Raw genomic sequence first — 112,753 nt, 5'->3', positions numbered from 1 at the left:
CACGCGGGAGAAGGCGAGGAGGGCGGCGACCGTCGTCACCTCGAAGAAGGTGATCGGGTTGCCGGCATTGGCGATCTCGCACTCCTCCAGCAGGGCGGCCAGATGATCGTCGTCGATCAGCCGCCCACCCTGATGCCGGCCCAGCCGGATGCGCTCGTGAAAGCGCACGAGATGCGGCGAAGTGTAGACATGGACGCGGTAGCCGGCCGCCTCCAACATCGCGCGCAGGAAGGCGATCGTGGATCCCTTGCCGTTGGTGCCGGCGACATGCACCACCGGCGGCAGCTTCCGTTCAGGATGGCCCAGCGCCGCCAGCAGCCGATGCACCCGGTCCAGCGACAGGTCGATGACCTTGGGGTGAAGCCCCTTCAACCGGTCCAGCACCGGGTCGGAACGGTTCGCGGCCGGCCGGGCGGGCGGATTGGCCAGCGGAAGGGAGGCGTCGGTCATGATCGTCTCTGGTCGGATGGACGGGAAGGGCCGGTCAGTCGCCGCCGGCCTGGACCGGAGCCGTCGGCTGCGCGGCGGGCTGGGCCGCCGTCGCCTGGGCGGTCGGCTGGGCCGCCGCCTGGGGCATCTGGGCCGGTTCGCCGTCGGCCGCCTGGGCGGCGGACAGGTCGACATCCTCCGCCTCCACCGCGTCGATGCGCGGGGTCATCAGCAGGCCGATGGTGCGGACCAGCGTCGGGCGCAGGTCGCGGCGGTGGACGACCATGTCGACCATGCCGTGTTCCATCAGATATTCGGAGCGCTGGAATCCTTCCGGCAGGGTCTCGCGGATCGTGCTCTCGATCACGCGGGCGCCGGCGAAGCCGATCTGCGCGCCCTTCTCGGCGATGTGGATGTCGCCCAGCATGGCGAAGCTGGCGGTGACGCCGCCGGTGGTCGGATCGGTCAGCACCACGATGTAGGGCAGGCCGGCTTCCTTGACCATCTCCACCGCGATGGTGGTGCGCGGCATCTGCATCAGCGACAGGATGCCTTCCTGCATGCGGGCGCCGCCCGACGCCGGAACCACGATCAGCGGCGCGTTCTTCGCCACGGCCAGACGGGCGGCGGTCAGCAGCCCTTCGCCGACGGCGATGCCCATCGACCCGCCCATGAAGCCGAAGTCGAAGGCGGCGACCACGGCGGCGTGCCCGCCGATCCGGCCCTCGCCCACCACGATGGCGTCGGTTCGGCCGGTCTTGGCCTGGGCTTCCTTCAGGCGGTCGGTGTAGCGCTTCTGGTCGCGGAACTTCAGCGGATCGGCGACCGACTTCGGCAGCTCGACACCCTCATAGGCCCCGTCGTCGAACATCGACTCCAAACGCTTGACCGGGTCCAGCCGCATGTGGAAGCCGCAGTGCTGGCAGACGTGCAGGTTCTCTTCCAGATCGCGGTGGAACAGCATCGCCTCGCAGCTCGGGCATTTGTGCCAGAGGTTGTCGGGCACTTCCTTGCGGGCATAGAGCGCGCGGATCTTGGGGCGGACGTAGTTGGTAAGCCAGTTCATGGAACGCCTTTCAACGACATGGCGGTACGCCGAAGCCCGGCGGCGGCGGGACATCCGGTCCGCGCCGCACCGGGCTCTTCAGCCGTTCGTCGCCATGAGCGATCGTGTTGCAGGTGTCGTAAAGCTGTTTGCCGTCGTTGTAAACCGTCCGTCCCTCAGCCCCGCGCCGCGCGCACCCCGGCGGCCAGTTCGCCGACGAAGCCCAGCACGTCCTCGACCGTGCCCGGCCTGACCGCGTCCGCCCCGTCGCCGCCATCCGCCAGCCCATCGGCCAGCCGGGTGACGATGGCGGAGCCGACCACGGCGGCGTCGGCGACGCGGGCGACCTCGGCGGCCTGGTCCGGCGTCTTGATGCCGAAGCCGACGGCGACCGGCAGGTCGGTGTGGCGCTTCAACCGGGCGACAGCCGCGTCGACGGCGGTGTTCGACGCGCTGGCGGTGCCGGTGATGCCGGCGATCGACACGTAATAGACGAAGCCCGACGTGTTGCGCATCACCGTCGGCATGCGCGCCTCGTCGGTGGTCGGCGTCGTCAGGCGGACGAAGCTGACGCCGGCCTTCACCGCCGGAATGCAAAGCTCCTCGTCCTCTTCCGGCGGCAGGTCGACGACGATCAGGCCGTCCACCCCGGCCGCGCGCGCATCGGCCAGGAAGGGCTCCACCCCATAGGCGTAGATCGGGTTGTAATAGCCCATCAGGATGATCGGGGTGTCGGCGTCCTGCTTGCGGAAGCCGCGGACCATCTCCAGCGTCTTGCGCACCGTCATCCCGGCCTTCAGCGCGCGCAGCGAGGAGGCCTGGATCGCCGGGCCGTCGGCCATCGGGTCGGTGAAGGGCATGCCCAGTTCGATCAGGTCGGCGCCGGCGGCCGGCAGGCCGTTCAGCACGGCCTGCGACACGGCGGGATCGGGGTCGCCGGCGGTGATGAAGGTGACCAGACCGGCGCGTCCCTCCGCCTTCAGCGCGGCAAAACGGCGGGCGATGCGGCCATCGGCCCCAACATCGGCACTCTTCATGTCGGCACTCACAGTTCCACTCCCAGATGCTTGGCGACGGAGAAGATGTCCTTGTCGCCGCGGCCCGACAGGCACAGCACCATCAGGTGGTCCTTGGGCAGCTTCGGTGCGCGCTTGATGACCTCGGCAAGGCCGTGGGCGGATTCCAGCGCCGGGATGATGCCCTCGGCGCGGGCGCAGAGCTGGAAGGCGTCCAGCGCCTCCTGGTCGGTGGCGTAGGCGTATTCGACGCGGCCCACGTCGTGCAGCCAGCTGTGTTCCGGTCCGATGCCGGGATAGTCGAGGCCGGCGGAGATCGAGTGGCCTTCCAGGATCTGGCCGTCCTCGTCCTGCAGCAGATAGGTGCGGTTGCCGTGCAGCACGCCGGGGCGGCCGCCGTTGATCGAGGCGGCATGGTCGAGCGGCCCCTTTTCGATGCCGCGGCCGGCGGCTTCGACGCCGATCATCTGCACCGAGGGATCGTCCAGGAAGGGGTGGAACAGGCCGATGGCGTTCGACCCGCCGCCGACGCAGGCGACCAGGCTGTCGGGCAGACGGCCTTCCAGCTCCTGCATCTGGGTGCGGACCTCGTCGCCGATCACCGACTGGAAGTCGCGGACCATGGCGGGGTAGGGATGCGGGCCGGCGGCGGTGCCGATGATGTAGAAGGTGTCGGCGACATTGGTGACCCAGTCGCGCAGCGCCTCGTTCATCGCGTCCTTCAGCGTGCCGCCGCCAGACGTCACCGGGCGGACCTCCGCCCCCAGCAGCTTCATGCGGAAGACGTTGGGCTGCTGGCGGGCGATGTCGGTCTCGCCCATGTAGATGACGCAGGGCATGTTGTAGAGCGCGCAGACCGTCGCGGTCGCCACGCCATGCTGGCCGGCGCCCGTCTCGGCGATGATGCGGGTCTTGCCCATGCGGCGGGCCAGCAGGATCTGGCCGATGCAGTTGTTGATCTTGTGCGCGCCGGTGTGGTTCAGCTCCTCGCGCTTGAAGTAGATCTTGGCCCCGCCCAGCTGCTCGGTCAGGCGCTCGGCGTAATAGAGCGGGTTGGGGCGGCCGACATACTGCTTCAACTGCTGGCGCATCTCGCCTTCGAAGGCGGGATCGGCCCGCGCCTCGCGATAGGCCTTCTCGACCTCCAGGATCAGGGGCATCAGCGTCTCGGCGACGAAACGGCCGCCAAAGATTCCGAAATGCCCGCGCTCGTCGGGACCGGAGCGGTAGGTGTTCAGTTTGGTCATCGTCTGCGGCACTGCCTGAAGTCGAAGGAAAGCCGGGATAGGACTCGGTCTTGCGGGCGGCATCGGGTCCGGACGCCGGCCAAGCGCGCCACCATACCGGTGGGACGCGCCGATTTGAAGCGCCGGACCACGGCAATCCACGATTTCGCCCGTCCGCAAACATGGAGCGGGGCTTTGCACGGACAAGGCCGCGCCCTTACACTGGCGCCTTCTTCATTGCGGAGCATCCTTCCGATGACTCAGCGGACGCCGCCGTCGCTTGTCCCCACGGGTCTCCAGCCGGTTTCCCGCCGGATCCTGGTGGTTGAGGACAGTCCGCTCAACCAGATGCTTGTCACCGCCCTCCTGGCCCAGGCCGGCCACCGCGCCGACACCGCCAACAACGGGCTGGAGGCGGTGATGGCGGCGCAGGCCGGCGGCTACGACCTGATCCTGATGGATTTGTCGATGCCGGAGATGGACGGGCTGGCCGCCACGCGGCTGCTGCGCGGCCTGCCGGGGCCGGCCGGCCGGGTGCCGGTGGTCGCCATGACCGCCGACACCGGGGAGGCCGACCGCGTCCGCTGCCAGGACGCCGGCATGAACGACCACGTCGCCAAGCCGGTCGACCGGGCGCTGCTGCTGGAGACGGTGGAGAAATGGCTGCGCGCGCCCCTGTCCGCCGGCGCCGCCCCCGGCTTCGGCCCCTGCGCGGCGGCGGTTCCCGAAGCGGCGGGCGACGTGCTGGACCGCGACGTGCTGGCCCAGTTGGCCCAGGATCTGGAGGCGGACCTGCTGGCCGACGTGCTGCGGCAGTTCGTCGAGGAAACGCGGGAGCGGGTGGCGCGCATCACGGCGGAAAGCGACCTCGCGGTCCTGACGCGGGAGGCGCACACGCTGAAAAGCACCGCCGGAACCTTCGGCGCCCGCGCGCTCTGCGCCGCGGCCCGCGCGCTGGAGATGGCCTGCCGGGCCTCCTCCGCGGAGCCTGAAGCTGCGCGGCCCCTCTCTGCGGAGCTTGGGGAAAAGGGAGCGGCGGACGCGGTTGACGGCCTTCGCAGCGACATCGCCCGGCTGGCCGGGGATGCCGTCGCGGCCTACCGCGCCGCCGGATATCCGGTTTGACCTAACGGAACCGCATCACTCGACGACGCTGATGTTCACCGCGGAATCCTTGCCGTTGGTGCCGCGGGCGACCTCGAACTGGACGCGCTGGCCTTCGGACAGGGCATGCAGGCCGGAGCGCTGGACCGCGGTGATATGCACGAAAACGTCCTTCGATCCGGCTTCCGGCGCGATGAAGCCGTAACCTTTCGTGGTGTTGAACCATTTGACGGTGCCGTTTGTCATGGGCCTCCCCCTAGTCTCTGCGAAACGGGTCTGCATAATTGTTTGGTTCGAAATTGCCCGTATCGGCCGCGCCATGAGGTCTGCCGGGCAAGCGGAACCAAGACTTTGTGCGGGGAGGCTAGCCGCATGCTGTGGTTGCGGGCAATTCCGTCTCACGGCATAGGACAAAGGATTGCAAAATCCGGGGCCGAATTACGACCAAGGCGACTGCGCTTTGTCGAAGGGTATTAGCCCATTTCTTGGCGGATTTCTTGCACCTGCAGGAAATCCTTGCTGAAATAAAGGGTTAAAGCTTGCCTTCAGCCTGCCAGGCCAACCGTTTGCGGTAGATCGTCGAGGCGCTGATCTGCAGCAGGGCGGCGGCGCGCGGGATGTTGCCGTCGCAGGCGGCGATGGCATCCTCGATGGCGTCCTTCTCCACCTCCCACAGGGGCTTGATGGAGTCCGGGGAAGGGGGGACATGCGGGCGCGGCGCCGGGGCGGCGCCGGCCGCCTCCGGGACCGGGGCCGCGGCGGGGACCGGCGGCTGCGGCGCGCCCAGCGGCGGCGGCAGCATCTGCGGCGTCACCGTATCGCCGTCATGCAGGACCGCGACGATGCGCACGACATTCTGCAGCTGCCGGACGTTGCCCGGCCAATGGTAATGGCGCAGCGCCTGTTCCGCCTGGGGTGAGAAGCTGGTGAAGCCCTTCTTCTCCTCCTTCGCGAATTCCGCCAGATAGTGGCGGGCGATCTCCAGCACGTCGTCCTCGCGCTCGCGCAGCGGCGGCAGGTGGATGGGGATGACGTGCAGGCGGTAGTACAGATCCTCGCGGAACCGCCCCTCCTCCACCTCGCGCAAGGGGTCGCGGTTGGTGGCGCAGACGATGCGCAGGTCGACCTTCTCCAGCTTCGACCCGCCGACCGGGGTGAAGGTGCCGGTCTGGATGAAGCGCAGCAGCTTGGTCTGCAGGTCGGGCGCCAGTTCGCAGATCTCGTCCAGGAACAGGGTGCCGCCGTCGGCGCGCGACGCCGCGCCCTCGCGGTCGGAAACCGCCCCGGTGAAGCTGCCCTTCACATGGCCGAAGATCTCGCTTTCCATGAGATCCTTCGGGATGGCGCCGCAGTTGATGGCGATGAAGGGCCTTGCCGCCCGCTGGCTCTGGCGGTGGATCGCCTCGGCGCAGACCTCCTTGCCGGTGCCGGACTCGCCGGTGATGAAGACGGTCGCGCGCGAGGAGGCGGCGCTGTCGACGATGCGGTAGACCGCCTGCATCGTCAGCGACGAGCCGATGAAGCCGTGATAGCGGGCGCGGTTCAGATCCTTCTCGAAGGTGTCGACCAGCTGGGCCAGCCGCAGCCGCTCCATCGCGTTGCGGACGGTCACCACCAGCCGGTCGGCGGAGAAGGGCTTCACCAGGAAATCATAGGCGCCGTAGCGCATCGCCTCCACCGCCGCCTTCACCGAACCATGGGCGGTGATGACGATGACCGCGCAGGGCAGGGCCTGGGCGTCGATGCGCTTCAGCACCTCCATCCCGTTCATGTCCGGCAGCTGCAGGTCCAGAAGCACCACCTTGGGCGCGCCGTCGTTCAGCTGCGCCAGCGCGTCGGCCCCCGTCTCCACCGAGATGACGGCGTGGGATTCCTTCTTCAGGTATTCCGCGTAGACACGGGCCAGCGACGGCGTGTCTTCGATCAGCAGGACGGGTATGGAACCGGGCGGCATGCTGTGGACGACACGCAGAGGCAGGGGAGGGGCTGGACCCATTGTCTAACAGATAATCCTAAAAATCCTACCCCCACGCGCATGCGCAGGCCGCGAAGCGATCGATATCCCTGACGGACCGGATAGGCCGCGGTGCCGCCGCTTGCCGGGGGAGGCGCGATGAACTATCAGCAGCGGGCATCGGGGCGTCCGCGAGGGGCGTCGGGAAGAGGGGGATCGCCATGGCCGATCACGCCGTTCTGGCCGGCAAGCGCGTGCTGCTGGTCATCGCCGGCGGCATTGCCGCCTACAAGAGCCTGGACCTGATCCGCCGCCTGCGCGAACGCGGCGTGACGGTGCGCGCGGTGCTGACGGAGGCCGGCGCCCGCTTCGTCACGCCGTTGTCGGTGCAGGCGCTGACCGAGGATACCGTCTACCGCGACCTGTGGTCGCTGACCGACGAATCGGAGATGGGCCACATCCGCCTGTCACGCGAGGCCGACCTGCTGGTGGTGGCACCGGCCACCGCGAACCTGCTGGCGCGGATGGCGGCCGGCATGGCCGACGATCTGGCCGCCACCGTCCTGCTGGCCACCGACAAGCCGGTGCTGGTCGCTCCCGCCATGAATGTGCGGATGTGGCGGCATGCCGCGACCCAGGCCAACATGGCGCTGCTGGAAAGCCGCGGTGTGCGGCGCGTCGGCCCGAACGAGGGCGTGATGGCCTGCAACGAATACGGCCCCGGCCGCATGGCGGAGCCGATGGAGATCATCGACGCCATCGCCGCGCTCTTCGCGGAAGACGCGAACCGTCCCCTGGCCGGACGCCGTGCCGTCGTCACCAGCGGCCCGACGCATGAGCCGATCGACCCGGTGCGCTACATCGCCAACCGCTCGTCGGGGAAGCAGGGGCACGCCATCGCCGCGGCCCTGGCGAAGCTGGGGGCGGCGGTGACGCTGGTCAGCGGCCCGACCCGCCTGCCCGACCCGCCCGGCTGCAGCGTCGTCCATATCGAGACGGCGCGCGAGATGCTGGCGGCCTGCGAGGCGGCGCTGCCCGCCGACATCGCGGTCTGCGCCGCCGCGGTCGCCGACTGGCGCGTCGCGGGCGAGTCCGACCGCAAGCTGAAGAAGGACGGCGGCGGTCCGCCGGCGCTGGCGCTGACCGAGAACCCCGACATCCTCGCCACCCTGTCCAGGCCCGGCGAGCGCCGCCCCGCGCTGGTGGTCGGCTTCGCGGCGGAAACCGGCGACGTGCTGGCCTACGCCACCGCCAAGCGCGCCCGCAAGGGCTGCGACTGGATCGTCGCCAATGACGTCTCCCCCGGCACCGGCACCTTCGGCGGCAGCGACAACACCGTCCACCTGATCCGCGCCGACGGCACCGAATCCTGGCCCACCATGCCCAAGGACGCCGTCGCCACCCGGCTGGCCGAGGCGGTGGCGGGGTATTTCGCCGGGAAGTAGCGTCTACCCCTTACACCTTGCCATACGATACCCGAACACAGGATCCCCCATGTTCCCCACCGTCGCCTTCCTCCGCCTGCCCGGCAACGACGACCTGCCGCTGCCCTCCTACGCCACCGAGGGCGCCGCCGGCTTCGACCTGCGCGCCGCGGTGCCGGCGGACGAGCCCGTCGTGCTGGCGCCGGGCAAGCGGCTGCTGGTGCAGACCGGCTTCGCCGTCGGGCTGCCGGCGGGGTGGGAAATGCAGATCCGGCCGCGCTCCGGTCTGGCGGTGAAGAACGGCGTCACGGTGCTGAACACGCCGGGCACCGTCGACTGCGACTATCGCGGGCCGGTCGGCGTCTGCCTGATCAATCTGGGGGACGAGCCCTTCACCGTCGCCCGCGGCGACCGCATCGCCCAGGCGGTGATCGCCCCGGCCCCCCGGGCGGCGCTGATCGAAGTCGGGACGCTGGACGAGACCGCGCGCGGCGCCGGCGGCTTCGGGTCCACCGGCGTCGCCTGAGAACTCCATCCCCCGCCATCGTTTCTGTGGCATGATCGCCCCGCCGGAAGGGGTATGGCGCGGCGGGCGAAGCACCCCCCTCCGGTACTGGCGGCGGGCGAGGGGGTGGTCATGCGGAGTCCCCGGCGGAGCGTGGCGTTCCGCATCCTGGCGGGATTGACGGTAATCGGCGGGCTGGCCGCGGCGACCAGCGTCGTCGCCGTCTCGCTGTTTTCCCGCTTTCACCAGGGCTATGAGCAGATCGCCACGGCCAAGGTGCCGGGGTTGGTCGCCGCCGCGCAGCTGGTGCAGCAGAGCGGCGCCGTGGCCGCCATCGCCCCCGCCCTGGTCGCCGCCCAGGACCAGACCGCGCGCGAGGCGGTGATGGCGCGGATGGGCGACCAGATCGTCCGGCTGGAACAGCTGATGGCCCGGCTGATCGCCCATGGCGGCCCGGGAAGTGGAGGCCCGGCAAATGGCGGGCATGGAATCGGGGTTCAGGCCGATCTGGGCGAACTCGACCGCCGCAAGAACGAGCTGGTCGGCACGCTGCTGACCCTGAACGCCCAGGTCCGGCAGCAGTTGGCCCTGACCGCCGAGACCAATGCCCGCGCCCAGGCCCTGGCCGCCCTGACCGGCCGGCTGGGCGCCGCCGAAGCGCGGGAGGAGGCGGCGCCCTGGCCGATGGAGACGCGCTCCGGCCTGCCGGATGCCGAGGCGGCGGAGCGCAGCCGCGACGCGCTGGAGCGCTGGCGCCGGGATCTGACCGCGGCGGCCACCACGCTGCTGGCCGCCTTGCGCGCCGACCAGGACGGTCAGCTGGACGGGTTCCGGGCCGAAACCCGCGCGGCGCTGGACAATGCCGCCGCCGCGCTGGCCCTGCTGCCGCCGGACCGCGCCGCCCGGCTGCAGCCGCTGCAGCGCGAGGTGGAGGAGGCGGCCTTCGGGCGATCCCCCCTGTTCACCCTGCGCGCGGCGGAGCTGTCGTTGCAGCGGGCGGTCAAGCGGTCGGCGGCGCGCAATCAGGCGGTGTCGGACCAACTGGTCGGCATCGTGTCCGACTATTTCCTGGTGGTGGAGCAGGACGTCGCCCGCCGCTCATCCGAGTTCGAGCGGGTGATCGGCGACGGCAAGCGGGCGGTGATCGCCATGGCGCTGCTGTCCATCCTGGGCGCCGCCGCCATCTTCGCCTACATCCACCGCAACGTGGTGGCGCGGCTGCGCCGGCTGCGCAGCGCCATGCAGGCGGTGGAGACGGCCGAGCCGGCGGCGATGCCCGACCTCGACCTGCCACCCGCCACCCCGTCCGGCAGCCGGGACGAGATCGGCGAGATGGCCCGCGCGCTGGCCTATTTCGTCACCACCATCCGCGCCCGCGAAAGCGCGCTGGCCGACGGCGAGCGGCGGCTGCGCACCATCCTGGAGCAGAGCCCGGTCGGCGTCTCCATCGGCCGCACCGACGGCACCGTCGCCTTCGCCAACGCCCGCGCCGCCGAACTGGCAGGCCGGCCGCTGGACGCCTTCGTCGGCAGCCGCCACGCGCTGGCCCTGCCCGGCGCCAGCATCAGCCGGGGTGGGACCGGTCAGCAGTGGGAGGCCGGAAACGGCGGTGTCCTGGTGCGCGACGCCGAGGTGGCGGTCGACCGCCCCGACGGCAGCCGGGTCTGGGCCCTGCAGACGCTCCAGCGCACCAGCTTCGAGGGCGAGCCGGCGGTGCTGGCCTGGAGCTACGACATCACCGCGCGCAAGCAGGCGGAGGAGGCGCTGCGCGCCGCCAAGGAGCAGGCGGAGATCGCCGCCCGGTCGAAGGCGGAATTCCTGGCCACCATGAGCCACGAGATCCGCACGCCGATGAACGGCGTGCTCGGCATGCTGGAGCTGATGGCGCTCACCCCGCTGGACGAGGAGCAATGCACGCTGGTCTCCACCATGCGGGAGAGCGGGGCCGCGCTGCTGCGGATCATCGACGACATCCTGGATTTGTCGAAGATCGAGGCCGGGAAGCTGGAGCTGGAGGAGCTTGACCTGCGTCCGGCCGAGCTGGTGGAGGGGGTGGCCGACCTGCTGGCGCCCCAGGCCCACCAGAAGGGGCTGGCGCTGATCTGCGACATCGACCGCTCGGTGCCGGCGCGGCTGCGCGGCGATTCCGGCCGGCTGCGCCAAATTCTGTTCAACCTGACCGGCAACGCCATCAAGTTCACCGACCGCGGCCGGGTGGTGCTGCGCGTCCATGCCGCCGGGTCCACGCGCCAGGATCATGTCAGCCTGCATGTGGCGGTGCAGGACACCGGCATCGGCATCGGGCCGGAGGGGCAGGCCCGGCTGTTCCAGCCCTTCAGCCAGGCCGACAGTTCCACCACCCGGCGCTTCGGCGGCACCGGGCTGGGGCTGGCGATCTGCACCCGGCTGATCGAACGGATGGGCGGACGGATCGGCGTCGGGTCGGTGCCCGGCCAGGGCTCGACCTTCTGGTTCACCGTGGACCTGCCGCGGGGGAAGGATGCCGCCATGCCCGCCCCGGCGCCGCTGGCCGGACTGGCCGTGCTGGTCGCCGACGACGACGAGGTGCAGCGCGACGTGCTGGCCCGCTACCTGGAACAGGGCGGGGCGACGGTGACCGCCGCCGCCACGGTGGCCGATGCGGCCTCCCGCCTGGGTCGCGGAGGGGTGGGGCTGCTGGTCACCGGCGGGACGATGGCCGGGCGGCTGGAACCGCTGGCCGGCGCCTGCGGACCCGGACTGCCGCGGCTGCTGCTGGGCGACGGGCGGGGGAACGGCCCGGCGGTCGCTTCGCCCCACGGCGAACCGGGCGCGCTGGTCCAGCCGGTCCACCGCACCGCCCTGATCCGCGCCGCCGCCCTCCTGACCGGCCGCGCCGCACCAGACGCGGAGCGGGCCGGTGTCGCGGCCGGCACGGGAGAGGAAGAGCGGGACAATCCTCCGGCCTACGGCCCGGTCCTGGTGGCGGAAGACCATCCGACCAACCAGCAGGTCGTCCTGCGCCAGCTCCGCCGCCTTGGCTGCACGGTGGATCTGGCGGCGGATGGCGAGCAGGCGCTCGCGGCATGGCGCATTGGCCGCCACCGGCTGGTCATCACCGACTGCCACATGCCGGTGATGGACGGCTACGAGCTCGCCCGCCGCATCCGGGCGGAGGAGGACGGAACGGAGCGGCGCACCGCCATCGTCGCCATGACCGCCAACGCGCTGTCCGGCGAGATGGAGCGCTGTCTGGCCGCCGGCATGGACGATTACCTCGCCAAGCCGGTGACGCTGGTCCAACTGTCGCAGGTGCTGGCCCGGCGGCTCGACGCCACTCCCCGCCCGCCGGAGGCGAAGATGGAGCCGGGACCGCAACCCACCCGTCCGCCGGACGAACCGGACCTGCCGGTGCTCGACCTCGACCACCTGCGCGAGACCTTCGGCGGAGGCCGGGAGGACGGCATCGACGGCGGCACGCTGGACATGATGGACTTCTTCATCGAAACGACGCGGCCCACCCTGGACCGGGTGCGGCAGGCGCTCGACGCGGGGGAGATGGAGGAGGCGCGGGCGGCCGCCCATTCCGCCGCCGGGGCGGCGCGCACCGCGGGCGCGCAGGTGCTGGCCGCCGCCTGCACGGCGCTGGAGCGTGCGATCGTGGACGCACAGCTTGAGGAGGTGGAACGCCATGCCCGCGCGATGGCCGCGGCCTTCCCGGAGGTCGAAAAAGCGATTCATGCGCTTCGTCACACGAAAGAGACGGTATCCCTGCCGGAAGAGAGCATGGCGTGATCGGACGTGTTGGGGCGAAATCTACTTGGACGGGAGCGGCAACCCGAAAAGGCGCACGGTGGACGCGAGTTGCTTGTCGGTGGGGTATGGCTGAACTACTCTGAATATCTTGATTCATTTGGACTGATTAAGCCGGGCCATCGCCAAGCCCCGGCGATCCGGGGGTGGAAAGCGTGGTCGGTTTCGCTGGCTTCTTTTGGAACAAGGAAACCCGGCGGGAGGCCGAACATGCAGCCGCAGACCGCGACCGCTGGCGGGCGATGCTCGCCGCCTCTCCCTACCCCTGGTGCGCCTGGACGGAGTCGGGCGTGGGGAGTTTGTCGGACGAGGCCGGGGCCCTGCTGGGCATCTCCAAGGCCGACGCCCTGCCGGATGCGGTGTCGTCGCCCGACCTCGCCGCCGCCCTCCTCCGCCTGCGCCGCGACGGCGAGCCTTTCCGCTGCGAAGGGCTGGCGCCGGATGGCCGGCGGCTGGTGCTGACCGGCCGGCGCGGCCGTGCCGGCGACAGCTGCTGCGACGTGGTGTGGATCGAGGACGTCACCGTCGCCCGCGACGCCGCGCAGGACGCCACCCGCCGGCACGAGAAGGAAGCCGGGGCCGCCCGCTCCCGCCTCGCGGAGCTGCAGGCGATGGCCGACGCCCTGCCGATCCCGGTGTGGATGCGCGACCGCTCGTTGCGGCTGTCCTGGTGCAACCGCGCCTATGCCCGCGCCGTCGACTGCGATCCGGACAACGTGGTGACGGAAGGGCGGGAACTGACCGTCACCGGCCCGGCCCTGGCCGAACGGGCGCGCAGCGGCGGCTTCGCCCAGTCCGACCGCGCGCCCGTGGTGATCGGCACCGAACGCCGCCTGCTGGAGGTGACGGAGGCGCCGCTGCCGCTGACCGACGGCGGCGGCACGCTGGTGGTCGGCTATGCGCTCGACCTCACCCCGCTGGAGGAGCTGCGCGGCGAGCTGGACCGCCACCTGACCGCCCATGCCGAGGTGCTGGAACGGCTGGGCACCGCCATCGCCATCTTCGGCTCCGACACCCGCCTGACCTTCTTCAACCAGGCCTATGCCCGGCTGTGGGATCTGGACGAGGCGTGGCTGCGCACCGAGCCGACCAACGCCGAACTGCTGGAGGAGCTGCGCGCCCGCCGCCGCCTGCCGGAATATGCCGACTACCAGACCTTCAAGCGCGAACGCCTGACCCGCTACACCCATCTGGTGGAGCCGGTGGAGGAGATGCTGCACCTGCCCGACGGCACGACGCTGCGTCATCTGGCCGCTCCCCACCCCCAGGGCGGGCTGATCACCATCCTGGAGGACGTGACCAACACGCTGGCGCTGGAATCCTCCTACAACACGCTGATGGCGGTGCAGCAGGAGACGCTTGACAATCTGGCGGAGGGCATCGCGGTGTTCGGCGGCGACGGCCGGCTGAAGCTGTCCAACCCGGCCTTCGCCCGCATCTGGGATCTGGAGGACGGCGACCTGCACGGCGAACCGCACATCGCCGACGTCTTCGAGCGGATGCGCCCGCTGCTGGAGATCGCGCCGCCGGACAGGCAGGGAGAGGCCGCCGCCTCCGGCTGGGAGGCCCTGAAGGAGGAGCTGATCGGCGCCACGCTGGAACGCAGCGTCCGCTCCGGCCGGGTGGAGCGCAGCGACGGGTCGGTGGTGGAGTTCTCCACCCTGCCGCTGCCCGACGGGGCGGTGCTGAACAGCTATCTGGACGTGACCGACGGTGCCCGGCTGGAGACGGCGCTGCGCGCCTCCAACGCGGCGCTGGAGGCCGCCGACCAGCTGAAGAGCGAGTTCATCGCCAACGTCTCCCACCATCTGCGCACGCCGCTGAACGGCATCATCGGCTTCGCCGAGGTGCTGGCGAACCAGTATTTCGGCGAACTCAACCCCCGGCAGATGGAGTATGTGCGCAGCATGCTGTCGGCCGGGGAGCGCTTGCTTGAGCTGATCGACGACGTGGTCGACCTGACCAGCCTGGGGGCCGGCGTGACCACGCTGGAGCGCGGTTCGGTCAGCCTGCCCGACCTGCTCGACTCGGTGGCCAGCCTCACCCGCGATTGGGCCCGGCGCGAAGGGCTGCGCATGGAGGTCGTGGCCCCGGAGGCGCTGGGCGAGATCGAGGGCGACGGCAAGCGGCTGAAGCAGGCGCTGTTCACCCTGGTGGTCGGCGCCATCCGCCACCCGCCGCCCGACCGCCGCATCCGGCTGGCCGGCGAGCGGCTGAACGGCAGCGTCACCCTGTCGGTCAGCGGCGCCGCTCCGCCGGACGCCGATCCGCAGGGCGCGGCGGCGCTCGGCGTCTCGCTGGCGCGCAACGTGATGGAGCTGCATGGCGGCCGGCTGGAGCTGGACGAGTCCGGCGACACCGGCGTCTACCGCAGCGCCCATGTCCGCTGCATCATGCCGGTGCGCGCCCCCGCCAACGGCGTCAGGGCCGGGTGAGCGGGACCAAAGACGCGCTCCCGGTGTTACCTTTGTCCATCCGATCCCGTGCAGCGCGGAGCCGCCGACGATGCCAAAGCCCCTGACCCTGTCCATCCCCCATTCGCTCGGCCGGGCGGAGGCCAAGCGCCGGCTGGTCGACGGCATGGGCGAGGTGCGGACCCGTCTCAGCGCCTTTGCCGCCAGCGTCGAGGAGAGCTGGACCGACGACCGCCTGAACTTCCGCGTCGTCGCCCTGGCCCAGACCATCGCCGGCCACATCGACGTGCTGGACGACAGCGTCGAGATGGAGGTTCAACTGCCCTGGGCGCTCGCCCTGCTGGCCGAAAAGATCAAGCACAAGGTCTCCCGCCAGGGCACGCTGATGCTGGAGAAGAAGTAAGGACCGGCTGGGGAGGTGTCGGCTTCGATTGCCCCCACCCAACCTCGCCCGCCCAGCGGGGGAGGGTCAGGGTGGGGGCGCCACGGAAGGCACCTCCCATCCCATCCTTACCTCCGTCACCCTTCCGAAGGCTCCTCCACCCTGCGGCGGGCGAGCGGGTGGTGGTCGTGCATGACCTTCTTCAGCCGCTCCGTCACCACATGGGTGTAAATCTGCGTCGTCGCGATGTCGGCATGGCCCAGCATCTTCTGGACCGAACGCAGGTCGGCGCCATGGTCCAGCAGATGGGTGGCGAAGGCGTGGCGCAGGACGTGGGGGCTGACCTTCTCCGGGTCGATGCCGGCGTCGATCGCCAGCTGTTTCAGCAGTTGGGCGAAGCGCTGGCGCGTCAGGTGCCCCTCGCCGGAGCTGCGTGACGGGAACAGGAAGGGGCTGTGCCCGGCCTCTCCCCCCGCAGCCGGCGGGATGAAGTGGCCGCGCGAGGGGATGTAGGCGGCCAGCGCCGCCAGCGCCGGGTCGGACAGCGGGACCATCCGCTCCTTGCCGCCCTTGCCGCGCACCAGCAGGCCGCGGCCGTCGCGCATGATGGCGGTCATCGGCAGTCCGACCAGTTCCGACACGCGCAGGCCGGTGGCGTAGAGCACTTCCAGCAGGGCGACCAGCCGCAGCCCTTCCGGTCCGCCGCGCGCCTCGGCGGTGGACAGCATGGCGCCGACCTCCGCCTCCGTCAGGATCTTGGGCAGCGGGCGGCCCTGCTTGGGGCTGTCGAGCGGGGAGGCGGGATCGTCGACCCGCCGGCCTTCCGACAGCAGGAAGCGGTAGAACTGACGCATCGCCGACAGCCGCCGCGCCACCGTGCGCGGGGCGCCGTCCTTGCTCTGCACCGCCAGATAGGCGCGCAGATCCTCGGTGCCGGCCCCCTCCAGCGCCACGCTGCGCTGGGCGAGCCAGCGGCCGAGGTCGGTCAGGTCGCGCTCATAGGCCAGCCGCGTGTTCACCGCCGCCCCGCGCTCCGCCGTCAGCATGTCGAGGAAGGCGTCCAGATGCGGGGAGGTGGTGAGCGGGCGCGGCTTGCACGGCCGGCCCCGCCGCTTGGCGGGACTCTTGGGGGCAGTCATCGTGGAGACGGGCTTTCCGGGCATGAGGTCATTGCGCGCCCCGTTCGGAAAGGGCGGGATCGGGAACGGTGGGGCCGGCGATGGCCGCCATGGCCTCGCGGACGAGGGCGCGGGCGTCCGCCTCCAGTCCGACGGACTTCAGGTTGGCCGCCACCCGCGCGGTGACGACCGGCGGCAGGCCGGCAGGCCCGGCCTCCCCCAGCAGGAGCAGGGCGGCGACCACCGTCTCGCCCACCCGCCCGCCGGCGGCGGCATCGCCCAGCCGCTGCCACAGCGCCGGATCGACCCCGGCCTCGCTGCCGCTGGGCGGCCCGGCGCCGTCGGTGGCCTGCATCCATAGCTCGTCCGGCACTGCGACGCCCGCCGCCTGCAGAAGGGCCAACTGGCCGGCGATGCGGCTGCGGGCCGGCGCGTCGGCGCCGCGCAGGGCCTCCTCCAGCCATGCGGCCAGCGCGCGCGGATCGTCCCCCCCGCGCCGCGTCGCCACCACGGCCAGCGGCCACAGCCAGGCGCTGTCGGCGCTCCGCCCGCTGCGCAGGGCCAGATCGTGCCAGCGCCGCGCCTGATCGAGCCGGCCCTGCGCGTAATACAGCCGTGCCGCCGCCGGGGCCAGCGCCGCGGCGTCCCCGCCCGGCGACACGGTGTCGAGCAGCCCGGCCGCCGCACCGCCCACCGGCCCGGCGCGCAGGCGCGGATCGACCAGTTCCACCGCCAGGGATGCCAGCGCGATGCGCCGCCGCCCGTCCATCGCCGCCGCCATCGCCTGATGGACCAGGGCGCGGGTGCGGGCGCCACGGTCGCGCCGGGCGATGTCCCCGACCCGCAACAGCTCGTCGCCCGACGGCGGCACCTGGACATAGAGGTCGAGCAGTTGGCGCGCATCGAGGAACAGGGACGCCGCCGCGCGCTCCCCCGCCGCCGCACGGGTGGCGGGATCGGTGAACGGGTTGGTGGCGACGGCGGCCAGGGCCTGCGGATTGTCCAGCGGCAGCCGGTCGGGCGGCACCCCGATCCGCGCCGTCCGCATGGCGGCCAGCGTCAGCGCCAGCCCGTCGGGTTCGCCTTGCCGCAGGAGAAGCGAGCGGGCAGGCGGCGGCGCGGCGCCGGCCAGCGCATCGGCCACCATCAGGAAGGGGTCAGACCGCCGGCCACTGTTTCGCAGGCTCGCCAGCGCCTCGTCCGTGCCGGCGAGGTTGCCGACGCGGGCATGGCAGAACAGCGCCAGCCTGGTCCAGTAGACGGAGGCGAAGCTCTTGCCGCGGGCAATCGCGCGGGTGCAGTCCAGGCCGCCGCGCGCCAGCTCCGCGTCGGTCAGCGCCTTCGCCGCCGTCTCGTCCGCCGCCAGCGCCGCGGGCAGCAGGGCCGCCAGATCGGCCGCCCCGGCGGGGTCGCCGATCCGCGCCAGCTTTTCGATGCGGAGCGCGCCGAAGCGGCGGGGCGGCGGCGCCTCCCCCTCCGCGACGGCCGGCGACCCGGCGCTCAGCAGCAGCCGGCGTTCCAGCGCCTTGACGGTGGGAGAGGGGGTGTCGACCGGAAGGGCGGCGATCAGCGGCAGAAGCTCCGCCCGGCCGATGCCACGCCAAGGGTCGGCACCCAGCCCCTGCGGCCCGCTCAGCGTGCCCGCGCCGTCCGGATCGGGCGCGCCCAGCGCCTCGCGCGCCACCGGCGCCGGCCGCGCCACCACGGGGGAGACGGCGGGCGGCGGAGTGACCGCGGGCGGATAGGCCGGCACGACGACAGGGAGGGGGGCGGTGACGGCAGCCGGGGCGGCAGCGGGGGCAGGGACCGAAGCAGGCGCCTCGGTTCCGGCGTCAGGCGTCAGCCTGACCGGTGGGCCGACGATCTGCGCCGTGGCGGTCCCCATCCATCCGGCCGCCAGCAGGACGGCCAGCAGCAGAGCCGATGACGGGACGGCCCCGGCCGATGGTCGGGGCTCAGCGCGGGAAGCGCTCATCCGGCAGAACCTTCTCCACCGTCTTCGATGGAGCCGGCAGGTCCCATGAGGCGAGGAAAATCATGCCACCGGCGGTGACCACCAACAGCAGGACGAAAAGGATCGAGAGAAACCGGCTCATGGCACCAAGGACGCGTTGTGTCGGGAAACAGCGGATCGGGGCGGAGCTACCATGCCCGGCGGTCGCAGGGCTTGGGACAAGCGATGGCTTTTCTGTTAAAGCATCCGCACCCCGGCCTCGGCGGAACCGGCGGCCGGGATCGCCGCCGACGGTGACACCGTTCGGCGGCGGCGCAGTGTAGCCTCAGGTTGGACCGCCGCGCAACCCGCCCACCGGGCTTTTCGGGCCGGCTTCCCGGAAGCGCTTTCCGGAAAGGCGCCTGGGAGCGCGCTTGTGCCGGCCAGCTTTCGGCGGGTATGAGTGTTGTCTGTTTCAGCGGCATGACGGCTGTCTCGCCGGATCGGGCCGACAGCGGAGTTGCGGGTGCGGGTGGCGGATCAGATGGACGTGACGGGATTGCACAAGGGGACGGCGGCCCTGCTTCCGGAGACGGGGGCCGGAACGGCGGAGGACAGGTCGCCGCTGCTGCCGCGCACCGTGGTGCTGGTCGGCCTGATGGGCGCCGGCAAGAGCGCCATCGGGCGCCGCTTGGCGACCCGGCTCCACCTGCCCTTCCGCGACGCCGACACCGAGATCGAGGCCGCGGCCGGCTGCACCATCGCCGAGATCTTCGCCCGCGACGGCGAACCGGTCTTCCGCTCCGTCGAGCGCCGCATCATCACCCGCCTGCTGAAGGACGAGCCGGTGCATATCCTGGCGACCGGCGGCGGCGCCTTCATGGACCCCGACACCCGCGCGGCCATCCGCCAGTACGGCGTTTCGGTCTGGCTGCACGCCGAACTGGACGTGCTGGTCTCCCGCACGGCGCGGCGCACCCACCGCCCCATCCTGAACCAGGGCGACCCGCGCGCCATCCTGGGCAGGCTGATGGAGCAGCGCTATCCCGTCTATGCCGAGGCCGACCTGACCGTGGTCAGCGACGAACGCCCGCCCGACGTGACGGTGGAACTGGTGATCGACGCGCTGGAGGCCCGTTTCGGCGTCCAGCTCCCCCACCGCCAGCCGCGCGGCGGCCGGACCGCCAAGGCCGACGCCCCCTGACGCCGGTCCACACGCCCTATCCTGAAACCCCAGCTTCGCGGACTGCCCCGATGACCTCCGTCTCCGCCACCACCCCGGCCGCAATCGACACCGTCCGCCTGGAGCTGGGCGCCCGCAGCTACGACATCCTGGTCGGCGACGGCGTGCTGGCCGACGCGGGCGAGCGCATCGCCGCCGTCACCCGCGGCCGGGCGCCCATCGTGGTGACCGACGCCAACGTGGCGCCGCTGCATCTGGACACGCTGAACGCCGCGATGCTGGCGGCGGGGATCGCGCCGCAGCCGGCCATCGTCCTGCCCCCCGGCGAGAAGACCAAGGATTTCGCCCATTTCCAGCAGTTGATGGACGACATCCTGGGCCGCGGCATCGAACGCTCCACCGTCCTGCTGGCGCTGGGCGGCGGGGTGATCGGCGACATCACCGGCTTCGCGGCCGCGTCGGCCCTGCGCGGCATCGACTTCATCCAGGTGCCGACGACGCTGCTGTCCCAGGTCGACAGTTCGGTCGGCGGCAAGACCGGCATCAACAGCCGCCACGGCAAGAACCTGATCGGCGCCTTCCACCAGCCGCGGCTGGTCATCGCCGACACCGCCACGCTCGACACCCTGCCGCGGCGCGAGGTGCTGGCCGGCTATGCCGAGGTGGTGAAATACGGCCTGATCCGCCAGCCCGACTTCTTCGCGTGGCTGGAGAGGAACGGCCGGCGCGTGGTGGACGGCGACAGCGACGCCCGGCGCCATGCGGTGACGGTCAGCTGCCGCGCCAAGGCCGACATCGTCGGCGTCGACGAGCGCGAGAGCGGCGACCGGGCGCTGCTGAACCTGGGCCACACCTTCGGCCATGCGCTGGAGGCGGCGACCGGCTTCGGCCAGACCCTGCTGCATGGCGAAGCGGTGGCGATCGGCATGGTCCTGGCCTTCGACCTGTCGGTCCGGCTGGGCCTGTGCCCGGCGGAGGATGCGCGGCGCGCCCGCGCCCATCTGGCCGAGGTCGGGCTGCCGGTGCGCCCCGCCGACATCCCCGGCGTCGCCTGGGACGTGGACGGGCTGGTGCGGTCGATGGCCAAGGACAAGAAGGTGCAGGACGGCCGCATCACCTTCATCCTGGCCGACCGCATCGGCAACGCCTTCACCCGCCGCGACGTCGATGCCGCCGCGGTCCGCGCCGTTCTGGAAGAGGCGGTGACCCCGGCCTGATGCCCGCCCCCTTTATCAGAACATTTGCGGATAGTCAGTCTTCCGCACAATAGCGGCCTTCGCCGTTGCCTGCCCATACTTCCGGCCAAGACCGCGGCCGTCCCGTCGCGGCGACCAAGGGAGGAAGGGCGATGAAGGCGATAACTGGACTATCGGCGCTTGGACTGTCGGCGGCGCTGCTGTCGGCTGCGGCGCCGGCCATGGCGCTTGAAGTGAGCGAGCAGGCGACGATCAAGGCGCCGATCGAACAGGTCTGGAAACAGATCGCGCCTTTCTGCGCCATTGCCGACTGGCATCCGGCCGTGGAGGGCTGCACCCTGCGCAAGACCGGCGGCACGGAGGAGCGCGACCTCGCCCTCAAGGGCGGCGGCGTCATCCAGGAACGTCTGATGGCCGTCGACGCCGCCAAGCACCGCCTGCTCTACACGCTGCTGAGCGGACCGCTGCCGGTGAAGAACTACAGTTCCACCATCCAACTCAGCCCGGTGGACGCCAGCAACACCCGCATCATCTGGTCCTCCAGCTTCGAGGCCAACGGAGCCCCCGATGCGGAGGCGCGCAAGACCATCGCCGGCATCTACACCAGCGGCTTCGAGGGCCTGCGCAAACGGCTTGATTCCGTGCAGTAAAACCGCCGGAAGCGAAAGCCAATCCTGAAACCCATATCGTTTCAACAATCAGTTCTATTGACTATCCGTTCATTAAGCTGACAGGATCGGCATGCCGCGTTGCAAAAACGCGGTCGAGTGCATCGTTCGTCCACAAAACCTGCAATCACGAGGGAGCTGGGACACATGCCGACACGCCGACTGATGCCGGACGTCATCAAGAACCAGGAGCTGTCCTGCCTGCCGCCGGACGCCACCGTGCGCGATGCCGCCGCCCTGATGGCAGCGAAGCGCATCGCCGCGGTGCTGGTCACCGAAGGGCGGGTGCTGAAAGGCATCTTCACCGAACGCGACATGACCGTACGCGTGGTGGCCGCCGGACTCGACCCCGACACCACGCCGCTGTCGGCCGTGATGACCGAGGATCCCGACACGCTGGAACCCTCGGCCATGGCACTCTCCGCGCTCGACCTGATGGAACAGCGCCGTTACCGCCACCTGCCCATCGCGGTCGGCGGCGAGGTCGTCGGCATGGTGTCGATCCGCGACCTGTTCGCCGTCGTCCGCGCCCATCTGGAGGACGAGTTGCGCAGCCGCGAAGCCTACATGTTCGGCTCCGGCTATTCGGCGGAGGCCAGGCTTGACTGAGGGGCCGAACCGACGACGGGGCTGACCTATAGGTAACGCTGCGTTGCGGCGGGGTCGGGTTGACCGGGCGCCCGGTCAACCCGATAGTCGAGGATAAGCCATCCTCCCTGCTGAACTGGAAAGCCGATGTCCGCGCCCTCGCTGTCCGCGCCCGCCGCGCGCGAGCCGATCCACACCCGCCGCGTCACCTGCCAGGGCTTCCGGCGCGCCGACGGGCTGTGGGACATCGAAGGGCATCTCACCGACGTCAAGAGCTATGGGTTCCATACCGAGCAGCGCGGGCATCTGGAACCGGGAACGCCGATCCACCAGATGTGGATGCGCCTGACCGTCGACGACAAGCTGACCGTCCATGCGGTGGAGGCGGTCACCGAGCACAGCCCCTACAACGCCTGCGGCAGCATCACGCCGCAGTTCCAGAAGCTGGTCGGCCTGCGCATCGGTCCGGGCTGGACCCGTGCGGTCAAGGACCGGCTGGGCGGGCCGAAGGGCTGCACCCATCTGGTGGAGTTGCTGGGGCCGCTGGCGACCACCGCCTTCCAGACCGTTTACCCGATCCTGGCGCGCGAGGCGGCCGAACGGGCGAAGGCGGCCGGCAAGCCTGCCCACGACGACGGAAAACGGCCGGTCCTGCTGAACATGTGCCACATCTTCGACAGCAACGGCGAAGTGGTGCGCAAGAATTGGCCTGCCCACTACACCGGCGGCCAAAGCGAAGATTCCACCCGCGAGGAAGCGGCGGAATAGGCATCGCCGCCACGGCAAACAGCCGAGAAGCCGGCGGGCCGCAGCCGGTGGTCCGGCCGCCGCGCGCCTTCATGCCTCCAGATGGGTGCCTGGCGATGCGGATTGACCGCCGGGGGTGAGGAAGCTGCCGCCCGCCGCGACCACGGACTTGCCGCCGTCGGCGTCATCGGCATCCTGCAATTCAAAGGGCGTGCCGATGAACGGATCGCTGCCGCCATGGCCGGCGCGCACATGACCGTCCTCCGTGCAAGCCCGCCGGTAGTATGAGGCAATGAAGACACGCACGGCGGAGGTCAGGGTGACGTCCGCATCCTTGGAGTTGATGCCGCGGCGGCGCGCCTGCTCCTCAATCCGTTCCTTGATCTGCGTGCAGAGATGATTGACGGTCAATCCCTCCCGGCGGCCGATCTCCTCCAGAGCATCCCACATCGACGGTTCCAGCCGCATGCTCGTGCGATGACCGCCGATCATGATGTTCTGGCTTCTCAACGGTTCCACCCCCGCCTGTGGGGTGTTCGTCCACTTTTTCTTCGGCCCACGCTTCGCCATTCGCAGCCCCTTCCACGAAGCCGCCGGCGGACATGCGAAGTTTGTGTCCGCCACGGCGCGATAATTGGTTGCATTTATTGTACTTTACTAAACTCTGCGAGAAATGCAACCACGCACGCGCCTTTCATTCTTACGGAACTTTTAAAAATCGACTCCTGGTTGCATCCATATGTATGCTTTTTCCGGCCCCTCCATCGCGGGTTACTTGAGCGGCGGGAAACGAGCGACGACGTGGCGGAAGAGGCGGACCGGCGCTCAGGCTCCGGCTTCGCCGGGGGCGTGGGTCGTCAGGCCCAGGGCGTGCACCCGCTCGCGCAACTCCTCGGCCAGCAGGGCATAGACCATGCGCTGGCGCTCCACCCGCGACTTGCCGGCGAAGGCGGCGGAGACGACGGTAACGTGGAAATGGGTCTCGCCTGCGGCGTCCGCACCGGCATGGCCGGCGTGCCGGGCGGAGTCGTCGACCACCTCCAGACGATCCGGCGCCAGTCCGGCGGTCAGCTTCTCGCGGATGCGGGTGGCGTATTCCATGTGCGGGTTCCCGGTTTCTCTCGCATGAGCGGTGGAGGGGCGTCCGCCGGAGGGGCGGTTCCCCCCGGCGATCAGCACCGGAAAGGAGAGGGTGCGATTCACCGTCTGTCAAGCGCCGCGACCCGCGTGTTGCGGATGACGGAAGCCCGATTCGGCATGCTTGCCAGAGGCATCGGCTCTTCCCATACTTGCCCGATGACCAGGAACCGCGCCCGCTCCAGTTACGACAGCTACGCCGCCCCGCGTGCGGCCACCCGTGTGTGCGACCACCCCGATTGCGTCGCCGCGGGCGAATACCGTGCGCCGAAAAGCCGCAGCAGCCTCAACGAATACTGGTGGTTCTGCCTGGATCATGTCCGGGAGTACAACCGGGCCTGGGATTATTACGCCGGCATGTCCACCGATCAGATCGAGGCGGAGGTGCGGCGCGACACCACCTGGCAGCGGCCGAGCTGGCCGCTCGGCAAATGGACGACGCAGGAGCGCTTCATCCGCGACCGCGTGGTCAACGGCTTCAGTTTCGAATTCGGCCATGACGCCGGCAAGACGAAGGACGAGGAAAAGGCGCACCGCCGGACCCATGCCCGCACCGACGAGGAAAAGGCACTGGCCATCCTGGAACTGACGCCCCCCGTGGACTTCACGCGCATCAAGGCACGCTATCGGGAGCTTGCGAAAATGCATCATCCCGATGCCAACGGCGGCGACAAGGCTGCGGAAGAACGCCTGAAAGAAATCAATCAGGCCTACAATACGCTGAAAGCCTGTTATGCTGCCTGAACCTCCGTTGGCGGGCCGGGTCACCCCCGCGGCCGCTGGACAACCGACACTCGCTGGAACGTAAGAAACCACCCATGGCTTCCCAAGGAGCGACCCAGGCCAGCTCGGCCCTGTTTGACCACAAGCCCGACACGACGGTTTCGGTGCGCGAGGTCTTCGGCATCGACAGCGACATGCAGGTGCCGGCCTTCAGCCAGCGCTCGGAGCATGTGCCCGACCTCGACAGCGCCTACCGGTTCGACCGGGATACGACGCTGGCCATCCTCGCCGGCTTCGCCTACAACCGCCGCGTCATGGTCCAGGGCTATCACGGCACCGGAAAGTCGACCCACATCGAACAGGTGGCGGCGCGGCTGAACTGGCCCTGCATCCGCGTCAACCTGGACAGCCACATCAGCCGCATCGACCTGATGGGCAAGGACGCCATCGTGCTGCGCGACGGCGTGCAGGTCACCGAATACCGCGAGGGCATCCTGCCCTGGGCCCTGCAGCATGCCTGCGCCCTGGTGTTCGACGAGTATGACGCCGGCCGTCCCGACGTGATGTTCGTGATCCAGCGCGTGCTGGAGGTGGAGGGCAAGCTGACGCTGCTCGACCAGAACCGCGTCATCCGCCCGCATCCGGCCTTCCGCCTGTTCGCCACCGCGAACACCGTCGGCCTGGGCGACACCACCGGCCTGTATCACGGCACGCAGCAGATCAACCAGGGCCAGATGGACCGCTGGAACATCGTGGCGACCCTGAACTACCTGCCGGTCGACGCCGAGATGAAGATCGTCCAGGCCAAGGTCGCGTCCTATGACGACGCCAAGGGCCGCGACACTGTGGCGTCGATGGTGCGCCTGGCCGACCTGACCCGCGCCGGCTTCATCAACGGCGACATCTCCACCGTCATGAGCCCGCGCACGGTCATCACCTGGGCCGAGAACGCGCGCATCTTCAACGACGTCGCCTTCGCCTTCCGCATCACCTTCCTCAACAAGTGCGACGAGGTGGAGCGGCCGACGGTGGCCGAATACTACCAGCGCTGCTTCGGCGTCGAACTGCCGGAAACGGGAGTCCAGGCGAACCTCGTGTGATATCGCGTGCCGCGCCCTGTTCTTCAGCGAAATCGGGGCGCGGCACGCAAGGATTCACACGGATCGGGACGGGCGGCATTTCCGGGCAAGGGCTTTCATCGGCGGTTCAAGTCCCGGCATGCCCGTGAGGGCAATGTCCGACCGCGTGTCAATCTTGCCCACCGCGCCTTAGCTTTACCCAAGAACAAAGACGCCCCGCGATGACCACCCAGAACGACACCCCCGTCGAGGCCTTCAAGCGGTCCACCACCGCAACGGTGCGCGCCATGTCCCGGCGGGCGGAGGTGCAGGTGGGCTTTTCGTCCGATCCGCCGGGCTTGTCGGGCCAGCGGGTGCGGGTGCCGCTGCCGGCGCGCGACCTGAACCCGGTCGAGGTCGCCAAGCTGCGCGGGGCGGCCGATGCCGTGGCCCTGCGGCTGCGCTATCACGACGCCACGGTGCATGCCCACCGCATGCCGCTGGGCGATGCGGCCAGACAGGCCTACGACGCGCTGGAGCAGGCGCGCTGCGAGGCTCTGGGCAGCCGCGACATGGCCGGCGTCGCCCACAATCTCGAAGCGGCCTTGGACGACCGTTACACCCGCCAGGGACTCGACCGCGTCGAGGATCGCGGGCAGGTGCCCTTGGCCGAGGCGCTGCGGCTGATGGCGCGCGAGGCGATGACCGGCGCCGCGCCGCCGCCCGCCGCCGCCCATGCCGTCGACCTCTGGCGCCCCTGGATCGAGGAGCGGCTGGGCAAGGACATGAAGGGTCTTGCCGCCTTCGCCGGCGACCAGGAAGCCTACGCCAAGGCCGTGCGCCGGCTGCTGGCCGACCTCGACATGGAAGTCGGTCAGGAAACCGACCAGGAAGAGGAGGAGGACCAGCAGACCCAGTCCTCCGAGGATGAGAACTCGCCCGATAACGGCCAGACCCGCGGCCAGGACGAGGATCAGTCCGAGTCCGAATCCATGGCCTCGTCCGAGATGCAGGACTCCTCGGAGGCCGGCGACAGCGCCGAGGATGGCGCCGGCGAGGAAGGCGACATGGAGATGGGCGAGGGCGAGGGGGCGGAGGAGCCCGCCGGCCCCGGCCAGCCCTGGCGCAACGACGTCAACCGCCGCAACGAGCCCGATCCCAACGCCTACAAGGCCTTCACCACCCAGTTCGACGAGGTGGTGGACGCCGCCGATCTCTGCGACCCGGCGGAGCTGGAGCGGCTGCGCCATCTGCTGGACCAGCAGCTGCAGCATCTGCAGGGCGTGATCTCCAAGTTGGCCAACCGGCTGCAGCGCCGGCTGATGGCCAAGCAGCAGCGCTCCTGGAACTTCGACCTGGAGGAAGGCATCCTCGACGCCGCCCGGCTGGCCCGCGTCGTCGCCAACCCGGTCCTGCCGCTCTCCTTCAAGAAGGAGAAGGAGATGGACTTCCGCGACACGGTGGTGTCGCTGCTGATCGACAATTCCGGGTCCATGCGCGGCCGGCCCATCTCCATCGCCGCGATGAGCGCCGACATCCTCGCCCGCACGCTGGAACGCTGCGCGGTGAAGGTGGAGGTACTGGGCTTCACCACCCGCGCCTGGAAGGGCGGGCAGGCGCGCGAGGCCTGGGTCGCCGCCGGCAAGCCGCCGCATCCCGGCCGGCTGAACGACCTGCGCCACATCGTCTACAAGGCGGCCGACATGCCGTGGCGCCGCGCCCGCAAGAATCTGGGCCTGATGCTGCGCGAAGGCATCCTGAAGGAGAACATCGACGGCGAGGCGCTGCAGTGGGCGCACAACCGCCTGCTCGGCCGGCCGGAACAGCGCCGCATCCTGATGGTGATCTCCGACGGCGCACCGGTGGACGACTCCACCCTGTCGGTGAATGCCGGCAACTATCTGGAACGCCATCTGCGCCAGACCATCGAGCAGATCGAGACCCGCTCGCCGGTGGAGCTGGTGGCAATCGGCATCGGCCACGACGTGACCCGCTACTACCGCCGTGCCGTCACCATCGTCGATGCGGAGCAGCTGGGCGGTACGATGATGAACAAGCTGGCCGAACTGTTCGACGAGGACGACCGCCGCGGTGGCCGTCGCGGCTGGCGTTGACGTAAGGATCAAGGGGAGGGTGTTTCCAGCTTTATCAAAGACTTAGCTGGAAACATCGACCCGGTTCAGGGTGTATCCTTACCTGGAGGCTTGAAATACCCTCTCCCATCCCGGGAGAGGGAGGGGATCCGCGCCGTCAGGCGTGGGGAGAGGTGGCGCAAGCAACCAGAACCGCATGCTTCCTCGGATCACTCCTCACCCTTCCCTCTCCCGGGGCGGAAGAGGGAGTGATGGCGCCGCCGGTGCGCTCGCCGTCGCCGCTGGCGCTGCTGGCGCCGCTGGCGCCGCCTTCGCGGCGTCCTTCCTTTCATCCTCAAGCACCAGCCGCCAGAGTTCGGTCATGCCGGTGCGGCCGCGCAGGGAGCGGCCGCCCTGGCGGACCAGCGGTGCGGCATCCTTGCCCTTGGCGGCGGTGACGCCGCTGGTCAGCACGATCACCTCGGCTTCGCCCTGGAGTCCGCCCGACAGCTCCTCGATGCGGGCGGCGACGTTCACCGTGTCGCCGACGATGGTGTAGTTGATGCGGCTGTCGGAGCCGATGTTGCCCACCACCACCGGGCCGCTGTGCAGGCCGATGCGGACATGGATCGGTGCCTGTCCGGCGGCGACACGGCGGCGGTTGTCGGCACGGATGGCGTGATGGATGGCCACCGCGGCGCGCAGCGCGCGGACGGCATGGTCCTCCTGCGCCTCCGGCGCGCCCCAGAAGGCCATCAGCGAGTCGCCGATGAACTTGTCCACCGTGCCGCCTTCCGCCTCGATGCAGGCGGCGAGCAGGGTGAAATGCTCGTTCAGCAGGGTGGCGGTGTCGGCGGCGGCCATATGCTCGGCCATGCGCGAGAAGCCGCGGATGTCCGTGAACATCACTGTCACCTCGCGCTGGACGGAATCGAGCCCGCCTTCGGTTTCGCGCTGGCGCATCAGCCGCAGGACCAGCGCCTTCGGCACATAGGTCTCGAACCAGCGCAGGCCGGCGACCATCGCGTTGAAGGCGGTGGCGGCGCGCGCCATCTCGCGCAGGCGGGAATCCGGCAGGTCGGCGATGGTGCGGAATTCGAAGGCGCGGACGCGGTCCGCGGCCTCGGCCAGCCGGGCCACCTGCCGGCTGATCCGCCGGCCGACCAGCAGCGCCACCCCGACCGACACCAGCAGGATGGCGAGGCCGACGGCGCCGGTGATGTAGAGCCTGCGGATCTCGACGCCCATCTCGCCATCGCGATAGCCGATGCCGATGATCCAGTCCTGCTGGCCGTATCCCGCCATGCTGCGGGTCAGAAAGGTGTAGTCGCTGCCCAGCACGCGCACGCTGCGCGCCTCGACCCGCCTCGTCAGCGACTGGACCGGGACGCCGCTGGTCCACAGCGCCGCCAGCGCCGGGTCGTCAACCTGGTCGATCCGCGGCAGCGGCGGCCCATCGAGCTTGCCGGAAAAATCGAAGCTGCGGCCGACCAGGGCCGGGTGGGCCAGCACATGGCTGTGGTCGTACAGCACGAAGGCGTTCAGCCCCTGCTCCACATACAGCACCGACAGGAAGCGCGACAGGTCGCCCAGCGACACGCCGACCGCCACCTGCCCCAGATAGCGGCCATCGCGCCGAACCGGCTGGTACAGGGTGAGGAAGCTGTTCTGCGCCTCCTTCAGCCAGCGCGGGTCGGCCCAGGTCGCGGCGCTGCGGTTGGGGCCGTCCAGGATTTCCGGCGCGATGTCGCTCCCGCCCTGCAGGTCGAAGGGTTCGGCCGTCAGCCCGCCGTTCAGCCGGCCGACGCGCACCCCGGTCAGGTCAGGGCGGATGAAGGCCAGTCCGGTCACGTCCGGCGCGCCGGCCAGCGCCCCGCGCAGCGTGTCGGTCATCGCCGTGCCGTCGGCCGTCTGCAACTCGCCGCGCTCGATCAGCCCGGCGACGAAGCGCGCCATCTCCCGCGCGGGGTCGAGCTGGTGGCGCACCCGCACCTCCACCCCGGCCAGCGCCAGATCGGCCTTGTCGTTCAGCAGGGCGAAGGTGTTGGTGCTGGCGCTCACCAGCCCGAGGATCAGCACGCTGGCGACCGCCGCCAGCATCAGCGACCCGAACCCGGCGACCAGCACCGCGGCGATCGGCAGCCGCAGACGGCGCCGTTTCGCCGGTTCGGGCGCCAGCATCCCCCGCGTCCTGGTGCCCGTACGTTCAGCCGTCCTTCCATCCGCCTTCGCGGCCGGCGCCGGGGCGGGAAGAGGCAACTGTACGCGTGCTGAGGGGCTGTCGGGCATACGGTACAGCCTACCCGCCCGTACGTTCGGGAGCAACCCGGCGGGCTGTATCCTTAAGCGGATTTCATAGGGCCAAGCTGATGTTCGTAGACGTCCTATTCACCGCCCCTACCCGCCATCCTACTCGCCAACAATGACCTTCACCTGCTGCCCGGGCTGCAGCGGCGTGCCGGGGGGCAGGTCGTTGATGATCCGGAACAACTCCTCGGCATAAGGCTCCTGGGGCATGCGGCGGACGAAGCCGGCGACGCTGTCGCCGGGCTGCACCGTCGCCACCTGGACGCGGCGTGGGCGGTAGCGGGCCGCGTCCTGCGCGGTCAACTGATGGAAGCTGTTGGCCGTCGCCTGGAAGTCGGCATCGAAACGAGCCAGGTTTCCGGCGGGCGCCAGGAAGGTGAAGCGGTACATCTTCCCGTCCGGCATGCGGATCGCCACCAGCCGGATGTCGGCGCTCCCGCCCTCCGCCTCGCCGCGGGTGGTGGCGGTGGCGGCCGGCATGCCGCCGATGGTGATGCGCTGCAGGTTGGACAGGTTGGCACCTTTCCCCCACACCCCGGTCAGGAAGGACGCCGGGTCGGAGACGCCGGCCGCCGATCCGCCGTCGAAGGCCATGGCGGCGCCGTTCGGTCCCTTGGCGATCACCTGTTCCGCGCCGTTCAGCAGGGAATAGCCCTGCGGCACGGTGAAGGCGATGCCCAGCTGCGGGTGGGCGAAGGTCCGGTCGCGGACATAGCCGTTCTCCGGGCTGTCGCCATAGACCATGCCGTCGACCGCCGCCAGGTAAGGATCGCGCGGGCGGGCTCCGCCCGCAGGAATGGCGCGGGCGAGGTCGGCGGCGCGTTGCACGCGCTCCTCGGTCGCCGGGTGGCTGGCGAAGAAGTCGAAACCGCCCCCGCCCCTGTTGCCGGAGCGCAGGCCCGCATACTGGCTGTCGCGGCGCAGGGTTTCCAGGAAGGTCGCCATGGCGAAGGGATCGTAGCCGGCGCGGTGCAACGTCTCGACACCGAGCTGGTCGGCCTCCAGCTCCTGTTCGCGCGAATAGCTGGCGACCACCGCGGTGCCGCCCAGCCCGGCCAGCTGCGCCAGCGTGTCGTTGCCGAACACCAGCCCGACCCCGGCGGCGAGGATGCCGGCAATGGTCTGCCGGGTCTGGCGCTGCGCCGAATGACGGGCGGTGATGTGGGCGATCTCATGCGCCAGCACGCCGGCCACCTCCGCCTCGTCCTTCGCCAGGGCCAACAGGCCGCGGGTGACGTAGACATAGCCGCCGGGAACGGCGAAGGCGTTGACCACGTCGCTGTCCAGCACGGTGAAGGTCCAGGGTTCCCCCGCCCGCGCCGTGGTGGAGGCCAGCTTGCGGCCCAACTGCTCGACATAGCCTTGCAGCCGCGCGTCCTTCACCGCCCCGCCGAACTGGGCCAGGATCTTCGGATGCTCCTGCGCGCCAAGTGCCGCCTCGTCGCCGCCGGAGAGGACGCCGCCGGACAGGACATTGTCCAGCAGCCCGGCCGTTGCCGGGGCGGGGGCGGTCAGGGCGGGCGCCGCGACGGCCAGACACAGGGCTGCCAGCGCGGCACGGAACGGCTTGCGGAAGGGGGCATGGATCGGCATACCGGTCAGAACCCCGCCCGGCGGCGGTTGTTCCGCAAAGACGGCGATCTCCATGCGAATTGTCCAGCTCCCGCTTATGGGCCTGCCGGTTCTTCTGCTGGGTTGGATGCTGCTGGCCGGCGTCGCCTCGGCGGAGCCGCTGCGCGTCACCGCGGTGCTCGACGGCGACACGCTGGAACTGGAGGATGGCCGCCGCGTCCGGCTGGCGGGGATCGAAGCCGCCAAGCCGCCGCGCAGCGCGGCTCCCGCCGACGGCCGCGTCTGGCCGCTGGCGGAGGCGGCAACCCGGGCGCTGTCCGATCTGGCGCTCGGCCGCCGCGTCGTCGTGCACGGGCCGGCGCCGGTCGACCGCCATGGCCGGCTGCTCGCCCATCTGGTGCGGGAGGACGGCCTGTGGCTGCAATCGGCCATGCTCGTCCGCGGGCTGGCCCGCGTCCACACCCGCCCAGACGCCCGCGCCTACGCCGCCGAACTGCTGGCCGGCGAGGATGCTGCGCGCAACGCCGGGCGCGGGATGTGGCGCAGCCGGGTCTATGCGGTGCGCGACGCCGGCGACCCCGAGGAGCTTGCCCGCGACCGCGACGGCTTCCAACTGGCGGAAGGGGTGGTGCTGGCCGTTTCCAAGACCGGCGGCGAAGCCTGGCTGGATTTCGGCGCCGACTGGCGCAGCGACCTCACCGTCCATATCGGCCGCGCCGCCATGCGCGAGGTCTCACGCGCCGGCATCGACCCGCTGTCCTTCGAGGGACGGCGCGTGCGCGTGCGCGGCTGGATCACCCTGCGCAACGGCCCGATGATCGAGATCACCCACCCCGAGCAGATCGAGACGCTGGAACGCGAGGCGGTGCGGAATGCGGCGGTGGCGCCGACGCCGGAGGGAGAGGAGGATTGGGAGGAGGACGAGGAGGAGTGAAGGAAGCCTGCGAAGCCGGGCCCCGCATCAGGCCTTCACCGAGCGCGCCGGTTTCCGGTGATGGCTTGGCGTGCAACGATTGAAAGGCGGACAATCAGGACGGCCCCTGACTGACCTTCGGCGAATGACCGTTGCTAACCTTGACCGCGAATGGACTTGTCGCGCCACGCGGGGGGAGCATCGGATGAGTATCAGCGCGAAAATTCTGTGCGCAATTGTTCTGATGGCCGTCTTTCCGATCTGCATGGCGGTCATCCTTGCCTGGAACGCCGTGAGCGATCTCCGGCAGCGCAACCGGACGGAAAGCTCTCTGTCGGCATTCGAGGCGGCCCTGCAGGTCGGCCCCCTGCTGGCGAGCGAACGGGGGCGCTGGGCGGTCGCCTTCGACAGCGAAAAGCCGCTGGACGCCAGCGCGGCCCAGCCGCTGGAGGCCGCCATCGCCGCCAGTGATGCGGCGCTGATCAAGGCTCGCGAGCAGATCGAAGCCGCCGGCCTGGTTCCCACCCCGATCGTCACCGCCGTCAACCAGCTGAAGGCGGCGCGGATAGCCGCCCGGCAGGCGGCGGAGCAGGCCAAGCCGGCCCGGCCGGCGACCATCGCCGCGGCCACCGTCGATGCCATCTCCACGGCCAACCAGAATGTCGGCAAGGCCATCGACGATGCCTACCGCGCCACCATCGTCACCGGCCCCGACCTGTTCGGCCACGTCAATCTGGCACGGCTGGCCCAGGACATGCGCGATGTCGGCGGCACCCGCTCCGCTTCCGTCGGGCTGTTCGTCGGCGGCATGGCCTTCGGGCCGGAGCGGCTGCAGGCGGCGACCGAGATGACCGGCAGGATCGCCGGGCTCTGGCAGATGATGCAGCAGGCGGTGCTCAATCTCGGCAACCCGCCGGAGCTGACCAGGGCGCTGGAGCATGTGCGCACGACGATGATGACGGAGGGCGAACAGCGCTTCCAAAGCGTGATCGACGCCGCGCGCAAGGGCGTGGCGCCGCCGTTGACGCTTTCCGAGTGGCGTCCCTGGGTGACGCCGATGCTGAACAACATCCTGACGATGCGCGATGCCGCCCTGTCGGTGGCGCACGAGTCGAACCGGGAGAGCGTGGCCCAGGCCTGGACCCAACTGATCCTTGCCGCGGCGGTCCTGGCGGCGGTCTGCATCACCTTCGGTATCGTGCTGATCGTGCTGTCGGCCCAGGTCACGCGGCGTCTCGCCTCCCTGACCGCCACCGTCGTGCGGCTGGCCGATGGCGATCTCGGCGTCGATATCGCCTATTCCACGCTGCCGGACGAGATCGGCGCGATGGCACGGGCGATCCAGGTGCTGAAGGAAAGCGCCATCGAACGCGTGCGCCTGGAATCCGAGCAGGAGGCGCAGCGCGCCGCCAGAGAAAAGCGCACGGCAGCCGTCGAACGGATGGTGCAGGGATTCGACCATACGGTGTCGGCCATCCTGACCAGCGTGTCCGGCGCCTCCGCCCAGCTGAGCGAAACCGCCGAATCCATGGCGGCGCTGGCGGAGGAGACCAGCCGTCAGGCCTCCGCCTCCACCTCCGCGGCGGAGCAGACGTCGGTGAACGTGCAGACCGTGGCCTCGGCGACGGAGGAGATGACCGCCTCGATCCGCGAGATCAGCGAGCAGGTCTCCCGCTCCAACGGCGTCGCCGCCCAGGCGGTGCGCGAGGCGCAGGACACCACCGGCTCCGTCCGCAGCCTGGCCGAAGAGGTCGCGCGCATCGGCGAGGTGGTCAAGATGATCCAGGACATCGCCAGCCAGACCAACCTGCTGGCGCTGAACGCGACCATCGAGGCGGCGCGGGCGGGCGAGGCCGGGAAGGGATTCGCGGTGGTCGCCTCGGAGGTGAAGCAGCTGGCCAACCAAACCGCCAAGGCGACCGAGGATATCTCCGCCCAGATCAGCAGCGTGCAGAGCGCCACGCGCGGCACGGTGAACGCCATCGAGGGGATCGGCGGCACCATCGGCACGATGAACGGGATCGCCGCCACCATCGCCGCCGCCATCGAGGAGCAGAGCGCCACCACGGCCGAGATCTCGCGCAACGTCCAGCAGGCGGCCCAGGGCACCGGCGAGGTCAGCGGCAACATCGCACAGGTCCACGAGGCGGCCGCCCAGACCGGCCGGGCGGCGACGCAGGTGCTGGACGCCTCCACCGGCCTGTCGCGTCAGGCGGCGGACCTTCGCCGTGAGGTGGAGACCTTCCTGGTCGGCATCCGTGCCGCCTGACCGTTATCAGCACCTCTCTCACGGCGGCCCTTCTCCCACGGCGGGAGAAGGGCCTGTTCCGGCTTGCGGCCCTACCGATCGTGCAGCGGGGCCATCTGGTCCAGGCGGTGGGCGAAGTCGATGTCGGCCGTGGTCACGGCGTCGACGCTGCGGGTGTAGAGGATCACCTCCACCCGGCCGAGGTCGTTGAACCATTCGGGATGATGGCCGGTCTTCTCGGCCAGCAGGGCGACCTGGTTCATGAACCCCCAGGCGGCCGGAAAATCGGCGAAATGGAAGGTCTTGCGGATGGCGTCGCGTTCCAGGACCTCCGACCAGCCGTGCAGGTCCTTCAGTGCCGTCTGGCGATGCGCGCCGACCAAACGATCGGACATGATGGGCTCCCTTTCTTCCGTTCCTCTTTTTGCCGCCCGCAGCTTCTTGGCGAACGGACGGCGGTCCGCTACCTTCTGCGGCATGATACGGAAACCTTCAGGTCCCCATACGGTTCCGCCCACGGTCGAAGACCTGGAGCGCATGGCCGAAGAAGCGCTTGAAACCATCCCGGCGGAGCTTCTGGCCCCGGTCGGGAACCTCGTCATCCATGTCGAGGATTTTCCCGACGAGGATACCGAGCGGGAGATGGAGCTGGAAAGCCCATTCGACCTGCTGGGGCTGTACCGGGGGGTGGATCTGACGCGGCAAAGCGTCGCCGACCTGCGCGGCGGGCCGGACATGATCTTCCTCTACCGCCGCCCGATCCTGGATTACTGGTGCGAGACGGGCGAGGAACTGCCGGCCATCGTCCGCCATGTCCTGATCCACGAGATCGGCCACCATTTCGGCTTTTCCGACGACGACATGGAGCGGATCGAGACGATGGAATAGGGCAGGGGGGGTAAGGGCAGGCCGTTCAGCCCTCCAGCGCGTCGGCCACACGGCGGCGCAGCGCCGGCACCAATTCCTCCTCGAACCAGGGGTTCCGGTTCAGCCAGGCGGTGTTGCGCCAGCTCGGGTGCGGCAGCGGGATGGTGGCCGGGCCGTAGTCGCGCCAGTTCGCCACCGTCTCCGTCATCGTCGCCTTGCGGCGCTCGCCCAGATAGCGCGCCTGGGCGTATTGCCCGATCAGCAGGGTCAACCGGACGCCCGACAGCACCTTCAGCAGCGGCGGGTGCCACAAGGGCGCGCATTCCGGCCGCGGCGGATAATCGCCGCCCTTCGGCATGGTTCCGGGATAGCACAGCCCCATCGGCACCACGGCGATGCGGGATTCGTCGTAGAAGGCGGTCCGGTCCATGGCCAGCCACTTGCGCAGCCGGTCGCCGGAGGCGTCGTCCCAGGGCGTGCCGCTGGCATGCACCCGCGCGCCGGGAGCCTGCCCGACGATCAGCAGGCGGGCGGTGGAGCTGCCGCGCAGGACCGGGCGGCAGCCATGCGGCAGGACGCCCGCGCACAGCGTGCAGGCGCGCACCGTCGCGAACAGGCGGTCGAGTTCCGGGCCGCCTTCAACGATGTCATCGGACAAGCGTCAGCAAATCCTGAACGAAGGCCGGCACCACCTGGGTCGCCGGGCCGTTGATGGAGCTGTGGAAATAGGACGCGCCTTCCGACGGTTCCAGGTTCAGCTCGACCGTATAGGCGCCGGCCGACCGCGCTTCCGCCACGAAGCCGGCGGCGGGGTAGACATGGCCCGAGGTGCCGATCGACACGAACAGGTCGCATTCCTCCAACGCCCGCTGGATGCGCTCCATCTGGTAGGGCATCTCGCCGAACCAGACCACGTCCGGCCGCATGCCGCCCTTGCGCCCGCAGGTCAGGCAATGGTCGTGCACCGACAGGTCGCCCCGCAGCTCCACCACCGTGCGGCAATGCAGGCAGAAGGCCTTCAGCAACTCGCCATGCATGTGCAGCGGCGCCTTCGACCCGCCGCGCTCGTGCAGGTCGTCGATGTTCTGGGTCACCAGCAGGATATCGCCCTTCCAATGCCGCTCCAGCTCCGCCAGCGCCCGGTGCGCGGCGTTGGGCTGCACCGCCGGGTCGGCGAGGCCGCGGCGGCGGTCGTTGTAGAAGCGGTGGACGAGGTCGGGGTTGCGCGCGAAGCCCTGCGGCGTCGCCACATCCTCCAGATCGACCTGGCTCCAGATGCCGCCGGCGCAGCGGAAGGTATCCAGCCCCGATTCCTTGGAAATCCCGGCCCCGGTCAGGATGACGATCGAGTCGGTCGGACGCAGTCGGTTGGTCAGCGCGGGTGAGGGCATGGGATTCCCTTGATATCTGGCGACGGATTCACGCTTGGAAGCCAGTCCGGTATTACGCGATCCGATCTAACGGTTCGGAAACCGATGATGTGGAAAACTGCTGCGGCGTACGCTCGTCGCGCCCGGAAGTAAAGCCGCTGAAAAGAAAGAAGGGAGATACCGAAGGTGGTCAAGGTCCTGTTCGTCTGCACGGGCAACATCTGCCGCTCGCCGACCGCCGAGGGGGTGTTCCGCCATCTGGCCGGGAGCGCCGGGTTCGGCGGCCGGGTCACCGCCGATTCCGCCGGCACCCACAGCTACCACATCGGCGAGCCCCCCGACCCGCGGACGCAACGCGCGGCGCTGGCCCGCGGCGTCGACCTGTCGGCTCTGCGCGCCCGCAAGGTGGTGACGGCGGATTTCACCCGCTTCGACCATATCCTGGCGATGGATCACGGCCATCTGGCCCAGCTGCGCCGCATCGCCCCGGCCGGCGCCACCGCGGCGCTCCGCCTGTTCCTGGACGATGCGGCGGGGCTTGAGGGGCGCGAGGTTCCCGATCCCTACTATGGCGGCCCCGGCGGCTTCGAAGAGGTTCTGGACCTGTGCGAGGCCGGGTCGCGCGGTCTGCTGGACCGCTTGATGCGCGAAAGCAAGTTTCTGATTCGCGAAAGCATCGGTTAACGTCTCGCGGTGCCCCGGCCGCTTGGTTTATGCTGCCGGCATTAGCCCTTTCGGAGTATCCGTCCGCCATGACCAGCGCAGCCACCGGCACCACCACGCCCGGCGGAATCCTCGACGGCATCGTCCTGTTCGAGGCCTTCTCGCCGGAGGAACGCGCGGCCGTGGCTTCGCGAGGGCGGGTGTTCGATGCACCGGCCGGCACGGTGCTGATGCGTGAGGGGGACGGCGCCGGCTCGCTTTATGTGCTGCTGGACGGAACGGTGCGGGTGGTGCGCAACGACCAGTTCGGCGGTCAGGTGGAGGTCGGATTCCGCCGCGCCGGCGACTGTTTCGGCGAGATGGCGCTGATCGACGGCGGCGCCCGCTCCGCCTCGGTGATCGCCGCCACGCCGGTGACGGTGTTCGAGTTGGAGCGCGATCTTTTCCTGGCGCTGATCTCCCCCTCGCCCGATCTGCTGGCGAAGCTGCTGCGCGAACTCAGCCGGATGATCCGCGAGGTGTCGGAACGGGTGGTGCGCGAGGATCTGGAACGCCGCACCCGCATCGCCGAATCGGCATTGGCCCGCCAGCGCGCCATCACCCAGGCGGTGACCGGGCTGGCGCACGAGTTGAACACGCCGCTCGGCGTCTGCGTCACCACCGCCAGCCACCTGCAGGAGCTGGCCCGTGCCGGCAACGGCCCGCTCGCGACCGAGGAACTGCGGGAGCCGGCCGCCCTGCTCGATGCCAATCTCGCGCGCGCGGTGGATCTGGTGGAGGCGTTTTCCGCCATCGCCGCCTGCCAGAACGCCGAACCGCTGGAGGCGCTGGACCTGCGCCAGACCGTGGCCGACGTCGCGGCGCTGTTCGCCGTCCAGCACCCCGGCCTGCCGCTGGAGCTGCGGGTGATGCCGGGCGCTCCCTGCCCGTGGCTCGGCTGCACCCAACCGTTGGAGCGGGTGCTCCACCACCTGTTCGCCAACGCCGCCGCCCATGGCTATGCCGACGGTCCCGGCACCGTCGAGGTGTCGGTCGCGCCGGCGACGCTGGATGCGGTCCCGGCCTGGAACCTGGTCGTCAGCGACCGCGGCGCCGGCATCCCGGCGGAGCATATGCCGATCCTGACCGATCCCTTCTTCACCACCGCCCGCGGCCGCGGCCACAAGGGGTTGGGTCTCGCCGTCGTCTTCAACACGGTGACCGGCCCGCTCGGCGGCCGGATCCTCTTCGACAGCACGCCGGGGGCCGGCACCACGGTGACGATCACCCTGCCGCAGGAGCTGTGAGGGCGGAGCCGGCCGCCTTCTCCTACCCGTGCAGGGCGAGCCCCTTCACCGTCTTGTCGACCGTCTTCTTCGGACCGCGCAGGGCCAGCCCGACCAGATCGGGGGCGGCCGGATCCTCGGCCCGGAAAGCGGCGCGGTTGGCGGCATCATGCCCCGTGGCGAACATGGCGGCGACGTAGGGCACCAGTGTCAGCCCCCGTTCCAAGGCGCCGTCGCGGACGGCCCGCAGCCGGTCGCCATCGGCGGCGAAGATCAGGATCGGCTGGCCGAGCATCCGGCCATAGTGGCGGCCGGCACCGTCGACATAGGGTTCGCCCAGCGCTTCGGGGGCCGCGGCGGCGATGCCGGTGGCCAGGAAGGCGGCGACGTTCAGCTTCCGCCACACCGGCAGATCGGCGCGGATGACCAGCGCGACCTTGGTGTCGAAGCGGACGGGTGCGTCGGGGGCGGCGGTTTCGGTCATCGGGCCATTGGGCATCGGGCCATTGGGCATCCGGGTGTCGGGCATGGCGGGTCTCCTTCGCCCATCCAGATGCCGGATGATCGCGTCTCAGTCTGGAACGTTCGTGCACAGATCGCGATAGGCGGCGGGCGTCATGCCGTAGGCGCGGCGGAACCAGCGGCCGAGATGGCTCTGGTCGGCGAATCCGACCTCCGCCGCGACCAGGGCCGGCGCCTCGCCCTCCGCCAGCCGGCGCCGGGCGGCGCGCAGGCGCAGCCGGACCAGATAGGCATGCGGCGACAGGCCGAAGGCGGTGCGGAAGGCGCGGTTCAGGCGGAAGCGGTCGACGCCGGCGGCGGCCGACAGCTCGTCCAGCCCGACATCCTCGGCCATCCGGGCGTGCAGCAGGTCCCGCACCAGGGCGGCGGCGCGGTCGGGGCGCAGGCGTTGGCGGTCCGGCGGCGGGGCGAGATGGCGGGCCAGCCTCTCCGCCAGACGGTCCACCGACAGGTCGCGGGCAAGCCGCCCCTCCCCGCGGTGCAGCGCCAGGAAGGCGGACAGGATCGTCGCGGCGAGTCCGGGATCGTCGGCCAGCGTGTCGCGGAAGCCCAAACAGCCTGCGGCGCGCGGCATCAAGCCCTTCAAGGCGTCGGTGCGCGCGGTCAGCAGCGGCACCGGCAGGTAGAGCATGGCGTAGGTGAAGCCGTCCTCTGCGGGGCTGTGGCCGTCATGGGCCTCGCCCGGTTCGATCAGGATGACGCGGCCGGGAGTGCTGGTGTGCAGCCGCCGCCGGCAGCGGAAGGCCTGCACCCCCTGTTCGGTGACGCCGACCAGCAGCTCGTCATGATCGTGCAGGTCATAGGCATGGCCGCGGAAATGGGCGCGGATCGTCTCGATGCCGGTCTCCGCGTCGCGGCGGACCGTCACCCAATCCTTGTCGCCGCCCGCCCTTTCCGCCATGCGGCACCTCCATCGCCGGATCGCCGGTCAGTAGATCAGCTCGTTCTCGCCGCTGCCCTCGGCCAGCACCAGCTCGCCGCGGGCGGCGAGATCCTTGGCCAGCTGGACCATGTACATCTGCGCCTCGTCCACGTCGCGGACGCGGACTGGGCCCATGGCGGCCATGTCCTCGCGCAGGATCTTGGCGGCGCGCTCGGACATGTTGGAGAAGAACAGATCCTTCAGCGACTCCGACGCGCCCTTCAGCGCGGTGCCCAGCTTCTGCTTGTCCACCGTCCGCAGCATCGTCTGGACGCCGCCGGGGTCGAGCTTGGACAGATCCTCGAAGGTGAACATCAGCGACTTGATGCGCTCGGCGCTGTCGCGGTTGCGCTCCTCCAGCGCGGCCATGAAGCGGTGCTCGGTGGTGCGGTCCAGCCCGTTGAAGATCTCCGCCAGCATCTCGTGGCTGTCGCGCCGGCTGGTGCGGGCGAGGTTGGTCATGAACTCGGTGCGCAGCGTGCGCTCCACGTCGTCCAGAACCTCCTTCTGCACCGCCTCCATGCGCAGCATGCGCATGATGACCTCCATCGCGAAGCTTTCCGGCAGCTGCGCCAGCACCCGGCCGGCATGGTCGGAGCGGATCTTGGACAACACCACCGCGACGGTCTGCGGGTACTCGTTCTTCAGATAGTTGGACAGCACCGACTCGTTGACGTTGGCCAGCTTGTCCCACATGGTGCGGCCGGCCGGACCGCGGATTTCCTCCATGATCTGGTCGACCTTGTCCTTCGGCAGGGTCTTCAGCAGCAGCCGTTCGGTCGAATCGAAGGAACCGACCAGCGAGCCGGTGGCCGACATCTGCTCGGCGAATTCGACGAACAGGCGTTCGATCAGGTTGGCCGACACGGTGCCCAGGTTGGCCATCACCTGGGACAGCTCCTTGATCTCCTCGTCGTCCATCAGCGCGAACAGCCTGGACGCGTGCTCCTCGCCCAGCGCGAGCATCATGATGGCGGCCTTTTCCGGGCCGGTGAGGGTCCGGTAGTCCTCGCGAACCTTCAACGCCATCTGTCCGCCTCCGCCACTCCGCCCACCTCGCGCCGGGAGCGGGCGGTTCATTCTTACACGTCAGGTTTCCTATTCTTCCGTTCTAATACGATCCGTTTGGGCATTCCATCCCTTCAGGGAAAAAGGGCGAGGACAAATTCAGTCGGCTCCCCACCCTTCCTCCCGCCCTTCGTCTCAGCCGAACCGCTTGGCGATCACCGCATAGGCGGCGCGCAGGCCCAGCGCCTCGCCGCCTTCCGGCCGGCCGGGGCGGGCCGACCCGTTCCAGGCATAGGTGTCCAGATGCGCCCAGGGCGTGCCCTTCGACACGAACTCCTGCAGGAACAGCCCGGCGGTGATGGCGCCGGCGAAGCCGTTGGCGGTGACGTTGTTGATGTCCGCCACCTTGCTGTCCAGTCCCTTGCGGTAGGGCGCCCACAGCGGCAGCCGCCACATCGGGTCGTCGACCTCGGTCCCGGCCTCCGTCAGGTCGTTGGCCAGCGCATCATCGTTGCACATCAATGCCGGCAGGTCGGGGCCGAGCGCCACGCGGGCCGCGCCGGTCAGGGTGGCGAAGTCGATCAGCAGGGCCGGCTTCTCCGAATCCGCCTCCGCCAACGCGTCGCACAGGATCAGGCGGCCTTCGGCGTCGGTGTTGCCGACCTCCACCGTCAGGCCCTTGCGGGTCTTCAGCACGTCCTGCGGCTTGAAGCTGTTGCCGGACACGACATTCTCCACCGCCGGGACCAGCACGCGCAGCCGCACCGGCAGCCCGGCCATCATGATCATCCGGCCGAGCGCCAGCGCATGCGCCGCCCCGCCCATGTCCTTCTTCATGATCAGCATGGCGGAGGACGGCTTCAGGTCCAGCCCGCCGGTGTCGAAACACACGCCCTTGCCGACGATGGTGACCTTCGGATGCTGCGGGTTGCCCCAGCGCAGGTCGATCAGCCGCGGCGCCCGCGGGCTGGCGCGACCGACGGCATGGATGGCGGGATAGTCGCGGTCGAGCAGATCCTGCCCGACGATCACCTCGAGGCCGGCGTCGAACTCGGCCGCCAGATCCTGCGCCGCCTGGGCCAGCTCGGCCGGACCCATGTCGCAGGCCGGGGTGTTCACCAGATCGCGGACGAGGCAGGTGGCGGTCGCCGCGCGCTCCACCTCGCCGCGGTCGGCCTCCGCCGGCCAGACCAGATTGGCGAAGCCCTTCGCCGGCGGCTTCTTGTAGCGGCTGAAGCGGTAGCTGCCGAGCGCCCAGCCCAGCGCCGCCCTGGTCGCCGCCCGCTCATCCAGCGCCGCATCGATCTTGTAGGAACCGGCAGGCAGCGAGGCGGGCAGGCCGGCGAAGGCCCACAGGTCATCGACCGCCGAAACGCCGGCCAGCACATGGGCGACGGCGCCGTCCGGTCCCGGCAGGAAGGCGGTCGATCCGGCCTCGCCGGTGAAGCCCACCGCCTTGACCCAGGAGGCGATGGCCGGCGGCTGCGCGGCCAGCCAGTCGGCCAGACCGGCCTTGGTCACGGGGGTGAGGACGACGGTATCGGGGCCGTCGACGGCAAGCAGGGTGGCGAGCAAGACGGGGAATCCTTCTCACGAGATCACGTCACGCATCCGATGCGGATGCCCATTCCCAAGGATGGCGCGCCGGCGGCCGGCTGGAAAGGGGGCGATGCGCCGGGCAGGCATGGGCGGGCTGTGAAAGCCGGCGGATGGAACAGCGTGGAACGGTTTTCCGGGGATGTTCCACTGTTCCATCCGGTTTCCACACGCGCTCCCCAGCGCCGTTTCGAGGGCGGTTGATGCAGCGGATGGAACAGCGTGGAACAGGTTTCCGGCGATGTTCCAGTGTTCACTATGCCGGTCGGTCGGGCGCCGGTCGGGTGAATGAACGGCTGCGTCGGAACGGCCGGCGAAGACATGGCGCTCCCCCCCCCTTCAACCCGCTAGGCAAAACATCCTATCACGGGGTGAGAAAGCCGCCAGCGGTTGAATGAACCGGCATGACGCGCGAGGGGGGCACAGTTTGAGCTTCGATGCCCGGGCTTCCAAGGCCGCTCGGAGTCTAGCCGCGTCCCGGCTGAGGCATGGCCGGAGAATGGGGGTCGGCCAGCGCGATCTCGATCCGCTCCTTGCCTTTGCCGGTGTTGCGGCGCTTGAGCGTCAGCGCGCCGATCTCGCCTGTCCGGCGCAGATGCGTGCCGCCGCAGGGAACCCGGGCGAAGCCGGGGATTTCCCAGAAGCGGCGTTCGGCGGTTTCGTCGCTGAAGCCGCTCAGGATGGGGGTGTCGGCGGCGACGATGCGCGCGGCCTGCTCGGCGAATTCGGGCAGCAGCGGGGTCAGCGGCTCGTTCCAGGCGAAGTCGATGCGCGCCTTGTCGGCGGCGATGTGGGCGCCGACCTTGTGGATGCCGGGCAGGCGGGCCACCACCAGCTCAAGCACGATCTCGGCGGCGAAGTGCAGGCGCATCAGCCGGTAGCGGCGCTCCCAGTCGATCGCCACCGCAACGGCGTCGCCGGGGCCGAACCCGTGGCCGGGCGCCAGCCTGTAGCGGATGTCGCGGCCGTCCTTGCGGGCCTCCAGCACCTCGAAGCCGCCGATGGTGCCGGCATCGCTCTCCTGCCCGCCGGAAAGCGCGTAGAGGATGGTGGCCTCCAGCGTGACCTCGTCGCTGTCCACCGCGGCGATGCGGGTATCCAGGCGGGTGCGGTAGGGATCGTCCCAGAACATCTTCCGGGTCATGGAGCGCCTCGCGTATCGTTGGGAGATCGATTCCTGTCGCGGATGGACAGCCCGCCGACCCATCCGACCGTACACTATGCCTCCTCCGATGAAATACCCGGAAAAGCAATGTCGCGCGGGCGCGGCGGATGCCCGGCCGGGTGAAACAGGCCGGGTGCGACAGGGAGGCTTGCTACGGTCCCCGGTGGCAGGCCATCCTCACGCTCCCGCAGAGTGCGTGTCCTGAAAGGTGCAGTCCGATGTCCGACCTGACCCTGGTGGTGGGAAGCAAGGCTTATTCGTCCTGGTCGCTGCGCCCCTGGCTGGCGATGAAGCAGGCGGGGCTTGCCTTTGCCGAGACCGTCATCCCCCTGCGCCAGCCGGACACCGCCGCGCGCATCGCCGGACACTCCCCGTCGGGCCGCGTGCCCACCCTGATCCATGACGGGCTGACCGTCTGGGATTCGCTGGCGATCTGCGAATATGTGGCTGAACTGGCGCCCGAAGCCGGGCTGTGGCCGGCGGACCGGGCGGCGCGCGCGGTGGCGCGGTCGGTGTCGGCGGAGATGCATTCCGGCTTCGCCTCGCTGCGCAGCACCATGCCGATGAACCTCAAGCGCGACCGCAAGGGCGAGGGCATGACCGAGGCCACCGCCGCCGACATCGCCCGCATCCAGGCCCTGTGGGCCGATGCCCGCGCCCGCTTCGGCATCCCGGCGGGCGGTCCCTTCCTGTTCGGCGCCTTCACCATCGCCGACGCCATGTTCGCCCCGGTGGTGACGCGGTTCCAGACCTACGGCGTCGCGGTGGAGGCGGAGACGCGCGCCTATATGGACGCCGTGCTGGCCCTGCCGGCGATGGAGGAGTGGACCGCTGCGGCCAAGGATGAGCCCTGGGAGTTCGAGCCTTGAGCGGCTTCGGCCTTATGATCGGGGGCTTCGCCATCCGGCCGGCGGGGCCGGAGGATGCCGAGGCGGTCGGCGGACTGCTCCAGGCTTCCTACCCGCCGCTGATGGCCGCCGGTTATCCGGCCGACGTTCTGGAGCGGGCGCTGCCGGGGATGATGAAGGCCAATCCGCTGCTGCTTCGGTCGGGCACCTATCATCTGGCGGTGGCGGAGGACGGCGCAGTCATCGGCTGCGGCGGCTGGACCCGCGAGCCGCCGGGGCCGCCCTGCCAGCCGGTGGACCCGCAGGTCGGACACATCCGGCATTTCGCCACCCATCCCGATGCCTTGCGCCGGGGTGTCGGCAGCGCCCTGCTCGGCCGCTGCATCGCGGAGGCGCGGGGCGCCGGAGTCCGTCGGCTGGAGTGCCTGTCGAGCCTCATCGCCGAGCGGTTCTATGCGTCCGCCGGCTTCCGTTCCGTCGGCCGCCGGTCGGTGATCCTGGCGCCGGGCGTCCAGTTCGACAGCATCGTCATGGCGCTGGATCTGTCCCCGGCCGGCGGTTGACGCAACTCCACATGAAAACGGCGCGCCGTCCTGCCGGATGGCGCGCCGTTTTCATGTCTGCCCGCCGCCCCGCCGGTGAGGGCGGGGCGGGGAAGTCTTCGTCACTCCGCCGGAATGGCGCGCGGCAGGGTCACCGGCACGGCCAGACGGTGCAGCATCTCCTTCGGGACCACCTGCCAGAAGTGGCCGAGCTCGCGCTGCCAGTCGTTGAGGATCTCGGCGGCGAAACGGCTCTGCGTCTCGGCGACGTGCTCCTCGATCAGGGCGCGGAGCTGGGCCTCGTAATGGGGCACCTCGATCCGCTGGAAGATCACGCTCTCCTCGTTGATGTGCAGCGGCAGCGAGTCCTCCGGGTCGTACAGGTAGGCCATGCCCCCGGTCATGCCGGCGGCGAAGTTGTCGCCGACCTTGCCCAGGATGACCGCCGTGCCGCCCGTCATGTACTCGCAGCCGTTGGAGCCGCAGCCCTCCACCACCACGGTGGCGCCGGAGTTGCGCACCGCGAACCGCTCGCCCGCCTGGCCGGCGGCGAACAGCTTGCCGGCGGTGGCGCCGTACAGCACCGTGTTGCCGATGATGGTGTTCCTGTTCGACTCCAGCGGGCTGCTGGTGGCCGGACGGACCACGATGGTGCCGCCCGACAGGCCCTTGCCGACATAGTCGTTGGCGTCGCCCATCACCTCCAGCTTGATGCCCTGGACCGCGAAGGCGCCCAGCGACTGGCCGGCGGTGCCGCGCAGGCGCACCGTGATGTGGCCGGGCTGCAGCCCGAACATCCCGAACTTCCGCGTCACCATCGAGGACAGCCGCGTGCCGATGGCGCGCTGCGTGTTGCGGGCGTTGTAGGCGAGCTGCATCTTCTCGCCTTCCTCGAACAGCGGGCGGGCATCGGCGACGATGCGGGCGTCCAGCGTGTCCGGCACCTCGTTGCGGCCCTGCAGCGTGCAGTAGCGCGCGTTCTCGCCCGGATCGGCCTGGGCCAGCAGCGGGTTGAGGTCGAGGTCGTCCAGGTGGGCGCCGCCGCGGCTGACCTGATGCAGCAGGTCGGTGCGGCCGATCACCTCGTTCAGCGAGCGGAAGCCCAGGCGGGCCAGGATCTCGCGGACCTCCTCGGCCAGGAAGGTGAAGAGGTTGACGACCTTCTCCGGCGTGCCGACGAACTTCTCGCGCAGCTTCTCGTCCTGGACGCAGACGCCGACCGGGCAGGTGTTGGAATGGCACTGCCGGACCATGATGCAGCCCATGGCGATCAGGCTGGCGGTGCCGATGCCGAACTCTTCCGCGCCCAGCATGGCGGCGATGACGATGTCGCGGCCGGTCTTCAGGCCGCCGTCGGTGCGCAGCCGCACGCGGTGGCGCAGCTTGTTCAGCGTCAGGACCTGATGCACCTCCGACAGGCCCATCTCCCAGGGCAGGCCGGCGAACTTGATCGAGGTCTGCGGGCTGGCGCCGGTGCCGCCGGAGTTGCCGGAGATCAGGATGATGTCGGCGTTGGCCTTGGCCACGCCGGCGGCGATGGTGCCGATGCCCGACCGGCTGACCAGCTTCACCGTGACCTTGGCGTCCGGGTTGATCTGCTTCAGGTCATAGATGAGCTGGGCCAGATCCTCGATCGAGTAGATGTCGTGGTGCGGCGGCGGGCTGATCAGCATGACGCCCGGCGTCGAGTGACGCAGCCGCGCGATCATCTCCGTCACCTTGAAGCCGGGCAGCTGGCCGCCCTCGCCGGGCTTGGCGCCCTGGGCGACCTTGATCTCCAGCTCGCGGCACTGGTTCAGGTATTCGGCGGTGACGCCGAAGCGGCCCGACGCCACCTGCTTGATGGCGGAGTTCCAGTTGTCGCCGTTCTTGTCCGGGCGGAAGCGCGCCGGATCCTCGCCGCCCTCGCCCGAGTCGGACTTGGCGCCGATGCGGTTCATGGCGACGTTCAGCGTGCCGTGCGCCTCGGGCGACAGGGCGCCCATCGACATGCCCGGCGTGATGAAGCGCTTGCGGATGGCGGTGATGCTCTCCACCTCGTCCACCGGGACGGCGGCCTTGGTGGTGCGGAACTCCAGCAGGTCGCGCAGCTGCATCGGCGGCCGCTTGTTCACCTGCTCCGAATACTTCTTGAAGGTGGTGTAGCTGTCGTTGGTGACGGCCTGCTGCAGGGTGTGGATGATCCCACCCTCCCAGCCATGGCGGTCGCCCGACTTGCGGAAGCGGTAGAAGCCGCCGACCGGCAGCGGCAGCGCCTCGCCGGCATAGGCCAGCGCGTGCTGCTCCAGCACCTTCTTCTGGATGCCGTTCAGGCCGATGCCGGAAATGCGGCTGACCATCGCCGGGAAATGCTCGGCGACCAGGGCGCGGCTGAGGCCGATGGCCTCGAAGTTGCCGCCGCCGCGATAGCTGCTGATGACCGAGATGCCCATCTTGGACATGATCTTCAGCAGGCCGTCGTCGATGGCCTTCTTGTAGTTCGTCATCGCCTTTTCCAGCGACAGCGAGCCGAGCAGGCCGCGGCGCTGGCGCTCGGCCACCGCTTCCTGGGCGAGATAGGCGTTGACGGTGGTGGCGCCGACACCGATCAGCACCGCGAAGTAATGGGTGTCCAGGCATTCCGCCGTGCGCAGGTTCAGCGAGGTGAAGGTGCGCAGGTTGGAGCGGATCAGGTGGGTGTGGACCGCACCGGTCGCCAGGATCGCCGGGATGGCGGCGCGGGTCGGACCCATCGCCTCGTCGGTCATGATGACGTGGTTGGCGCCGCCGCGCACGGCGTCCTCCGCCTCCTGGCGGATGCGGCGCAGCGCGTCGCGCAGGGCGTCGGGGCCGGCATCGGCCGGGAAGGTGGCGTCGATCACCGCCGCGGTGTCGCCCATATACTCACGCATGGCGTGGAATTCGGCGGTGGTCAGCACCGGGCTGTCGAGTTGCAGCAACCGGGTCTGGCTCTCATCCTCGTCCAGGATGTTGCCGAGGTTGCCGAGGCGCGTCTTCAGGCTCATCACCCGGCGCTCGCGCAAGCTGTCGATGGGCGGATTGGTGACCTGGGAGAAGTTCTGGCGGAAGAAGTGGTGCAGGCCGCGGTACTTGTCGGACAGCACGGCGATCGGGCTGTCGTCGCCCATCGAGCCAATGGCTTCCTTCCCGTCCTCCGCCATCGGGTGGAGGATCAGCTCCATGTCTTCCATGGCGAGGCCGAAGGCCATCTGGCGGCGGCGCAGCTCCTCCTTCTCCATCTCCGACGGCTCGCCCTTCAGCGAGGCGGACTTCACCAGCTCGTCCAGATGCGTGGTGTTCTTGACCCACTGGCCCCAGGGCTTCTGGCTGGCCAGATGGTCCTTCAGCTCACGGTCGGTGAACAGCTTGCCCGCCTGGAGATCGACGGCGATCATCTCGCCCGGGCCGAGGCGGCCCTTTTCGATCACCTGGTTCTCCTCGATCTTGACCATGCCGGTCTCGGAACCGCCGATGATCAGGCCGTCGGCGGTGATGGTGTAGCGCATCGGGCGCAGGCCGTTGCGGTCCATGCCGCCGACGACCCAGCGGCCGTCGGTCATCGCCAGCGCGGCCGGGCCGTCCCACGGCTCCATCACCGAGTTGCAGTAGGAGATCAGGGCCTTGTGGTTTTCCGGCGTGGTCTGCGAGCTGGTCAGCGCCTGCGGCACCAGCATCATCTTGACCATCGGCGCGCTGCGGCCGGCGCGGACCATCACCTCGAACACCGAGTCCAGCGCGCCCGAGTCCGACAGGCCGACGCCGATCACCGGCTTCAGGTCCGCCATGTGGGTGCCGAACACCGCATGCTCCATGCGGGTCTCGTGCGCCTTCATCCAGTTGACGTTGCCCTTCAGCGTGTTGATCTCGCCGTTGTGGGCGAGCATGCGGAAGGGCTGGGCCAGCGGCCAGGTCGGGAAGGTGTTGGTCGAATAGCGCTGGTGGTAGATGGCGAAGGACGACTCGAAGCGGTCGTCGGTCAGGTCCGGGTAGAAGGTGGACAGCTGTTCGGCGAGGAACATGCCCTTGTAGATGATCGAACGGGCCGACAGCGAGCAGATGTAGAAGTCGTTGATCTGCTCGCCATGCACCGCCTTCTCGATGCGGCGGCGGATGATGTAGAGGTCGAGCTCGAACTGCTCGTCCGACACGCCCTTGCTGTTGCCGATGATGATCTGCTCGATCTCGGGCCGGGTCGCGTTGGCCTTCTCGCCGATGATGTCGACGTTGATCGGCACCTGACGCCAGCCGTAGATGTAGTAGCCGAAGGCCAGGATCTCGGTTTCGACGATGCAGCGGCAGGCTTCCTGGGCGTCCAGGCTGATGCGCGGCAGGAAGACCTGGCCGACCGCCAGGTTGTTCTCCGGCGGGGTGTGGCCGATGACCTTGACGTGGTCCTTGAAGAACTTCTGCGGCACCTGGACATGGATGCCGGCGCCGTCGCCCGTCTTGCCGTCGGCGTCAACCGCGCCGCGGTGCCAGACCGCCTTCAGGGCTTCGATGCCTTTCTCGACCACCGAGCGGCGGGGCTTGCCGTCGATCGCGGCGATGAAGCCGACGCCGCAGGCGTCGTGCTCGTCGGCCGGATTGTAGGCGTGCGCAGTGGTCAGCGCCGCGGCGTTGGCGCGGAAATCGGCGACGAACTGCTCACCCTGGTTCAACTCGGTGGTCATGGAACGACCCTTTCACAGTCTGGACGTTGACCTGGGGGGCGGAAGGGATGGCCCCCTGGGGTAGACGGTGGTTCTGATGCGGAGAGGGCGAACGACCCCCTCCCTGGCCCTCCCCCGCCCTCGGCCGGCCAAGGGCCGGCCCGATCGCGGGGGAGGGGACTGCCGCTTTTTTTGATAAGGCGGCCTTACTCGGCGGCCACGGCCAGCTTCGGCGCGCCGACGGTCTGGGCGTAGGCGTGCATCGCCTCGGCGGCGTCGCGGCCGTCGCGGATGGCCCAGACCACCAGGGAGGCGCCGCGGACGATATCGCCGGCGGCGAAGACGCCGTCCAGGCTGGTCATCTTGGTGCGGTGGTCGACCAGCAGAGTGCCCCAGCGGGTGACGGTCAGGTCCGGCGCGCCGAACATGCCCGGCAGATCCTCCGGCTCGAAGCCCAGCGCCTTGATGACGAGGTCGGCCGGCTCGGTGAACTCGGAGCCCTCGATCACCTGCGGGGTCTGGCGGCCGGTGGCGTCGGCCACGCCCAGGTGGATGCGGACGGCGCGGACGCCGGTCACCACGTCCTCGCCGGTGAAGCCCTCGGGAGCGGCCTGCCAGACGAACTCGACGCCTTCCTCCTCGGCATGCGCCACTTCGCGCTGCGAGCCCGGCATGTTCTTGCGGTCGCGGCGGTACAGGCACTTGACGGAGGTGGCGCCCTGGCGGATCGCCGTGCGCACGCAGTCCATCGCGGTGTCGCCGCCGCCGAGCACGACCACCTTCTTGCCGGCGGCGTTCAGCGAACCGTCCTTGTAGGCGCCGACGGAGTCGCCCAGGCCGACGCGGTTGGAGGTGGTCAGGTATTCCAGCGCCGGAACGATGTTCTTCAGGCCGGCGCCGGGGGCCTTGATGTCGCGGGCCTTGTAGACGCCGGTGGCGACCAGGATGGTGACGTGGCGCTCGCGCAGCTCGGCCAGCGAGGCGTCGCGGCCGACCTCGAAGTTGGAATGGAAGATGACGCCGGCATCGGCCAGGCGCTGGACGCGGCGGGCGACGACGTCCTTCTCCAGCTTGAAGCCGGGGATGCCGTAGACCAGCAGGCCGCCCATGCGGTCGTAGCGGTCGTAGACATGGACCTCGTAGCCCTTGGCGCGCAGTTCCTCGGCGGCGGCGAGACCGGCCGGGCCGGCGCCGATCACGCCGACCGACAGGCCCAGCTCGCGGGCCGGCTTGCGCGGCTTGACCCAGCCGTTCTCCCAGGCGGTGTCGTTGATGTACTTCTCGACCGAGCCGATGGTGACGGCGCCGTGGGTGGACTGCTCGATGACGCAGTTGCCCTCGCACAGCCGGTCCTGCGGGCAGATGCGGCCGCAGATCTCGGGGAAGTTGTTGGTGGCCTGGGAGACCTCGTAAGCCTCCTCCAGACGCCCCTCGGCGGTCAGCTTCAGCCAGTCCGGGATGTTGTTCGAGACCGGGCAATGCACCTGGCAGAAGGGAACGCCGCACTGCGAGCAGCGGTTGGCCTGCTCGCCGGCGCGCTCGTCGCTGAAGCGGGCGTAGATCTCGGCGAAGTCCTGGCGACGGTCGGCGGCGGACCGCTTGTCGGGCATCTTCTGCGCGGTGTGCACGAAGCCCAACATTTTCTGGTTCGCCATGACGTCTGCTCCTTCGCTTCGCGGCCCCGTCGTCTGCTGCGGGGACATCGCCTTGCCGGGCCTGACCGGGGGCTGTGGCTTGTGCCTACGCCGACCGGCTGGGTTGAAATCGAACGTCCGCAAAGTGGCGGACGCTCGTCATATAACGCATGCGTCGGGCCGGCGGAAGCACAAAAGAACCGATAGGTACGCTTTGTTGACCTTTTCTGCCGCAAGGCTGGAATGCGTGAGCGGTGCGGTATGGTATCGCAAAAACGAGATAGAAAATTAGTCCATAAACGAGACTATCTCGCAAATAGGGGTACCGACCCCACGCCGTCGCCAAGCACAGGCCGCGCCTGCTATAAGCACCGCAACATCCAACCCTGCCGAAGGCTGCGTGCCGCGATGATGATCGACCAATATCTGGACGCCACCCTGATGGGGCTGGTGGAGGGCCTGACCGAGTTCCTGCCGGTGTCCTCGACCGGGCACCTCATCATGCTGGACGAGTTGCTGGGCTTCCAGGGTCCGCCCGGCAAGGTGTTCGAGGTGGTGATCCAGCTCGGCGCCATTCTGGCGATCTGCGTCGTCTATTTCCATCGGCTGTGGCATGTCGCCACAGGGTTGAAGGATGATCCCGGCGCGCGGCGCTTCGTGCGCGCGGTGCTGATCGGCTTCCTGCCGGCGATGGTGCTGGGCGCCGCGCTGCACGGCGTCATCAAGACGCTGCTGTTCAACCCGACGGTGGTCAGCATCGCCCTGATCGTCGGCGGCATCGCCATCCTGCTGGTGGAGCGCCTGATCCCGGTCGCCCGCTATCACCAGATCGAGAATTTCTCCGCCCCGCTGGCGCTGAAGATCGGCTTCTGCCAGTGCCTGGCGCTGGTGCCGGGCGTGTCGCGGTCGGGGGCCAGCATCCTGGGCGCCCTGCTGATGGGCGTCGACCGCAAGGCGGCGGCCGAGTTCTCCTTCTTCCTGGCGGTGCCGACCATGGCCGGCGCCACCGTCTACGACCTCTACAAGAACTGGTCGGTGATGAATTTGGACAGCGGCCTGCTGATCCTGGTCGGCTTCGTCACCGCCTTCATCGCCGCGGCGCTGGTGGTGAAGACGCTGGTCGATTTCGTCGGCCGCTACGGCTTCACCCCCTTCGGCTGGTACCGCATCGCCATCGGCACCGGCATGCTGGCCTTCCTGTATCTGTAACCCTCAAGCGGCCTGCCGCGGCACCGCCCGCGCCGCGGCGACCGCCACGAACAGGGCGAGTACGGCCATCAGGGCGAAGGCGGTGGCGAGGCTGGTGGCCTGGGCGATGAAGCCGACCAGCGGCGGGCCGGCCAGCACGCCGGTGTAGCCCATGGTGGACACCGCGGCGACGGCATGGTCGGCCCGGCCGCTCTCCACCGCGCCGGCCGTGCTGAACAGCACCGGGACGATGTTCGACAGGCCGATCCCGGTCAGCCCGAATCCGGCCATCGCCAGCAGCGGCGATCCATCCGCCACCCAGCCGGCGGCCAGAACCAGGCCCAGCCCGGCCGCGGCCAGCAGGCTGCCGCCGCTCATCAGCGTCGCCCCGCCGAAGCGGTGGCGCAGCCGGTCGCCGCTGAAGCGTCCCACCGCCATCGCGGCGCAGAACACGCCGAACCCCATGCCGGCGAGCGAGGCCGGGGCGCCCAGATCGTCGCGCAGGTGGATGGCGCTCCAGTCCAGGATGGCGCCCTCGCTCATGAAGGACAGGGCGGCGAGCAGGCCGAGAAACAGGGTCTTGCGGTCGGGCAGGACCAGCCCGCCGGCCGAGGCGTTGCGGTCGGGCAGGAAGCGGCCCTGCAGGGCCAGGAACAGCGCGACCAGCCCGACCGACACCAGCGCGGCCTGCGCCGCCGGCGCCATCAGCGGCAGCAGAAGCCCGCCCAGCGCCGCACCCGTCAGCCCGCCGAGGCTCCACATCCCGTGCAGCGAGGACATGATCGGCCGGCCGAGCCGCCGCTCCACCAGCGCGCCCTGGGCGTTCATGGCGACGTCCATGGTGCCGCCCGAGGCGCCGAACAGCGCCAGCACGATGCACAGCGTCACCACGTCCGGCACCAGCGACGGCAGGGGCAGGAAGGCGGCGAACAGCAGGGCGGTCACCCGCGTCACCGGGGCGCTGCCCAGCCGCGCGAGCAGCGGCCCGCTGGCGACCATCGCGGTCAGCGCGCCGACGGCGAGGCAGAGCAGCGCCACCCCCAGCACGGCGGGGCTGAGGTCGAGCCGGTTCTTCAACAGCGGGATCTGGGTCGCCCAGACGCCGAAGACGGTGCCGTTCAGGAAGAAGGCGGTGACGGTTGCCAAGCGCGCGGCGGCGGCCTGTTCCATCACCCGGCCCGCGCCGCCGCGGATATCCTCTGCCCCTGTCATCGTCCGTCCAGTCGCTGTTGAACTGCCGACATGACGGTGGCCGGCGGGGAAATCAAGCAGGGAAGGGGCAGGCTAGCCATGCCCGCACCGGGCAGGAACCATGCCCGCACCGGGCGGAAACCATGTCCGAACCGGGCGGAAACCATGTCCGAACCCCGCCGGCCCCGTCAGTGCCGCCACATCTTGGCGGCGGAGAGCAGCAGGATCGCCGACAGGGCCGGCAGCAGCACCGGCTCCGGCACGATGCCCAGCAGCCGGCCGCCGATGAATGCGCCGGTCAGCGATCCCGCCGCCATCAGCAGCACGAATGCGCGGTTGCGGGCCAGAACCGACAGGCTGCGGTCGCGGGCGTAGCGGGAGAAGCCGGCGATCATGGTGGGCAGGCTGACCGCCAGGGACAGGCTGCCCGCCAGCTTCAGGTCGACGCCGAACAGAAGGACCAGCGTCGGGATCAGCAGCTCGCCGCCGGCCACGCCCAGGATGGAGGCGACGACGCCGATGGCGAAGCCGGCGGCGGTTCCGGCGGCGGCCAGCGCCATCCCGTCCAGCGCCGGCCCGGTTCCTTCCGGGCCGCCTCCCGGCATGCCATGGCCGAACAGCAGGGCGCCGGCGATCAGCACCAGCAGCAGGGCCATCACCCGGTGCAGCCGGGCGGCGTCCATCCGCATCGCCCAGCCCGCCCCGGCCCAGGCGCCGAGCAGGCTGCCGGCCAGCAGGTTGGCGATCACCGCCCAATTGTCGGCGACGAGGCCGAGCGGCACCGTTCCGGCCCGGAAGGGAAGGGCGGCGGCGACGACGACGAGGCTCATCGCCTTGTTCAGGATGATGGCGTCGAGTGCCGCGAAGCGGAAGGCGCCGATCAGCAGCGGCAGCCGGAACTCGGCCCCGCCCAGCCCGATCAGCCCGCCCAGCGTGCCGATGGCGGCGCCGCTGAGGAAGGAGGCGAGCGCACGCAGCTTCGACAACGGAAAAGCCCCGGCGCGCCCGCCGGGGCTTTCAGGAGGCATCCCGCCGGTCAGTGGGCGTTGCCTGTCAGGCCGCTGTACTTGCCGCCGACGATGAAGCGCGACAGGTAGGTCGGCAGGATCACCTCGCAGGTGGCGAGTTCGGTGATTCCCAGATCCTTGAAGCCCAGCGCGTCCGGGGAGACGACGTTGTCCTGCCGCAGCAGGGCGACCTGATCGCGGGTCAGCGCCGGGGCGAGGACCGGGATCTTCTCCAGCAGGCCGCCCAGCGACTCGGCGATGTTCCAGGGAATGGTCACCAGCGGCCGGTGGCGCTGGATGTCCTTCTGGGTCAGTTCCAGCAGTTCGCGGAAGCTGTAGACGCGCGGGCCGCCCAGCTCGTAGGTCTTGCCGCGGCTGGCGTCGGTGTCCAGCGCGGCGACGACGGCGTCGGCCAGATCGCCGACATAGACCGGCTGGAAGCGGGTCTTGCCGCCGCCGATCAGCGGCAGGGCGGGGGCCTTCTGCGCCATCGCGGCGAACTTGTTGAAGAAATTGTCCTCCGGCCCGAAGACGATGCTGGGGCGCAGGATCGTCGCCGCCGGGAAGGCGGACAGCACCGCCTGCTCGCCGGCCGCCTTGGAGCGGGCGTAGGAGGAGGGGGAGTTGGCGTCGGCGCCGATGGCGGAGACGTGGATCAGCCGGTCGACGCCGTTGGCGGCGGACAGGCGGGCGATGCGGGACGCCGCGTCGACATGGACGGCCTGGAAGCTCTGGCTCCCGCGTTCGTACAGCACGCCCAGCAGGTTGATGGCGATGTCCGCCCCCTGAAGGGCGCGGTCGACCGAGTCGTCCCGCGTGCAGTCGGTGGCGAAGGGCACGATCTGGCCGACGGCGCCGGCGGTCTTCAGGAAGGCCGCCTTGCCCGGATTGCGGGTGGCGATGCGGATTTGGGCGCCGGACTTGGCGAGGCGCCGGATCAGGTGGCGGCCGATGAAGCCCGACCCGCCGAACACCGTGATAACCTGAGTGCGATAGGACATCGACCGTCTCCCGTGCCGTTGCGCGCCGTAACCGGGGCTTTCGCGCGGCGGTTCCCCCGCCGCTGCGCGCCCCCGCGCGTCGTCCGACTGTGTGTCGCCATGAGGACTGCTGGAACTGCGCGCAAGCTTATAGCGAATGGGCAGCCGCCAATCTAGGGACTGCATCGCCGCGCCGGCCGGCCGCGGGAGGAAAACCCGCGATGCGGCAAAAAAACGAAGAAGTCCGAAAAAAGCTGTTGACGCCCCCCGGCCGGATCATTAAACAACCGCCCACACACCGAGCACCGAGCCCAGGTGGCGGAATTGGTAGACGCGCAGGTTTCAGGTACCTGTGGCAGAAATGTCGTGGAAGTTCGAGTCTTCTCCTGGGCACCATTTCTTTCTACCCGGCTGCGCCGCATGCACAGCTCCTTCGATCGAGAGGGAGGCAGTGCAGAGCGGCGTTCGTCGTTTCTAGGGTCCGTGGCCGGGGGCCTGACCACCGGGAAACGACCATGCCCATCGACCTTCATGACGGCGACCTCCCCGACGGCCTCGACCTCGCCGCCGGGGCCCGCGACAACTGCGTTGCCATCGACACCGAGACGATGGGGCTGAACCCCCACCGCGACCGCCTCTGCCTGGTGCAGCTGTCGGCCGGCGACGGTGCGGTCCATCTGGTGCAGTTCCGTCCCGGCCGCTACGAGGCGCCGAACCTGAAGCGTCTGCTGACCGATCCCGGCGTGACCAAGCTGTTCCATTTCGCCCGTTTCGACGTGGCGGTGATGAAGGCCTATCTGGGCGTCAGCTGCCAGCCGGTCTATTGCACCAAGGTCGCCTCCAAGCTGGTCCGCACCTTCACCGACCGCCATGGCCTGAAGGATCTGTGCAAGGATCTTCTGGGGGTCGAGATCTCCAAGCAGCAGCAGTCCTCCGACTGGGGCGCTCCCGAGCTGACCACCGACCAGATGAAGTATGCGGCCTCCGACGTGCTGCACCTGCATGACCTGAAGGCGAAGCTGGACGTCATGCTGGCGCGCGAGGGCCGCACCCATCTGGCCCAGGCCTGTTTCGACTTCCTGCCGGCCCGCGGCGAACTGGACCTCGGCGGCTGGGAAACCCCGGACATCCTGGCGCACTGATCGCACGATCGCCGCCCTTTCCCGGGACGGGAGGGGGCGCCGCCTCTAACCGGGCGTTAATTTGACCCGGCGCCCGCCGGGGGGCATACTGCGGGTCGCGCCTGCCGGGAGCCATCCGGGTGGGCGCGTGTTTGTGAACGGCCTGCCTATCGGGCCTTTTGAATGGAAGGCATCGCAGCCTTGACCAGCGCTATCACGTCCAGCCTGACCGCCGCGTCGACCGAATCGAGCGCCGTGGAGAACCGCGACATCGCCTGCGCCACCCGCGTGCTGCGGACGGAAGCCGATGCGCTGGTGGCCCTGGCGGACAGCCTCGACGGAGCCTTCCTGCGGGCGCTCGACCTGCTGAACGGCATCGAAGGCCGCGTGGTCGTCACCGGCATGGGCAAGTCGGGCCATGTCGCCCGCAAGATCGCCGCCACCATGGCCTCCACCGGCACGCCGGCCTTCTTCGTCCATCCGGGCGAGGCGAGCCACGGCGACCTCGGCATGATCGCGAAGAACGACGCCGTGGTGGCGCTGTCCAATTCGGGCGAGACGCATGAACTGGCGGACATCATCGCCTTCACCCGCCGGTTCGGCATCCCGCTGATCGGCATGACCCGCCGCGCCGCCTCCTCGCTGGCCGAGCAGTCGGACGTGGCGCTGATCCTGCCGCCGGTGCCGGAGGCCTGTCCGCTGGGTCTGGCGCCCACCACCTCCACCACCATGATGCTGGCGCTGGGCGACGCCATCGCGGTGGCGCTGCTGGAACGGCGCGGCTTCTCCGCCGCCGATTTCCGCGAGTTCCACCCCGGCGGACAGCTGGGCCGCGCATTGCTGAAGGTCACCGACATCATGCACAAGGGGACCGATTTGCCCCTGTGCCGTCTTGATTCGCCGCTGTCCGACGTCATCTTCGAGATGACGGCCAAGCGGCTCGGCTGCGTCGGAGTGACCGACGAGGCGGGCGCGCTGGTCGGGATCATCACCGACGGCGACGTGCGCCGTCATCTGACGCCGGAGCTTCTGGCAGAGCGCGCCGACAGCATCATGTCGCCGCGGCCAAAGACCATCCGCCCGAAGGCGTTGATCGTCGAGGCACTGCGGGAGATGAACGAGAAGAAGATCACCACCCTGTTCGTGATCGAGGACGACCGGCCGCTGGGCATCGTGCACATCCACGATTGCCTGCGCGCGGGCGCCGCCTGACCGCGTTCTTGTTCATTATGGAAGCCAAGCGCCGAGCCGGAGGGACAGAGAGTTGAGCCTGGACGACCTGCGCAGCCCCGACCGCACCGGAACCGCTCCGCCTGCAGCACCGCCTGCGCGCGGGAGGGACCGCCGCGCGTCCGCTCCTGTCCAAGCCCCGGCGGAGCTGCCGGCCGTGCTGCGCGCGCACCGGCGGCGGGATACCCGTCCGGTCAGCCGGTTCCACAGCCGCTTCGTCTCGGCCCTGAAATTCGCGCTTCCGGCGGCGGCGCTGGCGATGATGGCGCTGCTGGCCGCCTGGCCGTCGCTGAACAGCCCGCCGACCCCGCGCATCTCCGCCGATGCCGGACAGAGCGAGATGCTGAAGCCGCGCTATTTCAGCCTGGACGAACACAACCAGCCCTTCTCGCTGGTGGCGGCCAAGGCCGACAAGTCGACCGACGAGCCCGACATCGTCCTGCTGGACGACCCGCAGGCGGAAATGACCGAGAACACCGGCACCTGGGTGACCATGCGGTCCGACAAGGGCTGGTACAATCAGGTCACCGGCATCCTGCTGATGCGCGGCAACGTCCATGTGCTGCGCGACGACGGCAACGAGTTCACCACCAGCGAGGCCGAGGCCGACATCCGCAAGGGCAACGCCTGGGGCGACAAGGCGGTGGCCGGCCAGGGTCCGCAGGGCGAGATCAACGCCCAGGGCTTCCGCATGACGGAGCGCGGCAAGAACGTCGTCTTCCTCAACCAGTCGAAGGCCGAGGTCCAGGCCGCCGAGCGCCCCGGGAGCAAGAAGCCGTGACGTCCAGACGGTCGCCGTTCAGAACCGTATTTTCCCTGTCGGCGGTCCCGGCCGCCGCGGCGCTGGCCGCCGGGCTGCTGCTCGCCGCTCCCGCCATGGCCCAGGGCCTGCCCGGCATGGGCGGCAAGCAGCCGGTCGAGATCAACGCCGACCAGGCGATCGAATGGCATCAGGACGTGCGCGCCTATGTGGCGCGCGGCAACGCCTCGGCCAAGCGCAACGACTCGACCGTCTTCGCCGACGTGCTGACCGCCTATTACCGCGAGGTGCCCGGCAAGGGGAACGAGGTGTTCCAGCTGGTGGCCGACGGCAATGTCCGCATCGTCAGCCCGACCCAGCAGGTGTTCGGCGACCACGGCGTCTATGACGTCGACAAGCAGGTCGCCGTCGTCACCGGCAAGGACCTGAAGCTGGTCACCGCCAAGGACGTGATCACCGCCCGCGACAGCCTGGAATATTACGAGGCGCGCGAGCTGACGGTGGCGCGCGGCGACGCGGTGGCGGTGCGCGGCACCGACCGGCTGCGCGCCGACGTGCTGATCGGCCGGCTGAAGAAGCTGCCGGACGGCACCACCCAGATGGACAGGATCGACGGCTCCGGGAGCGTCGTCGTCACCACGCCCACCGATGTGGCGCTGTCGGACAAGCTGGTCTATTCGGTGCCCGACAACGTCGCGGTGCTGATGGGCAACGTCAAGATAACCCGCGGCGACAACCAGCTGAACGGCGATGCCGCCGAGATGAACATGAACAGCAAGATCAACCGCGTCATCGCCGGCCGCGACGCCGGCGGCCGGGTCAGCGGCCTGCTGATTCCCGCCGAAAGGGCCGGCGAGCAGCCCGATGCCGCGGCAGGCAAGAAGCCGTGACCGTGCTGACCGCCAACGGACCCGGCGCCGCCCCCGCCGGCAGCACCCCCGCAGCATCCGTCCCGGCCGAAGGGCTGGTGGCGCAGCATCTCGGCAAATCCTTCAAGAAGCGGCCGGTGGTGCGCGACGTCTCGATCAGCGTCCAGCGCGGCGAGGCGGTGGGGCTGCTCGGCCCCAACGGCGCCGGCAAGACCACCTGCTTCTACATGATCACCGGCCTGATCGCCGCGGATTCCGGCACCATCACGCTGGACGGCCAGGACATCACCGCGCTGCCGATGTACCGCCGCGCCCGGCTCGGCATCGGTTATCTGCCGCAGGAGGCCTCGATCTTCCGCGGCATGACGGTGGAGAACAACATCCGCTCCGTGCTGGAGGTGGTGGAGAGCGACCGCGACGTGCGCGAGGCGATGCTGGACGAGCTGCTGGCCGAATTCTCGGTGACGCATCTGCGCCGCTCGCCGGCGCTGGCGCTGTCGGGCGGCGAGCGGCGGCGCGTGGAGATCGCCCGCGCCCTGGCCGGGCAGCCGCATTTCATCCTGCTGGACGAGCCGCTGGCCGGCATCGATCCCATCGCGGTGAACGACATCCGCGAACTGGTCGGGCATCTGCGCGACCGCGGCATCGGCGTGCTGATCACCGACCACAACGTGCGTGAGACGCTCGACCTCGTCGATCGGGCATACATTTTGCACGATGGTGTGGTACTAATGGAGGGACGGCCGGACGAGATCGTGGCGCACGAGGGCGTGCGCCGGGTCTATCTCGGCGACCGGTTCAGTCTGTAGCCCTCCGTTTCCACTGGTCCCGGTTCCACAGCCATGGCGCTTGCTCAACGTCTCGACCTTCGACAAGCCCAGACCCTGGTGATGACGCCGCAGCTGCAGCAGGCGATCAAGCTGCTGCAGTTGTCGAACATCGAACTGTCGGACTTCGTCGACCGCGAGATCGAGCAGAACCCGCTTCTGGAGCGCGACAGCGGCCCGGCCGACGGCGGCAGCGATCCGGCCGGCAGCGACTTCGGCGGCGACGGGGCCGGCGGCGAGGCGCCGGGCGGGCTGGACGGTCCCGGCGGCATGGAGGCGAACGGCCTCAGCATCGACGGGCTGAACGGCCGCGACGACGGGCCGGGCCCGGCCCCATCCGACGGGCGCACCCGCGACACGGTGGAGATGACCTCCTCCGACACGCTGGCCGCTTCGTCGGAGGCGCCGCTCGACACCGATTTCGAGAATGTCTACGGCGACGACCGCTTTTCCGACGGGTCGGACGGCGGCAGCGAGGTCTACGGGGCCTATGGCGAGCGCGGCGGGCGCAGCGGCTTCGACGATGACGACAGCAACCTCGAAGCGACGCTGACCAGCGAAAAGAACCTGCGCGACCATCTGACCGAGCAGCTGAAGATCGACCTGCCCGACCTGGGCGACCAGCTGATCGGGCTGGCCCTGATCGACATGCTGGACGAGGCCGGCTGGCTGGTCGGCTTCGACGCCCAGGCGATCGCCGAACAACTGGGCTGCGGGGCGGACCGGGTGGAGCGGGTGCTGGCCGCCTGCCAGCGCTTCGACCCGCCGGGCATCTTCGCGCGGTCGCTGAAGGAATGCCTCGCCATCCAGCTGCGCGAGAAGAACCGGCTGGACCCGGCGATGGCGGCGCTGCTCGACAACCTGGAGCTTCTGGCCGCGCGCAACCTGCCGGCCATCATGAAGGTCTGCGGCGTCGATGCCGAGGACGTCGCCGACATGGTCGCCGACATCCGCAAGCTGAACCCGAAGCCGGCGCTGGCCTTCGACCACACCCCGGCCCAGCTGGTCACCCCCGACATCCTGATGCGCCCCAATCCCGGCGGCGGCTGGCTGATCGACCTCAACCCGGACACGCTGCCGCGGGTGCTGGTCAACCACCGCTATTTCGCCCGCATCTCCGACAGCGCCAAGAACAAGGCCGACAAGGAATACATCTCCGAGCGGTTCCAGTCGGCGAACTGGCTGGTCAAGTCGCTGCACCAGCGCGCCACCACCATCCTGAAGGTGGCGAGCGAGATCATCCGCCAGCAGGACGCCTTCTTCATCCATGGCGTCTCGCATCTGCGGCCGCTGATCCTGCGCGACATCGCCGAAGCGATCGGAATGCACGAGAGCACCGTCAGCCGCGTCACCACCAACAAGTTCATGGCGACCCCGCGCGGCGTCTTCGAGCTGAAATACTTCTTCACCTCCGCCATCCAGGGTGCGGACGGCCAGGCCGCCCATTCCGCGGAGGCGGTTCGGCACCGCATCAAGACGATGATCGATGCCGAGAAGCCGGAGGACGTTCTTTCGGACGACAAACTGGTGGAGATTCTCCGTGCCGAAGGGATCGACATTGCGCGAAGGACGGTCGCGAAGTATCGTGAAGCTATGAAAATACCGTCATCGGTGCAGCGACGCCGTGCCAAGATGTCACGCATGTAGGGAGTTCGGGCGGGGGAGGGCTCGATTGACAGTCCGATAGCCCTTGCCTATCGTCGCGGCCCGCACGCGGCGGACCGCATCTCCACACGCCGTCTCTACACCGTCCCCAGCGGACCAATTTTTGGAAACGTTCCACCATGCAACTCACAGTCAAAGGCAAGCAGCTCGACGTGGGCGACGCTCTGCGCACCCATGTGGCCGATAGCCTGAACGCCGTCGTCGGCAAGTACTTCGAGAAGCCGATCGAAGCGACCGTGATCCTCACCAAGGATGCCCACCTCTACAAGGCCGACATCCAGGCCCATGTGGGTCGCGGCATCATGCTGCAGAGCGCAGGTGACGCTACCGAGCCGTATCCGGCATTCGACATCGCCTGCGAAAAGCTGGCCAAGCGCCTGCGCCGCTACAAGCGCCGCCTGCGCGACCACCACGCCGCCGAGAACGGCGCCGCCCTGCCCGCGAACTACCGCGTGCTGGAGGCCGATGCCGACGAGCAGCATGACGAGGTGGAGACTGTTGCCGACGGCGCCCACCAGCCGATGGTCGTGGCGGAGATGGAGACGACCATCGCCACCCTGTCGGTCAGCGAGGCGGTGATGCGCCTGGAGCTGGCGCAGGCCCCCGCCCTGATGTTCCACAACGGTGCGCATGGCCGCCTGAACATGGTCTATCGCCGCGCCGACGGGAACATCGGCTGGGTCGATCCGGCGGAGAAGGCCGGCGCCTGACGGCGCCGACCCGTCTCCCAGGTCAAGAAGCGTCATGCTGGACCTCATTTCTCCGCAAGCCATCCTCCCGAACCTGAAGGCCAGCAACAAGAAGCAGGCCCTGCAGGAGATGGCGCGCAAAGCGTCCGAGCTGACCGGTCAGCACGAGCGGGCGATCTTCGACGTGCTTCTGGAGCGCGAAAGGCTGGGCACGACCGGCGTGGGGCATGGCATCGCCATCCCGCACGGCAAGCTGTCCAGCCTGGACCGCGTCCATGGCGTCTTCGCCCGCCTGGAGCGGCCCATCGATTTCGACGCGATCGATGAGCAACCGGTCGATCTGATCTTCCTCCTCCTCGCCCCGGAACAGGCGGGAGCCGACCATCTGAAGGCTCTGGCCCGCGTCTCGCGGCTTCTGCGGGACCAGTCCATGTGCGAGAAGCTGCGCGGAGCCCAGTCCGGCGACGCGATGTACGCGCTTCTGACCCAGCACGAGCCGAGCCCGTCCACCTGACCGGCCGCCGCTGCGGGAACAGGATGCCGAAAGGGCCGCTGCACGGGCTGTGCGCGGCCCTTTTTCTTTGGCGGCGGATGCACAAATTGGTGGGAGGCCGGCGGGCTGGTACACTTGTGCCGAGCCGACAGGAAAGATGGGGCATGGCCGTGGGAAACGCGCAGCGCAAGCCGTGGATTTCGCCGCAGGACTATCTCGCCGCCGAACGGGGCGCCGAGGTCCGCCACGAGTATGTGGACGGCGAGATCTTCGCCATGGTCGGGGCGAGCCGCCGTCACGCGGCCATCGTCGGCAATCTTTTCGTCGCCCTGCGGCAGGCCGCCCGCGCCCGCGGATGCCAAGCTTACGCCAATGATGTGAGGTTCGGGTCGAGGCGGCGAACGCCTTCTACTATCCCGACCTCCTCGCGACCTGCGCCGGCGGCGACGACGATCCCTATGTCGTCAAGGATCCGGTCCTGATCGTGGAGGTTCTCTCCGACAGCACCGAGGCCGTCGACCGGCGCGAGAAGCGGACCAACTACCAGAAAATCCCCTCCCTGCGCGAGATCGTCCTGGTCTCCCAGAGCGAGCGTCTGGTCGAGGTGTACCGCCGCGACGGCGCCGGCTGGATCGTCGACATGGTGCGCGAAGGGCCGGTCATGCTGGCGTCTCTGGACCTGACCGTTCCTCTGGAGGCGGTGTACGAGGACTGAAAACCACCCGCCCTTTACAAAGCCGCACTCTCTCCGGCCGTCATCCCCGCGAAGGCGGAGTTATGCGCCTCCGCGGGAATGACGGTCGATGCGATGAGGCCTCGGCCGCGGTCGAGCGGCGCCCCCTCACCCCCGCTCCGCCCAGCCCATGTAGTTCACGTCGAGATCATGCGGGTTCAGGCGGAACTCGTCGCTCAGCGGGCTGTACGTGATGCCGGTCAGGTCGCGTACGCTCAGCCCGTACGGGCGTACGGCGGCGTTCAGCTCGGACGGGCGCAGGAACTGGCGCCAGTTGTGGGTGCCGCGCGGCAGCCAGCGCAGGATGTATTCCGCCCCGACGATGGCCAGCGCGAAGGATTTCGGCGTGCGGTTCAGCGTCGCCAGGAACAGGACGCCGCCGGGCGCCAGCAGCTCGGACAGCGACTTCACGAACAGGTTCACGTCGGCGACATGCTCGATCACCTCCATCGCCAGCACCACGTCGAACTTTTCGCCGCTGGCGGCGAGAGCCTCGGCGGTGGTGGCGCGGTAGTCGACCGTGGTGCCGGTCTCGGCGGCATGGGTGGCGGCGGTCTTGATGTTGTTCTCCGACGCGTCCACCCCGACCACGGCGGCGCCCATCCGGGCGATCGGTTCGGCCAGCAGGCCGCCGCCGCAGCCGATGTCGACCACGCGCAACCCCGCCAGCGGATTGGGCGCCAACGGGTCGCGGCCAAGCCGCTTGCACACGCTGTCGCGGATATAGGTCAGGCGCAGCGGGTTCAGCCGGTGCAGCGGCTTGAACTTGCCGGTCGGATCCCACCACTCGGCCGCGATGGCGGAGAAGCGGGCGACATCCTCCGGATCCACGGTTCCGCCCCCGATTCCACCGGCGGGAGCGGTTGCGGACGCATGCGGGAAGGCGGAGGACGGCGCGGTCATGGTGAAAATCCGTAAACAGGGTGGCGGGAGGGGTGCGGGCAACTTGCCTCGCTTCCACCGACGGAGTATGGATACGCCGCCCCGCGCCGGCAACGGTGGAGCGGGGGTGCGCTCAGCCGACCCGCATGATCCTGATGGCATGATCCAGATGGCATGACCGGGCGGCCAGACATGGTGTGAGGTATGGCGCGGATCGTCCTGAAGTTCGGAGGCACGTCGGTCGGCGACATCGACCGCATCAAGAACGTGGCCCGAAAGGTCGAGCAGGAAGTCAAGGCGGGGCATCAGGTCGCCGTCGTCGTGTCGGCGATGTCCGGCGTGACCAACCAGCTCGTCAAATACTGCAACGAAATCGACAAGCTGCACGACGCGCGCGAATACGACGCGGTCGTCGCCAGCGGCGAGCAGGTGACCTCCGGTCTCCTGGCCGTCGCCCTGCAGTCGCTCGGCATTCCCGCCCGCTCCTGGGCCGGCTGGCAGATTCCGATCCGCACCGACGACACGCACGGCAAGGCGCGCATCGTCTCGATCGACACCAGCGAGATGGAAAAGTCCCTGCAGACCGGCGAAGTCGCCGTGGTCGCGGGCTTCCAGGGCGTGTCGAACGAAGGCCGCATCACCACGCTGGGCCGCGGCGGCTCCGACACCTCGGCGGTGGCGCTGGCGGCGGCGGTGAAGGCCGACCGTTGCGACATCTACACCGACGTGGACGGCGTCTACACCACCGACCCGCGCATCGTCTCCAAGGCGCGCAAGCTCGACAAGATCACCTATGAGGAGATGCTCGAGCTGGCCTCGCAGGGGGCCAAGGTGCTTCAGACCCGCTCGGTCGAGATGGCGATGAACCACCGCGTGCGCGTGCAGGTGCTGTCCAGCTTCGAAGCGGCGGCGGGCAGCTCGCTTCCCGGAACCCTGGTTGTTGACGAGGACGAGATCGTGGAAAAGGAAGTTGTTAGCGGCATCGCCTACAGCCGCGACGAGGCGAAGGTCACCCTGGTGGGCGTCGCCGACCAGCCGGGCGTCGCCGCCGCCATCTTCGGTCCGCTGACCGACAATGCGGTCAACGTCGACATGATCGTCCAGAACGTGTCGGAAGACGGCAAGTCCACCGACATGACCTTCACCGTCGGCAAGGCCGATCTGGCCCGCGCCGTGAAGGTGCTGGAGGACGCGCAGTCCGGCCTGAACTACAAGCGCATCGTTTCCGATGCCAATGTGGTCAAGGTGTCGGTCATCGGCGTCGGCATGCGCAGCCACGCCGGCGTCGCCCAGCGCATGTTCAAGGCGCTGGCCGACAAGGGCATCAACATCCAGGTCATCTCGACTTCGGAGATCAAGATTTCGGTCCTGATCGCCGAGGAGTATGCGGAGCTGGCGCTGCGCGCCCTGCACACCGCCTACGGCCTGGACGCCGCCTGAGCACGGGTGGCGACCCGGGCGACTGGGATCGCAACAGCAGGAAAGGGCCGGCCATGACCGACGCCACATCGCACGCGGCGGAAGCATCGGCTCAATCCGGCCCTTACCGGTCCCATCTCGATCGGTTGTGGAAACGGGGCCGGGATTTCCTCGGCACCCGCACCGCCGTGATGGGCGGCGCCATGAGCTGGGTGTCCGAACGGCACCTCGTTTCCGCCATCTCGAATGCCGGCGGCTTCGGCGTGCTGGCCTGCGGCTCCATGGCGCCCGGCCAGTTGGCGGCGGAGATCGCCGGCACCCGGGCGCTGACCGACAAACCGTTCGGCGTCAATCTCATCAACATGCATCCGGCGCTGGACCAGCTGATCGACGTCTGCCGCGAGCAGGGCGTCGGGCATGTGGTCGTCGCCGGCGGCCTGCCGTCCGGCGCCACGCTGCGCCGGATCAAGGACGGCGGGGCCAAGGCGATGGCCTTCGCGCCCACGCTGACCGCCGGCCGGCGGCTGGTGAAGCATGGCGCCGACGCGCTGGTGATCGAGGGGACGGAGGCCGGCGGCCATATCGGCCCGGTCTCCACCACCGTGCTGGCCCAGGAGATCCTGCCCGACCTGCACGAGGTGCCGGTGTTCGTCGCCGGCGGCATCGGCCGGGGCGAGGCCATCCTCTCCTATCTGGAGCTGGGGGCGGCGGGCGTGCAGGTCGGCACCCGCTTCGTCTGCGCCACCGAATGCGTGGCCCATCCCAATTTCAAGCAGGCCTTCATCCGGGCATCCGCCCGCGACGCCCAGACGTCGGTGCAGATCGACCCGCGCTTTCCGGTTATTCCGGTGCGGGCGCTGGCGAACGAGGCGTCGAAGCGCTTCATGGAATTCCAGCGCGACGTCATCGCCAAGGTCGACGCCGGCATCATGAGCCGCGACGAAGGCATGCTGGAGATCGAGCATTTCTGGGCCGGCGCGCTGCGCCGCGCGGTCGTCGAGGGCGACGTGGAGAACGGCTCCCTCATGGCCGGGCAGAGCGTCGGTATGGTCACCCGCGAACAGCCGGTGGCGGATATCCTCGCCGAAATGATCGCCCAGGCCGAATCGGCTCTGGCACGGCGGGCGATGGATGAGGCATCGTTGGGAACGATGGCGGGAGTGATGGCGGAGCCGCCGGTGGGAGCGCTGTAGCGACATGACCGACACCCTCGACACGGCAGCCGGCGATGGTGGTATGGGCGGCGGTATGGGCGGGGGCATGAATCCCCGCTTCGACGGCACCTCGTCGCGCCGCCTGCTCGCCCGGCTGCGCGACATCATGGCCGGCTCGGGGTCGGGTCAGGAACGGCTGGACAAGATCGTCACGCTGATCGCGGCGGAGATGAAGGCGGACGTCTGCTCCTGCTACATCATGCGGGCCGGCGAGGTGCTGGAGCTGTTCTCCACCGAGGGCCTGAACAAGACCGCCGTCCACAACACCCGCCTGCGGGTGGGCGAGGGCATCGTCGGCTACATCGCCGGCCACGCCCGCCCGGTGGCGCTGGACAACGCGCCCTCCCATCCCAGCTTCGCCTACCGCCCGGAAACGGGGGAGGATCCGTTCCAGTCGCTGGCCGGCGTGCCGATCCTGCGCGGCAGCAAGGTGCGCGGCGTGCTGGTGATCCAGCACAAGGACCGCCGCCGCTATGTCGAGGAGGAGGTGGAAACCCTCCAGACCATCGCCATGGTCGTCGCCGAGCTGGTGGCCCAGAGCGAGCTGGTCAACCCGGTGGAGGTCACCACCACCGGCGATCCCGTGCTGCTGCCCGCCCGCCTGTCGGGCACGGCGATGAGCGCCGGGCTGGCCATGGGGCTGGCGGTCATCCACCGGCCGCAGCTGACCGTCCGCCAGATGGTGGCGGAGGACGCCGACGCCGAGCTTGAGCGCTTCAACACCGCGCTTCAGACCATGCACAGCGCCATCGACGACCTGCTGGAAGCGGCGTCGCTGGCGGGGCTCAGCGAGCCGCGCGACATTCTGGAGACCTACCGGATGTTCGCCGAGGACCGCGGCTGGCTGTCGCGCATCCGCGAGGCGATCCGCGTCGGCCTGACCGCCGAGGCGGCGGTGCAGCAGGTGCAGAACGACACCCGCGCCCGCATGAGCCACCTCACCGATCCCTACATCCGCGAACGGGTGATGGATTTCGAGGATCTGACCAACAGGTTGCTGCAACATCTGGCCGGCAAGACCAGCGGCACCGACGGGGCCACCCTGCCGGACGACATGATCCTGGTCGCCCGCTCCATGGGGCCGGCGGAACTGCTGGATTACGACCGCACCCGGCTGCGCGGCCTGCTGCTGGAGGAAGGGTCGCCGGCCAGCCATGTCTGCATCGTCGCCCGCGCGCTGAACATCCCGGTGGTGCAGGCGGCCGACGCGATGAACCGGATCGAGCCGCTGGACCAGCTGATCGTCGACGGCGACCACGGGCAGGTCTTCATCCGCCCGGCCGAAGACATCCAGATGGCCTTCGCCGAAGCGGTGGCGTTGCAGCACCGCAAGGAGCAGATGTATGCGGAGATCCGCAACCTGCCCTCCGTCACGCGCGACGGGGTGCCGATCTCCATCCAGCTGAACTGCGGCCTGCTGATCGACCTGTCGCACCTGACCGCCAGCGGCGCCGAAGGGGTCGGGCTCTACCGCACCGAAATCCCCTTCATGGTCCGTCCGTCATACCCCGACGTGAAGGCGCAGACCGACCTCTATTCCCGCATCCTGGACGAGGTCGGCGACAAGCCGATCGTCTTCCGCACGCTGGATGTCGGCGGCGACAAGATGCTGCCCTACATGACCGGCGGCGAGGAGGAGAACCCGGCGCTGGGCTGGCGCGCGGTGCGCATCGGGCTGGACCACCCGTCGCTGCTGCGCCAGCAGTTGCGGGCGCTGCTGCTGGCCGCCGCCGGGCGGCCGCTGTCGGTGATGTTTCCGATGATCGCCGAGGTGGCGGAGTTCGACGGCGTCCGCCGCCTGCTGGATCTGGAGCTGAAGCGGCTGGCCGCCCAGGGCATCGCCCCGCCGGGCAGCCTGCGCGTCGGCACGATGATCGAGGTGCCGTCGCTGTTGTGGCAACTTCCGGCGCTGCTGCCGCGGCTGGATTTCCTGTCGGTCGGCTCCAACGACCTGACCCAGTATCTGTTCGCCGCCGACCGCGGCAATCCGCGCACATCGACCCGCTACGATCCGCTGTCGCCGTCGATGCTGTGCGTGCTGCGCCGGCTGGTGGACGAGTGCGCCAAACACAAGGTGTCGCTGAGCATCTGCGGCGAGATGGCCGGCCGGCCGCTCGACGCCATGGCGCTGATCGGCGTCGGCTTCCGCACCCTGTCGATGTCGCCGCCGTCGGTCGGTCCGGTGAAGACCATGCTGCGCTCGCTGGACGTCGCGGCGCTGCGGCAGTACATGAGCGGGCTCTACACCGGGGCCGACCACAGCCTGCGCGACAAGCTGAAGACCTTCGCCAAGGATCACGGGGTTCTGATCTGAGGGGCTAACCTCGCCCCCACGCCCACTTGTCACGGCTCGTCCCCCCGACCGGTGGTCATAGCGGTTGCGCCGCGGCATCGGCTGTCGTACCCATTCCGCTTGATGCATCCTCCCGGATGTCCGGTTGCGCATGACGTTCGGCGTGCGCGCAAGTTGCGAGCAGATGGCGAGCCTATGGCCAAGCGCAAGGTTTTCGACGATTTCGATCCGGCTCCGGCCGGCCCCTCCGTCTCCGAGACTCTGCGCTCCACGCGCATGGCGCATGGCTATGACCTGCGCGACGTGGCGGCGATGCTGCGCATCCGCTACCCGTATCTGCTGGCCATCGAGGAAGGGCGCTTCGACGAGCTGCCGGGCAGCACCTACGCCATCGGCTTCCTGCGGTCCTACGCCGAGTGCCTGGGGCTGGATCCCGACGCCGTCGTCACCCGCTACAAGGAGGAGGCGGCGGGCACCGTCCGCCGGCAGGAGCTGTACCTGCCGACCCCGGCGGCCGAAGGTGGGCGCGCCTCTGGCGGGACGCTGCTGCTGGGCACGCTGGTTCTGGCCGGCGTCGTCTATGGCGGCTGGTATTATCTGTCGGCGACCGACCGGACGGTGACCGATCTGGTGCCGGCCCTGCCGGACCGGCTGGTCTCGCTGCTGGACGGCGTGCCGGCCAAGCCCGCAACCCCGGCGCCCGAGCCGGCCGGCACCGCCGCGCAGCCGGGAGCGGAGCCTTCGGTTCCCGCCCCGGTGGTCGCCACCGCCCCGGCGGCGCCCGCGTCTGCGCCGCCCGCCGCGGCACCGGCTCCGGCGACTTCCGCTCCCGCTGCTCCCGCTCCCGTGGCGGGCGCCCCTGCTCCGGGTGGTGCCGCTTCGACTGCCGCCGCTTCGGGGGCAGCGGCGAAGCCGCCGCAGGGGACCGCCCCCGCCGCACCGGCGCCGGCCGCCGCGTCCATTCCGTCCGCGCTGCCGCCGCCGGCGCAGTCGCCGCTGCCGTCCGCCAACGCGCCCTCCGCCAACCAGGCGGGCGGGCAGGGGATCGTCAACGTTCCGGCGCCGCCGCCGGAGGATGACGAGGAGGCGTCGCCCCAGGCCCCTACCCCGCTGAACACCGCGGCCAACCCGCCGTCCGCGCCGGCCGCGCCGACGGCGACGGTGCCGGCCGACGGCAAGGTCTACGGCACGCTGAACACCAATGCGAAGCTGGTCCTGAAGGCCACCCAGGAAAGCTGGCTGCAGGTGCGCGACGGCAGCGAGATCGTCTTCACCCGCGTGCTGAAGCCGGGCGACACCTTCCGCGTTCCCGACAAGCCGACCGTGAAGATCCGCACCGGCAATGCCGGCGGTCTGGTGGTGATGGCCGACGGCGGCGAAAGCCCGCCGCTGGGCTCCGTCGGGCAGGTTCTGCGCGACGTCACCATCGACGCCAACGGGGTGGTGCGGCGCTGAGCCCGCGCCACCTTGCACGGCCCGCTTAATTGCATAGCTTGAATACCCGATCTTGAATCCGGGGCGCCGGACCGCACTTCTGGCCTGACGCCGGCTGCGCTAGGATGCGGCTCCCGGCCACCGCTTTCGCTGCCCAGAGGCTGACCTGAGATGACCGTGCGCGCCTACCGCCAGATCCTTCGCCGCAAATCGCGCCAGATTCGCGTCGGCAACGTGTTGGTCGGCGGCGACGCGCCGATCTCGGTCCAGACCATGACCAACACCCCGACCACCGACGTGAAGGCGACGGTGGAGCAGATCCAGGCGGCCGAGCGGGTGGGGGTGGACATCGTCCGCGTCTCCTGCCCCGACCGCGAGTCGGCGCTGGCGCTGAAGGACATCGTGCGGCAGGTCAAGGTGCCGATCGTCGCCGACATCCATTTCCACTACAAGCGCGCCATCGAGGCGGCGGAGAGCGGCGCCGCCTGCCTGCGCATCAACCCCGGCAACATCGGCTCGGCCGAGCGGGTGCGCGAGGTGGTGAAGGCGGCCAAGGACCATGGCTGTTCGATGCGCATCGGCGTCAACGCCGGCTCGCTGGAGCAGGATCTGCTGGAGAAATACGGCGAGCCCTGCCCCGAGGCGATGGTCGAAAGCGCGCTGAACCACGCGAAGATCCTGGAAGACAACGATTTCCGCGAGTTCAAGATCTCGGTGAAGGCGTCCGACGCCTTCCTGGCCGTCGCCGCCTATCAGGGGCTGGCCGAGGCCTGCGATTATCCGCTGCACATCGGCATCACCGAGGCGGGCGGCCTGCGCGCCGGAACGGTGAAGTCGTCGATCGGGCTCGGCATGCTGCTGTGGTCCGGCATCGGCGACACGCTGCGCGTCTCGCTGTCGGCCGACCCGGCGGAAGAGGTTCTGGTCGGCTACGACATCCTGAAGTCGCTCGGCCTGCGCCGCCGCGGCGTCACCGTCATCTCCTGCCCCAGCTGCGCGCGGCAGAACTTCAACGTCATCAAGACGGTGGAACTGCTGGAGCAGAAGCTGGCCCACATCACCACGCCGCTGACCCTGTCGGTGATCGGCTGCGTCGTAAACGGCCCGGGCGAGGCGCGGGAGACCGACATCGGCCTGACCGGCGGCGGCAACAACACCCATCAGGTCTATCTGTCCGGCGTCACCGACCACCGGCTGAAGGACCAGGACATCGTCCAGCATCTGGTCGGTCTGGTCGAGAAGAAGGCCGCCGAGATCGAAGCGGCGAAGGCCGCATCGGAAGCAGCGGCGGAAGCAGCCCAAGCGGAAACCGCCAGCGAAACCAAGCGAGACGTGGCCCCCGCCGCGGAGTAAGCTGCCCCCGTTTGAAGCAGGGACAGCGATTCGCGGCGTGACCACCACCTCCTACCTCGTCATCGGCGCCAGCCACCGGACCTGTTCCGGCACCGTCCGCGACCGCCTGTCCACCGACGAGGCGGAAGTGGCGGGCATGCTGGACCGGCTGCGCGCGGCGGGGGTGGGGCAGGCCCTGTGGCTCAGCACCTGCGACCGTGTGGAGGTGCAGGCGGTCCATGAGCGCCCGAACGAGGCGGCGCTGGCGATTGCCGAGGTGATGGCCGACCGCGTCGGCCTGCCCACCGCCGATCTGGCGCCGCAGCTCTACACCCGCACCGGCATCGACGCGGTGCGCCACCTGTTCGCGGTGGCCTGCTCGCTCGACAGCCAGATCGTCGGCGAGCCGCATATCCTGGGCCAGCTGAAGGCCGCCCACCGCAGCGCCGCGTCGGCCGGGATGACCGGGCCGGAGCTGGAGGCGGTGCTGCAGGCCGCCTATGCCGCCGCCAAGCGGGTGCGCAGCGAGACGCCGATCGCGGAGGGCGCCACCTCGCTGGCCGCCGCCGCCATCCAGGTGGCGCGCGACCTGCACGGCGACATCCGGCGCTGCGGCGCCCTTCTGCTGGGGCTGGGCGACATGGGCGCCCTGGTGCTGGAGGGGCTGCGCGAGGCCGGGCTGCCGCGGCTGACGGTCGCGGCCCCGGTGGACCGGCGGGCGGAAGCGGCGGCGCGGCGGCTCGACGGGCATTTCGCCCCCTGGGCCGATCTGGAGACGGCGATGACCGGCGCCGATATCCTGGTGACCGCGACCGGCCTTGGGCGCTATATCCTGACCGCCCCGATGATGGAGGCGGTGCTGAAGCGGCGCCGCCGCCGGCCGGTCTTCGTGGTCGATGCCGCCATCCCGGCCGACGTCGATCCCGCGGTGGCGGGCATGGACGGCGCCTTCGTCTATGATCTGGCCGATCTGGAGCGGGTGGCGCTGCAGGGCCGCGTCGGGCGCGAGGCGGCGACCCAGGCGGCCTGGATGATCGTGGACGAGGCGGTTGCCGCCTTCGCCCGCGACCGCGCGGAACGCGCCGCCGTTCCGGCGGTGGCGGCGCTCCGCAACCATTTCGAGGCGGAGCGGCGGCGGCTGCTGGCCGGGCACGGCGATCTGGACGCCGCGTCGGCGACGCGGCTGCTGGTCAACCGGCTGCTGCACGCCCCGTCGGAAACGCTGCGGGCGCTGGCCGCCGACGGCAGCGGCGAGGGGCTGGCCGAACGGGCCGCGGCCGAAAGGCTGATGTTCCGCCTGTTCGGGCTGGACCGGATCGGCCGGGACAGGTTGGGCTGCGACATGGCTTCTGACGAAGCCGAAGAGAACGAACCGGATAAGGACGAGCGACGTGAGCCTGGACGAGAAGTTCGATAAGGTGATGGCCCGGTACGACGAGCTTCGCGACACGCTTGCGGCCGGCCTTGCCGAGTCCGGCGACTTCGCCCGGCTGTCCAAGGAATATGCCGACCTCACCCCGATCGCCGAGGCCATCGCGGAGCTGAAGAAGGGCCGCGCCGAGGCCGCCGATCTGGCGGAGATGATCGCCGATCCCGGCGCCGATCCCGAGATGAAGGCGATGGCGGAGGAGGAATTCCACGCCCTGACCAAGCGCATCCCCGAACTGGAGCGCAAGGTGCAGATCTCGCTGCTGCCGAAGGACGAGGCGGACGAGAAGAACGCCATCCTCGAGGTGCGGGCCGGCACCGGCGGCGACGAGGCCGCCCTGTTCGCCGCCGAGCTGTTCGAGATGTACCGCCGCTATGCCGGCCTGCACGGCTGGCGGTTCGAGGCGATGGACGTCAGCGAGACCGGCATCGGCGGCTACAAGGAGGCCACCGCCAACATCACCGGCCGGGGCGTGTTCGCCCGGCTGAAGTTCGAGTCGGGCGTCCACCGCGTCCAGCGCGTGCCGGCGACCGAGGCGCAGGGCCGCATCCACACCTCCGCCGCCACCGTCGCCGTGCTGCCGGAGGCGGAGGAGGTGGACATCCACATCGACGAGAAGGATCTGCGGATCGACGTCTTCCGCTCCTCCGGCCCCGGCGGCCAGTCGGTCAACACCACCGACAGCGCGGTCCGCATCACCCACCTGCCGACCGGGCTGGTGGTGAGCCAGCAGGACGAGAAATCGCAGCACAAGAACAAGGCCAAGGCGCTGAAGGTGCTGCGCGCCCGCCTGTACGACCGCGAGCGCGCCGAGAAGGACGCCGCCCGTGCCGCCGACCGCAAGAACCAGGTCGGCAGCGGCGACCGCTCGGAACGCATCCGCACCTACAACTTCCCGCAAGGCCGGGTGACCGACCACCGCATCAACCTGACGCTCTACAAGATCGACAAGGTGATGGCCGGCGAGGCGCTGGACGAACTGATCGACGCGCTGATCGCCGAAGACGAGGCCGCCCGGCTGGCGGAGCTGGGTTGAACGGCTTCACACGCCGACACTTGTTTCCCTCCCCCGCTGAACGGGGGAGGGGATGAGTTGTCGCGGGGAAGAGGAGTACGATCATGAACCTCCGCACCCTGCGGACCCAGGCCGAGGAGCGCCTGCGCGCGGCCGGCGTCGATACGCCGGAGCTCGACGCCCGCTACCTTCTCGAACATGCGCTGACGCTCACCCGCACCGACTTCATTACGAAAGCGGAACAGGCCATCCCCGATGCCGATGTTGCCCGTGCCCTGGCTCTGGTCGAGCGCCGGGCGGCGCGGGAGCCGGTGGGGCGCATCCTGGGGCACCGGGAGTTCTGGACCATCGATCTGGCCCTCAACCCCGACACGCTGGAGCCGCGGCCCGACACCGAGACGGTGGTGGAAGCGGTACTGGCCGCCATTCCCGACCGGAAGGCCCCCCTGCGCCTGATCGATTTCGGAACCGGAACGGGCTGCATCCTGCTGGCGCTGCTGTCGGAACTGCCGAACGCCACCGGGGTCGGCGTCGATCTCAGCCCGCTGGCGGTGGAGGGGGCGGCCGGCAATGCCGAGCGCAACGGGCTGGCGGGGCGCGCGCGGTTCCAGACCGGGGATTGGGCCAAGGGGATCGAGGACCGTTTCGATATCGTGGTGTCCAACCCGCCCTATATCCCGAGTGCCGACATCGCCACGCTGGAGCCGGAGGTGCGCGAGCACGACCCGCTCCGCGCGCTGGATGGCGGGCCGGACGGGCTGGAGCCCTACCGCATCCTGGCGGCCGCGCTGCCGCGCCTGCTGGTGCCCGGCGGGGTGGCCGCCTTCGAGGTCGGGCAGGGGCAGGCGGAGGATGTGGCGGCGCTGGTCGAGGCTCAGGGATTGGGAGAGATCGCGATCCTGTGTGATCTCGGTGGGGTAAAGCGCTGCGTCAGGGCGCGAAAGGGGCCATGAGCCGGCCGTCGATCCAAAAAAAGGTTGGATCGCCGGGCTTTGCCGGGTAGTGTGCGGTACACGACCGCGAACCTACGGCCTGCGGAGCACGATTCTCGGATGGTTTTCTGCCGAGCGCTGACCGCCCTGGCCCGCCGCACGTGATGCGGACGCGTCGTTTGAACCCCGTGAGCGACCCATGGAAATCGTCCATGGCAGACCGGGCGGCCGGGCTGGAAGGCCGGATGGCCGCCGGAGCGTTCCGGGGACTGCACTTCTCTTGCATGGGGCCTTAAGAGCCGAATGAGACAGGGACCGAACTCCAGGCGTTCGCGTGGTCGTGGCAACAGCGGCGGCGGCGGGGGCGGCGGCGGTGGTGGTGGCGGGGGCGGCGGTGCCGGCCGTCGCCAGAACGTTCCGCTGCGTCACCAGACCTTCGACAGCAACGGTCCGGACGTCCGCATCCGCGGCAATGCGTGGCAGGTGCAGGAAAAATACCAGGCGCTGGCCCGCGACGCGATGTCGTCCGGCGACCGCGTGCAGGCGGAAAACTACCTGCAGCATGCGGAGCATTACCTGCGCATCATCAACCAGATCCAGGAATCGGAAAACCGCCAGCGCGGCGGCCAGCCGAGCATCGGGCATGCCGGCCACCAGCCGCAGGGCGCCTCGCAGGCCGGCGACGATGACGACCAGCAGGGCGAAGACGAGACCGACGGCGAGGAACGGGCGGCCGTCAACGCCTGACGCCCCGCGTTTCGGAGCTTGAAAGGTTGAAGGTCAGGCCGGCGTGACCGGGTCGCCCACCGCGATCCGGCCGCTGCCGGTCACCTGGGCGCGCAGCAGGATCTGGCTGTGGCCGTAGCCCCGCTCCATGATGGTCGGCAGGCTGAGGTCGGCGACGCCGCTGTCCGGGTTCACGTCGTTGCCGGGGGTGCAGTCCAGCGCCTCCACCACCTCCAGCGTTGCGGCGCCCACGGTCAGGCTCCGGCCGATCCAGCCGCGTTCCGCCCAGGGATCGACGCCGTCCAGCAGCAGGTTGGCGCGCAGGCGGCGGGGATTGACCGGCTGCTTGGCGATCCGCTCCTCCACATCGCGCAGGCTGGCGAGGTTCAGCAGGGTGACCGAGGGTTCCTCGCTGTCGCCGAAGGCGCCGTGCCGCGCCTCGATCAGGCGGGGCATGCCGGGGACGATGCCGGCCAGATAGGCGGCGAAGAACTGTTCCAGCAATGTGCGGCCCATCGGCTGGTCCAGCCGGCCGCGCGACACCTGCCGTCCGCCGCGCCGGATGATCAGCGCGCGGGTCTCCTCGTCGAACTCCGTCTGCAGCGCCGCCAGCTTTTCCGTGCGGTCCAGCGTGAAGAAATCGGACGGCAGGCGCCAGCCCTCCGTCTCGGAGTCCAGCGCGGCCGGCCCGTGCAGCAGCCCGTAACGGCGGTCGAGCGGAATCGCCTGTCCGGCGGTCAGGTCGGTGGCGGTCAGATCCTGGCCGCTCATGCCCTTGACGGGATAGCGGCGGATTGCGGTCAGTGTGGCGTTCATTGCACTGCACAATGAAAGGGCCGGAGCGTCCCTGTCAACCGATGCGGTGCCTGTTTCTCACCTTGCGGCTGGGAGAAAGGCGGTGGGGAGTACCCCGGACCGCCCGCTCCATCGCGCTCCTTCGCAATGAACTGGTGCCGCTACCAGCGTTCGGCGACGGGGCGGTGCCCCAGAAATTCCTCCAGCCGCCGCCCGGTGGCCGGCGACAGCTCCGCCGGCAGCCCGTCGATCGGGAAGAAGCGGGCCTCCACGATCTCCACCCCGTCCGCCTTGGGCGTGCCGCTCCAGCCATGCACGACGAAGACCGCCACATGGTCGCTCGCCCCGTTGCGGAAGCGGGCGTAGATGCCGAAAGGCTGAGCGGGGCGGTCGGCGATCAGCCCGACCTCCTCCCGCACCTCGCGCCGCATGGCGTCGGACAGCGTCTCCCCGCGATCGACTCCGCCGCCGGGCAGATGCCAGCCGCCGACATAGCTGTGGCGGATCAGCAGCACGCGCGGGACGGCCGGGTCCGACCCGTCGACGATGATGGCCCGCACCCCCATGGTCAGCGGCCTTGCGATCCGGTGCCAGACGCCGCGCAGGCTCCAGGCGAGGCGCAGGAGGCGCGCCGTCATGGTCCGCGGCAGGGCCTTGCCCGCTTGCGCCGCTGCGGGCTTCACATCGGGGGCGGTGCGCGGAGCGGGACGGGTGGCAGGGCTGGTGGCGGCACTGGCCAGATCGGTCATGATGGGAATCCGGGGCGGGGAAACCGGCGGAAGGCGGGCTGGCGGCAGTCTAGCCGGGTCGGGCGGGGGCCGTGTAGGGGGGCAATCGGCGGGGCGCGCGCTACCCCTTTTCCCTGGTCCTAGGCGGTCGGGAGGAGGAAGGCGCGAGGGCTTTTTTCTTCCGATGATCTTATCTATTCCGATTGTCTTGCATGACTTCCGCCCCAGCCTACATCTCAGCCAGCATCCTTGCGGATCGCACTGTCATGTGGATCGGGTCGACCGGGCTGCCTCGCGGACGGTCGACGGGAGATGGGGGGAGCATCATGGATTTCGAGCAATACACCGAGCGTAGCCGCGGCTTCATTCAGGCCGCGCAGACCCTGGCCGTGCGCCGCGGGCATCAGCGCCTGACCCCGGAACACCTGCTGAAGACGCTGCTGGACGACAAGGAAGGGCTTGCCGCCAACCTGATCCGCGCGGCGGGCGGCGATCCCAAGGTGGCCCTGGCGGCGGTCGATGCCGAACTGGACAAGCTGCCGAGGGTCGAAGGCAGCGGCGCCGGCCAGCTCTATCTGACGCCCGAGATCTCCCGCGTCTTCGAACAGGCGGAGAAGGTCGCCGAAAAGGCCGGCGACAGCTTCGTCACCGCCGAGCGCATCCTGCTGGCGCTGGCCATGGCCGACGGTACCCCCTCGGCGCGTGCGCTGAAGTCCGCCGGCGTGACGCCGCAGGGGCTGAACACCGCCATCAACGACATCCGCAAGGGCCGCACCGCCGACAGCGCCAGCGCCGAGCAGGGCTATGACGCGCTGAAGAAATACGCCCGCGACCTGACCGCCGCGGCGCGCGACGGCAAGCTCGATCCCGTGATCGGCCGCGACGAGGAAATCCGCCGCACCATCCAGGTCCTGGCCCGCCGCACCAAGAACAACCCCGTGCTGATCGGCGAGCCCGGCGTCGGCAAGACCGCCATCGTCGAAGGGCTGGCCCAGCGCATCGTCAAGGGCGACGTGCCGGAAGGGCTGAAGAACAAGCAGCTGCTGTCGCTCGACCTCGGCGCGCTGGTGGCCGGCGCCAAGTACCGCGGCGAGTTCGAGGAGCGGCTGAAGGCCGTGCTGTCGGAAATCCAGGCCTCGGCCGGCGAGATCGTCGTCTTCATCGACGAGCTGCACACGCTGGTCGGCGCCGGCAAGTCGGACGGCGCGATGGACGCCTCCAACATGCTGAAGCCGGCCCTGTCGCGCGGTGAGCTGCACTGCGTCGGCGCCACCACCTTGGACGAGTACCGCAAGTATATCGAGAAGGACGCCGCGCTGGCCCGGCGGTTCCAGCCGGTCTTCGTGTCGGAGCCGACAGTGGAGGACACCATCTCCATCCTGCGCGGGCTGAAGGAGCGCTATGAGGTCCACCACGGCGTGCGCATCACCGACAGCGCCATCGTGTCGGCGGCGACCCTGTCCAACCGCTACATCACCGACCGCTTCCTGCCCGACAAGGCCATCGACCTGATCGACGAGGCGGCGAGCCGCCTGCGCATGGCGGTGGACAGCAAGCCGGAATCCATCGACGAGCTGGACCGCCGGATCATCCAGCTGAAGATCGAGCGCGAGGCGCTGAAGCGCGAGCAGGACTCCGCCTCGCGCGAGCGGCTGGTCAATCTGGAGCGCGAGCTGTCGGACCTGGAGCAGGACTCGGCGGAACTGACCGCCAAGTGGCAGGCCGAGAAGGACCAGCTGCAGGGCGCGCAGAAGATCAAGGAGGATCTGGAGAAGGCCCGCACCGAACTGGAGACGGTGCAGCGCGACGGCAATTGGGGCCGCGCGGGCGAACTGGCCTACGGCGTCATTCCCGGCTTGGAAAAGGCGCTGAAGGAGGCCGAGGAGCATGCCAGCAGCCGCATGCTGAACGAGGAGGTGCGCGACAGCGACATCGCCGCGGTGGTCAGCCGCTGGACCGGCGTGCCGGTCGACAAGATGCTGGCCGGCGAGCGCGAGAAGCTGCTGGCGATGGAGGACAAGCTGCGCAGCCGGGTGATCGGCCAGGACGAGGCGATCGTCGCCGTGTCCAACGCCGTGCGCCGGGCGCGGGCCGGGCTGCAGGATCCCAACCGCCCCATCGGCTCCTTCCTGTTCCTGGGTCCGACCGGCGTCGGCAAGACCGAGCTGACCAAGGCGCTGGCCGAATTCCTGTTCGACGACGAGACGGCGATGGTCCGGCTCGACATGTCGGAATACATGGAAAAGCATTCCGTCGCCCGCATGATCGGCGCGCCTCCGGGCTATGTCGGCTATGAGGAGGGCGGGGCGCTGACCGAGGCGGTGCGCCGCCGGCCCTATCAGGTCGTGCTGTTCGACGAGGTGGAGAAGGCCCATCCCGACGTCTTCAACGTGCTGCTGCAGGTGCTGGACGATGGCCGGCTGACCGACGGGCAGGGCCGCACCGTCGATTTCCGCAACGTCGTCATCATCATGACCTCCAACCTCGGCTCGCAGGCCCTGGCCGAGCAGCCGGAGGGCGAGGACAGCGGCGCCGTGCGCGAGGAGGTGATGGAGGCCGTCCGCGCCCATTTCCGGCCGGAATTCCTCAACCGCCTGGACGAGATCCTGCTGTTCCACCGGCTCGACCGCCGGCATATGGGCGGGATCGTCAAGATCCAGCTCGGCCGCCTGACGAAGATGCTCGCCGAACGCGAGATCACGCTGACGGTGGACGAGGCCGCGACCGAATGGCTGGCCGAGGCCGGCTACGACCCGGTCTATGGCGCCCGTCCGCTGAAGCGGGTGATCCAGCGCGAGCTGCAGAACCCGCTGGCGACCCTGATCCTGGAAGGCCGCATCAAGGACGGCCAGACGGTGGCGGTCGGCGCCGAAGGCGGTTCGCTGACCATCGACGGCCAGCCGGTGAGCGGGCTGGTCCGCAAGGGCTGAGCGGGTCGACGGTGAAATCCCCTCTCCCCCTCTCCCCAGGGGGAGAGGGGGAGGTCCGGCAGGTTTCTCTCAGTAATACGGCGCGTCCAGCCCTTCCGCCTCGAAACTCGCCTTCACCGCCGGGCGTTCCAGCACGCGGGCGAGATACGGACCCAGGTTGGCGAGCGTACGTGCCGGGCGGCCCATGAAGCGGGTCCAGCGGCACAGCATGAACAGGTACGGGTCGGCCGCGCTGTACGTGTCGCCCAGCAGCCATGTACGCCCCGCCAGCGCCCGGTCCAACCCATCGAAATGACCGTTCAGCCGGGCCTCGGACGCCGCCTGGAAGGCGGCTTGCGCCTCCGCGCCCTCGACATGGCGTTCGGGGTAGAAGTACAGCAGCATCTCGGCCTGGACGCTGTTGGTCAGATAGATCAGCCACTTGTAGAACTCCGCCCGCTCGGGCGTGCCGACCGCCGGGGCGAGCTTAGCCTCCGGGTAGAGGTCGGCCAGATGCAGGCAGATGGCGGCGGCCTCGTACAGCACCAGATCGCCGTCCACCAGCGTCGGCACCCGGCCATGCGGGTTCAGCGCCAGATAGGCGGCGCTCTTGTGCTCCCCCTTCCCGCGGTCGAGCAGCACGAGGTCGAAGGGCCGGCCGATCTCGCGCAGCAGGATGTGCGGGGCCATCGCGGCGGTGCTGGGCATTCCGTAGAGCGTAGGCAAGGCGGTTGCTCCCCCTGGTGATTCCAATCAAGCTGTCCCATCGGGGCCGGCGTCCCGCCAGTAACTTGCGCGCATGGCACGGATGACCACGATGCAGGTTTGTCCAGTGACCGAACTGTGGGTATGATCGGCGGTACTGTTTAACAAATCGAACACCCCCGGCGGACCTCGACCGGACGGCGGGGAAGCGAACCCGACAAGACCGAACAGGAAGACCCTCTCCATGACCGCTCCGGGCAGCACCGCCGGCAACTCTGCCGCCAGCCGCGACAAGGCCTTCGTCCTCCATCCCTACACCAACCTGGACGTCCACGAGACGCAGGGGCCGATGATCATCGAGCGCGGCGAGGGCGTCCGCGTCTTCGACGATGGCGGCAAGGATTACATCGAGGGCATGGCCAGCCTGTGGTGCGTCTCGCTCGGCTGGGGCGAGGAGCGGCTGGTGCAGGCGGCGACCAAGCAGATGCGGCAGCTGTCCAGCTATCACATCTTCGGCCACAAGTCGCATGAGCCGGGAATCGATCTGGCGGAAAGGCTGATCGGGCTGGCGCCGGTGCCGATGTCGAAGGTCTTCTTCGCCAACTCGGGGTCGGAAGCCAACGACACCGCGATCAAGCTGATCTGGTACTACAACAACGCGCTCGGCCGGCCGGAGAAGAAGAAGATCCTCTCGCGCCAGCGCGCCTATCACGGCGTGACGGTGGCGACCGCCAGCCTGACCGGGCTGCCCAACAACCACCGCGACTTCGACCTGCCGATCGCCCGCATCATCCACGGCGACTGCCCGCACCACTACCGCAACGCCCTTGAGGGCGAGAGCGAGGAGGCCTTCGCCACCCGCCTCGCCGAACAGCTGGAGGCGCTGATCCTGGCCGAGGGGCCGGACACCATCGCCGCCATGTTCGCCGAGCCGATCATGGGCGCCGGCGGCGTCGTGGTCCCGCCCGCGACCTACTTCGCCAAGATCCAGCCGGTGTTGAAGAAATACGACATCCTGCTGGTCGCCGACGAGGTGATCTGCGGTTTCGGCCGCACCGGCAGTTTCTGGGGCAGCCAGACCATGGGCATGCAGCCGGACATCCTGACCTGCGCCAAGCAGCTGTCGTCGGGCTATCTGCCGATCTCCGCCGTCATGGTGTCGGACGCGGTCTATCGCGCCTGCGTCGATGAGAGCCGGAAGATCGGCACCTTCGGCCATGGCTACACCTATTCCGCCCATCCGGTGGCGGCGGCGGTGGCTCTGGAGACGCTGAAGATCTACGAGGAGCGCGACATCGTCGGCCATGTCCGCGCGGTCGCCCCGGCCTTCCAGAACCGTCTGAAGGCGCTGGCGGAGCATCCGCTGGTCGGCGAGGCCCGCGGCACCGGCCTGATCGGCGCCGTGGAACTGGTGGCCGACAAGGCGACCAAGGCCCCGTTCGATCCGGTCGGCCGTGCCGGCGCGCTGGTCAACGGGCTGAGCCAGGAGAACGGCCTGATCGTCCGCGCCATGGGCGATTCCATCGCGCTGTGCCCGCCGCTGGTGATCTCCGAGGCGGAGATTCACGAGACCTTCGACCGGCTGACCAAGGCGCTGGACGCCGCGGTGCCGGTTCTGCGCGGGTGAGGTTCGGCCGGGGGGTGGGGCGCTTCGCGCCCTATCCCCTCCGCAGATGCATCTTGCCCAGGCCGCCCAGTGCGTCGAACAGCTGGCGGAACTGGGTGAGGAACTGCTCCCACGTCGCCTTCGTCGTCGGTTCGATGGCGGCGTGCAGGGCGCCCAGGCTGGTCCTGCCGTCGATCCGCGACAGGATCGGCCCGGCCAGCCGGGGCAGGGGCAGGGCCACGACGCTGCCCATCAGGTCGAATTCCAGGCTGCCGCCGGGCGGCACGTTCTTCGCGACGGCGGGACCGTCGATGTCGCGCAGGACCGGCACCACATCCGGCCCGTCCGGCAGGATGCGGGCGGCGTCCAGATCGGCCGGGCGCAGCAGATAGGCGATGTGCTTGGTGAAGGCGCCGGTGATGCGCTCGGTCCAGGCGGCGCGCTCCAGCGGGTCCATCCCCTCCAACCGCTTCAGGACACGGGCGTCCTTGACCCACAGGGACGGCTCGTAGCGCATCGGGTCGATCAGCGTCGCGATGGCGAGGCCGGCGCTGTCCGCCAGTTCGGCCAGCTGCGGCACGCTGTAGGGGCGGTCGCAGCTGTGCAGCAGCAGGTCGTAGAGGTTGGCGTCGGCCAAGCGGTGGTCGCTGATGTGCGGGTTGTTCAGCAGCCAGTTGGTCGGCGGCAAGGCCTGGATCAGCCGGCGGGCCAGCGCCACCTTCTCGGCCGGCGGCAAGCCTTCGGTCATGCCGCGCAGGGCCTCCTGCATCGGGTAGACGCCGGTGCGGCCATAGGGGGCGTAGACCATGATGCCGATGCCGCCGCCGGGCGCCAGCGCGCCGGCCAGCGAGCGCAGCCCCGCCGACGGGTCGTCCAGATGGTGCAGCACGCCGCAGCAGTCGATGTAGTCGAACGGCCCCATCCCGTCGAGTTCCAGCAGCGAGCCCCTCTGGAAGTCGATGTTGGTCAGGCCGCGCGCCTTGGCCCGCGCCTCGGCGATGGCGCGGCTGGCGTCGGACAGGTCGATGTAGGTGATGCGGCCGGGGTTGCCGGCATCGGCCATCTGCTGCGCCAGCATGATGGTGCCGTCCCCCGTGCCGCCGCCGGCCACCAGCACGCGCAGCGGCCGGGAATGGTCGATCCGGCCGCCGAAGACATGCTGGACCAGCTCGTCCAGATGGCTGGGCGATCCGGTGATCAGGCGCTTCGACTCGTCGGCCGGGTTGCGCGCCGGGTAGGGATAGGCTTCGTACTGGGCACGCAGGTCGTCGATGCTCATGGGGGACTGCTCATAAGGAACGGGCGCGGCGACCATAGCACCGCGCCCATCCGATGACAGCCGCCCGATGACGTTCCGTCGGTGCCTCAGACGGGCCACCCCGCCGCGGCACGCACCTCGCCAACCCGGGCGCCGGCGCGGTTCAGCAGGGGCGCGGTCAGCAGTTGCGGCACGCGCGCCCATTGGGCGTCGGTCAGCGCCCTGGTCGAGCGGATCAGCGCGGCAAGCGCCACCTCGCGGGCGCGGGCGGCGCCGTCCTCGATCTTCAGCGCGATGCCGATGCCCTGTTCGGGGATCACGGCGCAGCCGACCCCCTCGGCCCCGCCCTTGACCAGAACGGCGCCCCCGGCGGCCTCCATCAGCGCGGTGTCGAAGGTGCCGGTGCCGCCGATCAGGAAGGGGTGCTTGCCCCAGGCGGCGGCGATGCGGGTGACCGCCTCGGCCCGCGCGTCGGGCAGGTCGACCGGATCGGCGATGCGGGCCATGGCATAGGCGATGGCGCCCAGCGGAATGCCGATGGTGGGGATGGAACAGCCGTCCACGCCCCAGGGCGCGCCGAACAGATCCTGGCCGGTCATCTGCTCCATCACGCCGAGGATGCGCTGCTGCACCGGGTGTTCGTAGCGGACATAGCCCTTCAGCCGCTCGCCCTTGTGCTTCGCGGTGGTCAGGAAGCCGCTGTGCTTGCCGGAACAGTTGTTGTGGAAGGCGGTCGGCGCCTCGCCGCGGCGGACCAGCTCCTCGGCGGTGGCGGGATCGTAGGGGATCTGCGCGCCGCATTCGTAATCGTCGAGCGTCAGCCCGACCCGCTCCGCCCAGGACCGCGCCAGTCCGGTATGGCGCGCCTCGCCGTTGTGGGAGGAGCAGGCGAGCGCCAGTTCCTCGTCGCCCAGACCGAAGGCGTCGAGCGCGCCGCTTTCCACCAGCGGGATCGCCTGCAGCGACTTGATGGCCGAGCGCGGGTAGACGGGGGTGTCGATGTCGCCCCAGCGCGCCAGCACATGGCCGCCGGCATCGACGATGCAGGCGCGGGCGCGGTGGACCGATTCGACCAGGCTGCCGCGCGTCACCTCGACGGTGATCGGGCTTTCCGCCGGGCCGGACAGGTCGGCGCGGCCCTCGGCGCTCTCGCCATGGTGGTGGGAATGGCCGTGGTGGTGATCCCCACCGCAGCAGGAATGGTCGTGGGTATGGTCTTGGCTCATGCCGGCAAGCTTGCCTCGGGCGGACGGTGGCGGCAAGCTCCCGCCCGGTTATCTTTGGCTTCGATGTGTGGGTTCTTCATGCGTGGTTATTTCGGAATCGGGGTGGAGCGGATCAGCAAGCCGGGCAATGTCGGCAACCTGATGCGCACCGCCCATGCCTTCGGCGCCTCCTTCTTCTTCGCCATCGATCCGGAACCGGATCTGCGGGAGACGAAGCTGGTCGACACCTCGGGCGCCACGCTGCACCTGCCGCTCTACATCCACGAGCGGGTCGCCGACTTCACCCTGCCCAGGGACTGCATGCTGGTCGGGGTGGAGCTGACCGACGACGCGGTGGAGCTGCCCAGCTTCCGCCACCCGTCCCGCGCCGCCTATGTGCTGGGGCCGGAGCGTGACAGCCTGTCGCCGGCGATGCTGGCGCGCTGCGACCATGTGGTGAAGATCCCGATGTCCTTCTGCATCAATGTCGGCGTCGCCGGGGCGCTGGTGATGTATGACCGCATGATCTCGCTCGGCCGCTTCGCCGAGCGGCCGGTGCGTCCCGGCGGTCCGCTGGAGGCGCCGGCCCAGCACCGCCACGGCCGCCAGATTATGCGCAACGCCGACCGCCGCCGCCGCATCCGCGGGGAGCAGAAGCCGGCGGAGAGTGACGGCGACGAGTAAGGGCCACCGAGTGAGGGGCTGCGAGTAAGGATAGATCAGATCGGCAGCGGGTCGTCCCCGGCGACGGCGCAGATCCGCTGCACCACCGCCGGCTTGGGCACCGCGATTTCCCCCTGCTCGAAGGCCACCACCTGGAGCGTGCCGCGCACGGCCTCCAGCAACTCGCCCCGGCGCAGCAGGAAGGCGGGGGAGGACGGGCGGCCGAAGCGGGCGTTGCCGTCGGCGAAGGTTTCGTAGATCAGCACGCCGCCCGGTTCCAGCGCCGCCAGGATGGCGGGGAAGAGCGGGCGGTGCAGGTAGTTGGTGACGACGATCCCGGCGAAGCGGCCGTCGATCGGCAGCGGGGCGCCGCGGCCACCCGAGCCGCCGCTTTCCGGACCCGCCCCTTCCAGATCAGCCCTTTCAAGATCCGCTTGGACCAGCGTGACGCCCATGCCGCCCTTGAGGTCGGCGACGCCGCCGAGGTCGCGGTCCAGCCCGACCACCGGGTGGCCGAGGCGGTGGAACAGCCGCAGATGCCGCCCGCCGCCGCAGGCGAGGTCGAGCACCGGCCCGCCCGACCGTACCAGCGGGGCGAATCGCTCCACCCAGGGGGAGGGCGGCGACGGCGGATGCGGCGTCGGCATGGTCGGATTCTCCCTGGTCGGGGCTTCTTTTCCGAAGCCGCGGGAACGATATCACAGGAGGTAAGGATGGCGGAGCCGCCCGGCGTTTGACGGCGCGGCCCCGCCGTGCTGAATTAAGGCGAATCCCGAGTCGTGCCGCAACCCGGAACGGCGTGCCGGGGCGGAGATTCGTTGTTGCGGGACAGTTTGGGGCTTGTGGGGATATGATCCTCTTCGCGTTGAGATGCTCGGCCGACCATCGGTTCGAGGCGTGGTTCCGCAACGGTGCGGCCTATGACGAACAGGCGGCGGCGCACCAGATCGCCTGCCCGATCTGCGGCGATACCGTCGTCGGCAAGGCGCCGATGGCCCCGCGCATCGCCAAGGGCGTCGCCAAGACCGCCGACCGTGCGCGCGAACAGGCCGAAGCCGCCGCGGCCGACGCCCCGCCGGCGACCGTGCCCGCCGCCGTTCCGTCCCATGCGCCCGCCGCGATGCCGGCGCCGATTCCCGCCCCGGTTCCGCTGCCCAGCGCCGACGACATGGTCGCGGCCCTGCCGGCCGGCCTGAACGACGCCCAGCGCGAAGCGGTGGCGGAGGTGATGCGGCAGCTGACCGAGGTTCGGCGCAGCGTGGAGAAGAACTGCGACTATGTCGGCGACCGCTTCGCCGAAGAGGCGCGGCGCATCCATTACGGCGAGACCGACCCCCGCGGCATCTATGGCGAGGCGTCGGACGACGAGGTCGCCGAACTCCACGAGGAAGGTGTGACATTTCACCGCATTCCTTGGATCCCGCGCACCGATTCCTGAGGAATGCGGTCGCAGCGCCCGTCGCAGCGCCGCCACTGATTCCGAACGAAACCATTTGAAAAGCTGACTGTATGAAAGGCGCTCCCGGAAACGGGGGCGCCTTTTCCGTATGCCGCCGCAGCCCGGCCCGAGCTTGGGTTTCCGCGGAGTTTCGGGGGATCGCCCCCGGCCGGCGCGCCGTCCCATCGACCATGGTAGGGGGTGCGCCCAACAATGATCTGTATCAAACAATTTGGCAGGTCAAGGGCGTACGAATTTCGGGAAGAAACCCGGACACGACCGCCCGGACGGCAAATGCCGAACGTCCCGCAGACGGTGTCTGCAGGGCGGCAGGACAGTTGCCGGCACTCGATGAGGGGACGCACATGAATCAAAGCGCACAACGGATTTTGATCAATCCGAAGTTCCAGGAGCTGGTGGCGAAACGCTCCGCCTTCGCCTGGACTTTGTCGATTGCTATGCTGGTCATCTATTTCGGTTTCGTTCTGCTGGTGGCGTTCGGGAAGAGCTTCCTGGGTACGCCGATCGGCTCCGGCGTAACGACCTGGGGCATCCCCATCGGCGTCTTCACCATCGTGTCCGCCTTCATCCTGACCGGCATCTATGTCTACCGGGCGAACGGCGAATTCGACGAGCTGAACCGCCAGATCCTGGAGGAATCGAAGTGATCCGCGCCGCCACCACCCGCATCGCCGCCCCGGCCGCCGCCCTGGCCGCCATGGCGGGCGCGCTGGTTCCCGCCTCGGCTTACGCCGCCGCCGTCGAAGGCGCGGTGACCAAGCAGGCGACGAACTGGTCCGCCATCATCATGTTCCTGATCTTCGTCATCGCGACGCTGGGCATCACCTACTGGGCGGCCCGGCGGACGAAATCGGCCAAGGACTTCTACGCCGCCGGCGGCGGCATCACCGGCTTCCAGAACGGTCTGGCCATCGCCGGCGACTACATGTCGGCCGCGTCCTTCCTGGGCATCGCCGGCCTGGTGTACGCCAACGGCTTCGACGGCCTGATCTACTCGGTGGGCTGGCTGGTCGGCTGGCCGATCATCCTGTTCCTGATCGCGGAACGGCTGCGCAACCTCGGCAAGTACACCTTCGCCGACGTCGCCTCCTACCGCTTCCAGCAGACGCCGATCCGCACCCTGTCGGCCTGCGGCTCGCTGGCGACCGTCACCTTCTACCTGATCGCCCAGATGGTGGGCGCCGGCAAGCTGATCCAGCTGCTGTTCGGCCTCGACTATCTGGTCGCCGTCATCATCGTCGGCGTGCTGATGATCGGCTACGTCACCTTCGGCGGCATGCTGGCGACCACCTGGGTGCAGATCATCAAGGCGGTGATGCTGCTGTCCGGCGCCTCCTTCATGGCCTTCATGATCCTGGCGAAGTTCGGCTTCAGCCCCGAGGCGATGTTCAGGGCCGCCGTCGACATCCACCCGAAGGGTCTGGCGATCATGTCGCCGGGCGCGCTGGTCACCGATCCGGTCTCGGCCATCTCGCTGGGCATGGCGCTGATGTTCGGCACCGCCGGCCTGCCGCACATCCTGATGCGCTTCTTCACCGTCTCCGACGCCCGCGAAGCCCGCAAGTCGGTCTTCTACGCCACCGGTTTCATCGGCTACTTCTACATCCTGACCTTCATCATCGGCTTCGGCGCCATCCTGATGATCCTGGCCCCCGACGCCAACGGCGCCTATCCCTTCCTGACGGCGGCTCCGCTGGAAGGCGCCAAGGCGGTGGTTGCCAACGTCATCGGCGGCACCAACATGGCGGCCATCCACACCGCCCATGCGGTCGGCGGCGACCTGTTCTACGGCTTCATCTCGGCGGTCGCCTTCGCCACCATCCTGGCGGTGGTCGCGGGTCTGACGCTGGCCGGCGCCTCCGCGGTCTCGCATGACCTCTACGCCTCGGTCTTCGCCAAGGGCCGCGCCAACGAGGCCGACGAAATCCGCGTGTCGAAGATCACCACGGTCGTCATCGGCATCCTGTCGATCGTGCTGGGCATCGCCTTCGAGAACCAGAACGTCGCCTTCATGGTCGGTCTGGCCTTCGTCATCGCCGCCTCGGCCAACTTCCCGATCCTGCTGATGTCGATGTTCTGGGGCAAGATGACCACCCGCGGCGCCGTCATGGGCGGTGCGCTGGGCCTGATCTCCGCCATCGTCCTGCTGATCCTGGGCCCGACCGTGTGGAAGGCCGTGCTGGGCCACCCCACCGCGATCTTCCCCTACGACAACCCGGGCGTCTTCACCATCCCGCTCGCCTTCATCGGTATCTGGTTCTTCTCGATCACCGACAACAGCGCGCAGGCCCAGAAGGAGCGCAAGGACTTCGAAGCCCAGTACATCCGGTCGCAGACCGGCCTGGGCGCCGAGGGTGCCTCCGCCCACTAAGGCAACCTGCCGAACGAAGAAACGGGCACAGCACCAAGAAGAAGAACGGAAGGGATCGCGTCTCGCACCGCATCCCTTCCCCCTCGGGAAACGCTCCGACCCGTGCGGCGGGCGAACCGCGCCGCCAAATGTCGCACCCGCTTCCGGCCTCACGCCCGGCGGGTGTATCCTGAAAAGCGCCTTCGGATCCGATCCGGGGGCGCTTTTTTATGCCCCGCCCTCCCGTGACGGAGCCCGACCGTGCAGCACGCGACGCCGACCGCCTCCCCGGACTTCGATTTCGGCCGGCACCCCTTCGATCTGCTGACGGCGGACCAGCGCGCGGCGCTGGCCGGCGCGCTGGACATCGCGCTCTATCCGCGCGAGGCCGTGATCCTCTGCCGGGAGGAGCCGACCGACTCGCTGTTCGTCGTCCTGCGCGGGACGGTGGAGGAACGCCGAGGCGGCGATGTGGCGAGGATCCACGGGCCGGGCGACCGCTTCGGCCTGCAGGCGCTGTATGGCGCGGCGGCAGGGGACGGCACCGGTTCCCATCGCTTCGTCGCGGTCGAGGACTGCGTCTGCCACCTGATCCCGCGCGCGGCGCTGGAGGCGTCGGCCGCCGAGAATCCCGCCTTCGGCACCGCCATCCTCGGCGACTTCGCCCAGCGCATGCGCGATCTGGCGGCCGAGCGTTCCAACCGCGAGATGGCGGCGCTGACCATGGCCCGCATCCGGCAGGCCTACCTGCACCCGCCGCTGTTCGTGGAGGCCGCCGCCAGCCTGCGCGACGCGGCCGAGGCGATGCGGCAGAACCGCGCCAGCAGCGTCCTGGTGCGCGGGGCGGACGGGCGCACCGGCATCCTGACCGGCACCGACCTGCGCGATCTGGTGGTGCTGGACGGCCGGCCGGTGACCGACCCGGTCGGGCCGCTCGCCCGCTACGGCCTGCTGACGCTGGACCGCGACGACCTGCTGTTCAACGCGCTGGTGCTGATGACCAAGCATGCGGTGCGCCGCGTCGTGGTGACGGAGAACGGGGCCATCGTCGGGCTGTTGGGGCAAAGCGACCTGCTGGCGGTGCTGTCCAACCATTCCCAGGTCATCGGCGTGCAGGTGGAGCATGCCACCGGCCCCGACGACCTGCGCCGGGCCAGCCGCTCCATCGTCGAGCTGATCCGCACCCTGCACGCCACCGGGGTGAAGGTGTCCTTCATCGCCGATCTGGTGACGGAGCTGAACCGCCGCATCTTCCGCAAGCTGTTCGAGCTGCTGGCCCCGCCGGAACTGCTGGCGAACAGCTGCCTGATCGTGATGGGCAGCGAGGGACGCGGCGAGCAGCTGCTGAAGACCGACCAGGACAATGGACTGATCCTGCGCGACGGCTTCGACTGCCCCGATCTGCCGGGCTTCGCCGCCGACTTCACCCGCCATCTGGTCGAGTTCGGCTATCCGCCCTGTCCGGGCAACATCATGGTGTCCAACCCGGACTGGACCCGGCCGCTCGCCGGCTACAAGGACGCGATCTTCAGCTGGATCCACCGCCCGGACGAGGCGGCGCAGATGAACCTCGCCATCTTCTACGACGCCGCCCCGGTGGCCGGCGACGCCACGCTGCTGGCCGACGCGAAGGACTATCTGCTGGGCCGGCTGCAGGACAACCAGATGTTCTTCACCCAGTTCGCCCGCCCGGCCCTGTCCTTCGACACGCCGAGCGGCCTGTTCGCCGCCCTGTTCGACCGGCGGCGGGGGGAGCCGGTGGACATCAAGAAGGCCGGCATCTTCCCCATCGTCCATGGCGTGCGGGCGCTGGCCCTGGAAAGGCACCGGGCGGAGACCAACACGGTGGAGCGCATCCAGGTGCTGGCCGAGCTCGGCGCGCTGGACCGCAAGATGGCCGGCGATCTGGTGGAGGCCTTCACCATCCTGTCGACCATCCGGCTGAAGGCGCGCGTCGATCTTCCCGAGCCAGGACCGGAGGAGGAGGGGGCGGAGCTGGCGATCGACAACCTCGTCTACCCCGACCGGCTGGGCAAGCTCGACCACGACCAGTTCAAGGACTGTCTGGCGCTGGTGAAGAGCTTCAAGGAGCTGATCGCCCACCATTTCCGCCTGAACCACTGAGGCGGCGATGGTTCAGTCAGCGCACACCGGCCCCGACCGCCACGGCGACCACCACGGCGACCGCCGCGAACGGGTGGCGATCCATTGCGAGGCGACCAGCTTCGATCCGGAGGCCGCGAGGCCGCTGGCCTTCGCCGCCATCCGCATCCGCGGGCCGCGCATCCTGGCCGGCAGCGCCCTGCTGCTCCATCCCGGCAGCGACAGCGGGGTGGCGGAGGCCGGCGACCGGCTGCAGGCCTTCATCGGCGACCGGCCGCTGGTGGGCTATTACCTGGACTTCTCCGTCGCCATGGCGGAACGGCTGACCGGCCGCCCGCTGGCGCAGGAGCGGGTGGAGGTGTCGGGCCTCTACTACGACCGCAAGATCCGCAACGCGGTGAAGCATGCGGTCGACCTGCGGCTGGACAGCATGATCCGCGATCTCGACCTGCCGGTCCGCGCCGAGGGCGCGGTCGGCACCGCGCTGGCCGTGGCGATGGCGTGGGTGCGGCTGACCCAGGAGGGGCTGTAGGGGACCGGACCCGATCCCTATCCCACCCGCTCCACCTCGACCTTGCGGTCGTGGGTCAGCGACGGGACCATGCCGCGGGCCTCCGCCACGCGGTCCAGGTCGAGGTCGGCGGTGATGAAGCCGACATCGGTGCCCGCATCTGCCAGCACCTCGCCCCAGGGGGCGATCAGCAGGGAATGGCCGTAGGTCTGGCGGCCCTGGTCGTGGCTGCCGGTCTGGGCCGGGGCGATGACGAAACAGCCGGTCTCGATGGCGCGGGCGCGCAGAAGCGTGTGCCAATGCGCGCGGCCGGTCGGCACGGTGAAGGCGGCCGGCACGGTCAGGATCGACGCCCCCGCCTGGGCCAGCGCCCGGTACAGATAGGCGAAGCGCACGTCGTAGCAGACGGTCATGCCGATGCCGCCCCACGGGCTGGACGCCACCACGGCCCGCTCACCCGGCCGGAAGCTGGCCGATTCGCGATAGGCTTCGCCGTTCTTCAGCGTGACGTCGAACATGTGGATCTTGTCGTAGGAGGCGACGATCCGCCCGCCGGCGTCGAACAGATAGCTGCGGTTGGCGGCGCGCCCGTCGTCGAGCAGGACGTGCAGGGTGCCGCCCAGGATCCAGGCCCCGGTCTCCCGCGCCAGATCGGCGAAGAAGGGGATGCCGGGATGCTCCGCCTCGGTGCGGACGCGCTCCATGGTCCTGGCGCGGCCCTGGACGATCCAGCCGACATTCTCCGGCAGGGCGATGAAGTCCGCCCCGGCGTCGCGGGCGCGGCGGACGAGGTCGCCCGCCGCCCGCAGGTTCGGCTCAAGCTCCGTGCCCGCATTCACCTGGACGCAGGCGGCCTTCAGCGTGCCGCTGCCGGAGATGGCTTCGCTCATGCGGGGATGCCGAGCAGCGGGTCGAGCTTGCCGGCGCGGTCCAGCGCGTGGATGTCGTCGCTGCCGCCATAGGGCTTCCCGTCGATGAAGATCTGCGGGACGGTGGTCCGGCCTTCCGACCGCTCGATCATCTCGCTGCGACGGCCCGGCTGGGCGTAGAGATCGATTTCCTCGTATTTCACGCCCTTGCCGTCGAGCAGGCTCTTGGCCCGCATGCAGTAGGGGCAGAAGGGCGTGGTGTAGATGACGACGTCGGCCATGCCGCTGGGCTCCTTTTGGACGTGGGGAAACTATACGGTCAACCCATGAGGGGCGCCAGACGTTGCAGCCCGCGCGCAACGCCGGTCAGCATCGCCGGAGCCGGCCCTTTTCATACCGCCGGGCGTAAGTCCTGACTTACGCCCGATGATATCAAGCGTCAGCGGCGCACCACGCGGGCCAGCGTCAGCACGTCCACCCGCGCCGCCCCGGCGCGCAGCAGGACCCGCGTGCATTCCGCCAGCGTCGCCCCGGTGGTCAGCACGTCGTCGACCAGCACCAGCCGCTGCCCGTCAATCAACTTTTGGCCAGCCAATCCCTGGCCCGAAACGCCGGGCCGCAGGCGGAAGGCGCCCTTGACGTTGCGCTCGCGCCCCTGGCGGTCCAGCCCGCCCTGGGTCGGGGTGGCGCGCCGCCGTTCCAGCAGGTCGGGGACGGTCGGCACGCCGCTGTGCCGCGACAGCGCCTGCGCCAGCAGGGCGGCCTGGTTGTAGCGGCGGCGGAACAGCCGGCCGCGATGCAGCGGCACCGGCACCAGCCGGTCGGCGTCCTCCAGCAATTCCCGCCCGGCGCGGGCCAGCCAGACGCCGTAGGCCCTGGCGGCATGGATGCGGTCGCCATGCTTGAAGCCCAGCACCAGCGGCCGGCTGCCGTCGTCGTAGACCAGCACGGCGCGGGCGCGGGCGAAGGGCGGAGGGGCGGCGACACAGGCGCCGCACAGCGCGCCCTCCTGCGCCTCATACTCGAAGGGCAGGCCGCAGCAGGCGCAGAAGGGCGGGGCGATGAAGGTCAGGCGGGTCCAGCAGCCAGCGCACAGCCCGCCCTGCCGGTCCACCGCCTCGCCGCAGCCGAGGCAGCGCGGCGGAAGAAGCGCGTCAAGCAGCCGGTTGGCGGCACCGGCGGCTGCGCGGCCCAGTCTTGCCAGGGGGGCGGGCGGCTGCATCCGGCCAAGCCCCCGTCACTGCAGCATGGCGATGCGTTCGAAGATCACGCCGGTGTAGTCGCGCAGCGCCAGATAGATCGCCGGGCCGGTGACGAACAGGATCAGCAGCGTGGCGAAGAACTTGGTGTCGTGCTGCAGCGAGGGCTCGTTGATATGGGTGGCGCTCTGGAACAGCATGAGCACCGCCGACAGCAGGGCGGTGATGCCCAGCGGCGGCAGCGAGATCTTCAGGATGACCATCAGCGCTTCATGGCTGACGGCGATGGCCTCATCGATGCCCATGCTGGTGTCTGTCCGGTTGGAAGTCCGACCGGGCCGGCCGATCGGAGGAGGTGGTGCTGATAATGTGGCTGGGCATCGAGTGTAGCACGGTTGTGGCGCCGCCGGGCTGGGGTATAGTGCGGACATGACAAGCCCCGACAGCATGACCGTCTTCGACCGCGCGCTGGTCCGCCGCCGCCGCGACCGCGCCGTCGCCGAATTCTCCAACCATTCCTTCCTGTTCGAGGAGATCGCCGACCGGCTGGCCGACCGGCTGGAGGACGTGATCCGCCCCTTCCCGCTGGCGCTGGACGTCGGGTGCCACGACGGGGCGATGGGCCGCATCCTGCAAGGCCGCAAGGGGATCGAGCGGCTGGTCGCCTGCGACCTGTCGCCGGACTTCGCCCGCGCCGCCGGCGGTCCGGGCAACCCCACCGTCGCCGCGGACGAGGAGTTCCTGCCCTTCGCCCCCGGCAGCTTCGATCTCGTGGTCAGCAATCTCAGCCTGCACTGGGTCAACGACCTGCCGGGCGCCCTGGTGCAGATCAGGCAGGCGCTGAAGCCCGACGGCTTCTTCTGTGCCTCGATGCTGGGCGGCCAGACGCTGGCCGAGCTGCGCCGCTGCCTGTACGAGGCGGAGATGGAGGTGGCCGGCGGCGTCTCCCCCCGCGTGTCGCCCTTCGCCGAGATCAAGGATGCCGGCGGGTTGCTGCAACGTGCCGGCTTCGCCCTGCCGGTGGTCGACAGCGACGTCATCACCGTCACCTATTCCGACGCCTTCGCCCTGATGCGCGAACTGCGCGGCATGGGCGAGACCAACGCGGTGCTGGCGCGGCGCAAGGTTCCGGCCACGCGCGCCATGCTGTTCGATGCGGCCCAGCGCTATGCCCAGCTCTATGCCGAGCCGGACGGGCGGATCCCGGTGACCTTCGAGGTGCTCTATCTCGCCGGCTGGTCGCCGCACGAAAGCCAGCAGCAGCCCCTGAAGCCCGGCAGCGGACAGATTCCGCTGGGCGACGCGCTGAAGGGCGGCGGTATCCACTGATATTAGCGAGCGTAAAGCCTGACCCATCAGGCTTTACGCTCGCTCTCAAACGGCGGTCTGAAACATGGCGAGGGGCTGGTTTACGCAACCAGCTTCCAGGCCATCCAGCCCAGCACCCCGGCGTTCACCAGCATGATCGCCGGGGCGACGCGGGCGACGGCGGTGCGCCAGGTGCGGCCGGCGACATGGCCGGCCAGCCCCACCGCCAGCAGGCCCGGCACCGTGCCGAGCGCGAATGCCGTCATGCCGAGCGCGCCGGTCAGGGCGCTGCCGCTCGCCGCCGCCACCGCGATGGCGCCATAGAGCATGCCGCAGGGGATGAAGCCCAGCGCCACCCCCAGCCCATAGCCGCGCCAGCCGGTCGGATTGCCGAACAGCGGCCGGGCGAGGCGCGAAACCCGCTCCCCCCACCAGCGCTGCACTCCGCCGCTCCCCAGCGACGGCGCTTTCGGCAGCCAGGACAGGATGTTGCGCGCGGCGTAGCCGAGGAAGAACAGCGCCGCCAACGCCAGCAGCGCCACCGACAGCCAGCGCAGGCCGGGCAGCGCCCCGACATGGCCGGCGACCGACGCCGACAGGGCGCCAAGCAGGGCATAGGTGGTCGCCCGGCCGGCATGGTAGGGCAGCACGGCCGCCCCGGTCAGGCGCCGGAACTCCGACATCGCCGACAGCGGCACCCGCTCCAGCCGTGCCGAGACCTGGGCCAGCACGAAGGGGCCGCACATGCCGGTGCAATGGGTGGTGCCGCCGACCAGCCCGGCGGTCAGCAGGGCCAGCAGCAGCCCGCCGTCGCGGTCGATGACCACGGCGCACTGGTTCAGTCCGGCATCCAGAAGCGACAGGGCGTCCAAGGAAGAGCCTCTCCGAATCGGGAACTGGCGGCGATCTTAGGAGGCGGGGGAGGGCCGTCCAATGACGTGGGTCAATGGATTCGGCGCGCTTTGGGGGTGTGGGGAAAAGCGACCGGGGGAGGATGTGTGGTGGTGCGTGCGATGCCCCCTCTCCCGCCAGGCGGGGAGGATCGGGGAGGGGGCGACCGCGGCAACCACCGGCCAACACGCGGTCGCTTAACCCCACGGCCTCAGGCCAGCAGGCGGGCGATGGGCGGGCGGCTGGGGTGGAGGACGACGCCGTCGTCGGCCGGTTCGACCTTGGCGTCCGGGTAGGCCGCCAGGGCATATTGCAGGGCCTGCACGAAGCGCGGCTTGAAGTGCTTCATCTGGTCGTAGCCGGCGCCGAACTGGGCATAGAGCGACGGCCAGGAGATCGGTTGCGGCCGGCTCAGCGAATGCAGCCGGTAGGCCAGCCAGACATAGAGGTCGAGGCTGAGCGAGCGGTCCTTCAACTGCCGCACCGCCTCCTCCAGCAGCGGGACCGGGTGGTCGCGCAGGGCCTGGAAGAAGGTCTCGTCCAGTTGGACCACGTCGTTCCACAGCGTGCCCTGGCGGTCGTCGCCGAGATCGTCGTGGAAGATCAGGCCGCGCTTGACGATGCCGCCCTTTTCGAACACGTCGGCATTCTCGCCGTCCCAGAAAAATTTCAGGGTGCAGGCGGAGATGCGCAGCGACTGTTCGCGGAAGCCGCGGAAGGTTTCGCCGCCGACGCTGATGCCCATGCGGGTCAGCCAGTCGCGCATGGAACGGCCAAGCTCCACCTCGCGCCGGCCGGTGCGCACCGCCTGGGTCTGCAGATAGATCAGGATCATCCGCGCCCGCGCGCCATAGGGCACGCCGAACAGCTTCACCTTGCCGTTCACCTTCAGCCGTCCCGGTTCGACCAGCAGCGTCACCTGATGGCCGCGCTTTTCCCAGGGGGCGTCGTCGGCCAGCTTCTTGTGCGGCAGGCTGGTCAGGCAGAAGCCGCTGTAGGTGATGCCGAGATGCTGGTTCTCATCCGCCAGGATGTCGGCGGCGATGTCCACCAGAGTCCGGTCCTCGGGCCGGACCAGCGCGCGCGCCTTGTCCCGCCCATGTTCGATCACCAGCCTGTGTATGTCGCCCATAGCCGCCCCGCCCAGATGTTGTGGCATCCTGGTGAGCGGCGGGCGGTGGAGTCAATGTGGGGTTAGGCGACCGGGCTAATCGACGGTTAGTTGTTAGGCTTATTAGTTGATTCGCCGCTTATCCCCATGGGGAAAGCCCGAGTCGCGCCGCTTTTCCCCACGAATCCGCCGCTTTGCCCCACGGGGAACGGGGTGGACAAGCGAGGCCGGTCGCTTTTCCCCACGGGTGCCAAGGGGCGACTCGCGGTGGTTGCGGAGGGACTCGGGAGACGGGTGGTCGCTTAACCCCACGGGTGGGCGAGAGGGGGCGGCTTCGACGCCCCCATCCCCATCAATGGCTCATCAGCACCGGAACCGTCATGTGCTGCAGCATGAAGCGGGTCATGCCGCCCAGCACCAGTTCGCGGAAGCGGGAACGGCCATAGGCGCCCATCACCAGCAGGTCGCAGCTTTCGTCGGCGGCCGTGTTCAGCAGGGTGTCCCCGGGCTCCACCACGTCGGTGGCGATATGGGTGGCCTCGACCGGGCAACCGTGGCGGGCCAGGTGGCGGGCGATGTCGGCGCAGGGCTCGTCGCCGAGGCCGTTGGGGCCTTGCTTCGGATTGGCGGCCATCACCACGACCCGCTTGGCGGTGGACAGCAGGGGCATGGCGTCGCCGATGGCGCGCGCCGCCTCGCGGCTGCCGTTCCATCCGACCAGAACCCGCTCGCCGATGGTGTGGAAGCGGCCGGCATAGGGCACGACCAGAAGCGGCCGGCCGCATTCGAACAGCAGGTCGGCCGGCTGCGCCACCGGCTGTTCGCGATCGCGGTCCGGGGCCGGCTGGCCGACCACCACCAGATCGGCGTAACGGCCGCGCACCGCGGCGGCGATGGTCGGGTCGCCTTCCTGGGCCAGCCATTCCGAACGGTCGGTCAGGCCATGATGGCGCATGGCGTCGTTGAAGGCCGCAGCCATCCGGGCCGTGTGGTCGTTGCGCGACCGCCGGCGGCTGTCACGCAGTTCCTGCGGAAACTGGGATTCGATATAGCCGGGGAACACGACGTCGGTGAAGGCGTAGAGCGCGGTCAGATGCGCATCGCACCGGGCCGCGAGCTGGGCCGCGAGGTCGAGACGCGCCGCGGAGGCGGGCGTATCGTCGACAACCACCAGAATGTCCTTGAAAGCCATGACGTGATTCCTGCCCATTGATTGTGATCGTTGCCGTCATCGTCGACCGATGCACGGGCGGGGCGGTGCCGGGCGGGGTAACCTCGCTTGCTGGGATCCGCAGGCGTTGGCCCCACTTGCCATGGCAGTATAAATCCGCCGGCCGCCGCCGATGTCCTTCCTTTACAGGGCACAGCCATGCCCTCTTCGCGTTCCTGCACTGCACACAAACGATTGCGGAGCGGATGGCTGCGCAAGGACACAATCCCAGGCCGCAAGGACTGTGGCAAGCTGCGCAGGCCATATATTCATCCGGCCTGAACCAATGCGCCGTACGAAACAAAAAGCCGCGATTGAAGCCCGATTCGCCCTGCAACCCCAACTTGAGTGAATACTATAATATGCGGCCCTGTCTTCGTCGATCCGGCTGTAGAAACTTCCAAGCTCTGCTGCAACCGGGTGCCTTTGGTTTTGACGGGCGGGTGACAATTCGCGTAAGTGTTGGACATCGATTTCCTGATGAGTACGCCGTCCTAACCTCGCCATGAGTCCAGATCCCCGAATCTCCGCGCTGGCCGACGCACTGTCGGGTGCCACCTCCGGTGCGCCGGGGCTTGACGCCCTGCGTCAGATTCTTGACGCCATGACCGTCAAGGTGGCGTTGATGGACCCGCAGCGGCGGCACATCTACGCCAACCGCGCGTATCTGGAGATGATGGGGACCAGCCTGGACAAGGCGGTCGGCACCACCATCGGCGAGCATCTGGGACCGGAACTGCAGCGCAGCACCGTGGCGTTGGCCGAACGGGCGCTGGCGGGCGAGACGGTGCAGACGGAGGGGTGGGTCAGCCAGGCCGACGGGCAGCAGCGCTACGTGACGCGGCTGCATGCTCCGCACCGGTTGGAAGACGGCGCCATCTCCGGCTATTTCGTCATCCTGCAGGACATGACCGAACGCCGGCAGGTGCAGGACGAGCTGTTCCGCCTCGCCTACTACGATCCGGTGACCGGGCTGGCCAACCGCCTGATGCTGCTGAAGCACATGGCGGACTACCGCAACATGGGCGAGCCGTTCACGCTGGTCATCCTGGACATCGACCGCTTCGCCGAAATCCGCAGCAGCATGGGCCAGGGCTTCTCCAACGAGCTGCTGGAGGATCTGGCGCAGCGGATGGTGGCGCAGGCCGCCGGCTTCGATCTGATCGCGCGGGTCAGCGACCATGCCTTCGCCTTGCTGGCCGGCGGCACCTGCGACCGGCCGGCGCTGGAGACCGCCATCGACGAGCTGGCGGCGGTGGTGCGCTCCGCCCGCTCCGGCTCCGGCGGCACGGTGTTCCTGTCGGCCAGCATCGGCGTGGTGGAGGCCCAGCCCGGCCACGAGCGGCCGGAGGACGTGCTGCGCGACGCCGAGATCGCCACCGCCCGCGCCCGCGAACAGGGCGGCGGCCGGCAGGCCTGGTTCGACCCGGCGATGCATTCCCATGTGGTCGAGCAGGTGCGGCTGGAGCATGACCTGCGCGGCGCGCTGGCCAGCGGCAGCGACCTGTGGGTGGCCTACCAGCCGATCGTGGAGATGGTGACCGGCGGTCTGGCCGGGTTCGAGGCACTGATGCGCTGGAACCACCCCGAACGCGGCAACATCCCGCCCGGCATCTTCATTCCCATCGCCGAAAGCACCGGGCTTGTCGTATCGCTCGGCACCTGGGTCCTGCGCGAGGCCTGCCGGCAGATCGCGAAATGGCAGGACCGGCGCGAACCGGGCTCGGCCCCGCTGTTCATGAGCGTCAACCTGTCGACCCACCAGCTGTCCGACCCCAACTTCGTCCAGGTCGTGCGCGAGGTCCTGCGCGAGACCGGGGTGGAGCCGTCCTGGATCAAGCTGGAACTGACGGAAAGCGCCGTCATGGACAAGGCGGAGCAGTCGATCCGCCTGCTGCGCGACCTGCGGGCGCTGGGCATCAAGCTGTCGATCGACGATTTCGGCACCGGCTATTCGTCGCTGTCCTACCTGCACAAGCTGCCCATCGACAGCCTGAAGGTCGACCGCTCCTTCGTCTCGGCCATGCACCAGTCGGAGGAAAACCGCGCCATCGTCCGCATCATCATGGATCTGGCGCGCCTGCTGGGCTTCGACGTCATCGCCGAGGGCATCGAGACCAGCGCCGACGCCAATCTGCTGCGGGCGCTGGCTTGCGACTACGGCCAGGGCTACCACTTCGCCCGCCCGCTGCCGCCGGCCGATGCGGGCAAGCTGGTGGGCGGGGAACTGCCCTGGCAGATGCCGCGGTAGGTGCGGGCCGGTTTCCCCGCTTAATATCATCGAGCATAAAGCCTGATGGGTCAGGCTTTATGCGCGCCCTCAAACGGCGGGCGCGGCCGTCCGGCCGCTTGCCTTCGCAGGCATGGGCCTGCGGGGCCGCAGTCGCGGCCCTTACCGCCGGGCGTAGGCCGGAACTTACGCCCGGCGGTATAGCTTATTTTCCGCGAACGAATTTCGGCGTTCCCGCCGCGCTGGGCAGCAGGCGGATGGCGTAGGGGCTGGTGCGGCTCTGCGCCACCGCCTGGGCCGGGCCGGGAACCGTCTCGCGGTAGCCGACGACCAGATCGGCGCCGCTCTGCTGCACGCTGTCGATGGTGACGCCATAGCCCGCCGTGTCGCGGGGGCCCAGGAACACCGCCACCGCCATCCGGCCGCCGGGCAGGGAGGTTGGGGCCGGTTCACCGACCCGCGCCCACAGCGAGGTCCATTCGTCGCCGTCGCGGGCGACCACATAGGCGCGCTCGGCGGCGCTGCTGTGGTTGCCCTGCCAGACGGTGCCCGCCACAGCCTGGGCCGGCAGCAGGTTGCCCTCGGCGCGGTCGGTGCCGGTCTGGCAGCCGGCAAGGAGCAGGGTGGGGGCGAAAAGCAGCGGGATCAGGCGGGACGGCAGCTTCATGGACGGTCAGGCGCTCCGTGGCAGGATCGTCTCGACCAGCGACGCCCAATAGCTGGCGCCGGTGGTCAGGATCGCGTCGTTGAAATCGTAATGCGGGTTGTGCAGGCGGCAGGACGGACCGCGATGGCCGCCATGGCCGAGCCAGATATAGGCGCCCGGCCGCTCCTTCAGCATATAGCCGAAGTCTTCCGCCGCCATGGTCGGGGCGGGCGCCCAGACCACGTTCTCATCGCCCACCACCTTGGCCGCCGCCGCCGCGGCGACGCGCGCTTCCGGCTCGCTGTTCACCGTGGCGGGATAGCCGGGGCGGAAGCGCAGCTCCGCCTTGGCGCCCAGCCCCTCGGCGATGCTGGAGACCAGGCGGGCGAACTGCTCCTGGATGCGGCTGTGGTTCTCTTCCGTGAAGGTGCGCATGGTGCCGAGCATCCGGGCGCCGTCGGGGATGACGTTGGCCGCGGTCCCCGCCTCCACCACCGTGATCGACACCACCGCGCTGTCGGCCGGGTTGGTGCCGCGGCTGACCAGGCTCTGCGCCGCGGTGATGATGTGGGCCGACACCAGCACCGGGTCGATGCCGCGGTGGGGCATGGCGGCGTGGGCGCCATGGCCGGTCACATGGATCTCGAACTGGTTGGCCGCGGCCATCACCGGGCCGGGATGGACGGCGATCTGGCCGGCCGGCAGCTCCGGCCAGTTGTGCAGGCCATAGACCTGCTCGCAGTCGAACTGCCGGAACAGGCCGTCGTCGATCATCCGCTTCGCACCGCCCAGCCCTTCCTCGGCCGGCTGGAAGATGAAGTGGACGGTGCCGTCGAAGTTGCGCGTCTCCGCCAGATAGCGGGCGGCGCCCAGCAGCATGGCGGTATGGCCGTCATGGCCGCAGGCGTGCATCTTGCCGGCATGGCGCGAGGCATGGTCGAAGTCGTTCGCCTCCGGCATCGGCAGCGCATCCATGTCGGCGCGCAGGCCGATGGCCCGGCCGCTGCCGGTGCCCAGCCCCTTCAGCGTGCCGACCACGCCGGTCCCGCCCAAGCCGCGATGCACCGTGATGCCGAACTCCGCCAGCTTCGTGGCGACGATCTCGGAGGTGCGCTCCTCCTCGAACCCGAGTTCCGGGTGGGCGTGGATGTCGCGCCGCCACGCGGTCATGTCGTCCTGGAAGGCGGCGATGCGGTTGTTGATCGGCATGTCTCTAACACTGGTTGGAACGGCCGGATACCGTTCGGGGGAGGTGATGCGAGCGTCGTTACGGGAGCGGACTATTCAACCGGGCGCCGCGCTCTCGGGAACCGCCGTCTCGGGAACGGCCATGCCGCGCCGCACCGCCGGCCGGCCGGCCATGGCGTCGTGCCAGCGCTTCAGGTTCGGGAAGCGGTCGAGCAGTCCGCCGCCCGCCACCGCCGCGGCGGCGATGAAGGGGAAGCAGGCGATGTCGGCGATGGAGTAGGTGGTGCCGCCCAGATGCTCCGCGACGCCCAGCCGGTCCTCCAGCGCCGCATAGCAGCGCATCAGCTCGCCCTTGTACAGGTCGATGGCGTGGGGGATGCGGTCGGGGGCACGGGCGGCGAAGCGCTGCATGTCGATGGCGGTCGGGCCGAGGTCGCTGACGCCCAGCATGAACCAGCTCATCGCCTCGGCCCGCTCGTCCTCGTCCTCGGGCAGCAGGCGGCCGGTGCGCTCGGCGAAATGCAGCAGGATGGCGCCGGAGCCGAACAGGCGCCGCACCCGGCCGCCCGGCAGTTCCTCCACCAGGGCGGGGATCTTGGTGATCGGGCTGATCGCCAGGAAATCCGGCCGCTTGTTCTCGCCGGCGGCCAGATCGACGCGATGGACGGCGTAGGTCAGCCCCAGTTCCTCCAACAGGATGGAGGCCTTGCGTCCGTTGGGCGTGGGAAAGCTGTAGAGCGTAAGCATGCGGTGACGATCCCTGCGCTCCGCACGGGGCGGTTCCCCGGGAGCGATGGCACAGTCTGGCCGATTTGCGCGGCGAACGCCAGCGACAGCGCGGGCAATCCGGCGACTCAGAACAGCGGGGCGCAGCCGTCCGGCTTCACGATGCGGGTGGCCGAGGGCGGGTTGGCAGCCAGCTTCGATGCCGGGCGGATCGGCCGCCGCACCAACTCGCCCCCGCAATTCGGGCAGAGCTGCCCCGGCAGCCGGGCGCGGCAGTCGGCGCAGAAGGTGCATTCGAAGGAGCAGATATAGGCGTTCTCCGCCGCTGGCGGCAGGTCGCGGTCGCAGCATTCGCAGTTGGGGCGCAGGTCCAGCATGACGCGGTCTCCGGTATGGGATGCGCCACGAGGATAGCGGGGTATGGGGCGGGCGAGGAGTGGCGCGGCTGCCGGCGGGCGTGAAAATCCCGCCAAAAGCGAGGCGCCCCCCACCGGGGGGATCACATCGCCGGGGTATCGCATCACCGGAGAATCACACGGCCTCCGCCCGGCGGCCGAAGAGGGAGCGGAGCTTGCGGCCGATGCTGCCGCCCAGCATGCCGTGGCTGCCGCCGGCCCTGGGGAACCAGCCGGGATCGTCGGTCTGGAGGCGGCGGATCACATGGACGAAGGCATCCACCACGTCGGGATCGAAATCGCGCCCGGCCCGCTCGACGATCCAGGAGATCGCGTCCTCCACTGCCCAGGCGCCGCGGTACTGCCGGCTGGTGATCAGCGCGTCGAACACGTCGGCCACCGCCATGATGCGGGCGCCGATCGGGATGGCGTTGCCCTTCAGCCCTTCCAGATAGCCCGACCCGTCATAGCGTTCATGGTGGTAGCGCGCGATCTCCGCCGCGATCGACAGCAGCGACCGCCCGCGCAGGGGCACCGCCGCTTCGGCCAGGATGCGGTGGCCGATCTCGGTGTGGCGCTGGATCATCTGCATGTCGATGCCGGTCAGCTCCCCCGGCATGCCCAGCGTCTCGTCCGATACGCTCAGCATGCCGACGTCGTGCAGCAAGGCGGCCAGCCCGACCTTCTCGACGAATTCGGCGTCCAGCTCGTCACCGAACTTGCCGCGCTGGTGCAGGTCGCGGGCGATGGACCCCACCAGCTTCTCGATGCGCTGCAAATGGCCGCTGGCGGCGTTGTCCTTGTATTCGGCGAGCGCCCCCATCGCCAGGACCGTGGCCTTCTGCGAGGTGTTCAGCTCTTCGATCAGCAGGGCGTTCTCGAAGGCGATGGAGCATTTGTTGCGGAACAGCTCCAGCAGCTGCCATTCGCGGGCGGTGCCGTCGTTGCGGCCCTCGACATAGATCATGCCGGTGATGCCGCCGTTGGCGCGCAGGCGCAGCGCGCAGAAATCCGGCTCGATGATGGTTTCGCTGCCGGGTGACAGCCGTTCCAGCGCGGTCTCCACCCGCGGCTCGCCGAGCGCCGACACCTCCACGTCCTTCCAGTTCGCGAAACGGCCGGTGGAGGCACGCACGCGGATTTTGCGGTCGCGCGGCAGCGTGTCGCCCTGGATGCACAGCAGCGCATGGTGGCCGATGCCGAGCAGCCCGACCACGCGCGGCAGGATGTTGGGGAACAGAACGTCGGGCGTGCGCATCTCCAGCAGGCCGGTGGTGGCGACCAGCATGCGGGCCAGCCCCTTGCGCCCGGCGGCCAGCGCCTGGAAGCTGGCGAAGGTGCGCAGCTGTCCGGCCACGGCGGCGCGCAGGGCGCGCGGCGTCAGCTCCGCCTTCACGCGCCAGTCGCCGACGTCGTTGGCGGCGATCGCCTCATCCTCCGCCGTCAGTTCGGGGTTGCCGGCACAGACCAGGATGCGGGTGCGCTGGTTGCCGAGTTCGCGGCGCAGATGGGTCACCAGATCCAGCCCGGCCCGGTCGCTTTCCAGCGCGATCTCCAGCAGGATCAGGGCGGTGTCGGGATGCCGCTGCAGCGCGTCGCGCGCCTCGGCGGCGGAGGAGGCCCCCACCAGCGCGACGCCGGCGCCTTCGATCGACAGCCCGTCCAGCGCCGACCGGGATGCCGCCAGCAGCGAGGGGTCGGGATCGACGACCAGAACCTTGAAGGGCGGTTTGGCGACCGGATCGGCCATCTCCGGCCGTGCGTCGTCGTGGAGCATGGCATTCCCAGCGGTTGCGCGTGCGTGCTGCGCGTTCGCCAAAGTAATCCTATCTGACCATTCATTCAACCGATGACGAAGGGGCGGCCGGCGATATCCAGGCCTGCGACGATCTATCCGCGCCCGCCGCGCCCGCCGCGCCCGCCGCGCCGTGCCGCGAGCCGTGCCGCCCGCCGCGGATGCCATGGCTTCCGGGGGCGCTGGCTCACAGGGTCGGTCATGGCCTTCGCGGGTTGGGATCGCAGGGACCGGGTTGCGCGTAAAGGGATCGTCATCCACCCCCGGTAAATCGGACATGCCCGTCCCCGTCGCTCTCGGGCCGGGGGCGGATACGGCGTGGACCCCAGGTTTCGACGGCGGCAAGTATGTGACTTATCATTGTCTTCAAGCGCGTTGAAATGTCACGGCGCGTGCGGCGCCGGTTGTGAGAAACAGGCCGGTTTTGGCCTGCCGGTCTTGGAATGGTCTGTCCGTTTGGGGTAGTGTCCGCCCGCACCCCACGGACCAACAACGAGCAGACGCAAGACCGATGTTGCTTCCCAACGCCGTCCGCCGATTTGCCGGGGCCGTCTTTGCCGGTTCTGTCCTCTCCGCGTTTCTTGCCGCCGGCCTGACCGCCGCGCCGGCCGCCGCCGCCGATCCGCGCCATCTGGGCACCTTCAGGGACTGGAACGCCTTCTCGTTCGAGGAGAGGGGGCAGAAGGTCTGCTACATCTCCAGCCAGCCCAAGAAGACGGAGCCGAAGGCAAAGCGCGGCGACATCTACGCGCTGGTCACCCACCGCCCGTCGGAAAGGACGCTGGACGTCGTCAGCATCATCGTCGGCTATCCGTTCAGGAAGGGCAGCGAAGCCGAGATCTCGATCGACGGCAAGGAGTTCAAGCTGTTCACCGACGGCGAGACCGCCTGGGCCCGCGATGCCGAAAGCGACCGCGCGCTGGCCGCGGCGATGCGGAACGGCAGGGAGATGGTGGTGAAGGGCCTGTCCAGCCGCGGCACCAGGACCACCGACACCTACAGCCTGGCCGGCGTCACCCAGGCCCATGACGCGATCAATGAGGCCTGCGACGTGAAGCGCTGATCGCCGCAGCGGTTTACTTGGTCTTTTTCCCCTCGAGTCTTTTGACTCCGAACGCTCATGGCCCTATGTAATGGGGCCATGAGCGCCTCCAATCATGCCTCCGCCTTCGTTCTGCCGGCGACCGATGCCGACGGACGCAAGAACCTTGTCGGCCTGTCCCGCGAAGAGCTGGAAGCCGAGATGCTGTCGATCGGCCTGGAAAAGTTCCGGGCACGCCAGATCTGGCACTGGATCTACCACCGCGGCTCCACCGATTTCGCCGAGATGACCACGCTGGCCAAGCCGGTGCGGGAAAAGCTGGCCGACGTCTACATCGTGGCGCGGCCGACGGTGGTGAAGGATCTGAAATCGGCGGACGGCACCCGCAAGTGGCTGCTGCGCATGCCCGACGGCCAGGAGGTGGAGAGCGTCCACATTCCCGAGGAGGATCGCGGCACGCTCTGCGTCTCCTCGCAGGTCGGCTGCACGCTGACCTGCCGCTTCTGCCATACGGGCACGCAGCGTCTGGTGCGCAACCTGGATTCGGCGGAGATCGTGGCGCAGGTTATGCTGGCGCGCGACATGCTGGGCGAATGGCCGGCGCCGCCCGACGGGCGCATGCTGTCCAACATCGTCATGATGGGCATGGGCGAGCCGCTGTTCAATTACGACAACGTCGCCAAGGCGCTGAAGATCGTGATGGACGGCGACGGCATCTCGATCTCCAAGCGGCGCATCACCCTGTCGACCTCCGGCGTCGTGCCGATGATGGCGCGCTGCGGCGAGGAGCTGAACGTCAACCTCGCGGTCAGCCTGCATGCGGTGACCGACGAGCTGCGCGACATCATCATGCCCATCAACCGCAAATACCCGTTGCGCGACCTGATGGAAGCCTGCCGCAACTACCCCGGCCTGTCCAACGCCCGGCGCATCACCTTCGAATATGTGATGCTGAAGGGGATCAACGACACGCCGGCCGATGCGCGGGCGCTGGTCAAGCTGCTGGAAGGCATCCCGGCCAAGATCAACCTGATTCCCTTCAACGAATGGCCGGGCGCTCCCTACGAGCGGTCGACCGCGCGGGCGATCCAGGTCTTCGGCGACATCGTCAACAATGCCGGCTATGCCAGCCCGGTGCGCACCCCGCGCGGCGAGGACATCATGGCCGCCTGCGGCCAGCTGAAGAGCGCCAGCCTGCGCATGACCGCCGCCGAGCGCGCCGCAATCGCCGCCGTCATCGCGGAGAAGGACGCGGCGCTGGCGTCGTAAGAACGGCGTTGCTCCCGTCGCCGTCCGGTGAGCGGGATCATTCTCTGCGCCGGTAGATGCGCATCCAGCCATGGTCCGAGACGCTGGCAAGCTCATAGCCGGCGTCCAGCTGGTCCAGAGTCAGCGTGGCGCCGTCCATCGCGGCGCGCGCCGGCGTCAGGCCCCAGACCAGGACATAGTCGACCCGGATGGCGCTGCGCGTGCCGGCCATCAGGAACTCGTCGGTCGGCGGGGTTTCCGGGTGGGGGCCGTTGCCGCGCAGATGGATGTAGGGATCGGTTTCGGGCCGGTAACGGACCGGGAAGTTCGGCGTCGACGCCTGGTAGATGTTCAGGTCGGCCAGCGGGCGGTTGGTCACGAAGCGTGACTGCGGATGGCCGACGAAGTTCAGGCGGAAGCTGTCATGCAGGCCGTCCGGGCTTGCCTTCCATCCGGTGAAGTCGAGCAGCAGCATGGTCCGCCCCGGCTCCAGCTGCCGCACCGTGCTGTCGAATTCCGCCAGGTAGCGGCTGTTCAGGTGGTTGTAGGTCATGTTGATGGCCAGAAGCCCGACCGTCGCCACTCCGGCGACCGTCGCCGTCACCCGGCGCAGCGCCGTCCAGTCGGTCACCACCGCCAGCCACAGCATCAGCAGCAGGTAGGGGAAGATCTGGATGCGCTGAACCGCCAGCCCGCCGCCCGAGGTGCTGTTGGGAATGGCGTAGCTGAACAGAAGGACCAGCAGAGCCCCGGCGAGCATGCCGTTCAGCGGATTGCCGAGGGGATTGCCGAGCGCGCCGTTCCGCGCAGCCGTCCGCCACCAGCGAAAGAGGAGGAGCGCCGCCGCCACGAAGGGCAGCAGCGCCACCGGGGTGGAGAACGCCCCCTCCCACCGCGTGTGCGACAGGATGACGTTGCCGTAGACCAGCATCTTGGTGCGGTACCAGAGGTCCGGTCCGAACTCCACATTCTGCCCGGTGTTGCGCAGGGTGAACAGCAGCGTCAACACGACGATGGGCAGCAGCGCCGTCGCGAAGGCGGCAAAGGGCACCCAAAGCCGGTTGGCAGTGGACTCCCCCGGTGCCCGCCCGCCCGATGCCCGCAGACCCGACGAGCCCGGATGCCGAAGCTCGCACCACAGCAGCCACGCCCCGAACCCGCCAAGGCAGAGGCACAGCACGATGGCGGCGGTGAGATGGGAGAAATAGGTGGCCAGCCCCAGCAGGGTCATCGTCAGCGTGCGGCCCGGCGTCATCGCCCTCCAGTGGCGCAGCGCATAGCCCAGCGCCACGAACAGCCAGACAAGGCTGAAGATGAAATTGTACAGGCCGAGATTCAGCGGCCAGGAAAAGACGAAGGGCAGGGCGAACCAGGACAAGGGCGCGTTGCGGGGATTGACCGCCGTCACCGCGTAACGGAAGGCATAGGGAAGGCCGATCACATAGCCGGTCAGCAGGATCTTCTCCGCCGTGTATGGATCGAAGACCTGCAACAGGGCGGCCAGGATCGGATAGATGAACCAGTTGGGCTCGCTCTGGAGGTTGAGCATGAAATACTGCGACAGAACCGGATCGGCGGTTCCCATCGACAGCACCGTCAGCAGATGGGCCATCGCGACATGGACGCCGCCGTCGCCGAAGCTGATCCGCGGGATGCTCCACAGCGCCAGCACCAGCAGCGAAACCGCACCGGCAAACAGGATCGTCTCGCGCGACTTGCTGGGGGACTTGCCCAGCGCGCCCGGCCTTGAAGCGTCCGGTCCCGGATCGAGCGCCGCTTCCGTCGAATGCATCATTCCGGTTCCTTACCCCCGCTGCCGGCAATTCGCCGAGAACCACCGCATGCGGGGAAAGCTGAACCCTGCCGGGAAAGACTGTCTACTGACCTTCCGAACAGCAACAAATTCACATTCGCTTTCGGGGCAGCCGGGTTCAGGCGATTACTTGCAATAATCGTCGCCGGCTACTTCCGCGCCGGCGATCCCGGGGTGGCGGCCGTTGCCGGCAGCGGGCAGTGGACGAGGGGCAGTGGACGGCGGGCAGTGGACGGGGGCAGCGGGGAATTGCGAAGGGCACCGCGCTGTGACAGGGTGTCGGCCGTTTCGCCAACCAGACCCGGCTCCAGCATCGGCATGCCCGCCCCCATCGAGGACATCATCGCCAAGGCGATCAAGGACGCCGACAAGTCCTTCTTCAACGAGGATTATGCCAAGCAGGCCCGCGCGGTGACGGCGGCGCTGAAGAAGGCGGGGTACGAGGTGGCGCCGGTGAAGCCGCCGCCGGGGCTGGTCGAATGGGCCAAGGACAACATTCCGTTCGGCCGTCTGCGCCCGGCGGAACTGATTACGCAGATGTACTCGATGATGGTCGAGAACGTGCGCCGCTTCGACAAGTAGCGGGAAGCCAGCCGGGACGGCCTCTGACTGGCTTCATTCGCTGGTATTACCACAGGACCGGAAGGCCGTTTCTTTTCAGCCACTTCCCGCGCAGCGCCAAAATCGTCACACCAGCACTTTCGGCCTGCCCGCGCCGTTGACTCGGCTGCTGCGGGAGCGTAATTCATTCCGCCAACCAATAGGACGGACAGCCGTCCCAAAAGGGCACGCACCACCCAGCCGCCGCGGCAATCGTCATGTTGCGCCGCGTCCGGCCGCGAACAGAGGACGACGCAATGGCAAACGGCAGCGGTCGGCCGCTCTCCCCGCACCTTCAAGTCTACAAACTCCCGTTGACCGCAGTCATGTCCATCACGCACCGCATCACGGGCGTCGGGCTGGCTGTGGGCACGCTTCTGCTGGTCTGGTGGCTGGTCGCCGCCGCCACCGGCCCGGAGGCGTTCGCGCGCGCGCAGGGTTTCATCGGCTCCTTCTTCGGCCTGCTCCTGATGTTCGGCTGGACGGCGGCGCTGTACTACCACCTGTGCAACGGCATCCGCCATCTGGTCTGGGACGCCGGCAAGTCGTTCGAACTGACCGATGCCGACCGCAACAACAAGGTGGTCCTCGGCGCGACGGCGGTGCTGACCGTGCTGACCTGGATCGTCGGCCTGATCGCGTGGTGAGGAGATAGACATGGCGTCCAATAGCAAGACCCTCCGTTCGCCGCTGCAGGTCGCGCGCGGTCTGGGTTCCGCCAAGCATGGCACCGAGCACTGGTGGTCGCAGCGCCTGACCGCGATCGCCCTGGTCCCGCTGACCGTCTGGTTCGTCTTCGGGGTCATCGGCCATCTGGGTGCCGATCACGCCGCCTTCGTCGCCTGGATGAAGTCGCCCTTCTCGGCCGTCATGATGGTCCTCACCGCCGTCGTCACCTTCCACCATGCCCAGTCCGGGCTTCAGGTGGTCATCGAGGACTACGTGCATGTCGAATG

100 protein-coding genes, 1 tRNA gene and 1 pseudogene (2 of these 102 only partly in view) are annotated in these 112,753 nt (G+C 69.3%); 56 read left to right on the top strand and 46 right to left on the bottom strand.

Annotation, left to right across the window (positions count from 1 at the left end; all coding sequences use genetic code 11):
• From DM194_RS11300 to trpB, 4 genes are all read right to left on the bottom strand, one after another.
• Positions 1-450: the beginning of a bifunctional folylpolyglutamate synthase/dihydrofolate synthase gene (locus DM194_RS11300; RefSeq protein WP_111067405.1), read on the bottom strand. It extends 924 nt beyond the left edge of the window; 450 of the gene's 1,374 nt are visible here — the first part of the coding sequence; the start codon lies at positions 448-450; its stop codon lies off the left edge, out of view.
• Positions 451-484: 34 nt separating this feature from the next.
• A complete protein-coding gene (gene accD / locus DM194_RS11295; RefSeq protein ID WP_111067404.1) occupies positions 485-1,495 on the bottom strand; it encodes an acetyl-CoA carboxylase, carboxyltransferase subunit beta in 1,011 nt (336 codons plus the stop codon).
• A 155-nt stretch (positions 1,496-1,650) separates the two neighbouring features.
• Complete coding sequence (gene trpA, locus DM194_RS11290; RefSeq protein ID WP_111067403.1) at positions 1,651-2,511, bottom strand: tryptophan synthase subunit alpha; 861 nt, start codon at positions 2,509-2,511, stop codon at positions 1,651-1,653.
• Between the two features lie 8 nt (positions 2,512-2,519).
• Complete coding sequence (gene trpB, locus DM194_RS11285) at positions 2,520-3,737, bottom strand: tryptophan synthase subunit beta (RefSeq protein WP_111067402.1); 1,218 nt, start codon at positions 3,735-3,737, stop codon at positions 2,520-2,522.
• A 234-nt stretch (positions 3,738-3,971) separates the two neighbouring features.
• Between trpB and DM194_RS11280 the strand changes: the two genes are divergently transcribed.
• Positions 3,972-4,841 carry a response regulator gene (locus DM194_RS11280; RefSeq protein ID WP_111067401.1) on the top strand — a complete coding sequence of 290 codons (870 nt, stop codon included), beginning with the start codon at positions 3,972-3,974 and terminating at the stop codon, positions 4,839-4,841.
• Positions 4,842-4,856: 15 nt separating this feature from the next.
• Here the strand turns inward: DM194_RS11280 and DM194_RS11275 are convergent, their stop codons facing one another.
• Entirely contained in the window at positions 4,857-5,066 is a 210-nt protein-coding gene (locus DM194_RS11275; RefSeq protein WP_014249082.1) for a cold-shock protein, read from the bottom strand.
• Positions 5,067-5,352: 286 nt separating this feature from the next.
• Entirely contained in the window at positions 5,353-6,774 is a 1,422-nt protein-coding gene (locus tag DM194_RS11270; protein ID WP_111067400.1) for a sigma-54-dependent transcriptional regulator, read from the bottom strand.
• 221 nt (positions 6,775-6,995) lie between these two features.
• Between DM194_RS11270 and coaBC the strand changes: the two genes are divergently transcribed.
• The 5 genes from coaBC to DM194_RS11245 all read left to right on the top strand — a co-directional run bounded on the left by coaBC (position 6,996) and on the right by DM194_RS11245 (position 15,312).
• Positions 6,996-8,219: a bifunctional phosphopantothenoylcysteine decarboxylase/phosphopantothenate--cysteine ligase CoaBC gene (gene coaBC, locus DM194_RS11265; protein WP_111067399.1), complete on the top strand. Its 1,224-nt coding sequence runs from the start codon at positions 6,996-6,998 to the stop codon at positions 8,217-8,219.
• 49 nt (positions 8,220-8,268) lie between these two features.
• Positions 8,269-8,724: a dUTP diphosphatase gene (gene dut / locus DM194_RS11260; RefSeq protein ID WP_111067398.1), complete on the top strand. Its 456-nt coding sequence runs from the start codon at positions 8,269-8,271 to the stop codon at positions 8,722-8,724.
• A gap of 111 nt (positions 8,725-8,835) precedes the next feature.
• Positions 8,836-12,477: a hybrid sensor histidine kinase/response regulator gene (locus DM194_RS11255; RefSeq protein ID WP_111067397.1), complete on the top strand. Its 3,642-nt coding sequence runs from the start codon at positions 8,836-8,838 to the stop codon at positions 12,475-12,477.
• Positions 12,478-12,650: 173 nt separating this feature from the next.
• Positions 12,651-14,930, top strand: a complete 2,280-nt coding sequence (locus DM194_RS11250; RefSeq protein ID WP_246024202.1) for a sensor histidine kinase — start codon at positions 12,651-12,653, stop codon at positions 14,928-14,930.
• A 70-nt stretch (positions 14,931-15,000) separates the two neighbouring features.
• Positions 15,001-15,312, top strand: coding sequence for a polyhydroxyalkanoic acid system family protein (locus tag DM194_RS11245; RefSeq protein WP_111067395.1), 312 nt, complete (start codon positions 15,001-15,003; stop codon positions 15,310-15,312).
• 116 nt (positions 15,313-15,428) lie between these two features.
• Here DM194_RS11245 and DM194_RS11240 read toward each other — a convergent pair whose 3' ends face one another.
• From DM194_RS11240 to DM194_RS28090, 3 genes are read right to left on the bottom strand one after another with little or no spacing between them, the layout of a single operon-like run.
• Positions 15,429-16,430, bottom strand: coding sequence for a site-specific tyrosine recombinase XerD (locus DM194_RS11240; RefSeq protein WP_246024201.1), 1,002 nt, complete (start codon positions 16,428-16,430; stop codon positions 15,429-15,431).
• A gap of 28 nt (positions 16,431-16,458) precedes the next feature.
• Positions 16,459-18,384: a hypothetical protein gene (locus DM194_RS11235; protein WP_111067393.1), complete on the bottom strand. Its 1,926-nt coding sequence runs from the start codon at positions 18,382-18,384 to the stop codon at positions 16,459-16,461.
• On the bottom strand, positions 18,365-18,505 hold the full coding sequence (locus DM194_RS28090; RefSeq protein WP_162630000.1) for a hypothetical protein: 141 nt from the start codon (positions 18,503-18,505) through the stop codon (positions 18,365-18,367). Before DM194_RS28090 ends, DM194_RS11235 begins: the two co-directional genes overlap by 20 nt.
• A 381-nt stretch (positions 18,506-18,886) precedes the next feature.
• On the opposite strand from DM194_RS28090, the gene DM194_RS11230 reads away from it, so the two are divergent.
• From DM194_RS11230 to DM194_RS11210, 5 genes are all read left to right on the top strand, one after another.
• Positions 18,887-19,546, top strand: coding sequence for a shikimate kinase (locus DM194_RS11230; RefSeq protein ID WP_111067392.1), 660 nt, complete (start codon positions 18,887-18,889; stop codon positions 19,544-19,546).
• A gap of 50 nt (positions 19,547-19,596) precedes the next feature.
• Entirely contained in the window at positions 19,597-20,742 is a 1,146-nt protein-coding gene (gene aroB, locus DM194_RS11225; RefSeq protein ID WP_111067391.1) for a 3-dehydroquinate synthase, read from the top strand.
• 131 nt (positions 20,743-20,873) lie between these two features.
• On the top strand, positions 20,874-21,371 hold the full coding sequence (locus tag DM194_RS11220; RefSeq protein ID WP_111067390.1) for an SRPBCC family protein: 498 nt from the start codon (positions 20,874-20,876) through the stop codon (positions 21,369-21,371).
• 165 nt (positions 21,372-21,536) lie between these two features.
• Entirely contained in the window at positions 21,537-21,998 is a 462-nt protein-coding gene (locus DM194_RS11215; RefSeq protein ID WP_111067389.1) for a CBS domain-containing protein, read from the top strand.
• Between the two features lie 126 nt (positions 21,999-22,124).
• Entirely contained in the window at positions 22,125-22,745 is a 621-nt protein-coding gene (locus DM194_RS11210) for a DUF2889 domain-containing protein (protein WP_111067388.1), read from the top strand.
• Between the two features lie 69 nt (positions 22,746-22,814).
• Here DM194_RS11210 and DM194_RS11205 read toward each other — a convergent pair whose 3' ends face one another.
• Positions 22,815-23,294, bottom strand: a complete 480-nt coding sequence (locus DM194_RS11205; protein ID WP_111067387.1) for a ribbon-helix-helix domain-containing protein — start codon at positions 23,292-23,294, stop codon at positions 22,815-22,817.
• Positions 23,295-23,549: 255 nt separating this feature from the next.
• The gene (locus DM194_RS11200) at positions 23,550-23,825 is read right to left on the bottom strand and encodes a BolA family protein (protein WP_111067386.1); all 276 of its coding nucleotides are present in this window, start codon (positions 23,823-23,825) and stop codon (positions 23,550-23,552) included.
• Between the two features lie 156 nt (positions 23,826-23,981).
• Between DM194_RS11200 and DM194_RS11195 the strand changes: the two genes are divergently transcribed.
• The 3 genes from DM194_RS11195 (at position 23,982) to cobT (ending at position 27,756) form a co-directional block, all read left to right on the top strand.
• A complete protein-coding gene (locus DM194_RS11195; RefSeq protein ID WP_246024200.1) occupies positions 23,982-24,605 on the top strand; it encodes a J domain-containing protein in 624 nt (207 codons plus the stop codon).
• A gap of 74 nt (positions 24,606-24,679) precedes the next feature.
• Entirely contained in the window at positions 24,680-25,684 is a 1,005-nt protein-coding gene (cobS, locus tag DM194_RS11190) for a cobaltochelatase subunit CobS (protein ID WP_111067384.1), read from the top strand.
• A 200-nt stretch (positions 25,685-25,884) separates the two neighbouring features.
• The gene (gene cobT, locus DM194_RS11185) at positions 25,885-27,756 is read left to right on the top strand and encodes a cobaltochelatase subunit CobT (RefSeq protein ID WP_111067383.1); all 1,872 of its coding nucleotides are present in this window, start codon (positions 25,885-25,887) and stop codon (positions 27,754-27,756) included.
• A gap of 195 nt (positions 27,757-27,951) precedes the next feature.
• Here the strand turns inward: cobT and DM194_RS11180 are convergent, their stop codons facing one another.
• Together DM194_RS11180 and DM194_RS11175 are read right to left on the bottom strand one after the other, a co-directional pair.
• Positions 27,952-29,895 (bottom strand): adenylate/guanylate cyclase domain-containing protein, encoded by a 1,944-nt coding sequence (locus DM194_RS11180; RefSeq protein WP_246024199.1) that lies wholly within the window; start codon positions 29,893-29,895, stop codon positions 27,952-27,954.
• 228 nt (positions 29,896-30,123) lie between these two features.
• Positions 30,124-31,668: a M48 family metalloprotease gene (locus DM194_RS11175; RefSeq protein ID WP_111067382.1), complete on the bottom strand. Its 1,545-nt coding sequence runs from the start codon at positions 31,666-31,668 to the stop codon at positions 30,124-30,126.
• On the opposite strand from DM194_RS11175, the gene DM194_RS11170 reads away from it, so the two are divergent.
• Complete coding sequence (locus DM194_RS11170) at positions 31,667-32,527, top strand: thermonuclease family protein (RefSeq protein ID WP_246024198.1); 861 nt, start codon at positions 31,667-31,669, stop codon at positions 32,525-32,527. The genes DM194_RS11175 and DM194_RS11170 overlap by 2 nt on opposite strands.
• A 223-nt stretch (positions 32,528-32,750) precedes the next feature.
• Positions 32,751-34,775 (top strand): methyl-accepting chemotaxis protein, encoded by a 2,025-nt coding sequence (locus DM194_RS11165; protein WP_246024197.1) that lies wholly within the window; start codon positions 32,751-32,753, stop codon positions 34,773-34,775.
• Positions 34,776-34,846: 71 nt separating this feature from the next.
• On the opposite strand, the gene DM194_RS11160 is transcribed toward DM194_RS11165, so the two are convergent.
• Positions 34,847-35,149, bottom strand: coding sequence for a 4a-hydroxytetrahydrobiopterin dehydratase (locus tag DM194_RS11160; protein ID WP_111067930.1), 303 nt, complete (start codon positions 35,147-35,149; stop codon positions 34,847-34,849).
• 142 nt (positions 35,150-35,291) lie between these two features.
• Between DM194_RS11160 and DM194_RS11155 the strand changes: the two genes are divergently transcribed.
• A complete protein-coding gene (locus DM194_RS11155; RefSeq protein ID WP_014249055.1) occupies positions 35,292-35,642 on the top strand; it encodes a metallopeptidase family protein in 351 nt (116 codons plus the stop codon).
• A gap of 25 nt (positions 35,643-35,667) precedes the next feature.
• Here the strand turns inward: DM194_RS11155 and DM194_RS11150 are convergent, their stop codons facing one another.
• On the bottom strand, positions 35,668-36,279 hold the full coding sequence (locus tag DM194_RS11150; RefSeq protein WP_111067380.1) for a uracil-DNA glycosylase family protein: 612 nt from the start codon (positions 36,277-36,279) through the stop codon (positions 35,668-35,670).
• A complete protein-coding gene (gene cobB, locus DM194_RS11145) occupies positions 36,269-37,012 on the bottom strand; it encodes a Sir2 family NAD+-dependent deacetylase (RefSeq protein WP_111067379.1) in 744 nt (247 codons plus the stop codon). Before cobB ends, DM194_RS11150 begins: the two co-directional genes overlap by 11 nt.
• Before the next feature lie 165 nt (positions 37,013-37,177).
• Here cobB and DM194_RS11140 point away from each other — a divergent pair, with 165 nt between their 5' ends.
• Positions 37,178-37,675: a low molecular weight protein-tyrosine-phosphatase gene (locus DM194_RS11140; protein ID WP_111067378.1), complete on the top strand. Its 498-nt coding sequence runs from the start codon at positions 37,178-37,180 to the stop codon at positions 37,673-37,675.
• Between the two features lie 68 nt (positions 37,676-37,743).
• A complete protein-coding gene (locus DM194_RS11135) occupies positions 37,744-38,940 on the top strand; it encodes a sensor histidine kinase (protein WP_111067377.1) in 1,197 nt (398 codons plus the stop codon).
• A 22-nt stretch (positions 38,941-38,962) separates the two neighbouring features.
• Here DM194_RS11135 and DM194_RS11130 read toward each other — a convergent pair whose 3' ends face one another.
• The 5 genes from DM194_RS11130 to DM194_RS11110 all read right to left on the bottom strand — a co-directional run bounded on the left by DM194_RS11130 (position 38,963) and on the right by DM194_RS11110 (position 44,111).
• Positions 38,963-39,448, bottom strand: coding sequence for a DUF2000 domain-containing protein (locus DM194_RS11130; protein ID WP_246024196.1), 486 nt, complete (start codon positions 39,446-39,448; stop codon positions 38,963-38,965).
• Positions 39,449-39,490: 42 nt separating this feature from the next.
• Complete coding sequence (locus DM194_RS11125; RefSeq protein WP_111067376.1) at positions 39,491-40,342, bottom strand: AraC family transcriptional regulator; 852 nt, start codon at positions 40,340-40,342, stop codon at positions 39,491-39,493.
• Between the two features lie 27 nt (positions 40,343-40,369).
• Positions 40,370-41,392 (bottom strand): flagellar motor switch protein FliG, encoded by a 1,023-nt coding sequence (fliG, locus tag DM194_RS11120; protein ID WP_111067375.1) that lies wholly within the window; start codon positions 41,390-41,392, stop codon positions 40,370-40,372.
• 174 nt (positions 41,393-41,566) lie between these two features.
• Positions 41,567-42,946: a leucyl aminopeptidase family protein gene (locus DM194_RS11115; RefSeq protein ID WP_111067374.1), complete on the bottom strand. Its 1,380-nt coding sequence runs from the start codon at positions 42,944-42,946 to the stop codon at positions 41,567-41,569.
• Between the two features lie 487 nt (positions 42,947-43,433).
• Positions 43,434-44,111, bottom strand: coding sequence for an alanyl-tRNA editing protein (locus DM194_RS11110; protein ID WP_111067373.1), 678 nt, complete (start codon positions 44,109-44,111; stop codon positions 43,434-43,436).
• Between the two features lie 239 nt (positions 44,112-44,350).
• Here DM194_RS11110 and DM194_RS11105 point away from each other — a divergent pair, with 239 nt between their 5' ends.
• Both DM194_RS11105 and DM194_RS11100 read left to right on the top strand, forming a co-directional pair.
• A complete protein-coding gene (locus DM194_RS11105; RefSeq protein WP_111067372.1) occupies positions 44,351-45,001 on the top strand; it encodes a glutathione S-transferase family protein in 651 nt (216 codons plus the stop codon).
• Complete coding sequence (locus DM194_RS11100) at positions 44,998-45,543, top strand: GNAT family N-acetyltransferase (protein WP_246024195.1); 546 nt, start codon at positions 44,998-45,000, stop codon at positions 45,541-45,543. Before DM194_RS11105 ends, DM194_RS11100 begins: the two co-directional genes overlap by 4 nt.
• Positions 45,544-45,644: 101 nt before the next feature.
• Here DM194_RS11100 and gltB read toward each other — a convergent pair whose 3' ends face one another.
• Entirely contained in the window at positions 45,645-50,192 is a 4,548-nt protein-coding gene (gene gltB, locus DM194_RS11095) for a glutamate synthase large subunit (RefSeq protein ID WP_111067370.1), read from the bottom strand.
• A 185-nt stretch (positions 50,193-50,377) separates the two neighbouring features.
• Complete coding sequence (locus DM194_RS11090; protein WP_111067369.1) at positions 50,378-51,826, bottom strand: NAD(P)-dependent oxidoreductase; 1,449 nt, start codon at positions 51,824-51,826, stop codon at positions 50,378-50,380.
• Between the two features lie 387 nt (positions 51,827-52,213).
• Here DM194_RS11090 and DM194_RS11085 point away from each other — a divergent pair, with 387 nt between their 5' ends.
• Positions 52,214-53,014, top strand: a complete 801-nt coding sequence (locus DM194_RS11085) for an undecaprenyl-diphosphate phosphatase (RefSeq protein ID WP_111067368.1) — start codon at positions 52,214-52,216, stop codon at positions 53,012-53,014.
• Between the two features lie 3 nt (positions 53,015-53,017).
• Here the strand turns inward: DM194_RS11085 and DM194_RS11080 are convergent, their stop codons facing one another.
• From DM194_RS11080 to DM194_RS11070, 3 genes are all read right to left on the bottom strand, one after another.
• Positions 53,018-54,205 (bottom strand): MFS transporter, encoded by a 1,188-nt coding sequence (locus DM194_RS11080; protein ID WP_111067367.1) that lies wholly within the window; start codon positions 54,203-54,205, stop codon positions 53,018-53,020.
• A 167-nt stretch (positions 54,206-54,372) separates the two neighbouring features.
• Complete coding sequence (locus DM194_RS11075) at positions 54,373-55,170, bottom strand: sulfite exporter TauE/SafE family protein (RefSeq protein ID WP_246024194.1); 798 nt, start codon at positions 55,168-55,170, stop codon at positions 54,373-54,375.
• A 50-nt stretch (positions 55,171-55,220) separates the two neighbouring features.
• Positions 55,221-56,192: a complex I NDUFA9 subunit family protein gene (locus DM194_RS11070; RefSeq protein ID WP_111067365.1), complete on the bottom strand. Its 972-nt coding sequence runs from the start codon at positions 56,190-56,192 to the stop codon at positions 55,221-55,223.
• Positions 56,193-56,480: 288 nt separating this feature from the next.
• On the opposite strand from DM194_RS11070, the gene DM194_RS11065 reads away from it, so the two are divergent.
• The 10 genes and pseudogenes from DM194_RS11065 to DM194_RS28670 all read left to right on the top strand — a co-directional run bounded on the left by DM194_RS11065 (position 56,481) and on the right by DM194_RS28670 (position 64,540).
• Positions 56,481-56,567, top strand: a tRNA-Leu gene (locus tag DM194_RS11065).
• Positions 56,568-56,686: 119 nt separating this feature from the next.
• Positions 56,687-57,313, top strand: a complete 627-nt coding sequence (locus tag DM194_RS11060; protein WP_111067364.1) for a ribonuclease D — start codon at positions 56,687-56,689, stop codon at positions 57,311-57,313.
• A 162-nt stretch (positions 57,314-57,475) separates the two neighbouring features.
• Positions 57,476-58,504, top strand: a complete 1,029-nt coding sequence (locus tag DM194_RS11055; RefSeq protein ID WP_111067363.1) for a KpsF/GutQ family sugar-phosphate isomerase — start codon at positions 57,476-57,478, stop codon at positions 58,502-58,504.
• Positions 58,505-58,556: 52 nt separating this feature from the next.
• On the top strand, positions 58,557-59,303 hold the full coding sequence (gene lptC / locus DM194_RS11050; protein ID WP_111067362.1) for an LPS export ABC transporter periplasmic protein LptC: 747 nt from the start codon (positions 58,557-58,559) through the stop codon (positions 59,301-59,303).
• Positions 59,300-60,172 (top strand): LptA/OstA family protein, encoded by an 873-nt coding sequence (locus DM194_RS11045; protein ID WP_111067361.1) that lies wholly within the window; start codon positions 59,300-59,302, stop codon positions 60,170-60,172. Before lptC ends, DM194_RS11045 begins: the two co-directional genes overlap by 4 nt.
• Positions 60,169-60,960, top strand: coding sequence for an LPS export ABC transporter ATP-binding protein (lptB, locus tag DM194_RS11040; protein ID WP_111067360.1), 792 nt, complete (start codon positions 60,169-60,171; stop codon positions 60,958-60,960). The genes DM194_RS11045 and lptB overlap by 4 nt, the downstream gene beginning before the upstream one ends.
• A 33-nt stretch (positions 60,961-60,993) precedes the next feature.
• The gene (gene rpoN, locus DM194_RS11035; protein WP_111067359.1) at positions 60,994-62,625 is read left to right on the top strand and encodes an RNA polymerase factor sigma-54; all 1,632 of its coding nucleotides are present in this window, start codon (positions 60,994-60,996) and stop codon (positions 62,623-62,625) included.
• 137 nt (positions 62,626-62,762) lie between these two features.
• Positions 62,763-63,353: a ribosome hibernation-promoting factor, HPF/YfiA family gene (hpf, locus tag DM194_RS11030; RefSeq protein ID WP_111067358.1), complete on the top strand. Its 591-nt coding sequence runs from the start codon at positions 62,763-62,765 to the stop codon at positions 63,351-63,353.
• A gap of 34 nt (positions 63,354-63,387) precedes the next feature.
• Positions 63,388-63,846: a PTS IIA-like nitrogen regulatory protein PtsN gene (ptsN, locus tag DM194_RS11025; RefSeq protein ID WP_111067357.1), complete on the top strand. Its 459-nt coding sequence runs from the start codon at positions 63,388-63,390 to the stop codon at positions 63,844-63,846.
• Between the two features lie 23 nt (positions 63,847-63,869).
• A pseudogene (locus DM194_RS28670) lies at positions 63,870-64,540 on the top strand (Uma2 family endonuclease).
• Between the two features lie 126 nt (positions 64,541-64,666).
• Here the strand turns inward: DM194_RS28670 and ubiG are convergent.
• Positions 64,667-65,461, bottom strand: coding sequence for a bifunctional 2-polyprenyl-6-hydroxyphenol methylase/3-demethylubiquinol 3-O-methyltransferase UbiG (gene ubiG, locus DM194_RS11015; RefSeq protein ID WP_246024192.1), 795 nt, complete (start codon positions 65,459-65,461; stop codon positions 64,667-64,669).
• Between the two features lie 183 nt (positions 65,462-65,644).
• On the opposite strand from ubiG, the gene DM194_RS11010 reads away from it, so the two are divergent.
• The 9 genes from DM194_RS11010 to DM194_RS10970 all read left to right on the top strand — a co-directional run bounded on the left by DM194_RS11010 (position 65,645) and on the right by DM194_RS10970 (position 77,255).
• The gene (locus tag DM194_RS11010) at positions 65,645-66,880 is read left to right on the top strand and encodes an aspartate kinase (protein ID WP_111067356.1); all 1,236 of its coding nucleotides are present in this window, start codon (positions 65,645-65,647) and stop codon (positions 66,878-66,880) included.
• Between the two features lie 53 nt (positions 66,881-66,933).
• Positions 66,934-68,052, top strand: a complete 1,119-nt coding sequence (locus DM194_RS11005; RefSeq protein ID WP_111067355.1) for an NAD(P)H-dependent flavin oxidoreductase — start codon at positions 66,934-66,936, stop codon at positions 68,050-68,052.
• Positions 68,053-68,107: 55 nt separating this feature from the next.
• The gene (gene ptsP, locus DM194_RS11000) at positions 68,108-70,387 is read left to right on the top strand and encodes a phosphoenolpyruvate--protein phosphotransferase (protein WP_111067924.1); all 2,280 of its coding nucleotides are present in this window, start codon (positions 68,108-68,110) and stop codon (positions 70,385-70,387) included.
• A gap of 174 nt (positions 70,388-70,561) precedes the next feature.
• Positions 70,562-71,821, top strand: coding sequence for a helix-turn-helix domain-containing protein (locus DM194_RS10995; RefSeq protein WP_111067354.1), 1,260 nt, complete (start codon positions 70,562-70,564; stop codon positions 71,819-71,821).
• Between the two features lie 150 nt (positions 71,822-71,971).
• Complete coding sequence (gene ispG, locus DM194_RS10990) at positions 71,972-73,153, top strand: flavodoxin-dependent (E)-4-hydroxy-3-methylbut-2-enyl-diphosphate synthase (RefSeq protein WP_111067353.1); 1,182 nt, start codon at positions 71,972-71,974, stop codon at positions 73,151-73,153.
• A 37-nt stretch (positions 73,154-73,190) separates the two neighbouring features.
• On the top strand, positions 73,191-74,549 hold the full coding sequence (gene hemA, locus DM194_RS10985; RefSeq protein ID WP_111067352.1) for a glutamyl-tRNA reductase: 1,359 nt from the start codon (positions 73,191-73,193) through the stop codon (positions 74,547-74,549).
• A complete protein-coding gene (gene prfA / locus DM194_RS10980) occupies positions 74,524-75,597 on the top strand; it encodes a peptide chain release factor 1 (RefSeq protein WP_111067351.1) in 1,074 nt (357 codons plus the stop codon). Before hemA ends, prfA begins: the two co-directional genes overlap by 26 nt.
• A gap of 83 nt (positions 75,598-75,680) precedes the next feature.
• Positions 75,681-76,529 carry a peptide chain release factor N(5)-glutamine methyltransferase gene (gene prmC, locus DM194_RS10975; RefSeq protein ID WP_111067350.1) on the top strand — a complete coding sequence of 283 codons (849 nt, stop codon included), beginning with the start codon at positions 75,681-75,683 and terminating at the stop codon, positions 76,527-76,529.
• A 282-nt stretch (positions 76,530-76,811) separates the two neighbouring features.
• Complete coding sequence (locus tag DM194_RS10970; RefSeq protein WP_111067349.1) at positions 76,812-77,255, top strand: DUF4167 domain-containing protein; 444 nt, start codon at positions 76,812-76,814, stop codon at positions 77,253-77,255.
• A gap of 33 nt (positions 77,256-77,288) precedes the next feature.
• Here the strand turns inward: DM194_RS10970 and DM194_RS10965 are convergent, their stop codons facing one another.
• Both DM194_RS10965 and DM194_RS10960 read right to left on the bottom strand, forming a co-directional pair.
• A complete protein-coding gene (locus DM194_RS10965) occupies positions 77,289-78,050 on the bottom strand; it encodes an MOSC domain-containing protein (protein WP_111067348.1) in 762 nt (253 codons plus the stop codon).
• 140 nt (positions 78,051-78,190) lie between these two features.
• On the bottom strand, positions 78,191-78,778 hold the full coding sequence (locus DM194_RS10960; protein WP_111067347.1) for an NUDIX domain-containing protein: 588 nt from the start codon (positions 78,776-78,778) through the stop codon (positions 78,191-78,193).
• Between the two features lie 305 nt (positions 78,779-79,083).
• Between DM194_RS10960 and clpB the strand changes: the two genes are divergently transcribed.
• Complete coding sequence (gene clpB / locus DM194_RS10955) at positions 79,084-81,687, top strand: ATP-dependent chaperone ClpB (protein ID WP_111067346.1); 2,604 nt, start codon at positions 79,084-79,086, stop codon at positions 81,685-81,687.
• A gap of 69 nt (positions 81,688-81,756) precedes the next feature.
• Here clpB and DM194_RS10950 read toward each other — a convergent pair whose 3' ends face one another.
• Positions 81,757-82,392 (bottom strand): glutathione S-transferase family protein, encoded by a 636-nt coding sequence (locus DM194_RS10950; protein WP_111067345.1) that lies wholly within the window; start codon positions 82,390-82,392, stop codon positions 81,757-81,759.
• Between the two features lie 223 nt (positions 82,393-82,615).
• On the opposite strand from DM194_RS10950, the gene DM194_RS10945 reads away from it, so the two are divergent.
• Positions 82,616-83,998 carry an aspartate aminotransferase family protein gene (locus tag DM194_RS10945; protein WP_111067344.1) on the top strand — a complete coding sequence of 461 codons (1,383 nt, stop codon included), beginning with the start codon at positions 82,616-82,618 and terminating at the stop codon, positions 83,996-83,998.
• 31 nt (positions 83,999-84,029) lie between these two features.
• Here the strand turns inward: DM194_RS10945 and DM194_RS10940 are convergent, their stop codons facing one another.
• Complete coding sequence (locus tag DM194_RS10940) at positions 84,030-85,256, bottom strand: class I SAM-dependent methyltransferase (RefSeq protein WP_111067343.1); 1,227 nt, start codon at positions 85,254-85,256, stop codon at positions 84,030-84,032.
• 86 nt (positions 85,257-85,342) lie between these two features.
• Positions 85,343-86,461 carry an asparaginase gene (locus DM194_RS10935; RefSeq protein ID WP_111067342.1) on the bottom strand — a complete coding sequence of 373 codons (1,119 nt, stop codon included), beginning with the start codon at positions 86,459-86,461 and terminating at the stop codon, positions 85,343-85,345.
• Positions 86,462-86,539: 78 nt separating this feature from the next.
• On the opposite strand from DM194_RS10935, the gene DM194_RS10930 reads away from it, so the two are divergent.
• Entirely contained in the window at positions 86,540-87,124 is a 585-nt protein-coding gene (locus DM194_RS10930) for an RNA methyltransferase (protein WP_111067341.1), read from the top strand.
• Between the two features lie 35 nt (positions 87,125-87,159).
• Here the strand turns inward: DM194_RS10930 and DM194_RS10925 are convergent, their stop codons facing one another.
• Entirely contained in the window at positions 87,160-87,750 is a 591-nt protein-coding gene (locus DM194_RS10925; protein ID WP_111067340.1) for a class I SAM-dependent methyltransferase, read from the bottom strand.
• A 203-nt stretch (positions 87,751-87,953) separates the two neighbouring features.
• Between DM194_RS10925 and DM194_RS10920 the strand changes: the two genes are divergently transcribed.
• From DM194_RS10920 to DM194_RS10900, 5 genes are all read left to right on the top strand, one after another.
• On the top strand, positions 87,954-88,541 hold the full coding sequence (locus DM194_RS10920; protein ID WP_111067339.1) for a DUF1178 family protein: 588 nt from the start codon (positions 87,954-87,956) through the stop codon (positions 88,539-88,541).
• 365 nt (positions 88,542-88,906) lie between these two features.
• The gene (locus DM194_RS10915; protein ID WP_111067338.1) at positions 88,907-89,209 is read left to right on the top strand and encodes a DUF485 domain-containing protein; all 303 of its coding nucleotides are present in this window, start codon (positions 88,907-88,909) and stop codon (positions 89,207-89,209) included.
• A gap of 50 nt (positions 89,210-89,259) precedes the next feature.
• Entirely contained in the window at positions 89,260-90,933 is a 1,674-nt protein-coding gene (locus DM194_RS10910) for a cation acetate symporter (protein ID WP_111067922.1), read from the top strand.
• Between the two features lie 240 nt (positions 90,934-91,173).
• Positions 91,174-93,036: a DUF294 nucleotidyltransferase-like domain-containing protein gene (locus tag DM194_RS10905; RefSeq protein ID WP_111067337.1), complete on the top strand. Its 1,863-nt coding sequence runs from the start codon at positions 91,174-91,176 to the stop codon at positions 93,034-93,036.
• A 7-nt stretch (positions 93,037-93,043) separates the two neighbouring features.
• The gene (locus tag DM194_RS10900; protein WP_111067336.1) at positions 93,044-93,547 is read left to right on the top strand and encodes a 3'-5' exonuclease family protein; all 504 of its coding nucleotides are present in this window, start codon (positions 93,044-93,046) and stop codon (positions 93,545-93,547) included.
• Positions 93,548-93,564: 17 nt separating this feature from the next.
• On the opposite strand, the gene DM194_RS10895 is transcribed toward DM194_RS10900, so the two are convergent.
• The 4 genes from DM194_RS10895 to DM194_RS10880 form a co-directional block, all read right to left on the bottom strand.
• Positions 93,565-94,416, bottom strand: coding sequence for a carbon-nitrogen hydrolase family protein (locus tag DM194_RS10895; RefSeq protein WP_111067335.1), 852 nt, complete (start codon positions 94,414-94,416; stop codon positions 93,565-93,567).
• Positions 94,413-94,676, bottom strand: coding sequence for a glutaredoxin 3 (grxC, locus tag DM194_RS10890; protein WP_111067334.1), 264 nt, complete (start codon positions 94,674-94,676; stop codon positions 94,413-94,415). The genes DM194_RS10895 and grxC overlap by 4 nt, the downstream gene beginning before the upstream one ends.
• 158 nt (positions 94,677-94,834) lie before the next feature.
• Positions 94,835-95,617: a ComF family protein gene (locus DM194_RS10885; RefSeq protein WP_111067333.1), complete on the bottom strand. Its 783-nt coding sequence runs from the start codon at positions 95,615-95,617 to the stop codon at positions 94,835-94,837.
• 15 nt (positions 95,618-95,632) lie between these two features.
• Entirely contained in the window at positions 95,633-95,899 is a 267-nt protein-coding gene (locus tag DM194_RS10880) for a flagellar biosynthetic protein FliQ (protein ID WP_111067332.1), read from the bottom strand.
• 124 nt (positions 95,900-96,023) lie between these two features.
• On the opposite strand from DM194_RS10880, the gene DM194_RS10875 reads away from it, so the two are divergent.
• The gene (locus DM194_RS10875; protein ID WP_111067331.1) at positions 96,024-96,923 is read left to right on the top strand and encodes a methyltransferase domain-containing protein; all 900 of its coding nucleotides are present in this window, start codon (positions 96,024-96,026) and stop codon (positions 96,921-96,923) included.
• Positions 96,924-97,003: 80 nt separating this feature from the next.
• Here DM194_RS10875 and DM194_RS10870 read toward each other — a convergent pair whose 3' ends face one another.
• From DM194_RS10870 to DM194_RS10860, 3 genes are all read right to left on the bottom strand, one after another.
• Positions 97,004-97,774, bottom strand: coding sequence for a sulfite exporter TauE/SafE family protein (locus DM194_RS10870; protein WP_111067330.1), 771 nt, complete (start codon positions 97,772-97,774; stop codon positions 97,004-97,006).
• 230 nt (positions 97,775-98,004) lie between these two features.
• Positions 98,005-98,925 carry a replication protein RepA gene (locus DM194_RS10865; RefSeq protein ID WP_063635493.1) on the bottom strand — a complete coding sequence of 307 codons (921 nt, stop codon included), beginning with the start codon at positions 98,923-98,925 and terminating at the stop codon, positions 98,005-98,007.
• Positions 98,926-99,256: 331 nt separating this feature from the next.
• Positions 99,257-100,096 carry a universal stress protein gene (locus DM194_RS10860; RefSeq protein WP_111067329.1) on the bottom strand — a complete coding sequence of 280 codons (840 nt, stop codon included), beginning with the start codon at positions 100,094-100,096 and terminating at the stop codon, positions 99,257-99,259.
• A 523-nt stretch (positions 100,097-100,619) separates the two neighbouring features.
• Between DM194_RS10860 and DM194_RS10855 the strand changes: the two genes are divergently transcribed.
• Complete coding sequence (locus DM194_RS10855; RefSeq protein ID WP_111067328.1) at positions 100,620-102,365, top strand: putative bifunctional diguanylate cyclase/phosphodiesterase; 1,746 nt, start codon at positions 100,620-100,622, stop codon at positions 102,363-102,365.
• Positions 102,366-102,549: 184 nt separating this feature from the next.
• Here DM194_RS10855 and DM194_RS10850 read toward each other — a convergent pair whose 3' ends face one another.
• The 5 genes from DM194_RS10850 to DM194_RS10830 all read right to left on the bottom strand — a co-directional run bounded on the left by DM194_RS10850 (position 102,550) and on the right by DM194_RS10830 (position 107,076).
• Positions 102,550-103,011, bottom strand: coding sequence for a protease complex subunit PrcB family protein (locus DM194_RS10850; protein WP_111067327.1), 462 nt, complete (start codon positions 103,009-103,011; stop codon positions 102,550-102,552).
• Between the two features lie 6 nt (positions 103,012-103,017).
• A complete protein-coding gene (locus DM194_RS10845) occupies positions 103,018-104,199 on the bottom strand; it encodes a M20 aminoacylase family protein (RefSeq protein ID WP_111067326.1) in 1,182 nt (393 codons plus the stop codon).
• Positions 104,200-104,274: 75 nt separating this feature from the next.
• Complete coding sequence (locus DM194_RS10840; protein ID WP_111067325.1) at positions 104,275-104,925, bottom strand: glutathione S-transferase family protein; 651 nt, start codon at positions 104,923-104,925, stop codon at positions 104,275-104,277.
• A 107-nt stretch (positions 104,926-105,032) separates the two neighbouring features.
• Positions 105,033-105,281 (bottom strand): DUF1272 domain-containing protein, encoded by a 249-nt coding sequence (locus tag DM194_RS10835; protein WP_111067324.1) that lies wholly within the window; start codon positions 105,279-105,281, stop codon positions 105,033-105,035.
• 154 nt (positions 105,282-105,435) lie between these two features.
• A complete protein-coding gene (locus tag DM194_RS10830; RefSeq protein ID WP_111067323.1) occupies positions 105,436-107,076 on the bottom strand; it encodes an HD domain-containing phosphohydrolase in 1,641 nt (546 codons plus the stop codon).
• Positions 107,077-107,605: 529 nt separating this feature from the next.
• Between DM194_RS10830 and DM194_RS10825 the strand changes: the two genes are divergently transcribed.
• Both DM194_RS10825 and rlmN read left to right on the top strand, forming a co-directional pair.
• Positions 107,606-108,157, top strand: a complete 552-nt coding sequence (locus DM194_RS10825; protein WP_111067322.1) for an invasion associated locus B family protein — start codon at positions 107,606-107,608, stop codon at positions 108,155-108,157.
• A 78-nt stretch (positions 108,158-108,235) separates the two neighbouring features.
• Complete coding sequence (rlmN, locus tag DM194_RS10820; RefSeq protein ID WP_111067321.1) at positions 108,236-109,405, top strand: dual-specificity RNA methyltransferase RlmN; 1,170 nt, start codon at positions 108,236-108,238, stop codon at positions 109,403-109,405.
• 37 nt (positions 109,406-109,442) lie between these two features.
• Here rlmN and DM194_RS10815 read toward each other — a convergent pair whose 3' ends face one another.
• Positions 109,443-111,179, bottom strand: a complete 1,737-nt coding sequence (locus tag DM194_RS10815) for a hypothetical protein (RefSeq protein ID WP_111067320.1) — start codon at positions 111,177-111,179, stop codon at positions 109,443-109,445.
• Positions 111,180-111,515: 336 nt separating this feature from the next.
• Between DM194_RS10815 and DM194_RS10810 the strand changes: the two genes are divergently transcribed.
• From DM194_RS10810 to sdhD, 3 genes are all read left to right on the top strand, one after another.
• Complete coding sequence (locus DM194_RS10810) at positions 111,516-111,779, top strand: hypothetical protein (RefSeq protein WP_111067319.1); 264 nt, start codon at positions 111,516-111,518, stop codon at positions 111,777-111,779.
• 275 nt (positions 111,780-112,054) lie between these two features.
• Positions 112,055-112,444 (top strand): succinate dehydrogenase, cytochrome b556 subunit, encoded by a 390-nt coding sequence (sdhC, locus tag DM194_RS10805; RefSeq protein ID WP_111067318.1) that lies wholly within the window; start codon positions 112,055-112,057, stop codon positions 112,442-112,444.
• Positions 112,445-112,454: 10 nt separating this feature from the next.
• Positions 112,455-112,753 carry the 5' portion of a succinate dehydrogenase, hydrophobic membrane anchor protein gene (gene sdhD, locus DM194_RS10800; RefSeq protein ID WP_111067317.1) on the top strand. The gene runs 97 nt beyond the window's last position, so 299 of the gene's 396 nt are visible here — the first part of the coding sequence; its start codon is at positions 112,455-112,457; its stop codon lies off the right edge, out of view.

The sequence above is a fragment of the Azospirillum ramasamyi genome (assembly GCF_003233655.1).
GTDB lineage: Bacteria > Pseudomonadota > Alphaproteobacteria > Azospirillales > Azospirillaceae > Azospirillum > Azospirillum ramasamyi.
This window is presented reverse-complemented; position numbering and strand designations above follow the sequence as displayed.

What these genes read in the sequence shown, in the direction of transcription:
- DM194_RS11060 (WP_111067364.1), top strand. Translation starts at nt 56,687, where the DNA reads ATGCCCATCGACCTTCATGACGGCGACCTCCCCGACGGCCTCGACCTC.
- DM194_RS10930 (WP_111067341.1), top strand. Translation starts at nt 86,540, where the DNA reads ATGCGTGGTTATTTCGGAATCGGGGTGGAGCGGATCAGCAAGCCGGGC.
- DM194_RS10845 (WP_111067326.1), bottom strand. Translation starts at nt 104,199, where the DNA reads ATGCCGATCAACAACCGCATCGCCGCCTTCCAGGACGACATGACCGCG.
- DM194_RS11275 (WP_014249082.1), bottom strand. Translation starts at nt 5,066, where the DNA reads ATGACAAACGGCACCGTCAAATGGTTCAACACCACGAAAGGTTACGGC.
- DM194_RS11105 (WP_111067372.1), top strand. Translation starts at nt 44,351, where the DNA reads ATGTCCGACCTGACCCTGGTGGTGGGAAGCAAGGCTTATTCGTCCTGG.
- DM194_RS11170 (WP_246024198.1), top strand. Translation starts at nt 31,667, where the DNA reads ATGCGAATTGTCCAGCTCCCGCTTATGGGCCTGCCGGTTCTTCTGCTG.
- DM194_RS11220 (WP_111067390.1), top strand. Translation starts at nt 20,874, where the DNA reads ATGAAGGCGATAACTGGACTATCGGCGCTTGGACTGTCGGCGGCGCTG.
- DM194_RS11195 (WP_246024200.1), top strand. Translation starts at nt 23,982, where the DNA reads ATGCTTGCCAGAGGCATCGGCTCTTCCCATACTTGCCCGATGACCAGG.
- DM194_RS10860 (WP_111067329.1), bottom strand. Translation starts at nt 100,096, where the DNA reads ATGGCTTTCAAGGACATTCTGGTGGTTGTCGACGATACGCCCGCCTCC.
- DM194_RS11205 (WP_111067387.1), bottom strand. Translation starts at nt 23,294, where the DNA reads ATGGCGAAGCGTGGGCCGAAGAAAAAGTGGACGAACACCCCACAGGCG.
- DM194_RS28090 (WP_162630000.1), bottom strand. Translation starts at nt 18,505, where the DNA reads ATGAGCCGGTTTCTCTCGATCCTTTTCGTCCTGCTGTTGGTGGTCACC.
- accD (WP_111067404.1), bottom strand. Translation starts at nt 1,495, where the DNA reads ATGAACTGGCTTACCAACTACGTCCGCCCCAAGATCCGCGCGCTCTAT.
- dut (WP_111067398.1), top strand. Translation starts at nt 8,269, where the DNA reads ATGTTCCCCACCGTCGCCTTCCTCCGCCTGCCCGGCAACGACGACCTG.
- DM194_RS10945 (WP_111067344.1), top strand. Translation starts at nt 82,616, where the DNA reads ATGACCGCTCCGGGCAGCACCGCCGGCAACTCTGCCGCCAGCCGCGAC.
- DM194_RS10925 (WP_111067340.1), bottom strand. Translation starts at nt 87,750, where the DNA reads ATGCCGACGCCGCATCCGCCGTCGCCGCCCTCCCCCTGGGTGGAGCGA.
- ispG (WP_111067353.1), top strand. Translation starts at nt 71,972, where the DNA reads ATGACCGTGCGCGCCTACCGCCAGATCCTTCGCCGCAAATCGCGCCAG.
- DM194_RS11235 (WP_111067393.1), bottom strand. Translation starts at nt 18,384, where the DNA reads ATGAGCGCTTCCCGCGCTGAGCCCCGACCATCGGCCGGGGCCGTCCCG.
- DM194_RS11210 (WP_111067388.1), top strand. Translation starts at nt 22,125, where the DNA reads ATGTCCGCGCCCTCGCTGTCCGCGCCCGCCGCGCGCGAGCCGATCCAC.
- DM194_RS10935 (WP_111067342.1), bottom strand. Translation starts at nt 86,461, where the DNA reads ATGAGCCAAGACCATACCCACGACCATTCCTGCTGCGGTGGGGATCAC.
- clpB (WP_111067346.1), top strand. Translation starts at nt 79,084, where the DNA reads ATGGATTTCGAGCAATACACCGAGCGTAGCCGCGGCTTCATTCAGGCC.
- rpoN (WP_111067359.1), top strand. Translation starts at nt 60,994, where the DNA reads ATGGCGCTTGCTCAACGTCTCGACCTTCGACAAGCCCAGACCCTGGTG.
- trpB (WP_111067402.1), bottom strand. Translation starts at nt 3,737, where the DNA reads ATGACCAAACTGAACACCTACCGCTCCGGTCCCGACGAGCGCGGGCAT.
- DM194_RS10835 (WP_111067324.1), bottom strand. Translation starts at nt 105,281, where the DNA reads ATGCTGGACCTGCGCCCCAACTGCGAATGCTGCGACCGCGACCTGCCG.
- DM194_RS10940 (WP_111067343.1), bottom strand. Translation starts at nt 85,256, where the DNA reads ATGAGCATCGACGACCTGCGTGCCCAGTACGAAGCCTATCCCTACCCG.
- DM194_RS11135 (WP_111067377.1), top strand. Translation starts at nt 37,744, where the DNA reads ATGACCAGCGCAGCCACCGGCACCACCACGCCCGGCGGAATCCTCGAC.
- DM194_RS10810 (WP_111067319.1), top strand. Translation starts at nt 111,516, where the DNA reads ATGCCCGCCCCCATCGAGGACATCATCGCCAAGGCGATCAAGGACGCC.
- DM194_RS10970 (WP_111067349.1), top strand. Translation starts at nt 76,812, where the DNA reads ATGAGACAGGGACCGAACTCCAGGCGTTCGCGTGGTCGTGGCAACAGC.
- DM194_RS10910 (WP_111067922.1), top strand. Translation starts at nt 89,260, where the DNA reads ATGGCGGGCGCGCTGGTTCCCGCCTCGGCTTACGCCGCCGCCGTCGAA.
- ptsP (WP_111067924.1), top strand. Translation starts at nt 68,108, where the DNA reads ATGGGCGGGGGCATGAATCCCCGCTTCGACGGCACCTCGTCGCGCCGC.
- DM194_RS10965 (WP_111067348.1), bottom strand. Translation starts at nt 78,050, where the DNA reads ATGAACGCCACACTGACCGCAATCCGCCGCTATCCCGTCAAGGGCATG.
- DM194_RS11240 (WP_246024201.1), bottom strand. Translation starts at nt 16,430, where the DNA reads ATGACTGCCCCCAAGAGTCCCGCCAAGCGGCGGGGCCGGCCGTGCAAG.
- rlmN (WP_111067321.1), top strand. Translation starts at nt 108,236, where the DNA reads ATGAGCGCCTCCAATCATGCCTCCGCCTTCGTTCTGCCGGCGACCGAT.
- fliG (WP_111067375.1), bottom strand. Translation starts at nt 41,392, where the DNA reads ATGGCGTTGAAGGTTCGCGAGGACTACCGGACCCTCACCGGCCCGGAA.
- DM194_RS11230 (WP_111067392.1), top strand. Translation starts at nt 18,887, where the DNA reads ATGGACGTGACGGGATTGCACAAGGGGACGGCGGCCCTGCTTCCGGAG.
- DM194_RS10895 (WP_111067335.1), bottom strand. Translation starts at nt 94,416, where the DNA reads ATGAGCGAAGCCATCTCCGGCAGCGGCACGCTGAAGGCCGCCTGCGTC.
- DM194_RS11080 (WP_111067367.1), bottom strand. Translation starts at nt 54,205, where the DNA reads ATGACAGGGGCAGAGGATATCCGCGGCGGCGCGGGCCGGGTGATGGAA.
- DM194_RS11160 (WP_111067930.1), bottom strand. Translation starts at nt 35,149, where the DNA reads ATGTCCGATCGTTTGGTCGGCGCGCATCGCCAGACGGCACTGAAGGAC.
- DM194_RS10815 (WP_111067320.1), bottom strand. Translation starts at nt 111,179, where the DNA reads ATGATGCATTCGACGGAAGCGGCGCTCGATCCGGGACCGGACGCTTCA.
- DM194_RS11090 (WP_111067369.1), bottom strand. Translation starts at nt 51,826, where the DNA reads ATGGCGAACCAGAAAATGTTGGGCTTCGTGCACACCGCGCAGAAGATG.
- DM194_RS10915 (WP_111067338.1), top strand. Translation starts at nt 88,907, where the DNA reads ATGAATCAAAGCGCACAACGGATTTTGATCAATCCGAAGTTCCAGGAG.
- DM194_RS10880 (WP_111067332.1), bottom strand. Translation starts at nt 95,899, where the DNA reads ATGGGCATCGATGAGGCCATCGCCGTCAGCCATGAAGCGCTGATGGTC.
- DM194_RS11270 (WP_111067400.1), bottom strand. Translation starts at nt 6,774, where the DNA reads ATGCCGCCCGGTTCCATACCCGTCCTGCTGATCGAAGACACGCCGTCG.
- DM194_RS11085 (WP_111067368.1), top strand. Translation starts at nt 52,214, where the DNA reads ATGATGATCGACCAATATCTGGACGCCACCCTGATGGGGCTGGTGGAG.
- DM194_RS10830 (WP_111067323.1), bottom strand. Translation starts at nt 107,076, where the DNA reads ATGCTCCACGACGACGCACGGCCGGAGATGGCCGATCCGGTCGCCAAA.
- DM194_RS10855 (WP_111067328.1), top strand. Translation starts at nt 100,620, where the DNA reads ATGAGTCCAGATCCCCGAATCTCCGCGCTGGCCGACGCACTGTCGGGT.
- DM194_RS10840 (WP_111067325.1), bottom strand. Translation starts at nt 104,925, where the DNA reads ATGCTTACGCTCTACAGCTTTCCCACGCCCAACGGACGCAAGGCCTCC.
- sdhC (WP_111067318.1), top strand. Translation starts at nt 112,055, where the DNA reads ATGGCAAACGGCAGCGGTCGGCCGCTCTCCCCGCACCTTCAAGTCTAC.
- gltB (WP_111067370.1), bottom strand. Translation starts at nt 50,192, where the DNA reads ATGACCACCGAGTTGAACCAGGGTGAGCAGTTCGTCGCCGATTTCCGC.
- cobS (WP_111067384.1), top strand. Translation starts at nt 24,680, where the DNA reads ATGGCTTCCCAAGGAGCGACCCAGGCCAGCTCGGCCCTGTTTGACCAC.
- DM194_RS11125 (WP_111067376.1), bottom strand. Translation starts at nt 40,342, where the DNA reads ATGGCGGAAAGGGCGGGCGGCGACAAGGATTGGGTGACGGTCCGCCGC.
- DM194_RS11155 (WP_014249055.1), top strand. Translation starts at nt 35,292, where the DNA reads ATGGCCGAAGAAGCGCTTGAAACCATCCCGGCGGAGCTTCTGGCCCCG.
- DM194_RS11215 (WP_111067389.1), top strand. Translation starts at nt 21,537, where the DNA reads ATGCCGACACGCCGACTGATGCCGGACGTCATCAAGAACCAGGAGCTG.
- DM194_RS11070 (WP_111067365.1), bottom strand. Translation starts at nt 56,192, where the DNA reads ATGTCCTATCGCACTCAGGTTATCACGGTGTTCGGCGGGTCGGGCTTC.
- prmC (WP_111067350.1), top strand. Translation starts at nt 75,681, where the DNA reads ATGAACCTCCGCACCCTGCGGACCCAGGCCGAGGAGCGCCTGCGCGCG.
- coaBC (WP_111067399.1), top strand. Translation starts at nt 6,996, where the DNA reads ATGGCCGATCACGCCGTTCTGGCCGGCAAGCGCGTGCTGCTGGTCATC.
- DM194_RS11245 (WP_111067395.1), top strand. Translation starts at nt 15,001, where the DNA reads ATGCCAAAGCCCCTGACCCTGTCCATCCCCCATTCGCTCGGCCGGGCG.
- DM194_RS11010 (WP_111067356.1), top strand. Translation starts at nt 65,645, where the DNA reads ATGGCGCGGATCGTCCTGAAGTTCGGAGGCACGTCGGTCGGCGACATC.
- DM194_RS11110 (WP_111067373.1), bottom strand. Translation starts at nt 44,111, where the DNA reads ATGACCCGGAAGATGTTCTGGGACGATCCCTACCGCACCCGCCTGGAT.
- trpA (WP_111067403.1), bottom strand. Translation starts at nt 2,511, where the DNA reads ATGAAGAGTGCCGATGTTGGGGCCGATGGCCGCATCGCCCGCCGTTTT.
- cobT (WP_111067383.1), top strand. Translation starts at nt 25,885, where the DNA reads ATGACCACCCAGAACGACACCCCCGTCGAGGCCTTCAAGCGGTCCACC.
- cobB (WP_111067379.1), bottom strand. Translation starts at nt 37,012, where the DNA reads ATGCCCTCACCCGCGCTGACCAACCGACTGCGTCCGACCGACTCGATC.
- DM194_RS10885 (WP_111067333.1), bottom strand. Translation starts at nt 95,617, where the DNA reads ATGCAGCCGCCCGCCCCCCTGGCAAGACTGGGCCGCGCAGCCGCCGGT.
- DM194_RS10920 (WP_111067339.1), top strand. Translation starts at nt 87,954, where the DNA reads ATGATCCTCTTCGCGTTGAGATGCTCGGCCGACCATCGGTTCGAGGCG.
- DM194_RS11255 (WP_111067397.1), top strand. Translation starts at nt 8,836, where the DNA reads ATGCGGAGTCCCCGGCGGAGCGTGGCGTTCCGCATCCTGGCGGGATTG.
- DM194_RS11165 (WP_246024197.1), top strand. Translation starts at nt 32,751, where the DNA reads ATGGCCGTCTTTCCGATCTGCATGGCGGTCATCCTTGCCTGGAACGCC.
- ptsN (WP_111067357.1), top strand. Translation starts at nt 63,388, where the DNA reads ATGCTGGACCTCATTTCTCCGCAAGCCATCCTCCCGAACCTGAAGGCC.
- DM194_RS11200 (WP_111067386.1), bottom strand. Translation starts at nt 23,825, where the DNA reads ATGGAATACGCCACCCGCATCCGCGAGAAGCTGACCGCCGGACTGGCG.
- DM194_RS11280 (WP_111067401.1), top strand. Translation starts at nt 3,972, where the DNA reads ATGACTCAGCGGACGCCGCCGTCGCTTGTCCCCACGGGTCTCCAGCCG.
- DM194_RS11180 (WP_246024199.1), bottom strand. Translation starts at nt 29,895, where the DNA reads ATGCTGGCGCCCGAACCGGCGAAACGGCGCCGTCTGCGGCTGCCGATC.
- grxC (WP_111067334.1), bottom strand. Translation starts at nt 94,676, where the DNA reads ATGGCCGACGTCGTCATCTACACCACGCCCTTCTGCCCCTACTGCATG.
- DM194_RS10900 (WP_111067336.1), top strand. Translation starts at nt 93,044, where the DNA reads ATGGTTCAGTCAGCGCACACCGGCCCCGACCGCCACGGCGACCACCAC.
- DM194_RS10850 (WP_111067327.1), bottom strand. Translation starts at nt 103,011, where the DNA reads ATGAAGCTGCCGTCCCGCCTGATCCCGCTGCTTTTCGCCCCCACCCTG.
- DM194_RS10875 (WP_111067331.1), top strand. Translation starts at nt 96,024, where the DNA reads ATGACAAGCCCCGACAGCATGACCGTCTTCGACCGCGCGCTGGTCCGC.
- aroB (WP_111067391.1), top strand. Translation starts at nt 19,597, where the DNA reads ATGACCTCCGTCTCCGCCACCACCCCGGCCGCAATCGACACCGTCCGC.
- DM194_RS11130 (WP_246024196.1), bottom strand. Translation starts at nt 39,448, where the DNA reads ATGCCCGACACCCGGATGCCCAATGGCCCGATGCCCAATGGCCCGATG.
- DM194_RS10825 (WP_111067322.1), top strand. Translation starts at nt 107,606, where the DNA reads ATGTTGCTTCCCAACGCCGTCCGCCGATTTGCCGGGGCCGTCTTTGCC.
- hpf (WP_111067358.1), top strand. Translation starts at nt 62,763, where the DNA reads ATGCAACTCACAGTCAAAGGCAAGCAGCTCGACGTGGGCGACGCTCTG.
- DM194_RS10865 (WP_063635493.1), bottom strand. Translation starts at nt 98,925, where the DNA reads ATGGGCGACATACACAGGCTGGTGATCGAACATGGGCGGGACAAGGCG.
- DM194_RS10995 (WP_111067354.1), top strand. Translation starts at nt 70,562, where the DNA reads ATGGCCAAGCGCAAGGTTTTCGACGATTTCGATCCGGCTCCGGCCGGC.
- DM194_RS11055 (WP_111067363.1), top strand. Translation starts at nt 57,476, where the DNA reads ATGGAAGGCATCGCAGCCTTGACCAGCGCTATCACGTCCAGCCTGACC.
- DM194_RS10960 (WP_111067347.1), bottom strand. Translation starts at nt 78,778, where the DNA reads ATGACCGATCTGGCCAGTGCCGCCACCAGCCCTGCCACCCGTCCCGCT.
- ubiG (WP_246024192.1), bottom strand. Translation starts at nt 65,461, where the DNA reads ATGACCGCGCCGTCCTCCGCCTTCCCGCATGCGTCCGCAACCGCTCCC.
- DM194_RS11175 (WP_111067382.1), bottom strand. Translation starts at nt 31,668, where the DNA reads ATGGAGATCGCCGTCTTTGCGGAACAACCGCCGCCGGGCGGGGTTCTG.
- DM194_RS11005 (WP_111067355.1), top strand. Translation starts at nt 66,934, where the DNA reads ATGACCGACGCCACATCGCACGCGGCGGAAGCATCGGCTCAATCCGGC.